An 88,909-nucleotide genomic window follows, 5' to 3' on the forward strand; every position below is an offset into this window, starting at 1 on the left:
ACAGAAAGGGCGCCATGAAGGAAATCCGAAGATTTCCTCCATGGCGCCTACTTAACGTGGGGTTATGTCACAACCCCGTTTCATTATGCAAAAAAGTGATTACCGTTGTTAACTATGATTCTAGATCAGCTAACGGCGCCAGCGCGAACGCCCGGGCCTCAAAGATTCGCATGATTGCGTCGGCGCTGACGGTGTTAAGAAGCGGCACCATGTGGGCCGTTGCGACTTGACGCAGGGCCATGTCTGGATTATTCATCACGATTAGTTGCACGTTTTGCAATTTCTCGGCGTGGTCCATGCCCACAATCTGGAAGCCGAGCGCCGCCAGTCGTGGTGCCAGCGCTGCGCCGGCTGGCGTGCCCTCTTCTAGTAACACAGTGCCGTGGTCGGGGAGCGGTTCGTGTGCCGCTGCAAAAGCCTTAATGAGCGCCTTACCCAAGTTGTGGTCACTGCCCATGACCAGTCCAGTTTGCACGATCGTGGCCACGTGGCTATTAGCCGCGGTCAGGCCGCTGCGCAGGACGGGCAACAGCACGTGCACCCCTGCGGACTGTGCCAGTTGTCCGGATTGGACGCCTAGATCCGCCAGTTTGGTCCCGAGGAGCACCTTGCAGGCCAAGTCGATACAATCACGGCGCAAGGTTTTGGCCAGGAACGGCACGGTCGCACTGGCACTCGGACCAATGAAGCTAACGGTGAGCTCGTGGCCCTTTGCCGCAAGGTCCATGTGTACGAAGCCCTTGAGCTGTAAAGCACTGGCCAAGGTGACTGCACAGTCCACTGCTCGTTGCGTCAGGTCGGCCGCCCCGCGCCGTGGCGGTGTTACCGCTAGAACGGTACCGGCGCGACTTTCGTTTTGCTCAAGGCTGTTGATGACGCCCAGCACGGCAACCGTCTCGCCGTCGCTGATTGCGTCTATGGCGAGGTGGCTGCTGGCATCCTTGGTATCGGCACCGCGTTCATAGCGGTAAACCCAGTCGCCGTCATTCAAGTTCGCCAGTTCATCGTTGAATGATTGGGGCATTGGATCGGCACGTTCGGCAATTGTACTGCCAAGGATGCGAATCCCGAACTGACTGAGCGTTTTGGCAATGCGACTCCCCTCCCGCCCAGCGGTTTGGCAGATCACGCCCATTGGCTGCTCCAAGTCAGCAATATCCAAAAGGTGTTCGATACTCGCGTCCAGGAGGTATTGCTTAACCCCGGGGTAAACCAGTGGCCGCGGGGTACTGCCGACCAGAATTGGCGTGTAGCCTGCATCCTTAATGGAAGCAAGCATGGCCGAGCTGATGGATTCGTGCGCCGAGTTAAGCCACGGTGCAGCGGCGTTTGGTTCAATGACGATAACACTCGGTGTATTCCCGGGTGTGCTTTCATTTTCCTTCTCGTAGGTGCCATAGAAGGTTGGCGTGTCCGGCTCGATGAATCCCATAGCATCGATTGTTTTATAGGTCGGGACGACACCGGCTTCCTTACGGGTACTGCGCACCTCTGCGGCGGTCTTGCCGCTTAGCTGGGCGAGCCACTGGTCACTGAGCCCGTAATTTTTTGCTTGGCGCAGTAGTGCTTCGTCACTCTTGCCGGCGCGCAGTTCCTGACTGACCTGTTTGATTTCGTCCAGTGCCGCAATGAAAATTGGGTTGACCTGCGTCAGTTCAGCTAATTCTCGCACCGTGAAGCCATGTTCGAGGGCCAAAAAGATTGCGGGCAGACGCAAGGCGTTGGCTTTGATGACGTGGGCGGTGATTTCGTCTTCCCCCCACTGCTGGATCTCCGGATCGAGGGCGTTTTTGTCATCATGGCTAAGACTGTAAATTCCTTGCATCAGAACTGCCTCAAGCGTCCGCCCCGCCGTGATGATCGAACCGCCAGCGACTAGCTGCGGCCCCAATTTTGCTCCGGTCAGTAGTTCTTGGGCAAACTGCGGGAAGCGGGCAACGATGGCGTCAATGCCGGGTTCAATGCTGGCGGCCATTTTGTGGTCGGCACCGATTTTGATGTTGGGTAACTCCTCCCCTAGCGCAATGGCGGTGTTCACACCGGCAACTGGGTAAGCTGTGGCCCGGGCGATGAGGCTGGTGCCCCACGCCAGCCCGATTTTTACCTTCAGCATGTACCAGTCACCACCGTCGGGATCAATGGCAAAAGAGACGGTGGCGCAGCCGCGGATGTCCAAGTCCGTCAAAACTTGCCGTCCGGCTGCCCGTAATGCGTTCCGCTCGCGGTCGCGGAGCGTTTGTGCTGGTGTGACGACCATCGTGTTTGCCGGGTTGACGCCGACTGGGTCCATATCTTCGATGGTGCCGAGCAAGACGCAGTTATCCGCCCCGTCACGCATCAATACGAGTTCAATGGCTTTGAAGCGGTGGATGGCCCGCTCAATCAGGATGCGGCCGCCACCAATACTGCGCTCGAGTACGGAGCTGAGCTCGCTGCTGGACCGGGCGATGCCCCGGCTTTGTCCGCGCCGGACGAGTACGGGATAACCCATTTGGTCGGCCTCGCGCAGCGCGCCGGCGGTTTCCTCAACATAGACTGATTCAGGGGTCGGAATCCGTTCGGCCTTCAAAAAGCTGCGCAGCGCTTGACCGTCTTCCGTGCGTTTGATAGCATCGATGCCGCTGCCGAGCACCTGAACACCAAGTTGCCTGAGCAGGCCGCTGCGGTCGAGTTTGATGATGATGTTGAGGGCAATTTGGCCCCCCGCGCTCGCCAAAATGCTATCGGGCCGTTCTCGGCGGATCACCTGACTGATGAACTCAGCGGTCAAAGGGGCAACGTAGAAGTGGACCTTGATTTTCTTATTGCGGAAAACATCCGGGTCACTGGTGACTAGGACGACATCCTTTCCTGCCAGCGCTAACGCCCGGCAGGTCAAATCAGTTTCTGCTGGTGATGTTGCCGGCTGCGCGGATCCCACTGGCCCGGAACCGATGACGAGTACTTTTGAAATTGTTTGCATAGCCTAAAGTTCCTTTCCACTGCGCTCGCCAAAAGCGTCGATTAACTCCATGAACTCATCGATCACGTGTTCAGCATCGTTACTACCCGGTGCTCCTTCCGGCTGGAACTGCACGGAAAAAGCCGGGTACAAGCGGTGCCGTAAGCCCTCAATCGAGTGATCAAGGACGTTTTCATGGGTGACCAGCAGCTTGTCGTTCTGCACGGTCGTGGGGTCAACACCGTAACTGTGGTTCTGGGTGGTGATGTCCACTCGTCCCGTCGCAATTTCCCGCACGGGGATGTTGATGCCGTGGTCCTCGTGGTTCTTGCGGTAGGTCACCGCACCGTTTGCCCGCGCGAATATCTGGTGGCCCAGGCCGATTGCCAAAAGTGGCAATTCGCTCTGGAGCCCTTGGACCATTTTTTCAGCGTAAGCAACATCAGCCGGGTCGCCGGGACCGTCAGTGAGCACTACCCCGTCCGGACTGAGCGCCAAGATGTCGGCGGCAGTTGAATTAGCGGGCACGATGGTCAGGTTGCAGTGACGCACGGCAAAGGACCGCAACAAGCTGTGTTTCAAGCCAAAATCGACGACAACGATGTTTCGGCCGGTCGCCGGGGATGGGTATGGTTTCTCCGTCGAAACCATCTGCACCTGGTTGTGGGGCAGAACTAGTGCCCGCAACTGGTCGAAGGCGTGCTCATCATCGGCGTCAACAATGCTCGCCTTTTGGGGCTTGTTGCTGTTCATGTGCCGCATCAGTGCCCGGGTGTCGATACCACTGATTCCCGGAATCTTGCGGTTCTGCAGGTACTGGTCCAAGGACATTTTGCTGGCGGGATGACCCGGAACGCGGGCCAGCGTGCTGACGACAACACCCTTGATTGCAGGGTCGATGCTTTCGTAGTCATCCCGGTTAATGCCAACGGTGCCAATCAGCGGGTTAGCGAAGGCGATGATTTTGCCGGTATTCACCTTATCCGTGATGACGCCCTGGTAGCCCGTCATGGCGGTTTGCAGCACTAGTTCCCCGGTGCTGACCGTCTGCGCACCAAAACCGGTGCCAGCAAATGAAGTTCCGTCTTCCAGAATCAAATAACGGCGCATGAAATCCCTACTTTCTATAGTTGCACCCTGCTGCGCCCCACTCCGCTTTTTTTCGTAGTCGAGCTGCTCCCCGCAGAAACTTGCGGCTAACATACTTCTGAAATAATGCAAAGAGCCGCATTCTTTCAGAAGTCCGTTAGTCCTCAGTTTCTAACCGCGGGGCTCCGCTCTGTGCTACTCGTTCGCTGCTTTTTCCGGCAGGATCAAGTTCAGGGCGATGCCCACGACCGTAGCGATGGCCAGGCCAGAGAACGTGTAGCCGGCGAACTGCAAGGATGCGTTACCGATCCCAATGACCAAGATTGTGGAGCCGATCATTAGGTTGCGTTTTTTATTAAAGTCGATCTTGTTGTCAATTAGTACCCGCAGCCCGTTGCTGGCGATAACTCCAAATAGGAGAAAGCTGATACCACCGATTACTGGACCGGGGATGGTGCGGATGAGGGCGCTGAGTTTACCAATGAACGAGAAGACGATGGCGAAGAACGCCGCACCGCCTAGTACGTAAACAGAGTGGACCTTGGTCATTGCGAGGACGCCGATGTTTTCACCGTAAGAAGTCACAACTGGCCCCCCGACTAAGCCGGCGACAATGGATGCGGTCCCGTCGCCCGCCAGTGTGTGGTTTAGGCCAGGATCCACGAAGAAGTCGCGCTTTGTGAGCTTGTTCAGTACCATAATGTGGCCCATGTGCTCTGTCATCGTGACGAAGGCAATCGGTGCCATGGAGAGGATTGCACCCCAGTACAACTTGGGCTGGTAGGTCAAAAATGGGATCTGAAATTGAGGCAGGCTGAACCAAGCGGCCTGCTGGACGGGTGCAAAATTAACAATTCCGAACAACAATGCAATCACGTAGCCGCTGACAATCCCGAGCAGGATTGGTAGCAGGCTAATAAACTTCTTCAAATACATATTGTATACGATTGTGAGCCCTAAGGTTAACATTGCGACGGCAAAATAACGCAAATCGTAAACGGAGTTCCCCGCACTGGTAGCCCGCATTGTTGCGTCCTGGGCCGCCGTTCCGGCCAGAGACAGGCCAATGACCATGACAATGGGGCCGACCACGATCGGCGGTAATGCTTTGTCGATCCAGTCGCTGCCCACGGCGTTAACAATCAGCGCCACGATTAAGTAAATGACCCCAACGGCGATGGTGCCCTGCGCGATGGCAGGGTATCCTGCCCCCTTCATGAGTGCCTGCATGACCGTAACGAAACTGAATGAGGACCCCATGTACGCAGGAATTTTGCCCTTGGTGATTAGTATGTAGAGCAAGGTACCAACACCACTGCTGAAGAGCGCAATCGACGGATCAAGGCCGACCAGAATTGGAACCAAAACGGTGGAGCCGAACATGGCGAATAAGTGCTGCATTGACAGGCCGACCCAAGGTAAGAAGCTTGGGCGGTCACCAATATCTAGTACCGCGTCGCTATCGTGAAATGGTTTAGTTTGCATTAGTGCTTAGTCCTCCCTGTAAATGTTGATGCTATCGTTGCCGTCGAGTTCTTGAACTTGAACCTGAATGTGTTCTGCCCGGCTGGTGGGAATGTTCTTCCCCACAAAATCTGCCCGAATCGGTAATTCGTGGTGGCCACGGTCAACCAGAACCGCCAAGGCAATACTAGCGGGGCGTCCCGCCCCTCGTAGCGCGGTCATTGCCGCCCGAATCGTCCTCCCAGTGTAGAGGACATCATCAACGAGCACGATATTTTTGCCGGTTAAATCGTGCTTCCACTGGGGCTGGTCCGTAGCTGCTTGCGGTTGATCATCCCTGAACGGCGTGATGTCCAAGGCGTACACTGGGCAGCGTTTGCCTTCAAGTTGGGCCATCCGCGCGGAGATCCGTTGCGCGATATACTCACCCCGGGTCTTAATACCGATACAGATCAAATTATCTAAGCCGTGGTTACGTTCAATGATTTCGTAACTAATGCGCGTCAGCGAACGCTGAATGCCGGCCGCGTCGACGATTTGTTTTTGTTGCATAGCGTGCCTCAATTGAGAAATGCTTAATATAATGCGCTCAAGAACTTAAACAGATGGTTTTGAACTAATACCTGAAATCGGGTTATTGAGGACTGGGAGATACACTTTGCAGCAAATGCCAAATCCCGGCATCTGCTGCAAGGTACATAAATGCTCAGCTTCTGTACGCCTCACCCCGCTCTGTGTACAAAAAAACCGCCCCAGTCCGGAGATAGACTGAAGGCGGCAGTACATTACCCCCGCGGGGGCGCGATTCCTTTTAAGTCTCTCTGGGCTTAATTAAAGGTAATGTTCAATTGTGTACAAGCTTACTTAATTAGGCGGGTCTTGTCAATGCCCGCACGCAAATCATCCAGTGTTTGCTGAAAAATTGGCGGCACATCAACAGAAAATAGTAATTGCTTTCCAGTTCGTGGGTGCTTGAAGCCAAGTGTTGCTGCGTGCAGAAACTGGCCATTACCGGGTAGGGTTCGCTTCGGTCCGTACAAGGGATCGCCCGCTACTGGGTGATGAATGGACGCCATGTGCACCCGGATTTGGTGGGTCCGTCCGGTCTCGAGCTTGCAGCGAATCAGAGAATAGTGAGCAAAGCGTTCAAGAACGGTGAAGTGCGTGACCGCGTGCCGGCCCCCGTCCACTACGGCAATCTTTTTGCGGGCTTTGGGGTCGCGGGCGAGTGGTGCGTCAATTGTGCCGTGGTCTTCCTTGAAGTTGCCATGCACAATCGCTAGATACTCGCGGGTGTTGGTTTTGGCTTTCAGCTGTGCGGACAGACTCACGAGCGCCTGTTGATTTTTGGCCACCATTAGCAGACCGGACGTGTCCTTATCAATGCGGTGCACGATGCCCGGCCGGATGACGTCGTTAATTGCCGAGAGGTCGCTGTGGTAAAGAATCGCGTTGACCAGTGTGCCGTCAGGATGGCCTGGTGCTGGGTGGACAACCATCCCCTGTGGCTTGTTAACGACCAACACGTCATCGTCCTCATAGACAATGTCCAAGGGGATGTCCTCGGGCACAGCGTTGAGGCTGACCGGTGCCGGTGGGTCTAATTCGATGTGGTCCCCATTTTGAATTTTGTACGACGCCCGCACTTGCTTGCCGTTCACCGTGATGCGGTCATCCTCAAGCCAGTTGTGAATCTGGGAGCGAGTGTATTCTGGGTAGTGCGTCGACAGAACTTTGTCAATGCGGCCCTTCGCGTCAGCTGCTGTCCACTCTAGCGTCATCAGTCGCGCCCCTTATCAATCAAAATCATCTGGACCAGAACGCAAACCACGCCGATGGTCAAGCAGAGGTCGGCAACGTTGAAAATCGGGAAGTTGACAAACTCAAGCTGAAACATGTCGGTGACGTACTGCTGGTGCAACCGGTCGATGAAGTTACCGAGGGCGCCTGCGGTTACCAAGGCTAGGCCTAACCGGTAGACCGGTTTGCCTTTGCTGTCACGCCAAAGGTAAACAACCACGCCGAGCGCGATGATGGTAGCAATGTAGAAGAACCACTGCGCCCCTTCAAACATGCTCCACGCCGCCCCGGTGTTGCGAATGTGCGTCATGCCGATCACACCCGGGATCAGTTCGTGAAAGCCGTTCAGAGGGATGTTCGCAACCACCCAGGCCTTCACTGCAAAATCAATGCCAACCATGACGGCCGCAATTACGATATAAATTATCAAAGTGTCTCCTTTAAACGAACAGATTATAAAGTACTGCTAAAAATTAAGCTTAGAACAGGCCGCTGATCTGGCCGTCATCATCGATGTCAATATTGAGTGCGGCGGGCTGCTTTGGCAGGCCAGGCATGGTCATGATGTCGCCAGTCTTAACCACGAGGAAGCCGGCCCCAAGTTTGGGCACGATTTCGGAAATGTTGAGTTTGAAATCTGTCGGTGCCCCAAGCTTCTTCGGGTCGTCAGTAAATGAATATTGGGTTTTGGCGACACAAATTGGGAGTTTGTCCCAACCGTTGCGCTTGATCATCCGGTAGTTGAGCTCTGCCTTGTGGCTAAATTCGGTACCGCTGCCCCCGTATACCTTCTGCACGATGACGTTGAGCTTGTCCTTAACGTCAGCTTGGATGTCGTATAGTGGCTGGAAGTCACTCTGCTGATCCAGTGCGGCGAGGACGGCGTCAGCAAGGTTCAGCCCGCCGGCACCACCGTCTGCCCAGACCGTGGCCAGTTCAGCGCGGGCGCCGTCCTTGGCACAGAGGTCTTTAATCAAATCGACTTCAGCCTGAGTATCACTGGTGAAGTCATTGATGGCAACAACCACGGGTACACCGTAGCGGCGCATATTCTCAATGTGCCGGTGCAAATTAGCGTAGCCCTTGGTAACCGCGTCCAGGTTCTCCGTTTGCAATTCCTTGAGGCCCACCCCGCCGTTGTACTTAAGTGCGCGGACGGTTGCGACGATCACGACGGCATCAGGGGTTTTGCCCAAAACGGGTGCCTTGATGTCCATGAACTTTTCGGCGCCGAGATCGGCACCAAAACCGGCTTCAGTGATGGCAATGTCGCCCAGATGCAGCGCGGCCCGAGTTGCAATCACAGAGTTACAACCGTGGGCGATGTTGGCAAATGGTCCACCGTGAATCAGCGTTGGCGTGTGTTCGAGCGTCTGTACTAAGTTCGGCTTAGCGGCGTCACGGAGCAGTGCGGTGATGGCCCCGGCCACTCCGAGGTCGGTCACCGTGACTGGCTTACGGTCGTAAGTGTAGCCGATAACAATCCGGCCGATGCGGGCCTTCAAATCGTGGAGGTCGCTGGCAAGGCACAACACTGCCATCAATTCACTGGCAACGGTGATGTCAAAACCGTCTTCACGGGGTACCCCTTGGTAAGGGCCGCCCATGCCGATCACAACGTTGCGCAGGGCCCGGTCGTTAATGTCGAGGCCCCGTTTCCAGGAAATACGGCGGGGATCCAGGTTGAGTTTGTTCCCCTGCTGCAAGTGGTTATCGATCAGGGCTGCGAGGGTGTCAACCGCACAGGTCAACGCGTGCATGTCGCCGGTAAAATGAAGGTTAATATCTTCCATTGGTACTACTTGGGCGTGCCCACCGCCAGTTGCCCCACCCTTCATCCCCATGACGGGACCAAGGGATGGTTCGCGCAGTGCAATCACGGCATTATGGCCGCGCTGGCGCAGTGCGTCACCTAAGCCAACTGCAACGGTCGACTTACCTTCCCCAGCTGGTGTGGGGTTGATGGCGGTGACTAAGACGAGCTTGCCAGCAGGCTTAGTCTCGATCCGCTTCAGTGCTTGCGGCGTGATTTTGGCCTTATACGGGCCGTACTGTTCGATCTCGTCTGACTTCAGTCCGAGGTCGGTGGCTACCTGCGTGATTAGGTGGATCTCGGTGCTTTCGTTTGCCTGTGCAATATCAATGTCTGACATTTGTTTCCTCCATTCATTTAATGCAACTGATCAGCAATTGACTCGGCGTTACGCCAGGTGGTGATTTCGAGATCACCATAGGGAGTGTTGTGCAGCATGATTGTTTTGCTCCGCAGCTGCTCCACCTGCACGTCCTTGAGCGGGATCGTGAGGGTGTTACTCCGCAGGAATTTGTGCAGTGACAAAGTTCCCGCGTGAACTTCACCCTGGTAACGGATTGTTTCCAAAACCGCCACCAGAATGGTCGCAAGTGCTAATATTAATGCTAGGTAGGAAATACCAATCGCTTCCATTTGGAGCACGATTGCTAGTGCTAAGGCTGAAGTAATTAGTCCCCAGAAAATAAAGGCTTCAATTCGACCCGGTTGGTACATGAATTTGTATCGCATTTTGACCATCACTTTCATAGAGGTAATATGCTTAGATTGTACACGGATGCTGCCACAAAAGGCAAGCACGGCCCATCTGCAGCGGGAATTCTCATCACCGGTGCGGGCAAGGACTTACAACTGAAATACGCGCTGCCAGACATGACCAACCATGAGGCCGAATTTGCAGCGGCCACACTCGGGCTGGAACAACTGCTTGTCCGTGGCTTTGCGGGGCAGAATGTGGAACTGGTGAGTGACAGCCAGATCCTGATTGATTCAATGGATAAAGGTTATGCAAAGCATTTTCAACCGCAGTTGAACCGCATTATTGAACTTTGTGATAATTTTCCGATCGTGATCCCTGTTTGGCGCAACGACCACAGTAACCACGGGGCACACACACTAGCACTGCAGGCCTTACATGGCCATCTAACGGACTCGCGGGGGTAAGCATTAATGCACTTGATTACGATTATTATTAGCGTCTTGCTCTTCGTCAACACTGCCGCGGCCATCGTGACGGTGTTGCGGCGCGAGCGGGATATTGCGGCTACCTGGGCGTGGCTCCTGGTCCTGATTTTCTTGCCGGTCCTCGGCTTTATTTTTTACCTTTTTGCGGGGCGCAGATTGTCGTCCCGGCGGATGCAGCGAATTGCCGATGAGTACGTCCGGGGGGTCAAAAGTTACGCCCAGCAGCGGCGGCGCTCGAACACGCAGCAAGCAGCAATGCGGCAGGCGATGTCCCCGGGGATGTACGCCCTCGCCCACAACTTCTGGACAGCGGCGAAGACCCCACTCATGCTTCACAATGAAGCCAAATTGTTTACAGATGGGAACGCTAAGTTTGCCGCCCTCTTCGGTGATATTGATGCCGCGCAGGAATCGATTTGTATTGAGTATTACACCATCTATCCAGACGCAATCGGTACCGAGCTGCGGAACCACCTGATTGCAGCCGCTAAACGTGGGGTCGATGTCCGGGTGCTTTATGACGCCTGGGGCAGCCTGGGGATGAAGGAGTCATGGTGGCAAGATCTGCGCGCGGTCGGCGGTTACGTCAGCATTTTCTTCAGTTCACGGCACATCATCACCGATTTCCGCTTGAATTACCGCGACCACCGTAAGATTGTCGTGATCGACGACCAGATTGCGTACACCGGTGGTTTCAACGTCGGCGATCAATATCTGGGCCGCGACCCGAAGTTTGGTAACTGGCGGGATACGCACATGCGTTTGCGCGGGGATGTAGTTGCCGCGCTCAAGGTGCGCTTCGTCATGGATTGGAACGCGACCGTTGTTGGCCTGATGATGGACTACCCGAGTCTGACCCCAGACAATTCGGATCTGCCCGTTGCGCCAATGCAAGTTGTTGCGAGCGGGCCGGATACCAAGCGTCAGCACATCAAATTGGGCTACACAGCTTTCATTCTTGCTGCCGAGCGGACGGTTTGGATCCAGACGCCCTACTTGGTGCCCGACTCCACAGTGCTCGAGGCCTTGAGCACCGCAGCATACTCGGGAGTTGATGTCCGCGTGATGGTCCCCAACATGCCGGACCACCCCTTCATCTTCCGGGCAACACAGTACTACGCGAACCTCTTGACCGCTCGCGGAGTTAAAATTTACCACTACGATAACGGCTTTATGCACGCCAAGACAGTTACGGTTGACGGCGAGGTTGCTAGTGTCGGCAGTGCCAACATGGATTACCGCAGTTTCGCCCTCAACTTCGAGGCAAACACCTTCATTTACGACCGCAGCCTAGCCGCGCAGCTTGGCGACTTGTTCGAAAAAGACATGTTGCAGAGCCACCTACTGACGCGGGAAGACATCGCTGCGCAATCCGCTTACCTGCGCTTCAAGCAAAATTTCTCCCGGATGTTGGCCCCGATTTTATAAGATTAAAGCTAGTTGACATAATTTCACAACTGCGAAGCTTGTTTTTCCAGCTTGCCTAACCTATGCGCGCAACTCAAGCGCCGGTCCCTTTACTGTGTTTCGTAACGGTAGCAGGGACCGGCACTTTTACTTGCAAAAAAAACAGCATCAAAAAGGAGCTGGGCACGTGGCTACAGCTCCTGAATATCATTAACCAAAGCGCCCCACGTTTAATGCTAGTGGTTTGCGAAGTGTTCTGGGTGGCTGCGCAGTTCCTGCACCGCCTGCTTGACCAAGGCTTGTGTTTCGCGCTCGAGCTGGCTGCCATCAATATTGTAGGCATCCCGCAGGTAGCCCTCCGCGATTGCTTCGTAGTCTTTTTGCGCCTTACCGTCGTCTTTGAACAAGTCTGTTAGGCCGGCCGTACCGTTTGCCAATGCCTTCGCCACAGCACCCGCCGCGGCGCGGTGGTCGGCAAGCTTGCGTTCGGCGTTTGCGACCAGTGTTAGGTTCATGTCCAAGACGGTGGTGTCGTCGCGCTTCTTATCTCTCTTCATGAATATCACGCTCCATTCATAACTAGTATAAGAAGTTTGTGCGGCTTTTACCAGCCCTCACTAGTTCACCGGGCTTATATTTCTGAGTTGATGCGGACTTCCTTGAGCAGAACTGTTGGGTCCAGGTGGGTGTAATTAATTCCGGGACCTGTTTTACGGTCACATTCGTAGATGGCTAGGTAGTGAATCAGATGCTCTAGTGTGAGCCACGCACTGTAACTACTCAGCGCGAAGTAGTAGCGTCGATCCCCCCGCGGCCGCACCGTGGAGTAATCCGTTAGCTTGTTGCTGACGATGAGGCGCGCGTACTTAGGATTGTCAACTAGTTCGACCGCCGGCATCCGTTCCAGCGCCTCGCGAATGCCAACATATATGCAATGTTCCATATCCTGGTCGATTGCTACCCGCACTCGCGCCCGGGCATCTGGCAGGACCTCGCCAAGTAGCGGCAAGAAGCGCGTGATTAGTCCGGTCTGGATGCGTTTGAAACTGCTGAGATGCTGCGGTAGCGTACTGAAGACCTGCTGTAGCATCACCTGCAGGGACTTGGGCGCCGGAGCTCCAGCCGCGATGATCAGCGGCTCAAAAGCTGGCACGTTTGCCCCAATTAGGTCGAGTGCGACCGTAATCGCCAGCAGATTAGCAATGAGGACCTGATCGTCCAGCATTTGCGGTTTGACCCCCGCGATGCCGCGCATGCGGTGCACCACTTGTGAGACCAACTGCCAGCATGCAGAATTAGACCGAGCATGGTGACCGACGAACCCAATCAGTTGTTGCTCGTTGGCATCGTGGTAGTTTGCGTTGAGAACACTCTGAATGTGCACCAGTTCGCAGGTTGCGGGATACTTACGAACGTATTCGGGCAGGTCCCGAACGCTCAGATTGCAGCCAGTCGCGGTGAAAACCTGTTGCAGTGGCTTGATGATCTGCAAAGCGTGCCCCTGGTTGCTGCGATACATATTCACCGCACAGATGATGGTCAACTTATCCCGATTAAACCGTGGCATGATGATGTGCGCGTCTAGCAGGTGCTCTGCAGTCCGTTGCGGCAGCCCGTTCAGTTCCGGGAACATCTCGTGGCCGTCCTGGCCCAGTTGCCAAACTAATTCGCTCAGTGTGATCCTGACCACCGTTTCCCGACCAACTAGGCTGATCGGTGAGAAGTTCACACTGATATTCATGTCCCGGAGGTAATCGCGCAGCGGCCGCAGACGCCGGAAGACCGTTGCCTTGCTGACGTGTTCCCGCTGGGCGAAATCAGCAACGTCCCAGGCTGGATGGCGCAACGTGGCCATTATGAATCGACCGACCAGCGAGTTACGCATCAGGTAGATGGCGTACAGCGCCGTGGGAATGTTGAAGCGCTGGTGAATCTCAGCGGTGTTGGCAACCGGGGCGGCCCCCAATTCCGCCCGGATTTTGTTCATGTCCGCGTTGATCACCGTTAACTGGCGGTAGACACTAGTGGGGCTGATTCGCCGAATCTTGGCGACTTCCCCCACTTCTTGGTACTTACTCGGAAGATCAATGAATTGTTGGTAAAATTCGAGTCGAGACTTTGTACTGCGACTCAAAAAGAGCTCATAAGTTAGCATTGCTTCACCCTCTATAGTTGTCTGCCGGTACTGTCGCGACTTCCTTCAAAAACATTATACAATTTTGCAATTAGCAGTTGTAATTCAGGGGCTAAATTTATCCTTATTTTCTGCCGTGTAGTGCAAATACGCGGACTGATTTCTCACTTTTTGCACTCGTAAAATATCAAAACTAATTCGTTCATAAAATGTTTTTTTATTGGCAAAATTAAAGGGACCACCGCAATCAGTTGCGATGGTCCCTTTTGCTAACTATTGAGCTGTTGCGGTGATCCGCATGGTTGCGGAAAAGCTACTTGCGCTTTAATTTACCAAATAGTGATGCGTTTTTCAGGTGCGAGGTACATCCCATCGCCTGGCTGCACGTTGAAGGTCGTGTACCAGTCATCAAGATTGCGGGGCTGGATGTTAGCCCGCAGATAATTAGGAGCGTGGACGTCAACTGCTAGCAGCAGCTGGCTGTATTCAGGCCGGGCCTTTTGCCGCCAGATCCGTCCCCAGTTAGTGAAGAACTCAACCAGGTTGCAGTCGGGCTCCTTCTTGGCAGTCGCGAGGGCTGCGGCCAGACCGCCGGCATCGGCAATGTTTTCGCTGACGATCAGCTTGCCATTGACCTTACCCCCGGCGTAGTCAATGCCGTTGAATTCATCGATCATGTCCTGTGTCAACTTGTTGAAGGTTGCGTAGTCACTGTCCTGCCACCAGTTCTTCAGGTTACCAAGCTCATCGAACTTCGCCCCGTTGTTGTCGAAGCCATGCGAAATTTCGTGCGCGATGACAGCACCGATACCGCCCAGGTTCTCAGAGTCGCTCTGCTCAAGTGAGTAGAATGGTGCCTGCAAAATTGCTGCGGGGAATGTAATATCGTTGTGGGATGGGTCGTAGCAAGCGTTAACCAGGTTACCTGGCATTGCCCACTCCGTCCGGTCCACTGGTTTGATCAGCTTGCCGTACTGGTCTTGGCGCGCGATTCGGTTGAGGCGGATGACGTTGTTTAGCAGGTTACCGTGAGGGTCAACGTTCATCTCATCGTAGACTGCCTCGACCTTGTCAGGGTAACCCATCTTGATAACCATTTTGTCGAGTTTAACCACGGCCTTAGCACTGGTCTCTGGCGATAGCCAGCTGCTCTTTTGAATCCGTTCCTTGTAGGTCGTGATCATGCGCTTGACCATCTTGATGACGTCCGCCTTAGCGTCTTCACCGAAGTAGGTTACACCGTAGTAAACACCGATTGGCTCACTGAAGAAGGAGTTAGCCAGGCGGTATGCGTGCTTGACCTGGCTAATTGCAGTCGGTGCACCGCTCAGTGCTCGGTTGTAAGCTCCACCGTTCACCCGTAATTCTTCACTGAGGTAACCTGAGTTGCGCAAGAGATCGTTCACGTACGCCCATGCGCGGTAATCGGCGAAGGTGTCGGCGTTAAATAGCTTGCTCATTTCGTCCAGGAAACGCGGATCGGACACGACGATTTGTTCCGGAAGTGCTGGCATCGTGTCGTTGAGGAAGGTAATCAGGTCGAATGGATCCATTTTAGCCGCCACGTCGGTCAGCGGCATCGGGTTGTAAGAGGCAGGATAGTCTGCCCATTCTTCGTTGCTCTTAACGATTTTGGCAATCGCGGCGTCAAACTTCAGAGTGCGGTCAATCATGTCCTTTTGCGTTGCTTCGTCCAAGTCAGTTGCGGCGAGGACACTGGCAGCGGTTTGGCGGTAAATTGTCAGCAGTTTGTGCGCAGATGGATTATCGCCATTGTAGTACGTCGTGTCAGGCAGAATTGTGCTGGGACCTTGAATGTAAACCGCATTCTTACGGGTGTCGGCCATATCTGGTTCAACGCTTGTCCGAAATGGAAGTGGGAATGAGTCGAGGTTCAGCTCACCGGCTTGGTGGTTGAATTCGTCGACGTCGGTCAATTCATTGATTTGGTGCAGGCGCTTGAGCTCGGGTGCAACGCCGTATTCATCGCGGTGCTTGAAGTCCTTAGCGATTTTGTAGAGTTCAACCGCTTGGGCAAAATATTTATCGGGAGCCTTACCGCCGTCTGCAACTTCTGCAAAGTCGGCCATCAAGTTCTTTTCGACGCCATCACCCAAATCAGTAAAGCCACCGGTCGTCGGCTTGTCGTCAGGTATCACAGCTTGTTTCTGCCATTCGCCGTTAACCGCCGTATACAAATCATTTCTGAAGTCTGCTTTGTCTGCCATTAATTAGTACCTCTTTCCACTTATCTAAGCTTTAACTAATTCTTATCTAATTTAATCACAATTGTACTCAAATGAAACGGAAATTTCAAAAAAACTTTGCTCACGCCAGAACCAACTTACTTCTTGGGCAAAAAATTGGGGCCAACGCTTTGCCGGCCCCAGCGAAAATATTCAGTTTGTTTAGTTTAATTGTCGGCTTGCGCCCACGCCACTTCAGTAATCATATAACCCGAGAAGCGGCGAATGCCCTTCTTGGTCTGCACGATGACGATCGAGCGGTCGGCGAATGGCTTGATCGTGCCCGGAACCACCGCGGTTATCGTGCCTTTGCACTGCTTCTTGTCTACCGTCGCCAGCTTAACGCTGCGCCCGGTATCAAGCGCTTCGTGGAGCTTATCCATAATTACCGAAATTGCTTGGCTCATATAAAAGTCCTCCTTACTATTCTGCAAGCGGTTACACCCACATTATAGCCAAGTTGGCACTTAATTAATACCCACGGTGCAAATTAACTCGATTCCGCACTAAATCTTTACCATTGCTGATGGCCTGCAGGTTGGGGATGATGATCCGCAGCAACCGAGTCTTGATGTTGCTAACGGTGCCCGATGTGTGGGGAGTCATGACTAGGTTCGGACAGGACCAGAGTGGACTCGTCTCCGGGAGTGGTTCCTCTTCAAAGACATCCAAACCAGCGCCAGCAATCGTTCCCGACTGCAAAGCGGCGACCAAATCGGTGGTTGCGACTTCGGGGCCGCGGCCAATGTTAACGAAGATGGCGTCACTAGCCATTGCGGCAAAGAACTCGTGATTGAAGAAGTGGCGGGTCTGCGGCGTGAGTGGCATGGCATTGATGACAAAATCCACTTTACCCAAACGCTCCTTTTCCTCACCGTTCGCATACAGCGCCTTGAAGCCCGGCACGGTCTCCCCGCGGGTATTCACCCCGTAGGTCGTCACGCCGTGCATCTGCAGCATTGCGCCGATGGTCTGGCCAATGCTGCCGGCACCATAAATCAGTGCACTCTGGCCGGCCAGGGTGTGCATTTTGGTCCGTTCCCGGCGTCCATTCCAGAATGTGGCCGCCTTGCCGCTTTCATTGCTAAAGGTGATTTGGCGCGTGAAGGCCAGCAAAAACGCGAGCACGGTCTCCGCAATCGCATCACCATGCAGTCCGCTAGCGTTAGCAACTTCTACCTGTCGTTTTGCCAGCAAGCCTAAGGGCAAATAATCAACTCCAGCTGACAGTGTCTGCAGGTAGCGCAGGTGTGGTGCCTGCTTCACAATTGCCGGGCCGGCTTCGCCCCAACCAAAAATTGCATCCAAATCTGCGTAATCTTTTGCAGTGGCTGCAGCGGCGGGAATAATGTTGTCCGCCCCCGCTGTCTTCAATTGTGCCTGTTGCTGCGCGTCAAAACCGATAAAGTCTAATACCCGCATGCTGTTACCCCCCTATTGCCATTTAAAACTTACTTCTTTGGCCGCCGACCCCAGTACTGGAACAAGTCGGTCTGCAGCGCACCGTTATACAGCTTGCGCCGTTTGGTTGCCCGCTGGCCGTAGTAACGCTCGAATTCGAGGTCCCCGGAGAGGATGTACTTACTCCAGGTCGGGATGGTCCGGTAGAGCTTACCCATGTCGGCCTCGATTTTGCGGGCGTCATCAATGTTGTCCATCCGTTGACCGTATGGTGGGTTCGCGACGATCACGCCGTTTTCCTTATCGGTGCGGAAGTCTTGCAAAGCGAGCTGCTTGAACTCAATGGAGTGCAACACCCCAGCCTCTTGCGCGTTGACCTTAGCGATTTCGATCATGTCCTGGTTGATATCGCCGGCGAGGATGTCAAGGTCGACGTCCTTCTCTTGGCTGCGGGCCTCGGCGCGCACGTCATCAAGCAGGTTCTTAGGCATGAAGTCAAAACCTTCGAAGGCGAAGGAGCGGCGAATGCCGGGCGCCATGTTGCGGCCGATGAGCGCTGCTTCAATGGCGATAGTCCCGGAACCAGTGGTTGGGTCGTAAAATGGCTTGTAGTCGCGCCAGTTAGTCAGCATGACTAAGGCGGCGGCAAAATTTTCCTTCAGCGGTGCTGGGCCTTTTGCCACCCGGTAACCCCGCTTGAAGAGTGAGTCGCCGGTCGTGTCCAGCAGCATCAGGGCGTTGTCATTGTGAATCGAGATTTCGAGTGGGTACTTGGGGCCACTTTCAGGCAGCCGGGAGTGACGGTGGTAGGTCTCACTCATGCTCTCAACAATGGCCTTCTTGGTCACAGACTGCACGTCTGGTTCAGAGTGCAGCTTGCTGCGGACGGCACGACCGGCAACTGGAAATTCGGCGTCCAGGGGCATGTAATCTGCCCACGGAATGGCCTTAACGTTGCTGAAGACGTCCTCAAAGCTCAGGGCCTTGAACTCAGCCAAAACGATCCGCACCCGGTCAGCGGTGCGGAGCCACACATTCGTGCGGACGATATCGCGCTCGTCACCTTCGAAATAGACCCGGCCGTTTTCAGTCCGCGTCTGGTACCCCATGTCCTTCAGTTCGCGCGCGGTGACGGCTTCAAGGCCTGCCGCCATGGTTGCTACTAGTTGAAATTTCACTTTTTTCTCCTTTTGAAATGTGTGCGGAACTGGTCCGCACTATCAGTTGCTACTTCCGGCTAAAACTAAGCGCAGACCTGCAACGAATGCAAAGCTCAGCTTAATTTAAGCCTGCGCAACTAAAATTGTCTGGATATCAAAACAGCTTGGGTTGCCCCAAGCTGTGCCTGCTTGCAAATCTTTGTAAGCCATGTTCTGTTCCAGGTGGTCTCAGGCGGACCGCCCTTCCAGTAATCATCTATCTCAGCTTTCGCTGTATCGCCGTTAGTTCATTTACCATGGCGAAACGCCCCTACCAAAGTTTGGGTTACTCGCTTGCGGGGTTTACCCGTTCCAATCTTCCAGTTTCCCGGAAGCATCGTCTCTGTGGCACTTTTCAGGCAACTAATGCATAGCCGAAGCCTTAGCTTTAGTCGCCGCCGTTACCGTTTTACCGGTACCCGGGTTTATTGGACCCGGCGCAATCACTACAGGCATCGCAGCCTGTGCGGGCATGGACTTTCCTCACCCTGCAAAAGCAGGGCGCGATTACTCAAGATTTACAAGTTATCATTCTATACGCTGTCCGTCCTAACTGCAAGCGGAAATGTTAGAAGGGTTAGAAATCCTGGTCGTCGTGCTTGCCAGCATCGCTCTCGAGCTTGCTTCCGAACACGTGCCGCTCAAGGTTGCTGAGCCGTTTCAGAATATCGTAGTTGGTAGCGGCTGTGGAACTACTACTTGCTGCTGGCGCTTGGGTGCTAGCACCCTTGGCAACTGTCAGCTGCTTACTGAGCTCGTCAATGCGGTTAGCAAAGCGCGCGTTCTTGTAGTTCAGGCGATCAATTTCCTTGATCATTGAATCGTAATCCTTAATGATGTCATCAAGGAAACTATCGACCTCGTCCTGATCATAACCGCGCATCTTGGTCTTGAACTGTTTGTTCAGGATATCTTGAGGTCCGTAGTGGACGTTGAACTTTTCATCGTTGTTTTCTGAATCCATATCTATATACACCTCGTAAATTCCCTCGTTAGGGATATTATCATTTTATCATATATCAACTGTTTTGAAAATGATCATTTTCCGCAGCTTCGGCCATGGTGGTGGCCGCGTCCTGCAGATCATACATCGTAATCAAGGATACATTATAATGACGGTCTGGGCTCAAGTTTTGGGCCCGATTATAATCAAACTTATTCTTTCCCGGGAATTCCGGGTCGTAGAGCATCAGAGCTGCATCGGTGTGGCTGCTCATAAAGGTCCCGAATTCCGCCAGCTGCCAGCCGCCGGTATAAGGGGCCTTACTGACATCGGCGGTAAAGTCGACCTGTTGCCGGAGCGCTGCTAGTTGTTCCTGACCACTCTCCTGCCAGCGGTTGCCAAAATCGGCGTATGGCGCCATCATTGCAATTTTGAGCTCGGGATAATCCTTCTTTAGTTCGAGCCCGACCGCGGCGGCCCACTGGTCAGTTCCTTGGTTGCAACCCGTGATCAGCCACTCCAGCCCGTCTTCCAATTGGGCAATCAATTGATCTTTTAAACAATACTTAATGACGTCTAATTTCTTGTCCTGGGTGCCGTAAACATTAAGTTCATAAGCCCGGTAGCCAGTCACCCACAGCCTTTTTGCCATTTCGACGCCTCCTTCACGCTGGCGAACGGGCGTTTCGGCCCGATTGTTGCTATAATAATTTCAGGAAGGTGATACACAATGCCGATTCACTACCCAAATGGTAATCTATATGCGCGCGCCGCGCAATCGTCTGGTGGTAGCCAGCCAGCCCGAAAAATCACTAACAAACCGACCATTTATGGTGGCCGGGGGATGACCCTCGAAGACGAACTCAACGCTAGCAACGCTTATTACCTGCAAATCGGGAAGGCGGTAGTGCACAAGAAGCCCACCCCGATTCAAATCGTGCGGGTCGATTACCCGGCCCGCAGTAAGGCCGTGATTAAGGAAGGGTATTTCAAAACCCCCTCTACTACCGATTATAACGGTGTTTATCGTGGCTATTACATCGATTTTGAAGCTAAGGAAACTAAGAACAAGGCTAGCTTTCCGCTTAAGAACTTTCACCAGCACCAAATCGACCACATGCGAGCTTGCCTGTTGCAGGGTGGTGTGTGTTTCGTGGTGATGCGGTTTGCGGTTTTGCACCGGTTATTTGTCTATCCGGCCAGTCCCGTAATTAGCGCTTGGGATGCCGCCCAGGTGCAAAAAGCCCGTAAATCAATTACGCTGCCCGAAATTGAGCAGCATGGTTTTGAAGTTAAACCGCAGCTCAGCCCCGCCGTTCCCTATCTCGATGGTGTGGACTGGTTGATTGCAAAGAAGGAAGGTGCAGCGCGTGGCGAATAAACCTAATGAATCCCGGATGGCCGCTAAAAAGCACAAGCAGCATAAACAAGGTGGTAATGGCGGCGGCAGCCTGTTCTGGCGGATCTGTCGCTGGATTCTCGGTATCATTGGTGTAGCCATCGTTGCGGGCGTGTTGCTTTTTGCCTGGTACGCCAAGGATGCACCCCAGATCAACGAGGCCACGCTCCGCAGTGACGGTAGCTCGGTGCTCTACGACCAGAACAACAACAAAATCACCACCCTCGGGACCGAAAATCGGGACTACACCCCTGCCCAAAAGATTCCGCAGCGGCTCAAGGACGCAGTTGTCGCAATTGAAGACCGGCGCTTCTACAACGAGCCATTCGGGATTGACCCCCTGCGGATCGTTTCCGCCGCGGTTTCTAACCTCACCCACCGTGGGGGCTTGCAGGGTGGTAGTACTTTGACCCAGCAGTTGGTCAAACTGTCAGTGTTCTCCACTAAGACATCTGATCAGACCTTGAAGCGCAAGGCCCAGGAAGCCTGGCTCGCAATGAAGGTCGAGCAGCGCTTCAGTAAGGAACAAATTCTCGAATTCTACATTAACAAGGTTTACATGAATTACGGCCAGTACGGAATGGGTACCGCCGCTAATTATTACTACGGCAAGAGTCTGAACCAACTGAGTATCGCCCAGACCGCCTTTATCGCCGGTCTGGCGCAGGCACCAGTGGGTTACGACCCCTTTGAGCACCCCACCGCTGCAACTACGCGTCGCAACGAGGTCATAAACGCGATGTTGCGGGCCAAGAAGATCAGCAGTACTCAGGCGAGTGCGGCTACGGCCACACCGATCAGTTCCGGTTTAGTCAAGCATAGCTCCGTGGCTAAGAACCAATCGGATACAGACAAAATCGTCGACAGTTACGTGACCGAGGTAATCAGTGAAGTCAAGAAACAAACCGGCCTAAATCCGTACACCGCAGGACTGCGAATCTACACCAACCTGGACATGAGTGCGCAGCGGCGCCTATACAGCATTGTCAACTCGAACGAGTACCTGGCCTTCCCGGACAACAAGCTGCAGACAGCCGTGACGATGACGAACCCGAACAACGGGCGCGTTTTGGCCCAAATCGGAGGGCGCAAGACCGGTGACGTCAAGCTGGCTTATAACCGGGCGGTCGCCAACACGCGCTCTAACGGTTCGACCATGAAGCCGATGCTCGATTACGGGCCGGCAATTGAGTACGACAACGATTCGACCTACACCCAAATCGATGACTCGCCATACAAGTATCCCGGAACTGACACATCAGTTTACGACTGGGACAACCAGTATCAGGGTGTGATTTCCATGCGCCAGGCGCTGGTTGGGTCCCGAAACATTCCGGCCATCAAAACACTGGATTCGGTTGGCATCAGCAAGGGGATGGATTTCCTCAAGGGTCTCGGGATCACCCTCCCGCAGAGTCAACAAACGGCGATTTCTTCCGCAATCGGTGGCTCAGTCTCGACCTTGCAGGAAGCCGCAGCTTATGGGGCTTTTGCTAACGGCGGGACTTATTACAAACCGCAGTACGTGCGGAAAATTCGGACGCAGGATGGCGTAACCACCTCCTACTCCAGCAGTGGGTCCCGGGCGATGAAGAGTAGTACCGCATACATGCTGACCGATATGATGAAGGGTGTGCTGACCGATAATGGTGGCACGGGCCTGCACGCGCAGGTCCCGGGCCTCTATGAAGCTGGGAAGACTGGTAGTGTCAATTACTCCGATGAGGAAATTGCTAATAACCCTGCGCTACGGGGGCTAGACAAAGACAGCTGGTTCACTGGTTACACGCGCAACCGCGTTATCTCGGTTTGGGCTGGTTATGACAAGTCCCAAGAAGCCGGTTTAGGCGGCACCGCCCAGACGATTCCGCAGCTTATTTACAAGAACCTGATGAGTTACGTTGCGGATGGGTTACCAAATCGTGATTGGACCAAACCAAGCACGGTCGTCGCGCGGAACATCTTGATCGGCAGTAATCCGCCCGAAGCGCTCAGTGAGGCGGTCAGCGGCAAGACCACCCGCGAATTATTCGTCCGTGGTGCGTCTGGGCACGTCATTACGAGCAACAATGATGCGGCCGTCAGCTCCAGCAGCTCGGTCCTCTACTCGGATTCGTCCAGCAGTTCTAGTGCGGATGAATCAACAAGCAGTTCTTCATCTTCAGCTGCTGCATCATCAAGTTCCTCCAGTGCTCCCGCAGCTGCTGCTTCCAGCAGCGCGGCTCAAAGCAGTTCGTCCGCACAGTCCTCAGTGCGGGAACCCGCTGCATCGTCATCGAGCGCGGCTAACCAGCAACAATAAGCATGTATTAATCGATTTGATCTTAACAATAGTGGTTCGTAACGATTTTCGTTGCGAACCACTTTTTTTGTCACCAAAAAGCCACCCGCCAGCACATTGCTGAGTTAACGGGTGGCTATACGAACTTATAAAGAATCTAAGCGGTGCTGTGCCTGCTTAACTGCTTCTGCGGTGGTCAAGTGGTTCTTTTCCCAGTTAATTAGAATCCGATCCATATACTTCAACGAGTAGGCCTGATTGAGCACCGCCTCGCGTAGTGCGAGGGTAATCAGTTCCGGGTTGTAGTGATCATCACGTAACCACGCCCGAATCGTTTGTTGTTCAATCGGAGACAATGGCCGCCCAAACTCGGTCTCAATTTGACCAAAAATTTGGCGGGACGTTGAGGGCCGCTGCTGAACTGGTGTTTGGGCCGCGTTAACGTCGTCCCCTTCCAGCTCAATGCACTTCTGCAGTAGCGGGGTTACATCATACACATCGTGCAGACGGCCATCAGCCGCTTTGCTGGTGCGGATGGCAATGGCGCCCTTACTGCTAAGGTTGCTAAGCATGGTCGAGAAATCCGCGGTGCGCATTTTGGCCCGGGCGGCTAGTTGCCGCAAGTCCGGTTCGCCAGATTGTTCCTGCACGAATTCGCTCAGAAACAAGTAAGCGAGCAGTTCACTGGGGGTTAAATCACTGTCTGCGTAGTGCTCAAAAATCAGCTTAGAGAAACTGACCTGGCCGCCGCGAACGAGTGCTTCAAGCTCAGACATGGTCAGGCCTCCTAAGGCTTGATCCGGTTGATCATGCGTGGGAACGGAATTGCTTCACGTAGGTGGTCAAGGTGGCAGATCCAGGTGATGGCCCGTTCAAGGCCAAGACCGAACCCAGAGTGCGGCACACTGCCGTACTTACGCAGGTCAAGGTACCAGTCGTATTCACTCAGGTCCATGCCCTTGTCTTCCATGACTTTCAGCAGCTTGTCGTAGTCGATTTCACGCTCGGAACCACCGATGATTTCACCATAGCCTTCAGGTGCGAGCAAATCAGCGCAGACGTAGAGCCGGTCATCGTCTGGGTCTGGCAGCATGTAGAACGGCTTGATGGTCTTCGGGTAGTTCATAACGAAGACAGGCTGGTCGAACTGATCAGAGATGTAAGTCTCTTCCGGTGAGCCGAAGTCGTCCCCGAACTTGCTGTCGAAGCCGCCCTTTTGGAGCATTTCGATGGCTTCCTTGTAGCTGATGCGAGGGTATGGTGTCTTGGTGTACTTCTTCAGCTGCTCAGGGTCGCGATCGAGTAACTTGAGTTCGTAGGCACAGTTGTCGATGACAGACTGGACGAGGAAAGCGATGTAGTTTTCCTGGACCTTTAGGCTTTCATCCTGGTGCGTAAAGGCCATTTCGGGTTCGATCATCCAGAATTCAGTCAGGTGGCGCCGGGTCTTACTCTTTTCAGCCCGGAAAACGGGGCCGAAACTGAAGACCTTCCCGTAAGCCATCGCACCGGCTTCTTCATAAAGCTGACCACTCTGGCTCAGGTATGCATCATGATCGAAGTAGTCAGTCTGGAAAAGCTCAGTCGTCCCCTCAGGAGCGGAACCGGTCAGAATTGGTGGGTCCATCTTGATGAATCCTTCTTTGTTGAAGAATTCGTAGGTTGCCCGAATCATTTCGTTGCGAATCTGCATGATGGCAAAAGGCCGGCGACTCCGCAGCCACAGGTGGCGGTGGTCAAGTAAGAACTCGATGCCGTGTTCCTTAGGCGTAATTGGGAAGTCTTCGCTTTCCCCTACCGGCTGGATGTCACTGATTTGGATTTCGTAGCCAAAATGGCTCCGGCTGTCCTCGTGGATGGTCCCAGTAACGATGAAGCTTGCTTCTTGGTGCAGCTCCTTGGCAATCTGGAAGACCTCTTCACTGACCTTATTCTTCAGCACCACGCCCTGGAAGAACGCGGTCCCGTCACGCAACTGCAGGAAAGCAATCTTCCCGCTGCTGCGCTTATCAGTCAGCCACACGCCGATTTCGACTTCTTCGTCGACGTGCTTGCTTGCATCAATAATGTTAATTCGCTCTGGCATATATATCTCCCTAGTTGCTAGTATTTACGAAATCGGTAATGCGCTTGGCCGCCTCGACAAGGTCATCCATGCCCTTTGCGTAGCTCAGCCGGACATAATCTGGCATGCCGAATGCGCGCCCAGGAACGAGTGCGACCCCAGTTTCATCGAGCAATGCGGCAACAAAAGTGTCAACCGAGTCGTAGCCCAATGCGTTCACAGCGTCACGGACATTGGCGAAAATGTAGAATGCACCTTGTGGTTTTTCAACGAGCTTGAACCCAGGAATTGCTTTAACCAGTGGGTAGAAGGTGTTCAGGCGCTTCTCAAATGCTTGGCGCATGTCCTCAACGGGCTGCTGGTCGCCAGTGTAGGCCTCAATTGCGGCGTACTGGCTGACCGCAGCGGCATTACCAGTCGCGTGACTGATGATGGTGGATAGCGCGCTGGCGAGCTTCTTCGGCGCCGCTGCGTAGCCGATGCGCCAGCCAGTCATCGCGTAGGACTTGGACACACCACTGACCAGCACGGTGTTCGCACTGATCTGCGGGTCAAGCTGCAGCATCGAAACGTAATCTGTTCCATTATAAACGAGGTCGCTGTAGATTTCATCCGCAATTATCAAGATTCCCTTCCGAACCGCCCAGTTGGCGATGAGGGTGAGCTCCTGGCGTGTGTAGACGGTCCCAGATGGGTTCTGAGGACTATTGATGACAATTGCCTTTGTGTTCTTAGTTGCAACGGCATCCAAATCGTCGACTGTCACTTTGAAGCCATCGCTGGCAGGGACCTCTTGCGGCACCCCACCGGCAATGCGGACTTGTTCAGTGTAGGAAACCCAACCTGGTTGCGGCAACAGAACGCCGTCGCCAGGGTCGAGAATCGCGGTAAAGATGGCGTAGAGGGCAAACTTAGCGCCGTTTGTAACCACGATTTGGTCGGGAGCATAATCATAGCCCTTCTTGGCCTTGATGTCGGCAGCGATGGCTTTGCGCAATTCTGGCAGGCCGCTAGCCGCGGTGTAATAGCTGGTTTTGCCACTGCTAATGGCAGCGATGGCCGCAGCCGCAATTGGTTCCGGCGTCTTAAAATCAGGCTGACCGACAGACAAATCAATAATATCTGCCCCGGCAGCACGCAGCTGTGCGCTCTTTTGACTCATGGCTAACGTTGCACTGGGATTGACCCGTGCGAGTTTTTTGGCAATATGCATACTCAATTCCTCCTTGCGCTGACGAACTGGTGCCAAAAGTAGCGCCGTTCTGGCAGCTTTATAAGTCGCTAATGACTTTTAACATCTGACCGCTGTGGTAATCGTAAGTTACATAACCGAGTTGGTTCTGCTTATCAACGTACCCAACGTCCCAGACGAGGCGGTGCTTGTCGAAGCGCAAACCGGCGTTCAGCACCCGCTTTGGACTGAAGCGGCTCCAGACCTTCTGCAGGATTTGATCACGGGTGGTTCCGCTTTCTTGTAGTACCACATTAACCTTACCAGTCTTCTGGGCAATCACAACATAAACTGGCACATTTTTGCGTTTTCCGCTGACGGTCAGATAACTCTTATCCCGGGTGTTCCACCAGAAACCGTTGATGTTTGTGACTTGAGCGGATTTGGTAGCAATGTTTTCGGCGTCGGCGCGCACCTTGTTGTAAGGATGCATACTTCGGTAAAAAATGCCGATGATGAGAACGAGCACCAGTGCTACGATGCCCACCGCAACTCGCTGTGGCCATTTTTGTTTATTTTGCTCGCGCATTTGGGTCCTCCTCTGGTTCATGAATATTATTCAACCACGCTTCGATTAGTGGTGGCATTGCGGATACGGGCAACAAGTCGGTATCAACGTTTGGCAGGGACTTTTGCATGCTGCGGCCGAACTGGGTCTGCGTGAAGCGGGGATCCAGCACAACGAAGACACCACGGTCGTGTTCGGTCCGGATCAGCCGGCCAAAAGCCTGGCGGAGCCGCAGCGTTGCCCGCGGTAGGGCTGAGTCGCGGAAGGGGTCGCCCCCCGCTTGCTTCAGGGCCGCAGCCCGGGCCGAACTCAGCACCCGGTCGGGCACCTCAAATGGCAGCCGGGTCACGATCACCTGCTCCAGCTGCTTCCGCGGGTAATCGATTCCTTCAAAGAAGCTGGCAGCACCGAGTAAAACGCCGTTCTCCCCTGCCGCAAAGCGGCGGGCAATTTTGGCTGCCGAACCGGTGACACCTTGCGCCATGATCTCGCGGTTGCCCGCTAATGGTGTGTTCGCCAGCCGCGCGTAGACAGCGGCAATCACGTGTAGTGAACTGAACAAGACCAGCGTTTGGTGGTCGTTATCCGCTAGGGTCGCAATGGCGTCAGTTAGGTAGTCAACGTACTCGTCCGTGATTTGCTGTGGCGGTGTCGGAGCATCGCTGGCGATCATGATGCGGGCAAGCTGGCGGTACTTGAACGGGCTCCGCAAGCGTAGGGCATTTTGCTCTGGTACTTTGCCGTAGCCAAGCTGGCCGGCTAGATAATCAGCCTTCTTGCGCACGGTCAGGGTTGCCCCAGTGAATACTGGGGCCGTGAAGTGCTGCAGTAGCTGCTGAATCTGCACCCGGGCGTCCACCGCTTGCCAGCTAAGGACAACGCTAGAAATGTCCTTGGCGTGGCGCATCTGCACGCTCGCCAGCAGCAAGCGTGCATCGCGGAGCTCAGGACTGCCTTCTAGGACCAGCTGAGTGGCCGGCAAGCAGGCGCGCAGCCCCGCGGCGATTTCGTCAAGCTGCTGGAATGAGCGCACATCTGTCGGCACAAAGCGCTGCTCGTGCTGCAGATAATCACTCCGCACAATGTCAGCGAAGTTCAGCAGGCTCTGCACCTTCCGCACGCACTCTGCGAGCGGGTCGTGCAGGTTCGTAAGCAAAATATTCAGCTCATCTGTTGTCAGCACGTGTTCCTGCAGTCCGTGGCCGCTAACTGTTCCGAGTTCCAAGTAGTTTTTCTGCAGTCCGGACTGCATGCTCTCGACTAGGGCAAGGCCCCGGGTCGCGGCATTTTCGGCGGTACTCAGTTGGTACTGCATCAACTGGTCATCTGCATAAATCGTGCCCAAGCTGGCACCCTCCTGTTTCCGCAGCAAGCTCGCCGCGCGCTGCAGCCCCCGGCGCATGCGCGTGAGGTCCAGCTTGAGGGTGAAGCCGGCGCTGGCGTTATCCGGAAAGTGCTGGGCCTCATCCACGACTAGGTATGGCCGGCCGCTAAACAGCTGGTCGTCGCGGTGCCGCACGAGGTAAGCGTGGTTGGTGACGATAAAGGCCGCCCCTTCCGCGCGTTTTTGCAGCCGGTGGTAGAAATCAAGTTCATAAAACGGATTGCTCTTTTGCGTGCCGGAATCACCGGTGTGGCGAATCTGGGCGAGAAGCGGTGCCTGCTTGGAACTCAAGTTGAGTTCATCCAGATCGCCGCTAGTAGTTTGGCAGAGCCAGACGATGATGCGCAGCTGCAGCATTTTGTCGGCCTTGTTCAGTTGGCCCGCCTGCAGGGTGGTTGCGAACTTATTTAAATCAATGAAGTGGCGCGGGCTCTTCAGTACCACCGTCTGTGGCCGCCCACCGATCAGTTCTGCCAGTTGTGGCAAGCTGTCGTCCACCAGTTGGTCCTGCAGAACGGTCGTCGAAGTGGCAACGACCAGCTTCTGCTTGGCACTAGCGAGATATGCATAGGGCAGCAGGTAGGCCAGTGATTTGCCCAGCCCGGTGCCCGCCTCGATGAAGAGTGGCTGCCGGTCGCCCTGTGCGTTCGTGTAGATCAGATCCATCATTTTGGCCTGGGCAAAACGGAAGCGCAGGCCGCCCCGCTTGAGCATTTTGCGCTTTGCGGGCGCCGCTTCGGGAAACTTACCCGGCATCGGCCGCTCCGCACGCGCCTGTTCCGGCGTCCGCACCACTAGGTCACGCTCGCGAATGTAGTGGCCCTGCAAGCGCGGTGCGCTGCTAGCGAGGCGTTTGAGCAGAACGTCGGTGTCCCGAATTAGGAAGCCGCTGTGCTCCGCGATGAGGCGTTGGGTTGGCCCGGGTAGTTTCTGGAATTCCGCTTGGAGGTACATGAACAGTTTGGCCGTGCTGATGGCGTCACTATCGGCGCGGTGCGGGTTGTCGTGCTTGATATCCAACTTGCGGGTCAGGTCAACCAGGCGGTAACTCTGCTCGGTCGGCATGACAATTTGCGCGAGTTGCACCGTATCGACCGCCTTATTGCTCAGCGCGGGCAGGCCGCACTGCTGCATTTCGGTGCTCAAAAACGGCAAGTCAAAATTAACGTTGTGGGCGACAATCACCTTGCCTTCCAGAATCTGCGCGAGTGTTGGCGCCACTTCTTCAAAATATGGCGCTGCCACAAGCATGCGGGGGCTGATCCCGGTCAGCTGCTGGATGGCACTCGGAATGTTTGTGTCCGGGTTGATCATTTGGGAGAAAGTCTGGATGATCTCGCCCCGTTTGATCAAGGCACAGCCGAACTGGATGATTCGGTCCCCACTACTGGCATCAGGGCCAGTAGTCTCCAAATCAATCACCGCGTACACGGTGTCTGTATTCATAAAATCAATCACCAATCTATTGCTATTTTTATGGGGCATAATTATCAGCTTACAAAATCACTTTTTATCATACGCCCCTGGCTGCGCTAGTGCCACCGTCTCGCCCGTATCTAAGAGCACGAGGTAGCTGGCAGTCACCGGCCGGCCCGCCATCTGCGCCAGCGCCTGGGCGTAGAGCCGCAACTGGCCATCGTAACGGGCCATGATGGTTTGGCTACCGCCCTTACCGACGTGATCGGTCTTGTAATCAAACAGGATTAGTTCATCAGGCTTGTCGAGGTAGCCGTCCATGATCCCGTGGACGAGAACGGACTCCTCGTCCCCTTGCATCTGGGTGAATAGTTTCGCTGCTGGCAGCAACATCGAGAATGGTACTTCCCGCCGCACCGCCTGCGGACTGGCGAGCAGCTTTTGCCCCAGCTCGCTGCTGAAGAAGCGCAGGATGTGCTCCCGGTTGATGTGCGCCGCTACCTCCGGAGTAATGAGTTTGCGCGCGGTCAAGGTGCTGATCGTTGCGTCCAGAGCTGCGGCGTCAATCGTTGTGGTTAAATCAAGGGTTTGTAGTAGCAGGTGGGTCGCCGTCCCGACGGCCGCCCCACTAGCTTTGGTTTCCGCCTGACTAATAAATTGCGGGCTGGCCAGGTCGTCACTGAAGCGGTGCGCCAGCTGGCTGCTCTGCGGTTGGGCGTTCAGTTCTTCAATGCTTGGGTCCGCGAAGGCATCCTTGATTTCGGAAACGGACTGGAAACCAGTCGTTTCACTGGCCGCAGTGTATGGATATTGGTAACTGAGCCACTGGTCTAGATCAACGTCAAGGGCCGGTTGCTGCGGCGCTGCTGCGAGCTTAGCACTGCCACTGGTTGCAACGGCGTTCGTGAAGGTGATTCTGAACTTGGTCGGGTCGTTGATCAGTGCCGGCAGGCCAGTCCCCTCGTTGCCGGGGAACAGTGGGTGCCGCACTAGGCTCGCCCCAATGAAGTCGAGTTCACTGCCCGCACCTAAACGTTTACCAATGCTGAACTGCAAGTCGCTACCGCTGGCCAATTCCTGCCACTTGGCCACAGTGGTCTCTTCACTCTTCGCGGCGCCAACGATGAAGAGTTGCTGTTCGGCGCGCGTCAGCGCTACGTAGAGGACCCGCAGACTCTCGGCTTGTTCGCGGCGGTTCTGTTCGCCCTTGGCCAAAATGTATTGCGGCAGCGGAACGTTGACCCGATTTTGCTGGTCGAACCATTGCAAGCCGATACCCTGTTGGGAGAGGACAGCCGTGCCGTCGCCCTGGTGACTGGAATGCAGTGACCGGCTGGTGTTCATCAGGAAGACCACAGGAAATTCGAGCCCCTTGCTGCCGTGAATGGTCATTAAGTGCACGGCATCCGTCTCGGCGTCGATGGCGACCGGGTTGGCGAGGTCTTTGTCGCGCTCTTGCATCAATTCAATGAAGTGGACGAAGGCAAACAGCCCCTTGAAGCCGCCCTCTTCATAAGAGTGGGCGCGTTCATAGAGGGCGTGCAGGTTGGCTTGGCGCTGCCGGCCGCCCGGCATCCCCCCAACGAAATCGAGGTAACCGGTCCGTTCGTAAACGGCCCAAATCAGGTCGACAAGCCGGTTTTCGCGGGCCAGCGTCCGGAAGTCAGCCAGTTCATCGAGGAAGGCTTGGACCTTGGCGTGGGTGCGCGCCGCCAGTGCGGTCGCAGTCGCCGAATCATAAGCCGCCATGAAGCTCATCAGTGCGTCGTAATACCGCGCGCCCTTATTGGCCAGCCGCAGCAGGGCCAGTTCGTCGGCGGTCAGGCCGACCATTGGTGAGCGCAGTACCGCCACGAGGGGGATGTCCTGTTGCGGATTGTCGATCACCCGCAGCATCGCCAGCATCACCTGCAGCTCAGTGGTTTTGAAATAGTTCTGGGCGTCGCTGACAACGACCGGAATCCCCGCGTCGGCAAAAATTTCCTGGATGAGCAGGTTTTGACTACGGGTCGGCACGAGCAGTGTGATGTCCTGATACTTGATTTTGCGCATTGTACCACTCTTGCGGTCGAAAATACTGGGGTCAGGCTCGGCCAGTAGCTGCTGGATGCGTTTGGCGACCAGCTGCACTTGCCCCTGGTCCTTGTCGAGTTCGTTTGTGGCGTCGCTCTCCGCATCGGGTGTGTAAATAAGGAGCTCGGTGGCCTTGCCCGCCTCACTTTCTGGATAGTAGGCGGCTTTAAACTGGAGTTCTTCGCCACCGGTGTAATTAACCGCACCAAGTCGCTGATCCATCACCTGCTTGAAAATCAGGTTGGTGAAGTCAATGATGCCCTGTTCCGAGCGAAAGTTGGCGGCCAGGCTGATGTGTTCGCCCTGCCGCTTGAAGGCACTGGGGTCTGCCGTGCTGTCCGGATAAGTATCGTACTTGTTCATGAATAGTTGCGGCTCAGCGAGGCGGAAACCATAGATACTCTGCTTGACGTCCCCCACCATGAAGCGGTTGCCGGGGTTTGTGCGCGAAACTGCGTCCAGCAAGGCTTCTTGAAGCGGATTAATGTCCTGGTATTCATCGACCAGCACCTCCGCAAAACTTTCCTTGTAAAAGCTGCCGACGCTGGCGCTCCCGTCCTTTCCAGGGGCAAGCAAAATGGCGAGGGCCAGCTGTTCGACGTCGGCAAAATCCATGACGTGCCGGCGCTGCTTTTCCTGCCAGTATGCGTCCTTGAACTGCTTTGCAACCTTACTCAGCTCCGTGGCAAGGGCCGCGGCGTGCTGGTTGGTCTGCTGCAATTCGTCCGCACTCAGCTGCAGGACTGCTACGACTTGCTTGTCCAACAAGTCCTTAGCCTGTTTGCGGAGCTCATTGGCCTGCTGATGTTTTTCCTTCAGGACCGGATCATCTTTGTAAATTTTGCCGGAAACCGCCGGCCACTTGGGCCAACTAACGCTGCTTGCGGCCTGCTGCAAGGCAGCATAATCGCCGCCAAGCAGGTCCTGCACATCCTGAATGCCGCGCAGTGTCGTCTGGATGCTTGGTAGGGAGCCATTGTCCGGCGCCACCGCCATTTCGTCAGCAACCAAATTCGCGGCCTGCTTGAGTAGTGCGATGATTTCGCTAGTGAAGGGCTGGAGGGCGGTTTGCAGCTGCTTGGCAAAGGGACTGTCCGCGTTCAGGTCCGCGGTGTATGCGGCCGGCAATTTGGCAATCCAGCCGTCCGGATCGGTCGTGGTTTCCGCATACTGATAAACACGGAAAATCAGGTCTCCCAACCCTTCGTCATGCCACGAACTGCTGAAATTCTGGGTGAGGTTGGCAAAAGCCTCCCCGTCGCTGGTGTACAGTTCTTCGCGCAGATTGTCCCAAACGGACTCCTGAATCATGAGGCTTTCCGTTTGGTCCGCCAGAACGCGGAAGCCGGGGTCTAAGTCGACAACGTAGTAGTACTGCTGGACGATCTGCAGGGCGAAGGCGTCGAGGGTGCTGATGGGCGCACTGTCGACCAGACCAATCTGGCCGGTGAGGTGCCGCCGGGCGTCTCCAGCCATTTCCTGGCGGTGGGCGGTCAGGTACTCCTTCAGACTTTTACCGATCCGCTCCTTCATCTCCGCGGCGGCCGCATTGGTAAAGGTCACGACGAGCAGGTGGCTAATGTCGCCGCCAGCGAGGACCTGCCGCAGGATCCGGTTGACCAACACGGTGGTTTTACCCGAACCAGCTGAGGCGGAAACGAGCACGTTGTGACCGCTCCCCGCCTGCCCGGCTTGGGGGGCGCCATGTGTTGCGGCCATTTCTTGTTCATCAGTGAATTTTTGCGCCATTGTTTTCCTCCATTTTGCTCTGCCCGCCCTAATCCATACCTGGGTAAGGCAGCTCACCTTGGCTAATCCGCTGCAGGACGCCCTCTAAATCTAGGCTCTGGAGCTGCTTGTAGCGGTTGGCCTTCAGCGCAGGGTCAAATTGCATGATACTACTGTAGTCACTCTTGGTGATGACATCCGTCTTCTGGTCGTAACGCGCTGGGGCGAGTTCAATTACCCCGGCGAGAATCTGCTGGGCTGCGTGCCGGATCAGCTCATCGTTATTGTTAAGCAGCGCGATGATTTGCGAAACGGTCACGATGGTCGTGCCCTTAGCCACCTTCCCGTTCGACTTGTTGACCTTTAGTGGGAAGTACTTCGAGGACTTACCCGGCGTGATGCCGCCGTCTTCATCGCGGAGCGTTGCGTCAAGCTCCGTCAGTACTGGTGTCGCCACAAGTAGGCCCTTCATGCGCATGCTGTTTAGTAAGAGGTCGGTGATGTCAGCGCCGCGCTTGAGGTCGGCGAACTTGAGGCGGGGGTCTTGAATCTGCATAAACATCCCCGCCACCGGAATCATTTCCTGGTGACTCATGCTGCCAGCACGAATCACGGCCTCCATATACGTCAGCATCTGCATGCCCAAGCCGTAGTATGCATCGGCCGGCGAGAAATCGTGTTTGCTCGACTTGTAATCGACGACCATGAAGCCGGTCTTGTTGTTTGCAGGAATTGTGTCTAAGCGATCGATGCGGCCGCGCACAATGACGTGGCGGTCGTCACCCAGTGGTAGTTGCAATGGTGGCAAGCCCTTTGCCGCCGCCCCCATCCCAAAGCTGAGTTCCGTGGTGCTGGCGTGCAAACCGCTGTTGCTCTGCTCGCTGCGCACCGCCCAGGCGGTCCGCTGCAGGGTGGCGTTGATTAGTTCGGTGATGAACTGCATCCGCGCACTACTGCTCAAAATAGCATATTCAGGCTTCTCCAGTTCCTGCTGGAGGAGCTGACGGACGGTTTTGGCGACCGCATTCGCGCTCATTTGGGCGATGCCGCCCTCAGTCTGCGCTGCCCGGAGCAGGCCGTCCATGACCGCGTGGAACAAGGTGCCACTGTCGGCGGGTGTCAGCTGGAACTCGCGCCGCGGTGCGAGCCCTAAACCGTACTGTAGAAAGTACTCAAATGGATCCTTGTAGAATGATTCCAGCCTTGAAATGGATACGGCAAGGTGTCGGCCGTACAACTGCTGAGCAATGCCCGGACTGAGGTGGCCGGCCGCGTTAGTGTAATCGATGCTGGCGAGCAGCCGGTTGCTAAGTGCAGCCAGTGGCGTTTGCCGCAGCGCCTTAATGACTGCCTGCCACGCGGGCCCAAGGTCAATTTTGGCATCAGCAAGTTCGCGGACGACCACGATGGTGTCACTGAGCAGACTCCGCGGACTGCCGATAATACGGCCCACGCTCTGGCTGCTGCGGGCTTCCTCCCAGCTGGCGTAACTGCAGCCAGCCACTTGCCGCAAGCCCTCCAGATACGGAGATTCCTTGTTGTCATTGTCGCTGTGGACGGGGTAACTCAGAGTGAGTTGCGCGGCTGGGGCCACGAAGCTCAGGTAGTTGAGAAATGGTTCGGTGAGCGCATTGTCGGGACCGGTTTCCGGCAAAAAGCAGCCGTCCGGCAGGCTGGCCGCCAGGGCGTGCCGGTCATCACTATTCAGTAAGTCCGAATCACTGCTGCTGTCGGGCATGACCGCGCTGGTCGCGCCGATGATGAACACGTGCTGGGCGTGATTCAGCCGGGTCAGACCCGTTTCGGAGACGACGACTTGGTCCATGGTCGACGGGATCTGCGTGTAAGTGGCGCTGCCAAAACCGGCGTCGAGCAATTCAATGAACTGGTCGGGATCGATTGTGCTCTCGCCCCAAGTGCTGACGAAATCATCCAGCAGGTCGCAAAATACTTGCCAGGCCTGCTCACTGCCCTGGGCGTAGCTGAGGTCCCCTGCTTCTTGTGCGGCGTCCCGCCAATTTTGCAGCTGCTGCCGCACGCCAACATGGTCCAGGAAGTTGTAAACGGCGGTCGCAATGGCCGTGCCGGTGGTCGCCGCGTCCAGCTCGGCGTAGAACGCCGGGAGTGTGCTCCGAATCAAGTCGTGAATCTGGTTGATTTGCTCCGTTTTGTGGGTATCGGTGCTGCTGACAGTCGTGTTGTCATCGCGGTTAAAGAGTGTGTAGTAGGTCCAGTCCTTGTCATCGGTCCAGCGTTTGCCGCGAATCCCGGTTGCCAGGACGTGATTTTCAGTCGTGTCCACCGCGCTGCGGAAGTCACTGGTGTTCATCTCCGCCGGCTGCAGCAATTCCGTCCGCAACAGTGCGAAAATGCTGTTGTAATCGTAGTTGTTAGCACGAATTGCGAACAGGTTGTCAAGAAAGACGAGCAGCGGGTGGGCGTTCATCTGGCGTTCGTGGTCCACGAACACTGGCAGGTTGAATTCCTTGAAGACCGCATTTACGATGGTCTCATATGGCTTCAGGTGCCGCGCAACGACGAGGAAGTCCTTGTAACGCCGGCCCTGCGTCTGGACCTCGCGGCGAATGGTCCGAGCGACCCCGCTCAGTTCCGCATAAGTGCTGTTAGCCTGGTACATGTCCAGCCCGGCAAAATCCGGCTGGCCAGCCGCAGTTTGCTCCACGCCTAGCTCCGTAGCGCTGGTACTACTCAGCGCCGTCGCGGCCTTGAAATAGCGCTCAACGTTGCGCATTGTGGCTGCCTGCTTGCGGAGCGGTGCAAACTGGTCGGGCCGCACCCGCACGTGGTCGCGCTTGGCCAGACTGAGCAGCTGGTGGTACAGGCGTTTGGCTGGTAAGTAGAGGTCGGGTGCGAGCGGTTCGTCCGGACTCGCCTGATCCGTGACCAAGGCAACGCTAACGGCAGCCGCCCGCTGCATTAGAATTTCCACGAGCGCTAGTTCTTGAGCGGCGAAGGCGTTGAAGTGGCTAAAGTAAACGTACATGTGGCTTAAGTCGCTGCGGCTGAGTTTGTCGCCAAGTGCGGTCAAGAGGTCCGCCTGGCTGACTGTGCCGGTCGTGCTGCGTTCGTACTCTTCCAAAATGGTCTCCAAGTCGATCAATTTTGGCAGGTGGCGGTCCTTAGCCGCCTCGCCGCGGACCGTTTCGTGCCACTGCGCACTGTCGGTGGTGGCACTGACCCTGTCGCCCGTCATGCCCGAGATGGCGGCGCGGAGGTCCGTGGCGGTAATGTTTCCCATTTGGAGTTCTGCGACCTGCTTTTGCAGACGGGTGGTAAAGCCGGGGTTGCCGATTTGACCCGCAAATAGCCGGAGCGATTTTTCCTGATCCTGCATCGCCTTGGCGAGGCGCATCGCCGCCGCGGCGTTACTGAGGCGGGGCTGCTGGTAAATGGCATCGTGATTCAGGAAGAACCAGGCCAAGCGCGAGAAACTCATGATTTGCACGCGGTTCTGGGCGTACTGCTGCGCGGTTGGTGCTAGCCGCGCCTTGAGCGCTCCCAAAACGCTGACTTCGGATTCGAACTTAATGTGGTTGGGCACGAGCATCAACACCCGCGCCGCGGGGTCCTTTTGCAGCACCCGCGCCATTGAATCCGCCAGCACTTGGTCGTGATCCCGCGTGCCGCTACCAAGAATAAAGTTTAAGGCCATAAGCGTTTTCCCCCTGATTGTTCCGTCCAAATAATTAACTGCTTTAATTCTACCACGGCGGAAGGATTTGCCGCGCCGGATGGGCAATTACGTCCCCTTCTTAATACTTTGCTATAATGAACTTAAGTATTTTTACGAAAGTCGGGTAATAGTTATGCAAGTAATGCACGCTGCAAGTGCAATTAGTCACGCTAAGGCCATCCTGATCGGTGAACACGCCGTGGTTTACGGTCAGCCAGCCATCGCCATTCCCATCCCCACCGTGCGCATGCAGGTGGAATTAAAACCGCGCGCCGATCAGCAGCAACGGATCACCTCCGCAATGTATAATGGGGCGCTCACCGCGGCGGCCACCACCCGCTTTGCCGGGATCGCGACCCTCATTCGCCAGCTGTTGATTCGTTTCGACGCGGCGCTGCAGGGCTTTGACCTGAACATCATTAGCGACCTGCCACCAGAGCGCGGGATGGGTTCTAGCGCTGCCACTGCCGTTGCGGTCGTGCGCGCCTTCCACGCCGCATATGCTGCGCCGCTGGACCACGCCGCCCTTCTGCGTTGGGCGGACATTTCGGAGCGCATCATCCACGGCAACCCGAGCGGGATCGATGCCGCGACTTGCAGTGCTGACCGGCCGCAGTGGTTCGTGCGTGGGCAAAAGCCGCGGTCACTGGCGCTCCCCCACACCGGCGTGCTCGTCATCGCCGACACTGGGATTCAGGGTCAGACCCGGCTCGCGGTGCAAGCCGTTGCCGAGCGTCTAAAGATGGATCCCGCCAGTGAGCAGCTCATCAGCGGCCTCGGCCTGCTGACGCGCCAGGCGGCCGTGGCGATGGCCGACGATGATTTTAAGACGCTGGGGGCAATCATGAACTCAGCGCAGGAGAAACTCGCCGCGCTGGGTGTCAGCAATCATCCCATTGAGCAATTAGTTGCAAGTGCGCGGGCGCACGGCGCGCTCGGTGCCAAGCTCACCGGTTCCGGTAAGGGCGGCTGCATCCTCGCCTTAGCTGCAGACGGCAGTAGCGCCGCAACTATTGCCGCTGCTCTAACCCAGGCCGGTGCCACTGAGACCTGGCAGTACGATTTCGCTAAGTAACTCATTTAGAAAGGTCCATTGAACAAAATGACAGTCACCGCACGTGCACACACCAACATCGCCCTGATCAAGTACTGGGGCAAAAGTGATCCGCAGCTAATTATTCCGGCCAACAGTAGTATTTCGATGACCCTCGACCAGTTTTACACGGATACCAGTGTTGATTTTGACCCGCAGCTGACCGCAGACAGCTTCAGTCTTGACGGACAGGAGCAGTCCGGCGCGGCTTTGCAAAAGTTAAGCAAATTCATGGACCTCGTGCGGCAGCGCGCCGGCCACAACACCTTTGCCCGCATCACGTCGACGAACCACGTACCGACTGCGGCTGGTTTAGCTAGCTCTGCATCGGCGTACGCGGCACTCGCATTAGCGGCGACCCGAGCGGCCGGCCTGCAGCTCAGTAACAAGGACTTGACCCGCATCGCTCGCCGCGGGAGTGGCTCCGCCAGTCGCAGTATTGATGGTGGCTACGTGATTTGGCACCGCGGTACAGATGACGCGACCAGTTTTGCTGAGCCACTGCCGGTTGCCCCGGACCTTGATTTGCGGATGCTTGCGGTCGTGCTCGATCACCAGCCGAAAAAGCTCAGTTCGCGCAGCGGGATGGCCAACACGGTCGCAACCTCACCCTACTTCCCAGCTTGGGCAAAAAGTAGTGAGGTCGCTGCGGCGGCGATGCAGGCAGCCCTGCTAGCCGGTGATTTTGACCAGATCGGGCGACTTGCCGAGCGCAGCGCCATGATGATGCACGCCACGAATATGGCCGCCGAGCCCCCCTTCACTTACTTCAATCCTGAGACGCTGGCCACCCTTGATTACGTGCACGCGTTGCGAGACCAAGGTATGCCGGTCTACGCCACAATCGATGCCGGGCCCAATGTGAAACTGATTTGCCCGGCCGTAAATGCAGAAGACTTGGCGGACCTGTTCCGGCAGCGGCTCGGCAAGCCGGTCGTGATTTGTGCGCCTGGTCCCGCCGCCCGCGTCTTGACCACGGCAGAAATGGAGGCAAATGCCCATGCCTAAACAAAGTGCGCAGTCGCACCGCAAGGATGAACATTACTTCTTAGCGGAGAAGTTCTACCAAGAAGCTGCTAGTGCTGGTTTTGATCAAGTTCGCTTCGTGCGCAGCGCCCTCCCAGAAACCGCCGTCAGTGATGTCCAGCTCGGCGGCAAAATTGCTAGCGTGCGCTGGAACGCCCCCATCTTCATCAATGCGATGACGGGTGGCTCCCCCACGACTGGCAAGCTGAACGCAAGCCTAGCACGCATCGCCGCCCGCTTGCAGTTGCCCATCGCTAGTGGCAGTGCCTCGGTGATTTTTAGTGACCCAAGTGTTAAGGACAGCTTCACTGTTATTCGCGCCGAAAACCCCAGTGGGACCGTGATTGCTAACATCGGTGCTGACAAAACACCTGCCCAAGCACAACAAGTCGTTGAGCTGCTGCACGCGGACTTGCTGGAGGTGCACATCAACGCAGTCCAGGAGCTGGTCATGCCCGAGGGTGAGCGCAATTACCACTGGCTCGCGAACATTCAGGCCATCATTGCTGCGGTCACCGTGCCCGTAATCGTTAAGGAAGTCGGTTTTGGCATGCGCCAGGATGATTTTGCTGCCTTGCAAAACGCTGGGGCCACGGTGATTGACGTTGGTGGTCACGGCGGCACTAATTTCGCCAAGATTGAAAACGCGCGTGTGCACGGTGGCGGCTATGAGTTCCTCGCAGATTTTGGCCAGAACACGGTGGAAAGCCTGCTGGAAGGCCAAAATGCAGGCGTGCCGCTCATCGCGACCGGCGGCATCCGCACGCCGCTCGATGTCCTTAAAGCGCTGCGGCTCGGTGCCGACGCGGTGGGAATTGCCGGGCTCATCCTGCACTGGCTCACCCGCTCCGGCGAAGATGAGTGTGCACTGCGGCTCGCGAACTTCATTACGCAGATCAACGGGGTCGCCGCCCTACTTGGGGCCAGCAACCTGCAGCAATTGCGGCAGGTGCCGGTGGTGTATGGACCAAAGCTGCGAAATTATGTGGAGCAGCGCGGGTTGGCACTGCTTTAAAATTTTTATGTTACGCACCCAAAAAGCTCTAGGCCGGTATTTTCCAGGCCTAGAGCTTTTACTTTACTTTATTGTTCCGCGCCAAGCGGTTGCTCAGCGCAAAGGCCGCGCAAACAACAACTTGCAGGCTGACCGCCAAGATGAAGAGCAGGCGGTAGGAATAATTCTGGATGATGAAGGCACCGGTCATCGGTCCGAGCGCGCGGCCACCGGAACTGGCAGCCTGGACGAGGCCCTGGTAGCGGCCGGAACTGCCAACTGGAGCAAAACGGCTCACAAAGGTGGCGACGGCCGGCATGGCGCTGACCTCCCCTAGCGAGAGGATGATCATGGCGCTGATGAACTGCCAGTAACTATTCGCTCCAATCAGCAAGACAAAGCTGCCGGCCAGCAGGAGCAGCCCCGTGTATAGGCGGCCGTGCAGGTGGTCGTTGAACCAGCTGTCCAAGTAGGTCAGGACCGGCTGCACGAGGATGATGACGACCGCGTTGACCGTCCACACGGAACTGTACGCCCGGACGGACAGGTGCCGGCTGATCATGTAGGCGGAGAGGTTGCTGTCCCATTGCTCATAGAAGCACCAGACGGTAAAAATGGTGATGAGCACCATTACGACCTGTATGTTAAGTCGTAATGGTCCGCGTGGCGTTTTGGCGGCGCTCCGACTGCCCTTTCGTAGTGCGTGGCCCCGATAGTTGCGCAGGGCAATCAGCATGAACAGGGCGTACATACTGCAGGCGGCGGCAAAAATGTAGCCGATGCCGAGCTCGAGCACGTAACCGACAACTAAGGTGCCAAACACGACCCCCAGTGAGCTGGTGAAGTAGAGTAAGTTGAACACATAGCTGGGCTTGCGACCCGGAATCTCGGTGGCAAAACCGTTAATGCAGGTGTAGATCATCCCGTTGCCGAAGCCCGTTAGCATCAGCAACACCGGATAAATCGGCCACGTGTGCCAGCCAATCAGGAGCCCCGTCGTGCAAATATTGAGGGCGATGCCGAGAATGATCGTGCGCACAGGGCGCCAGTGGTCAAAAAGCTGCCCGCCCATCATGTTCCCGAAGAGCGAAAATAGACAATTCAGGAAGATGACGAAGCCGGCCGTGGTCAGCGGCCGGTGCAGGTATTCGTGGACGTAAATCGTGGTCAGCGGCCAGACAAAACTGGAGCCGGTATTGATAATGATCGAACCCGCGAGCAGGCTCCAAAGCCGGAACGGCCGCGGGGTGGTTTGAGTAGCCAAAATGCATCAGTCCTTACTAAAAACAGAGCGGAGCGGAACGGGATCTTTTGTCTCCGTGGCGCTCGAGTAAACATCATCAAATTTTAAGCGGTTGTAGCTATGTATGGGTGCTAAACGCCACCCGAAAAAATACCTTATTTATTAATTGTGCTTATTTTAAACACGTAAGCCCTTTGGATACAAGTTTTTTACGGTTCCATTTACCAAGCGGCCAATTGCAAAGCCCTTATCCTCGTATGTCAGCAGCACGTTGCGTTTGCCCACCGCATCCGGTGCGGCAACTGTTTCACCGTGCCGGTACGCCGCAAATCCAGCCTCATCGACCGGAACAACGGTCTTAAACGCTGCTGGGGGTAACGCCGTCGCCAGTGCGTGGCTCGGTTCGAACCGGCGCTTCTTGAACGTGCCGAGGTGCAGGCCGGGGCGTAGCACGCGGACCTTACCGAGTGTCGGCGTTGCTGCTGGCAAGGCGTACAGCTGGTCCCCGCCGAGTGTCAGGGCACCCCCGATTTCGAGCTGCAGGTTATCCGCTTGCCAGTCTTGCCAGAGCTGCAGCTGGTCGCCGTTTAGTTCATGGGCAGCTGGCTGTTTGCCGTGCTTAGCGCGCTTATTCTTGCGTTTAGGTGCGGCCGCCGGGGTGCCCGGCATGCGCAACTTGGCGAAGAAGTGGCCCTCGCCGACCTGATTTTGTGGCCAGAGGCGAATAGCCCCGGCAATGCTTGGGTCGCCATTGCCCCACTCCGGCCGGGCGTGACTCATACCTGCTTGCAGTGGTACTTCCTCAACGGTGAGGGCGGTGTTTTCTAGCAGGTAGCTGATGATTTGTTCGTCTTCTTCGGGCGCAAAAGTACAGGTGGAGTACACGAGCGCCCCACCTGGCTTGACCATCTTGACGGCCTGGTCCAGAATCTCACGCTGGCGCTGCGCACACTTAGCTGGGTAATCTAGGTCCCAGTAACTGACGGCGTCGGCGTCCTTACGGAACATCCCCTCCCCGGAACAAGGGGCATCGACCGCAACGATGTCAAATGCTTCTGGCATTGCGGCGGCGAGGCTGTCCGGGTCGTTGTTGGTCACCACGACGTTTCTGGCCCCCCAGCGTTCGATGTTGCTGGCGAGGATGCGGGCGCGTGGCAAGTTGATTTCATTGCTAACGAGGACGCCCTGGCCGGCCATGGCCCCCGCCAAGGCGGTGGATTTACCACCCGGCGCTGCGCAGAGGTCCAGCACCGTCATTCCAGGCTGGACGCCAGCCAGTGCGCCAACGATTTGGGCGCTGGGTTCCTGACTGTAGACGTAGCCGCTGACGTGATCGATGGAATTACCGTCAACCTGGCCCACATAGCCGTATGGTGAGTAATTGATCGGTTCGCTAAGGTCAAGCGCGACATTTTGTGGGTCGTTGCGGAGCGGGTTCAGGCGGAAGCCGCTGGCAGCGGGCTGCTCGAAGCAAGCCAAAAAGGCATCGGCCTCGCTGCCCAGTAAGCGGCGGTATTTAGTGATGAAGTCTTCAGGAAGCTGCACGTTGATTCCTCCTATTGTTTGAACGGACGAACATGAATAACTGGTTACTTAAGGCGAAGATGACCATCAGAAACGCGGCAAAAAGCACGAGCCGGAAGTGGTCGGTGATGTAGAAGCGCCACCACGCGATCCCTGTTCCCACAACGATGGCGATGGCAACGCCCGGCAGGAACTGACTGCCGACGCCGCGCAGGTAGTTGTTCCGTAGCGGTGCTTCGAGGCCTTTGACCTGCAACTGTGGGGTCATGATGGCACTGAGCAGCCCCGCGCCCGCCATTGCGAGCGTGATGACGATGAGGGCAAGTAAGGCGCCGCCGTTACGCTGCAACCAGCTTCGGGGGTGCGTTGTCCCAGAATAAATCAACCGGCGCCCGTGCGCCCCACCGAAGATCCGGCTGAGGGTCGTCGTGTGAATAATGTCGGCGCCGTCAACCATGATGGTGACGTCCTTTTGCCGTAAGCCCCCGTTGTCACTCTCCGTGGATGCGGAGATGAATTCGTGGTCGTTGAGCGCGTTACCTTGCTGGGTGCCGACCGTGCCGATCACGTTGATATAACGGCCGTTGCGGTGCAGGTACTTCTGGTTTGCGGTCAGGTAGAGGCGTTTAGCCACATTACTGCCGACCACCGCCACGGGTAAGGAAGAGTGGAAGTCATCTGCGCTGAAGAAGTGGCCATTTTGCAGTGGCAGGCTGCGGTAGCTCCCCTTCGCGAAGAAATAGGACACGTGCTTGCTGATGGTGAACTGGACTTGGTAATTTTGCATTTTTTTGCTGGCATCGAGCTTTTGGAGCGTCTTTTGCAACGATTCGCTGCTTTGACTGTGGTAGACCAACGCCTGGTCGGACATCCCGCCATTGCTAAGCATGTCCGCGTATTCCGATTGGTCGCCTTGGCTCCAGACCAACCCGGCCAAAACTGCCAGCAACGCGACGAGAATATCGATGATGATGCTGCGTTTAATCATGCTGAACCTCCCTGCGGCAGAATTATTGAATCAAGTAGATGCGGTCCCCAACGGCGTCAAAACTTCTGAACGCCTGGTTGAGCCGGAGCAGCTTGCGGTCAACGCGCAGCTGCGCTTGACGCCAAAACAGGTTGCTGTTGGTAATGCCATTGCGGTCGCCAATGCAAAATAGTTCGAGCTGCGGAAAATTATTGCGGATCAGCGACAGCAGGTGCGCGTCGTTCGGATCTTTGTCGGGACTCCAGGCCATAATCACCGCATCCACCTGGTCGCCGTACTCCCAGAGCGCGGCACTGGCGGTTGCCCGCCGAACTGGGGTCCACGGGGCGTTGCCAGTGCCGTTCTCGTCGACCCAGGTCAAGGCGTCGGTGCTGATGACACTTTGCCCCGCTTGCCGTAAGCCGTAACTAAGTAGTCCGTTACCGGCCGCTACTTCTAGGTAGCGGCGGCCGGGATAAGCTTGCACCCACGCAGCAATCAACTCTTGAGTTATGTATGCCCACACGCCGTAATGGTAAGCCAAAAACCAGCGGAAATTATGCAACATGTGGTCGAGCGCCATCAATTCATCGAGGCGGCCATCCGGAACGCTCGCCGCGAGGGCATAGTCGGCTAAGGGTAGCTGCATTTGCGGCAGTTGCTTAGCGGGCAGCTGGTGCTGTTCCACGGCTGCCTTCGCTGCGACCATGGCGTCGATGCGCTCAGCAACGGCGGGGATGCCCCGATATTTTGCTCCAAGTTGCATTAAGCGCGGCCAGTATTTCAAGCGTGAATCCCTCCTGTGATTGTCTTCTGTAAACTATAGCACAGCCGGCCCATTTCCGCCCCGGGCAGCTGCCTCCTGGCGTCCGGAAAAATGAAAAATTAAAGCCTAACACCACGGGGATGTTAGGCCTTAAAAGTTTGGCGCCTTGTGTATAGTCCAGCTGCAACAATCTGAACCGGGTCGTTTAGCTTTGAGTTACTTTTCGTCTGACTTCAGTACGCCGCCGACCGCGTACCGGTCTTTGCGCATTTCGTTCAGAATCACGTGGACGTGTTCTGCTGGGGCACCGGTGTTCTTAACAACGGCTGCGGTGACGTCAGCGCACAACTGCTTCAACTGTTCCTGGCTGCGGCCTTCAATGAGTTCGATATGGACAAGTGGCATGTGTAATTCCTCCTTATGTTTATCCTGAATTATACCCGTCTTCGCTGGAACTGGCGAGTGACCAAAAGTTAGTAAACTTGTATAATGCAGTTAATAGGCAAAATTATTGGAGGTATTGCAATGACCACACGTTCATCTTGTACCAGCATTCTAATCGGCAAAAAGGCCAGTGCCGATGGTTCGGTCATGATTGGCCGCAACGAGGATTCCAAGGCTTCTTGGCCGAAACACCTGCTTGTGCACCCGGCTGTTAATGGGACTACAGCGACACAATTTGTTTCCAAAGATACTGGTGTGTCCTTCGAGTTGCCAGCAAGAGCCCTGCAATATTCCGCCACCCCAGAGTGGACTGATCAGTATGGCTTGTTTGAAGAGGATGGTATCAACAGTGCCGGTGTGGCCATGAGTGCCACCGAAAGTGCCTACGCCAACCCGCGTGTTTTGGGCTTTGACCCCTTCGTCGAACACGGCATTAACGAGGAGTGCATGGTCACGGTCGTGCTGCCTTATGTTGACAGCGCGCGGGCCGGTGTTGCTTGGCTTGGCAAGTTGATCGAAACGCACGGGACTGGCGAGGCGAACGGCATTTTGTTTGCGGACAAGGATGAAGCTTGGTACATGGAAGTGCTCACCGGTCACCACTGGGTCGCCCAACGCATTCCCGATGACGCCTACGCGGTCGTTGCCAACCAGCTCAGCATCCAAAATGTCGACTTCGACAGTGCCGACTTCATGTTTGACGCGGACTTGCAGGATTTTGCCCGGCGCAACCACCTCTGGAACGGTGGCGACTTCAACTCCCGCCAGATTTTCGGTACCGATTCGCAAGAAGACCGGATGTACAACACGCCGCGGGTCTGGTACGGCCACCGCATGTTCTCAGCCAGCAGCGCGCAAACTGAGACGCCGGTTGCCTCCGACCTGCCCTTCATCATGCACGCCGACCGGCCGCTGCAATTAGAGGACGCGACCGCCTTCCTGTCCGCGCACTATCAGGACACGCCTTATGATCCCGCGGCGCGGATTCCGGACGCGACTAACGCCCACCGTTTCCGCCCCATCGCCATCGCCAAAACGCAAGAGAGCCACGTGCTCCAGCTGCGCCAAGACCTGCCGGCTGCAATTGCGAACATTCACTGGCTCGCAATGGGTGTACCGGCAGAAAGTCAGTTTGTGCCCTTCTTTGCGGGGATGACCGACACTCCTGAAGATTACAAGCGTGGCGCCTTGCCAGCCAACTTGGATTCCGCATATTGGCAGTACAAACTCGCCGGCGTGTTGCTCGACGCCCACTTTCAGCACTTCCTGCCCGCGCTCAATAATGTGCAGGATGAAGTCCACGCTAAGTTAATTGCGCACATTGCCGCAACGGACGAGGCTGCAGCAAAGGTGGATAATTATGACGACCTAGCAGCACTAGCAACCGAGGCTTCCGCGGTTGCGGCGGCAATTTCCAAATCAGAATGGCAGAAATTCACGATGCAGTTGCTGGCCCAATCGACGGACTTCTCACCACTGAACTTCAAGACGGACGCAAATTTGTAAGGAATCGCGCAAAACAACGTTCCACTAATTGAACAGATTAAACAAAGCTCAGACCATCAGTAACTGCAAAAGATGGTCTGAGCTTTGTTATGTTTAGAGGAATGTGAACGGTTCGGTGCTGAGCTTAGAGGTGACGACCATGATTGGCCAGTCATCCTGCTTTGCCCAGAGCGTGAGCAAGTTGCAGACGTTGTGTTTCATGATTTGTTCGACGTGGTGGCCAACGTCAAGAACCGGGAAGTTGGCCGCTAGCATGTCGTGACCGGTGTGGTAAGTTACGTCGCCGGTGATGTAGGCGTCTGCCCCGGCTCGTTTTGCGTACATGAATTCTTTTGAGCCGGAACCGCCGAGCACGGCGACGCGCTTGACGCGCATGCCGAGATCGTTAGCGATGACGCGGACACCGTTCAGGTTGTAGCGGTCCTTACTCAGTTCGACTAACTGCCGCACGCTCATCGACTTGTCGAATTCGCCAATCCGGCCCATGCCGCGCAATTCGCCATCATCGATAAACGGCAGCGTGTGCTTAAGGCCCAGCTGCTTTGCCAACCAGTCGTTCATGCCGGGGTTCGCGTTGTCCAAGTTGGTGTGGGCGGCGTAAACCAAAATGTTCGCGTTCAGGATCTGCGCGTACATCGCATTTTGCGGCACGCGCAGGTCCAGGTTGTGGGCGGGGACAAACATGGCTGGGTGGTGGGCAAAAATCATGTCTGCCCCCACCCGAATCGCCTCGCGGACAACTTCTGGCCGGACGTCGAGCGTCACGAGAATTTTGTGGACCTCGCGTTCAGGATTACCGAGCTGCCAGCCGATTGGGTCGCCAGGCACGGCTAGCGTTCGCGGGGCGTATTTTTCAAAACGCTTGGCCACATCAAGTCCGCTAGTCATTGAGTTCACCCCGCACCAGTTCTAGTTCCTTGGTAACTGCGGCGCGTTTTGCCGCGACGTCACCACTGGCACTGCTTAAACCGGCCGCAACGCGGTGCAATGCCCGTTCCCGCCGCTGGAGTTCTTGGACAAATAGTGGCTCGCGCTTGGCCCGCAAAATTGGGCCGAACTCAAAATCAGCCTCCGTGTATGGAACGTCAGGGACGGTGTGACCAGCGAGCATGATTTCGTACACGTGGCCCTCATCTTCCAGAATTTGTTCATCCATAATGCCGAATTCGTGGGCAGCTAACCAGCGGCGCACCAGCGGTACATCGCGGTGCGGACTCAGAATCATGTTTTCGGTCCCGTCGAGGTGCCCCTGTCCTGCCTCCAGAATCTTTTCGATCAGTTCACCGCCCATGCCGGCAATGATGACCGTCCCGATTTCGTCTTCAGGCTTGATGCCCTGCAGCCCGTCAGCGAGTCTAGTCTCAATTGCCGCTTGTAGTCCCGCTTCGGCAATATTGCTGGCGGCAATCTGGAGCGGACCCGGTGCAACGTCGCAAGCTAAGGCGTGTTCGACCTTGCCGCTTTGTACCAGCGCGATGGGCAAAAATGCGTGGTCGGTGCCGATGTCGGCGATGCGCTCGTCTTGATCGACGAACGCGGCGATGCTACTGAGTCTTTTGCTTAGATGAATCATATCTGTTTTTTCCCCGTTATCCTTGTTTATAGTTGGTGCTTTTCAAACCATTCGTCCCGCAGCACGCCGTACTTGATGGAATCCCAGTATTGGCCCTTCCAGTAGCGCACCTGCCGGACCCGCGCCTCAAGGGTCATGTCGAGGCTTTCCGCAAGTCCCAGCATCCGCTTGTTCCCGGACCAGGTTGTCAGGCCGATATGCGGCAAGTTGATTTGCCTGAACAAGTGGCTGATCCACAACTCCAAGGCTGTTTTACCGATGCCCTTACCCCAATAACTGGCATCGTAAATAGTAATCCCAACGTCCAGCCAGCGCAAGAGCGCACCGTCGTCATAATAAGCCGACACCATGCCGACCATCACCCCGTTGGCCCAAATCACCTGGCGCGTAGGGTTGTCTTGAAACTCATCCACGCCCATGGTAGTCAAAAATTCGCGCCGGCTGGGCATCTCATCATGAAAATACGGCCCGTTCCACTGTGCCCATTCAGCGTGTGGATCACTGAATGCCAGCTGCCAGAATGCGTCTAACTGGTCGTGCTCAAGTGGTTTTAGTACGATTTCAATACTCACAAAGCAGGCCTCCCGTTATCTAGATAGCCTAATTATACATATTTTGCTCAAAATTTGCTGGGTTGCAACTGTCACTGCAACAAAAGTTAATTATTGCTCTATTTTGCGGATTATAGTAGGTATGGGTGGCGGTAGAAATTACGTTGGGCTTCTTGCCCACAAGGTGGGGCGCCACTGCTCCCGCACTCCGCGGCTTTGCCGCTCCGATGTCGATTGAACTAGCGGCGGCACAGCCGCAGCAGTTCAAGTCGCTCCGTATATGCTTGCGCGTGGAACAGCCCGGGGCCGGCTCCCGCCAGACTTCGCTTTGCTCCGTGTGGCTCCGCCTAAATTTTGGGCCGCCCTCACTCCGTTCAGTCGCGGTCCCAAATTCACCCCAGTTGTTAAGCAGAAGCCCACTGCTTAACAACTGTCTGGGCTTTACGCGGCATATACTTCGCTCCGCAGCGGCGCACCACCCGGCTACATTGTCTTCTCATGAAAGAAAGGCAATAAGGCTACTTAACGTCGACTAGAACCTATTGTTTTCCGTGGATGAATAAGACGTCGGAAGCCCAACTTCATATTAAGGTTCGCCTTGCTAGTAAAAACATTCTGGAACAGCAAAGAATCAACCGTCCATCGGTTTTTCGTTGGTCAGTTGCTTCGAGGTAACTTGATTCGTCACTTTCATGTCTCCATGGTTAACGTACTTGTAATGCAAACTGCTAACGGCGTAGAAAGCTGTTTGCCGGTGGTGGGTTAAGACAAATGTTAGTTAAGGAAAGCATTGAAGGGCGGTGGGCGCCTTTTCCGGGAATGAAGCTGGCGGGAGTGACCATGCTGAAACGATTATTGAAGGTAATAGCCTTGCGGGTTTTTGCAAGGTTATTACCTTCAATAATCGGGGATAGCGGAGAGACCGCTAAGGATGATAACGGCAGTATCGGCAAGATTACCGAAAACGTAGAGAAAACACGGCGGGCTCGTAGCTAAGTGGAAGACCTGGCGAACTTTACCAGGTCTGCAACGACCCCAGCATGCCTGTCTGTCACTTCCGCCAGCGAAATGGACGGAAAATGCGCCCACCGCCCGGCAGTCAAACACGCCCTAAGCCTACAAAAAATGGACCTCCCAGCCGGGAAGTCCATTCATCTGAATTCAGTTATTTACCGAGCTATTCCAGGAAGTCTTTGAGCTGCTTGGAACGGCTTGGGTGGCGCAGCTTCCGCAGTGCCTTGGCTTCGATTTGGCGAATCCGTTCGCGCGTAACCCCGAAGACTTTACCAACTTCTTCAAGGGTCCGGGTCCGGCCGTCATCGAGACCGAAACGAAGCCGCAGAACGTGCTCTTCACGGTCAGTCAGTGTGTCCAGAACGGATTCAAGCTGTTCTTTCAGCAACTGGTAGCTGGCGTGATCTTCAGGACTGGTTGCATCCGCATCCTCAATGAAGTCACCGAGGTGGGAGTCGTCCTCTTCACCGATAGGGGTTTCGAGGGAGACTGGTTCTTGCGAAATTTTGAGAATTTCGCGGACCTTTTCGGTTGGGATATCCATTTCGGCACCGATTTCGTCAGGGTTAGGCTCCCGCCCAAGGTCCTGAAGCAACTGGCGCTGGATCCGGATCAACTTGTTGATGGTTTCGACCATGTGGACAGGAATCCGGATGGTCCGCGCCTGGTCAGCAATCGCACGGGTAATAGCCTGCCGAATCCACCAGGTTGCGTAGGTGGAGAACTTGAACCCCTTCCGGTAGTCGAACTTCTCGACCGCCTTCATCAGGCCCATGTTCCCTTCCTGAATCAGGTCCAGGAACTGCATCCCGCGACCGACGTAACGCTTAGCGATGGAAACAACCAGCCGCAAGTTCGCTTCGGCCAGCTTCTGCTTGGCTTCCTGGTCACCCTGCTCAATTTTGAGTGCGAGGGCAACTTCTTCATCGGCTGTCAGCAGTGGCACGCGGCCGATTTCCTTCAGGTACATCCGCACGGGGTCGTTGATCTTGACGCCGCTTGGTGCAGAAGTGTTGCTTAATTCCTTCTTGGTAACCTTCTTGATCTTCTTAATGGAGGCAGCTGCCGGTTCACCTTTCTCATCAACGATGCCGATCCCAGCGTCTTCAACTCGCTGCATCAGGTCGTCAACCGCATCGCTCTTGAGGGCGAATGGCTTGACCAGCTCTTCGGCAAGTGCATCGGTTGAGACCTGACCACTTGGCTTATACTTCTTGATAAAAGCGGTCCGTGCTGACTTGTACTTGGTCTCATTGGTTTTTGCCATGTATATTCCTCCGTTTTCCTAGTTGGTGACATTGTATCACGTTACCAAATAGTTCAATACCAGCTAACGCTGTGCCTGGACAACGCGCATTAATTCAAAATACCGACTGCTGAGGTCCGCTTGCTTCTGCTTATCGCCGAGGCGCCGGGCCTGCTTGAGCTCGGTGCGAATGGCGGCAAGTCTGGCCGCAAGTGTCCCCTGCCCGATTACCGCAATTAAGTCGCTCACCGCGGCGTTGGTCACTGGCGGCACGTCTTCCATTAAGATGGAACTGAGCGTGGCCCCGTGGCTGCCGCTTTGCTGATCAACAAAAGTTTGGTATTCCGGTGTAACGTCGATCGTCGGTGTGTGGGTCTGGCAGAACTCCTGCCAGGCGGCGGCAATCACGCCGTACTCCCCTTCCGGCCAGTCAAACGGGTTGGCGAAGACGAATAAACTCGTTTCCGCATCCGTTAACATGTAGTGCAGCAGTTCGCGCTCGGCGCGCTCGTAACGCGTGAAGTGCTGCTGCTCTTGTTGCTGGACAACGGCTGCCGGAGCGCCGTAACCACCTTGCTGCCCAGCCTCATCGTCTGGCGGCGGTGGGGCAACACTGTCATCAGGCAGTGGTACTTCCTGCGGATCGTACGCCCGCTCAGCGTTAGACTGGACAGTCGTCTGCTCCGCCCGGGGCTCCGGCAATTCCGCCAGCTGCTTCTGCAAGGCCGCGAGCGGCAGGCTGGTCAGGTCGGCAACTTGCTGCAGGTACAGCGTTTGTTCGACCGCACTGCTTAAGGCTTTGATTTCCTTGAGTGCAGCAGCGATGTATTCCAGCTTGGCGTGGTCATTGACCATGTCAACGCCTTGCGCCAGGTAGTGCAGGCGGAAGGCGGTTGGCGTCAGGACGCTTTGCAGCTGCGTTTTGAACGCTGGCCCGCCATTTTTCTGGATGAATTCGTCTGGATCCATCTCGCCGGGTAAAACCACGGCGGAAACGTCGAGGCTGCTGCCCTGCAGCAGTTTGAGTGCCCGCTCGGTTGCAGCTTGGCCGGGGTGGTCGCCATCATAGACGACCACGAGGCTCTTGCCGCGCCGTTCGAGGATGTGCACCTGTTGTGGTGTGAGCGAGGTGCCCATCGAGGCGACCCCACTGGTGACGCCGGCTTGGTACGCAGCAATCACATCCATGAAGCCTTCAAAAAGGTAAAACGGGTCGGTGCCGCGCACCGCCTGCTTTGCCTCGTCCAGGTTGAATAACAACTCACCCTTGTTGAAGACGATGGTTTCGGGACTGTTGAGGTACTTAGCCTGCGTTTTTTCGGTGCTGAGGGTGCGGCCGGAAAAGCCGACCGTCTCCCCGCGCTCATCCCGCAGCGGAAACATGACCCGGTTGGTGAAGCGCGTCCCCAGCTCGCCGCTATCGCGATCAACGAAGAGCCCGGTTGCCCGCATTTCATCGATGCTGACTTTTTGGGTCTTCAGAAAGGTCTGCAGTAGCGACCCATCACTGGGGGCGAAGCCGATGCCAAAATGCTCAATGGTTGCGGTGCTCATCCCCCGCTTCTGAACATAATCCAGCGCTGCGCTGCCGCTTTCCGTGTTCATCAGCAAGTGGTGCATGAAGTCTTCGGTCAGCTTAAGGATTTCCTTTTGCCGCTTCTGAGCGGGGTCGACGTGCGCTTGAACCGCACTGGTGTCGATGTTTAGCTCAACACCGGCGTAATCTGCAGCCTTCTTGACGGCCTGCGGGAAGGGCAGGTTGTCGCTATCCATGATGAAGTCGAAGACACTGCCCCCACGGCCGCAAGAGTAACAGTGAAAGAACTGTTTCTCCTCGTTGACCGCAAACGACGGCGTGTTCTCATCGTGGAATGGACACAGCCCAAACAGGTTCTGGCCCTGCTTCTTTAGCTGCACGGTTCGTCCGATGTAGTCCGCAATGTTGATTGCATTCTTGATTTCCTCGAGTTTATCCTCGGAAATTCTACCTGCCACGACCATCACCTCCCTGAGCAGTACGCAAGTTGTAAAAAGTCGCACCCCAAGTTCGGGAATGCGACTTTTACGTGTCTTACTGCATAAAAGCGCAACCTAAAGTATAGCGCGAATGCAGCAGAATATCAAACTGTTACTTGGCGATAATTGTCGTGAGTTCACCATAAACGTTGATGAGCTTTGCGAGCTGGTTTAGCAATGCCAAGCGGTTGTTGCGCACGGCTTCATCATCAACCATGATCATCGTTGCGTCGAAGTAGGCGTTGATGACGTCACTGAGCTTGCCAAGCCGGGCAAAACCGTCTGCGCTAGGCTGCAGGGCATCGTCTGCGGCTGCAACTTCCTGAACGGCCTGGTATAGCGCCCCTTCACTGTCGTTATCAAACAGTGCCGGGTCCACCTTACCAGTGCTTGGGTTCTTGCCGGTGATGCGCAGTACTCGAGTCAAGGCTTCAAGCTTATCCTTGAAGTCATCCTCGTCAGCAACATCGCTAAGCACCTTAGCGGCCGTAATCTCGGCGGTCACGTTGGCAGCAGGATTAGCGGTCACTGCGTCCACAATATCGTGCCGGACGGATTGGCCAGACAATTCTTGGCGTACGCGATCCTGGAAGAAGTCACTAACTGCCTTGACGTTCTTACGGTAGTCCAGGCCGTTATCCTCACCCTTATCAGCGAGCGCATCTGCAATCTCACCCTGCAAGTCGGTCAGGGACATGTCAACCCCGTGTTTAGTGAGCATGCGGACGATCCCGTAAGCGCCACGGCGTAGTGCGTAAGGGTCGTTACTACCACTAGGAATCATGTCGACGGCGAAGAAGCTCATCAGTGTGTCCAGCTTGTCGGCCATGGCCAGCAGCGTGCCGACCTTGCTTTCTGGCAACGCTGTCCCCTGGCCGACTGGCATGTACTGTTCGCCCAGGGCCTTGGCTACGACGGCGTTTTCGCCCATGATGCTGGCGTAGTGTGCTGCCATCGTCCCCTGCAGTTCGGCGAATTCACCGACCATGCCGGTAACCAGGTCGAACTTGTAAATAGAAGCGGCGCGCTGGAGATCAGCGGCTTCATCAGCGTTCAGACCGAACTTACCAGCCAAAATGCCGGCAATCGTCTGCACACGGGCCATTTTTGCGGCCATAGAGCCGAGCTTGACGTGGAAGGAAACGTTCTTCAGCCGGTCAACGTAGTCAGCAATCGTGTGCTTTTTGTCTTCAGCGTAGAAGAAGGCCGCATCTTCAAGCCGTGCCGTCAGGACCTTCTCGTTCCCGGCGATGACGTTATCGAGGTGTTCAGCGTTCCCGTTGCGGACCCCGATGAACACGTTGACCATCTTGCCGGCTGTGTCGCGAGCATAGAAGTAGCGCTGGTTGTCCTTCATTGAAGTAATGAGGACGGCTTCCGGAATCTCGAGGTACTTCTGGTCGAACTTACCGGCAAAAGCCGTTGGGTACTCAACCAGGTTGTTGACCTCTTCCAGCAGGTCTGGATCGAGGTCGATCTGCCAGTTGTTGTCCGTGGCGATTTTGTTGATCTGCTTCGTGATCAGGTCCTTGCGTTCAGCGGGGTCAACGATGACCTTCTGGCCGCGGAGGGCTTCAACGTAATCAGCAGGCTTAGCAATATCAACGGCCTGGCCGAGGAAGCGGTGGCCTTCGGTGCGGCGCCCTGCTTTGACGTCCAGCAGCTGCATTGGCACAACCTGGTCATCCAGCAAGCTGACGATCCAGTGAACGGGGCGGATGTATTCGAAGTCGTAATTGCTCCAGTGCATCCGGGTCGGGAAGGTCAGACCTTTAACAACATCGATCAGGCCGGCCAAAATGTCAGCGGCGGGCTTGCCAGGCGTTTCCTTGTGCAGGTATACGTACTCGGTCCCCTTCAATTCCTTGAAGACGATGTCATCGACGGTCATGCCCTGACCGCGGGTGAATCCGATGGCAGCTTTGCTCCAGTTACCGTCCTTGTCCTGCGCGATCTTCTTAGCGGGTCCCTTGAGGTCTTCGCTGATGTCGGCGGTTTTGGCCGCAACGTCATCAATGATCAGTGCAAGCCGGCGGGGCGTTGCGTAAGTGCTGATGGCACCGTGGCCCAGCTGCTGCTCCTTGAGGTACTTGGCGGTTTTGTCAGCCAACTGCTTCAAGCTAGGAGTTACAACGTGTGCGGGCATGTCTTCCAGCCCGATTTCAAGTAAGTATTGCATCTACTTAGCCTCCTTTGCAGATTTCTTGGCAGCTTTAGCAGCCTTGGCGTTGATTTTGGCAGTTTCCGCAGCGGCGAGTTTGCCGTCATCTTTCAGCAGTGGGTAACCGCGCTTGCGCCGTTCGTCAACGAAGGCCCGGGCAACCTTGTGCGCCATCTTGCGGATGCGGCTCAGGTAGCCGGCCCGTTCGGTAACGGAAACGGCACCGCGCGCATCAAGCAGGTTGAAGGTGTGGCTGCACTTGAGGATGTAGTCGTAAGCTGGGTGCACCAGTCCGAGGTCCATCAGGCGCCAAGCTTCCTTTTCGTAGGCATCGAAGAACTTGAGGAGCATGTCCTGGTCGCTTTCCTCGAAGGAGTACTTGGAGTGCTCGTATTCAGGTTCCTTGAAAATGTCCCCGTAGAGCACGCCGTCGCCCCATTCGAGGTCATAAACGGAGTTAACGTTCTGAATGTAGCTGGCCAGCCGCTCAACCCCATAAGTGATTTCGCTAGTAACTGGGGAAACGTTCAGACCACCGACAACTTGGAAGTACGTGAACTGGCTGACTTCCATCCCGTCGAGCCAGACTTCCCAACCAACACCGGCACAACCCATTGACGGGTTCTCCCAGTTATCCTCAACAAAACGAATATCGTGTTCGAGCGGATCGATGCCGAGAGCCCGCAGTGAGTCCAGGTAGTATTCCTGGATGTTCTCTGGTGATGGCTTCATCACTACTTGGAACTGGTGGTGTTGGTAGAGCCGGTTGGGGTTCTCACCGTAACGGCCGTCAGCTGGCCGGCGAGAAGGTTCCACGTAGGCAGCGTTCCAAGGTTCAGGTCCGATTGCCCGCAGGAAGGTGTATGGGCTCATGGTCCCAGCACCCTTTTCGGTGTCGTAAGCCTGCATCAACATGCAGCCTTTGCTGCCCCAGAAGTTCTGGAGCGTCTGGATCATGGTTTGAACGTTCATATTCTTAACCAATGTTCGGTCTCCTTTATTTTGTGATCCAAGCGGTGCCAAAATAAAAAGCGCCTCTATGCCAATTCGGCATAGGGACGCTTGCGCGCGGTTCCACCCTACTTCGCTGACTAGGTCAACGCTCTTTCAGAAGTGGCTCGAAAACGCCAATTATCAGTTTTAAGCTTCCGGCTTCCACAATCCCGGACTCGCTGGTGCTACCACTGATAACCCTTTTTCTCATCGCCTGTTTAACTGAAATTAATTCTAACATATCTCCCAATAAAAATCAGCTGGGATTCGGGTTTTTGCAGAAAGTGGCCCACAATGCGGTTAGCTCCTGAGCATTAGCAGAAAAATGGCTCTAAGCACTGAACTTCGTGTTTAGAGCCATTTTTCTGCTAAGCGGAAGGAGCTGCATTGTGGGCCACGTTTATATGCTGGGAGAGTTGGCGGCTTGCCGCTTACTCTCCCACATCCGTAGCGCAGCGTAGGTGGCCGGCTCCTCACCATAATTAAGAACGGTCAGGAGTCGCCACTTCCACTTGGGCGGGTTGTGCCCTTAGTGGAATGGACAGTGAAACGGCCGGCAGCGATGATCGTCAGTAGATTCAAGGTCACTCATTACGATCAACCCTACCTGTCTGCATCAGTGCGCGGTTTGCGCGGGCGCAGCGGGCGGAGATTGCTGCCACCATTTAACTCGTCCAAGAAGCGCTTGGCGCGTGGCGTCACCCCGACCAGGTCGTCATAGATCCGGTCGAGACAGGAACGCAACTCGTGCTTAGTGGTTGGACTGACCTTAATATTGCCCAGCTGCTCCAGCTTGACCACTGAGAACTGCCGCAACAGGTAAATCGCCTTTTGCGAGGCGTGATAGCGGTGTTCATCCAGTCCCCAGTGGTTCTGGCAGAGCAGGCCGCCGTAACTGTCGGAGAAGTCCAGTGGTAAGTCACTGCGGCCGCAGACCACACAGTTCTGCCAGTGCGGGCCGACCCCGAAGGCAGTTAGCAACTGCACCTCGGCGATATTACTGATGATCTGCGGATCGGCGCCGCTGTCAATGCGGCGCAGCGCGGTTTCGGCAAAATCATACCACTGTGGTACCGCGACGTTATCGCTGAAGGCGAGGTCGATCAGCGCCAGCACGTAGGTCGCATAGGCATTGCGCTCGATGTCTGCGCTGATGTTACTGAACTCTTCGCTGCCGCGGAGGGTGTTCACGTAGGACAAGCCTGAGCTACGAATCACCCCAACGTAATTACTCGCGGTAAAGGGCATGACCCCCACCGCCATTTTGAACCCGGGTTTGCGCGCCCGCCGGAACAAGAACATCCGCTTGCCGAACTCCCGCGTCAGGATTTTGACGAGCAAATCCGACTCTTTGTAGTTGTAGCGCGACAGCACGATGCCCTTGAAATCCTGCGGGGCGCTCGCCATTACTTCAGGTCCTTCTTGTTGTAACCGAGCGTGCGCAGGTAGGCGTTGTTGTCGCGCCAGTTCTTCTGCACCTTGACCCAGAGCTTCAGGTTGACCGGTTCACCGAGCAGACTCTCGATGTCGCGGCGGGCGCGGATCCCGATTTCCTTGATCATCGCCCCACCCTTACCAATGATGATGCTCTTCTGGCCAGGGCGTTCAACGAAGATGTTGGCTTCGATCTGCAGCTTGCCGCCCACGTAATCCTTCATGCGTTCAACCACCACGGCGACCGCATGCGGAACCTCATCGTGACTGAGCTCCAGAATCTTCTCGCGGATGAGTTCCCCAACGACGAAGTATTCAGGGTGGTCGGTGATCTCATCGTCAGGGTAATACTGCGGGCCAACTGGCAGCGCAGTGATGAGCGTGTTCAGGAGGTCATCGATGTTGTTCCCCTGCGTTGCGGAGATTGGGAAGACTTCATCAAACTTGCGCATCTTGCTGTAACGTTCGATGAGCGGAATCAGGTCGTCAGGTGATACCAAATCGATTTTGTTCACCAGCAAATAGACCGGGGTCTTGACCTTGGCCAAGGCTTCCAAAATCCACTGGTCACCGCGGCCGGGCTGCTGATCGGCTTCAACCATGAAGAGGACCGCGTCGACCTGGTTCAAGGTCGACAGTGCGGCGTCGTCCATGTACTGGTCGAGTTCATTTTGCGGCTTGTGGATCCCGGGCGTGTCAACGAAGATGATCTGTGCATCGGGGCGGGTGTAGATTCCGTTAATTTTGTTGCGGGTGGTCTGGGCCTTCGGTGACATGATGGCCACCTTCTCGCCGAGGATGCGGTTCATGAAGGTTGACTTACCAACGTTGGGGCGGCCGATGATGGCGACGAAACCGGAACGGTGCTTCTTTTCTACTGGTGGTTCTTTAGGCATTGTGCATGTCCTCCTTGTTGAAGGCGCCGGGCAAAAGTTCAGTGACCGTCGTCGTGTCGATGGTTCCGTGCAGGTTACCCAAGTAAACTGGGGTCTGTGCACCCATAAATTCAGTCATTGCTTGCCGGCACGCACCACAGGGGGCAACTCCACCGTCAGTATCCGCAACCACCGCGAGCGCGCTGATTTCACGAACACCGGCGCAGGCCGCTGCGAAAATAGCGTTGCGTTCAGCGCACATTGTGATGCCATAAGACGCGTTTTCGATGTTCGCACCGCTGAAGACGCGGCCGTCCGCACTGATCACTGCCGCGCCAACCGCGAAGTGAGAATACGGTACGTAGGCATTCTTCCGGGCGGTGATCGCCGTTTGCATCAATTCTTCTTTATCCATTATTGTTGAATCTCCAAACTTCATTATATGTTTCGAAATAGTTCAAGCAGCCGCGGCAAAAAGATGTAGATCCCGGCTAATACCGCAATCAACGCTGAGAGTAGTACCCCCGCCGCCGCGGTGTCCTTGGCAAAGTGTGCTAGGTCGGAGTACTTACCGCCGCAGGACAAGTCCACTGCGGCTTCGATTGCGGTGTTAAATGCTTCCGCCACGAACACAAGCAAACTCACACCCAGCAGGAGCAAGAACCGCCACACGTCGATGTCCAAAAGGATGCCGAGCAGCACAGTAAACACGGCCCAGCCAAGTTCAAAGCGCGCATTGCGTTCGCGGCGGAGCAAACTGATGACGCCGTCGCACGCATGCCGGAATGACTGGAGCCAGTGCCGGTTCTTATTGGTTTGTTTAGCGTTCCAACCCATAAGCAGACAGAATCTTCTCCTGCAGCGGAATCATGACCGCTTCGTCCTCAGGCTTGATGTGATCGTAGCCGTTGAGGTGCAGGAATCCGTGGACAACCGTGTAGCCGAGTTCGCGTTCGAAGCTGTGGCCGTAATCCTTGGCCTGCTCCGCAACCTTGCCGGGCGCGATGAAGAGGTCACCGATGTTTTCGGGAATCCCTTCGAAGCCGACAAAATCGTCGTCGGCACTTTCGTCGTCCTCAATCGCAAAACTGATTACGTCGGTCACCCGGTCAGTGTTCCGGTACTCGCGATTGATGCGGCGAATCTCTTCATCCTTAACAATCGTGATGGACATCTCGGTGTCTGGCGCGCTGCCGAGTTCCTTAGCCGCGAACTCAACTAGCTTTTTAACCAGTTCCTCGTGCTCTTCATCAAGCAGTTTGTCATCGTTGAATAATGTCAGGTCCATTAATCCGTTTACTCCTTAGACTTATTTTTATCTGGATCAGCAGGTGCCTCAGCGCGGTCGTAGGCCTCAATGATGCTGGCAACAACTGGGTTGCGGACAACGTCATCGGCGCTGAAGTGCGCGAAGCCAATGTGCTTGACGCCCTTGAGAATCCGTTCAGCTTGAATCAAGCCACTTTGGCGCTTACTTGGCAGGTCGATTTGTGAGACGTCCCCGTTAACGATCATGCGCGAGTTAAATCCGAGCCGGGTCAGGAACATCTTCATCTGGGCCTGCGTCGTGTTCTGCGCTTCATCCAGAATGGCAAAAGATGCGTCCAGTGTCCGGCCACGCATATAAGCCAGCGGTGCGATTTCGATGACGCCGCGCTCCATCAGCCGGGCGGTGTGCTCGGTGCCGATGATGCTGTGCAGTGCGTCGTAGATTGGTCGTAGGTATGGATCAACCTTTTCCTTGAGGTCACCAGGCAGGAAACCGAGGTTCTCCCCCGCTTCGACTGCCGGCCGGGTGATAATCAAGCGGTCAACTTCCCCCGCCTTGAGCGCGGCAACCGCCATGGCGACGGCAAGATAGGTTTTCCCGGTCCCAGCCGGGCCAATGCCAAAGGTGATGGCGTTGTTCTTGATGGCATTCACGTACTGGCGCTGGCCGAAGTTCTTGACGCGGATGCTTTGGCCCTTGGCGTCTTTGATCAGGCTCTCGCTGTACATATCGACAAAGTAGTCGAGCGTGCCCTTTTGCGCCATCTTGGTGGCACTGACAACATCTTCACCTGCCGGGCGAATCCCCATCTGCAGCAGGTCGCGCAGTTGGGCCAACACTTGGTAAGCCAAACTCCCGGCGTGGGCCTCCCCACTGATGCGAATCTCCTGACCGATCGGTGTCATCGCGACGTCAAATGCTTCAGCAATGATGTCCAAGTTCTGATTGTTCACCCCGACCAGACTGATCATCGTGTCATTATCAGCAAGGACAAAACTTTTGGATACCGTTTCCTCTGCCAAGTGCAGACCTCCCTTATAAGTACTCTTATTTTAGCATACATGTTCACATACAAGTTATTGAAGTGTTCCAAAATTGAGTCTAACCGGCGTTAGCCAGCTAAGCACCCTCAATTTTTCGATATTAGTGCAAAACAAAACCTCCCGAACGCAAATGCGCTGGGAGGCTCTGTGTGTTTTAGGAATTCAGTTGTTCCCTGACGATGCGGCTAACGACCGCGCCATCCGCCTGACCTTTTACCTTAGGCATGAGGTCTTTCATTACCAGTCCAAATTGCTTTGCGCTAGTAGCACCAACCGTGGAAATTGATTCCGCGACCAGCTTGGCGATAGCAGCTTCATCCAGCTGCGCCGGCAAGTACTTCTCGACAATGGTAATCTCAGCCTTGGTCTGGTCGACCAAATCCTGACGCTTACCAGCCTCGAATTGTTCAAGTGATTCCTTCCGCTGCTTCAGTTGAGTCGCAAGGATGCCGCGCTCCTCGTCTTCACTGAGCTCATGACCTTCAGCAATCTTGGCGTTCGTTAGAGCCGTCTTGATGCCGCGGATCGTGTCCAGGGAGATTCTGTCGTGGGCCTTCATTGCGGTCTTCAAATCCTGATTGAGAGCATCGGTTAATGCCATATAATCAGTCCTTTGATTTAGAACTTCTTGCGCTTCCGAGCCGCCTCAGACTTAAGCTTACGCTTAACGCTAGGCTTTTCGTAGAATTCGCGCTTGCGGTATTCCGCCAGTTGGCCTGACTTGGATACGGTCCGCTTGAAACGGCGGAGTGCATCGTCGAGAGATTCATTCTTCTTAACAACTGTCTTTGCCATGTGTTATCCCTCCCTCCGATACGATGTAACCACTGAACAGTATCCCGTCAGCAATTCTTAAACATTATAGCTAAGCATTAGCTGGACGTCAACGTATTCGCTGCAAGTTTTTATAAACCCGTAAGACTGCGCCTAAAATACTCTGTGATTTATCGTTCAATACGTATAAGTGTAGTCGGATTTTGTTTATTCGGCAAGGGCTATACGCCCATTTAAGCAGACAATTTTCAGCACTGTAACGACAGCTATGGTATGATAGCGGTATCAATCCGTTATTTACTGATGGGAGTTTTTCGTATGAGCAAAACAATTAATTTCTATATTATTTCTGATTCCGTTGGTGACACCGCCAACCAGCTGGCTGAAGCGGTCGCGGCCCAGTTTCCGCGTCTCGAGCCCCGCTACCTGCGCTACCCCTTCATTCAGACCCGCGAGAAGCTGGTTGAGGCCCTCGATACCGCCAAAAAGAACGACGGCATCGTGATCAATACCCTCGCGACAGGCGACCTCGCTGCTGACGCCGATAAGTACTCTAAGGAAATGGATCTGCCCTGCTTCGACGTGTTCACCCCGCTGGTTACGGCAATCGGTGAAAAGTACAACGAGAAGCCAACTGGCATCGCCGGCTCCGTCCACGACCTGAACAAGGATTACTTCGACCGCATCAGTGCTCTTGAATTTGCGGTCACTTACGACGACGGCAAGGATCCGAAGGGCTTCCTGAAGGCCGACATCGTCCTGCTGGGTGTATCCCGCACCAGCAAGACACCGCTGTCCCTCTTCCTGGCCAACCGCAAGTTGAAAGTTGCTAACCTGCCGCTGGTTCCGAAGAGCAAAATTCCGGATGAAATCTACCGCGTAGATAAGAAGAAAATCGTTGGCCTGACCACTGACCCCCAGGTACTGATGGAGTTCCGGCGGCAGCGTATGCTGGCGTACGGGCTGAGCGCGGACACGACCTACTCCGCACGGAATCAGGTCATGGAGGAACTCGATTTTGCGAACAAGCTGTACGCGGAATTGGGCTGCACCGTTATCAACACGGCGCACCGCTCAATCGAGGAAACGGCCACGCTGATCATGGAGCACATGGGCATGGATGTCTTCGACAACTAAACTTACACTATGACCTATAAAGTCGCCTCACAAACTCTGAGACGGCTTTTATTGTGCTTATAGAGCGTTAAGGGCCGCTTGGAGGGGCGCAGCTGCTTCACTGCACAAATACTTTCGCGTGGAACAGCCCGGGGCCGGATACGGACTAGCTTCGCGAGTCCTCCTCCTAATTTTGGGGCCGCCTTCACTCCGTTCAGCTGCGGTCCCAAAATCACCCCCTGCTGTTAAGCAGAAGCCCACTGCTTAACAACAGTTTGGGCTTTACGCGGTATTTGTTCCGTTACGCAGCGGCGCCCCTCCAGGCTACATAACATTTCTACAGATAAAACAGTAGTGTGAATTACAATGCAAATGTTATCGGTCGAACTTACAAAAAATCCCGCCACGGACTGTAACTTTAGTCCGTAACGAGATTTATTTTGACTAATTACGCTCGACTACGCTTGATGAACGAATGCCCAGCAAACATGCCGATCAGCAGTGCCACACCCAGGCCCGCAAAGGTTGCGTTAAAGCCAATTGCGCTGACAAACCAGCCGCAAACCGGGAACACCACGACCATCTCAATTGAGAAAAGCATGCTGGCCACACTGAGTAGCGTTGCGCGCTGACCACTAGGAATCAGCACGTTGTAATAGGCATTGAATAGTGGGTCAAGCATGGCAATCACCGCCTCCACTACCAGATACATAATCAGCATTAGTGGTAGCTGCTTGATTCCGCTTAGCAGCAAGGCCCCAATCACAATCCCCGTCGCCGTGAGCAGTAATGGTCCTTGTGTAAAACGGGCCTGTAGCGTGGGCATGATCTTCATTGCGATGATGGCAAGAACCGAGCTGGCCAGCATTAGTCCCGAAATCAACCAACCGGCAAAATGCTCGGTCGTCATCACATTTTGGAAATAATAATAGAAAGCCGTACCCATCGTACTGATGCTTGCGTCAATCAACATCAAATTGCGCAATCCCGGCTTGGTAGCCAGCACGGAAATTGCCGCTTTGGTGATTTCACCAAGGGTTTGCCGCTCCTCGCGTTTGCTGTGCACAGCTGGTTCATCCATGAAGCCAATTACCAGCAGTGCCATCAAGCCCAGCACGATTGCGGCGTAATAGGTCAATTCAAAATGCCAATGAACTAACGCCCCGGCGATAATGACCCCCGCGGTGCTGCCCACCTCCGTAATGATGCCCATCATACTGACCACTTTTGGGTAGGCTGTATCCCGCCCTGATTGCGGTAACGACTCATAAGCGAATGCCTCCAAAGTCCCTGACTGCAGATTGTACGACCAGGCACTAATGATGAAGCTCACCGCGAACCAGAGAAACGAGTGTCCGAGCAGCATCAGCAGCGAAGAAGCAATTGCTAGCAGGCGGCTCAGGTACAAGACGGTTTTATAGCTGAAGCGATCCGCAAGCATCCCTGACGGCACTTCAAAGCAAAAGCTCGCAACGTGAAAAATGCTCTCGCAAAGTCCGATTTGGACGAGCGGCAAGCCCTTCTGACCGAGGTAAATCACCCACAAGTTGGTGATCCCGAACCAGGCAGCAAAACTGTAACAATATGTCAAGTAGACATTTCTTCTTTTATTCATTTTTGTTCCGTTCCTGTCTGCAGACAGAAAAAGGTCCTGGATGCGCCTAACACGCACACAGGACCCAGTGGACCGGCATTCTCGCTTCGCGACTCATCCTGCAGACAAATTCATTAACTGTCGACCAAAAAAGGGTAGACTTCGCCCCTAAGCCGCAAAAATGTAGATAATTGCGTTCTTTAGGCCAATCCAGTTAATGATTTGATTCTGCATTACGCCGCCTCCGTTTAAAAAGTTAGGTTAAGAATAGCATTCAGTTTTTCTAAAATCAATTAGTTACACATAACAGCTAAATGATTCAAATTCCTCACCTAGTGGTTCTGCACGCTGTGTGAAACGGCTTTCCTTTTACAGATGTGGTTGTTGGTTGGAGCCCGCCAGGAGGGGCGCCGCTGCTGCGCTGCACAAATACTTGCGCGTGGAACAGCCCGGGGCCGGCTCCCGCCAAACTCGCTTTGCTCGTGTGGCTCCCGCCTAATTTTGGGGCCGCCCTCGCTGACGCTCAGTTGCGGTCCCAAAATCACCCCCTGATAGTGAGCAGAAAAGCGCTGCTCACTATCAGTTTGGGCTTTATGCGGTCTTTGTTCCGCTACGCAGCGGCGCCCCTCCAGGCTACTAAACAGTTCTGGGGATACATGGCGTTTAAATCCACTCTACGAAGTTCAAGATTGAGAACGTAAAAGTTTTCTTCTGCGGAATTAGCTGTATCACTATCACGTGTGGTAATTTCGCTTTCCAGGGGGATAAGTACAGTAAATGTACTAGTGCCTGAATCAATTGAAGTTCGATGCACGTTCAGTATTGCGTTCCTTTGAAATCCATCAGAGGCATTCATAAGACGGCGCCGCTCAAGTAACCGCATTAAACATGTACAACTGCTGCGATAGTAGATCAACTGTATTATCTGCCTTGTTTTTTTTCTCATCCATCGTCGCCGGCGAACCTACTACGAGTTTTATGCGGATACTAGGGCGGCGGGCACCTATACGGGAGCGGAGAACCGGGGCTGCTCCATGCCATCGCAATTGTTAGCTGCTAGACTGCGGGTTGTGCAGGCTTGCCGCTAACAATTGGGGGAAGCGCACGGACAACAAAGTGAGCCTGAGGCGAGCGTTGGCCGCCAGCTTAGCGGCAAGACTTGCCGGGTTTGCAAGGCTTGAACGCGACCCTGTGCATGGAGCAGCCCCGGGGCGCAGCGGGAGTATAGGTGTCCACCACCCGGCAGCTTACCCACTCCCCCCGCACCTGAACTAAATTGATATACACAAAAAGTCCACCCTACAAAGAGTGGACTGAAACTGAAATAAGTATTGTCACCGTATCTCCGGCTCGTAGAAACGCCCGAGGATTTTGACAGCCTGCGTGATCGACACGAAGGCGTACGGATCTGACTTTTTCATCGCGACCTCGAAGTCGTACATTTCCGCTTGGCTGATGACCGTGAAGAGAATCGTCTTCTCCTCGTGCCGGAACGCCCCTTCCGCGTCGTGGACGATAGTGATTCCGCGGCGTAGGTCTGCTTGAATCTGGGCGATGACTTCCTTCGGGTGCGAGGTAACGATCATAACCTGTAGCCGCTGCTGCGTTGTGTAGAGGGAGTCGATCATCCGGCCGTTGATGAAGATGGACAGCGCGGAAATCAGCGCGTGCGGCCAGCCGAGCAGGAAGCCGGCGAAGATAACGATCACGAAGTTAAACGCGATGTTGATTTGCCCAATCGATGAACCCGTCTTTTTGCGGATAACCAGACCGAGAATGTCGAGACCCCCGGTGGAGATGTTGTTGCGCAGCGCCATCCCCGTGCCCAGACCGTTGATAACCGCCCCGAAAATCCCACAGAGGATCGGGTCTTTAGTTAATGGCGGAAAATGCAGTAGGCGCAGCATAATTGTTGACGCTAAAACCGACAGCATGGTGAAAATCGTGAAGCGGTGGCCGATTTTGTTCCAAGCCAAGATGAATAATGGCACGTTCAAGATGAAGAGCATGGTCCCGGTTGATAAAATGCCGCCGGTGCTCATCATGCCAAAGGGCGTGTGGAAAGCAAAATTGAACCAGCGCGTGACCACGGTGGAGACGAGCTGCGCGGCACCGGTAATCCCGGATGCGTAAACACCACCGGGTTCCCAGAACAGGTTCAGGGCTAGCGTTACACAGATTGCGTAGAAGAACGCGGCTGAGATGCGGCTGATGGTCTGATACCGCTTGATAATTTTATCGAGTTCCTGCAAGATTGGCTCCCCCATCCAATAATTTCCGTATTAGTATTCAAAGCATAACACGCCCAACCCAACAATTTAAGCCTTTTCGCAAAATTAGCGGTGGCAATTTTCTGAAATTATGTTGCCATGCGTAACGATACGAATGCCCGCTACAAGTGCATTTATGCCTCATTTGGAGCAGACAACGCAAAACGACCCCAGACAATTCTGCCCGGGGTCGTATTACTTTACAAATTAAACTGGATATTTTTACTTATCTTCGGGAGCATTGCCTTCATCGGCCTGCTCCTTTTCGCCGGTTGCGTTGAGCTCGATGCCCAGCGGTTCGAGCTGGGAGTCAACGACTGGCTGTGGTGCACGGGTCATTGGTTCGCTGGCATTGCTGTTCTTAGGAAAGGCAATGACATCGCGAATGTTATCGCGGCCAGCCAGCAGCATTGCGAAGCGGTCAAGACCGATTGCCAGACCACCATGCGGCGGGAAGCCGTAGTCCAGAGCGTCAAGCAGGAAGCCGAACTGCTTTTGGGCCCGTTCTGGGGTGAAGTCGAGCGCCTTGAGCATCTTTTCCTGAATCTCGCGGTTGTGGATACGGATGGAACCACCACCGATTTCGTAACCATTCAGCACGATATCGTAGGACTGGGCGTGGGCCTTGTAAGGTTCGCTGTCCAGCAGGTGGACGTCTTCTTCGTTCGGCATGGTGAATGGGTGGTGCGCTGGAACCCAACGCTTGTCCCCTTCATCGTATTCGAACAGTGGCCAGTTGACGATCCAAACGAAGCGGAACTGGGATTCGTCGATGAGATCGAGGTCCTTGGCAAAATGCGTCCGCAGGTAGCCGAGTGAGTCGGCAACAACCTTAGGCGTGGAGGCAACGAAGAGGACCAGGTCGCCGGACTTAGCGTCAAGCTTATCGGTCAGTTCCTTACCGTCGCCGAAGAACTTGCTGATTGGGCCGCTGATACCGTCATCGGTAACCTTCATCCAAGCTAAGCCCTTAGCACCGAAGCGCTTGATGTATTCTTGCTGTTCTTCGATCTTCTTGCGGGAGTACTTCGCAGCAGCCTGTGGCAAAACGATGGCCTTGACCTGACCGCCGTTAGCAACCGCACCACTGAAGACCTTGAAGTCACTGTCCTTGACGAGGTCAGAAACATCCTGCAGCTCCATGCCAAAACGCAGGTCAGGCTTGTCGCTACCGAAGCGGTCCTGAGCTTCCTGCCAGTCCATGCGCTGGATTGGGGTCTTGATATCGATACCCATAACGTCCTTCATGACCCGCTTGAGCAGGCCCTCGGTCAACGTCTGGATCTCTTCCGCACTCAGGAAGCTGGTTTCCATGTCGATCTGGGTGAATTCTGGCTGGCGGTCCCCACGCAGGTCTTCGTCACGGAAGCAGCGCGCAATCTGGAAGTACCGGTCGTAACCAGCGCCCATCAGCAGCTGCTTGAACAGCTGTGGTGACTGGGGCAGAGCGTAGAAGGAACCAGGATAAACCCGTGATGGCACGAGGTAGTCCCGGGCACCTTCAGGGGTACTCTTGGTCAGGTCTGGGGTTTCAATGTAGATAAAGCCGTTCTCATCGAAGTAACGGTTAGTTGCCATCGTGATTTTGGACCGCAGCAGCAATGCCTTTTGCATCTCTGGCCGGCGCAAGTCGAGGTAACGGTACTTGAGCTTGGTGTCCTCAGATGCGTTCACGCCGTCTTCAATGTCGAATGGCGGTGTCTTAGACTTGTTCAAAACGGTCAGCTGGTGGACTTCGACTTCAACTTCACCGGTGTGCATCTTTTTGTTGACTGCTTCCGGTTTGCGGGCCTTAACTTCACCAGTTGCTTCGATGACGTATTCACTGCGCAGTTCGTTGGCCTGTTCCAGAGCGGCGGCATCAAATTCAGCTGAGAACACCAGCTGGACGACGCCGGCGCGGTCACGGAGATCAACGAAAATCAGGTTGCCCAGACGGCGGCTCTTCTTGACCCACCCTTTGAGGGTAACGGTCTTGTCGATGTCGGCGGCGGTAACGTCACCGGCATACATAGTACGTTTGCTCATGAAATATTCTCCTCACTAATCTGCAAGTAGCTGCTTGCGAACGGCAGCGTAATCGTCGTTCACGTCAGTCTGCTTGATTTCTAGCTGCTTGCCGGAAGCCATGTTCTTGATCTGCACGGTTCCGTTCTCAAGTTCCTGGTCGCCGATCGTGATGACCAGCTCCGCATTTTCACGGTTGGCACTCTTGAACTGGCCCTTTGGCTTGCGGTCCATGAAGTCCATGTCGACCGTGAAGCCTTGGTGGCGAATTTTGGCCGCGAGCTTGAGGGCCGCAACCTGTGCATCTGCACCAATGGCAACGATGTAGGTGGACAGCTGCTGCTGCACTTCCTTGCCTTCCAGCAGGAGCATCAGGCGCTCAACCCCCATGGCAAAACCAACCCCAGGCGTCTGCGGGCCACCGAGTTCTTCAGCCAGACCGTTGTACCGGCCCCCAGCCAGAATCGTGGTGAAACCGCCGCCGAATGCGGGGTCATCGCTCATGACTTCAAAAATCGTGTGGTTGTAGTAATCCAAACCGCGGACCATTGTTGAATCGACCACGTAAGGAATGTCGAGCGCTTCAAGCAATTCCTTGACCTTGGCAAAATGCTCTGCGGCACTTGGCGTCAAGTAGTCAAGAATTGACGGTGCGTTCTTGACGATTTCTTGGTCGTGGCGGTCTTTGCTATCGAGAATCCGCAGTGGGTTCTTCTCCAGCCGGATTTTGGAATCATCGGACAGTTCATCCTTGAATGGGGTCAGGTAGTCGACTAGCGCCTTGTGGAAGGCCACCCGACTCTCTGGATCACCGAGACTGTTGATGACGATCTTCAGGCTCTTGGCGCCCAAAGAGTTCAGCAGGTCGCGGCCGAGTGCAATCGTTTCAGCATCCAGTGCAGGTGAATTGCTGCCAAACGCTTCGACCCCAATCTGGTGGAACTGGCGCTGGCGACCAGATTGTGGCCGTTCGTAACGGAACATTGGCCCCATGTAGTAAACCTTGTAGGGCTTAGCGAATTCGGGCCCGTACAGCTTGTTTTCGATGTACGCCCGGACCACGCCGGCGGTTCCTTCTGGACGCAGGGCCATCATCCGGTCGCCCTTATCCTTAAAGACGTACATTTCCTTAGAAACAACGTCGCTGGTCTCCCCACTGGTCCGGGAGAAAACGTCGGAACTTTCAAAAATTGGTGTGCGAATTTCGCGGTAACGGTATTCATCGAACACCTTGCGTGCATTCGCCTCTACATATTGCCAGAGCTCACTGGTGCCTGGCAGGATATCTGCGGTGCCTTTTGGCCGTTGGTAAGTCGTCATGTTGTTCCCCTCTCTGTGCATAAAAAAAACACCCCTCGCTAGACGCGAAGGGTGCGGACACGGTACCACCTTGCTTTTTTACTCAAGCCATAACGGTGGCTACCGGAGCTGATCTGCCTCCAAAGTGTCTTGTCGATCGTTCTTGGGCTTTCACCAACCCCAAGTCGCTGCGTTTGATCTCTTCTGCTTCTTCACTGGCGCACTATCTATTCGCGTCCTATAGTACCTACTAGCCGGCCGAAAGTCAATACGGCATTAATCGTAAGATAATCAAAGCTAAAATAATCACAAGAACTTTGGTATAATGCCATTAAGAAAGCATTTTGGGAGATTGGACCAGTGAAGAAAAACGTACGGCTCGGCAAGTGGCCCCTGATTGCAATCAGTGCGGCGCTACTTGCAGTTAGCGCGGTTACCACCACCGCCATGGCAAAAACGAATACGATCAGCGTCAAGGCGAGCATCCTCAACGTGCGCCAAGGCCCCGGTCTGGCCTACAACGTGATGGGTCAGATCAAACACGGCAGCAGTCTGACCGTGATCAGCGAGCGCAACTCCTGGTATCAGGTCCGCCTCGCCGGCAACAAGGTCGGCTGGGTGGCTAGCTGGCTTGTCGACAGCGATGCCGCCACTACTACCGCCGCCCGCGTTGCCATTGCCAAGACGACCGTCAACGTGCACCAGTACGCCCAAGTGAGTGCAAAAATTGTCGGTGCCTTGCGCCCGGGTAATTCCGTTAAGGTCGTTTACACCCAAGGCAACTGGAGCCAAATCGAGTTTAATGGTACCGCCGCCTGGGTCCAGAGTACCTACCTCAGCATGACCGGCCAAACCGCCTCAATCTCAACGGCTCAGAGCCAGGTTTCAACGGCCAAGCCCGGTACGACCCTCAAGGTGACCGCCAAAACGAACAGTTACTTGCGGACCGCGGGCGGCATCAACGCCACCGTCGTCAAGAACATTGCTAAGGGCACAGAGCTTGAAGTGGTCAAAACTGATGGTGAGTGGTACCGCGTTCGCACTAGTGATGGCAAGGAAGGCTTTATTGCCAGCTGGGTCGTTACTACCCCGAACGACGGCAAAACGCACAAGGCCGCTACTTCACTCGCCGAAGCGACCATCGTCATTGATCCTGGTCATGGTGGCAGCGATACGGGTGCTCTTTCCAGCAACGGTAAGCACTACGAAAAGACCTACACCCTGCAAGTTGCCGAGCGGATCGCCGCCCAACTACGGAGTGCCGGTGCGAACGTGGTCATGACCCGTAGCAACGACACCTACGTTGACCTATCGCCACGGCCAACGATTGCGGCCAAAACCAATGCTGACGCCTTCATCAGTATCCATTTTGACTCCACCAACCAGGGCACCAAGGCTAGTGGCCACACCACTTACTACTACAGCAAGAGTAAGGACATGCCGCTCGCCGATGCCATCAACAGCGCGACGAGCACCCTGCCCGTCAGCAACCGGGGCGTGGAGTTCGGGAACTATGAAGTCCTGCGCGACAACACGCAGCCGGCCGTGCTGCTGGAACTCGGGTACATCAACGCGAAGAAGGACTTCTCTGAGATCAGCAGTCCGAGTTACCAGAACCAGGTGGCAGCCGATGTCGTCACCGGACTGAACAAGTACTTCCAGACCGGGCACCATCAATAGGCTCTACTAAAATTAGAAAACGAATCCGTCGTAGTCATGTGGCTGCGGCGGATTTTTATTGGCTTCCGTAATTTGAATTTAAGTGCGGGGACTTGCGGTAACTGCCGGGTGGCGGGCGCATTTTCCTCCCACTTCACTGGCGGCAGTGACGGACAGGCATGCTGGGGCACACCTCCAGGCTTGACCTCTCCGATGTCCGGAAGCTCTAACCGCTGAAGCGCTAAGAGCCCCGGCAAGCCCAGGTCAAGTCTTCCGGTTGAGCTCCGAGCCCGCCGTGTTAAATTAACTGTTTCGCTAAACTTGCAAGTTCCTCCTATATTCAACTTCGCGGTCTCTCCGCTCGCCCCGATAATTAATAGCCTAGCCAAACCCAGGCTAGACTATTAATTATCGTTTCAGCATGGTCACTCCCGCCAGCTCCGTTCCCGGAAAAGGCGCCCGCCACCCTACTGCTGTGTTTATTAACATAATGACCGCAATTTAAAGGCAACGGATCCATTTCCAGGTATGTGTCACTGATTATGAACGTGTTTTTTAGGGCTGCGTATTGCCAGCTCACCAATCATCAGCCGCGATTCATGGTTATTTTTGTACTTGAAGTGGTTCAGGCGCAGCACCATGAATAATGCCAGCACAGCCGTTCGCTTGTTGGCATCGTTAAACACGTGCTTTTTAATTACGTTAATAAAATAGAAACTCGCTAAGTCAATCACCGTTGGGTAAAGTACCCTGCCAAAAACCTCTTGATGTGCTGACTGAATGATGTAATCCAAGGCTCTGGCATCACGAATGTTTGCCCTTGTTCCCTGCTTCTGCTGGATAAAAGTATTCAGCGAAATTAGCTGGATTTTCGTTAAGTATTCCATTACTTGTCCTGCAAATAATCCATCAGCGGTTCAAACTCAGTGTAGAGCTGTTCAGCCTGATGCATGGCTTCCTCAAAATCAGTGGCGCCATTTTTCTGTTTTTTTGTCAACTTGATTGCGTCACCGTCCAGCGTAACTTCTACTTCATCACCAACGGAAAGTTTCAATTTAGCGGCGTATTCCTTTGGGATAACCGTGATGAGCGACTGATTGCTCTTACCGATTTTTCTGGTCACACTTGTCATGATTCGCCTCCACTTTTTCCTTACACAAGTATATATCGCGTACATGTTTTTGTACATACAGCCCCCCAACTGCTTGCTCAATACCAATGGCTTTCATAACGTATCGTAAGGACTGTGGATGGCTCTAGATGTCAACATTCCTACCATTGATTCGGATTTTGTGACAATAAATGATACGAATATCTGACTTAGAATGCTTGTCCTAGGGTGGTGGGTGCCTCGGAGCTAGCCGTTGGGAGGGACTTTGCCGTCGCGATTGGTAACGTGGGCTTCGTTACCAATCGGGGAGAACGTAGAGACCGCCAGTAGGATTAAAGCAATAAGTTCAGTTATCCTGGCCGAAGCGTAAACAAAGCGGGCTTGAAGTTCAGTGCTGAGACTGGCGGGTTTTGCCAGGCTCAGACACGGCCCCGGCAAACCTTTGTCCCTCCCAGCGGCGTAGCGGAGCGATTTGTACTTTTGCGGCTCTGCCGCCATTAGTACAATCGACATCGAAGCAGCAAAGCTGCGGAGTGAGTGATGCGCTCACCACCCGCAGTTACCGAAAATCCAAACCCAACAGAATACCCTCCTACCGTAATGAAGTAGAAGGGCATTTTTAGCATCCAGTAAGTTTTAGTCCAGCCAGTGCTCCGGATCTTCCCGCCAGCGGTGCAGCAGCGCCACATCCGCGCTTTCGATTGCCCCCGCCGCTTCCGCCGCCGTGATCAGGCTGCCGTAATTGGTCAGTGTTCGCAGCGTCACGTCTGCGTCCGCAAAATTCTTCGTCGCGGCCGGCAGCTGGTAGCTGAAGATGCCGGCAACGCCGACCACATCGGCCCCTGCCTTCCGCGCCGCGGCGACGGCCTTCAGCACACTGCCGCCAGTGGAGATGAGGTCATCGATCACAACGGTGTGGGCACCGGCCAAAATGCGGCCTTCGATTTGCCGCCCTTGCCCGTGGTCCTTGGGCTTGGAGCGGATGTAGACCATCGGCAGGTTGAGCCGTTCTGCCACCCAAGCCGCGTGCGGAATGCCCGCGGTGGCGGTGCCGGCGATGACTTCGGCTTGCGGGTAGTGGGTCCGGATCAGGTCGGCCAGTCCGTCCGCGATGTGCGTGCGCACGATCGGGTAGGCAATGGTCAGGCGGTTGTCGGTGTAAATTGGACTTTTGAGGCCGCTCGCCCAGGTGTAGGGCTTTTGCGGGCTCAGAGTGACCGCACCGATGTTCAGCAAGTCGTTAGCAACAGTGGTTTCGTAATTAGTCATTTTGTTCTCCTTCGTTCCAAGCCGTCTTGATTGCCGTGTAGGCGCTGTAGGGATTGTCAGCCTGGGTAATCGGCCGGCCGACGACGATTGCCGAACTGCCGATTTGGCCGGCGCGCTGGGGCGTCACCACCCGCGCCTGGTCACCAGTCGCGGCGCCGGCAGGGCGAATGCCGGGTGTGACGCGCAGGAAATCCGTGCCGACCTTGGCTGCCACGTCCCCTGCTTCCAGTGCCGAGCAAACGACGCCGTCTGCACCGGCCCCTTTTGCCATCCGCGCCAAGCCGAGTACCGAGTCGCGCATGCTACCGGGCACTTGCAGCTCCGTGTTGAGCTGCTCCTGGCTGGTTGAAGTCAGCTGGGTGATTGCCAGCATCAGCGGGGTTGTGCCCCGACTGCCCGCGTCCAGACCGCTGCGCGCCGCTTTGAGCATGTCGCTGCCACCAGCCGCGTGCACGGTGCACATGTCGGCCCCAAGGCTGGCGATAACGCGGGCCGCCGCTTCAACCGTATGCGGAATGTCGTGTAGTTTCAGGTCGAGGAACACGCGCAGGCCGCGACTTTTGAGCAGCCGCACGATGTCAGGACCGGCGGCGTAATACAGCTCCATCCCCACCTTCACGTACAACTCCTCTGAGACCGGGAAGCGGTCCAGAAAGTCGGTGACGTTTTCTTGACTGGGAAAATCTAAAGCAATGATTGGTTCGTCAATGCGCATGTTCTAACTCCTTCTTAGTTCTAATTACTACAGTTCTTGCGTGGTGAAGGCGCGGGATTCGAGTACCTGCAAAATTGCGGCGGCGGTATCGATAGCCGTCAGCAGCGGCACCCCGTTCAGTGTGGCCGCCTGCCGGATCCGGTAGGCGTCGCGCCCAGCGTCTTGGTCGGCTTCGACTGTGTTCAGGACCATCTGAATGGCGCCGCTGCCGAGCTGATCGATGATGTCGCCGGCGCCAGCACCAATTTTGGTGGCGGTGCGGGCCTTGAGTCCGTGCTCAGCAAAGTAGGCGGCGGTCCCGCTGGTGGCAAGGATGCTGTAGCCGAGATTGCGGAAACGCTTGGCCAGTTCGAGGGCCTCGCCCTTTTGCTTCTGGGCGATGGTGAATAGCACCGTTCCGGAGTCGGGAATCTGGAGCTTGGTGGCGACGAAGGCTTTGTACAGCGCTTTGGCCAGGGTCGTGTCGCTACCCATGACCTCACCGGTAGACTTCATTTCGGGACTGAGCAGGCTGTCGACGTCCGCCAGCTTGGTGAAGGAGAACACCGGTGCCTTGACGTGAACCATGGTGCCCGGAGTGTGCAGGCCGACACCGTATGGCAAGTCGGCGAGCTTTTCGCCCATGATGACGCGGGTGGCGACCTGCGCCATCGGGATGCCGGTGACTTTGCTCAGGAACGGCACCGTCCGGCTGGCCCGCGGGTTAACTTCGATGACGTAAACCTCTTCGTGCGCAACGATGAACTGGATGTTCATCATCCCCACCGTGTGCAGTTCGCGGGCCAGGCGGGTGGCTTGGTCAACAATCTGGTCGCAGACATTCTGCGAGAAGTCCTGCGGCGGGTACATGGCCATCGAGTCGCCGGAGTGAACTCCGGACCGCTCGATGTGTTCCATGATGCCGGGCAAAAGGACGTCCTTACCATCCGCAATGACGTCAACTTCACACTCGTTGCCTTCGAGATAGTGGTCAATCAGGACGGGGTGGTCGTTGGAGACGCTGACGGCGGTGTCCATGTAGTGGCGCAGTTCCGCGTCATTGTTGACGATTTCCATGGCGCGGCCACCGAGTACATAACTGGGCCGGATGAGCGCCGGGTAACCGATTTTAGCCGCCACGGCGCTAGCTTCTTCCTTAGTCGTTGCGGTCTGGCCGTTGGGCTGCGGGATGGCGAGCTTCTGAACGACTTTTTCGAACTCGTCGCGGTCCTCAGCGCGGTTCAGTTCGGCCACGCTGGTCCCGAGGATTTTGACACCCGCTGCCGCTAGTGGCGCCGCCAGGTTGATGGCGGTCTGGCCCCCGAACTGGACGATGACCCCTTGGACCTGTTCGAGCTCGATAACGTTCATGACGTCCTCGAAGGTCAGCGGTTCAAAATACAGCTTGTCGGAGATCGAGAAGTCGGTGGAAACCGTTTCTGGGTTGTTGTTCATGATGATGGCTTCGTAGCCAGCCTTCTGCAGGGCCTGGACGCAGTGGACGGTCGCATAGTCAAACTCGACCCCCTGCCCGATGCGGATTGGGCCCGAGCCGAGAACGAGGACGGATGGTTTTCCAGAGCGCTTGCTCTCGTTTTCTTCCTCGTAGGTGCTGTAGAAGTATGGCGTGCTGGAGGCGAACTCGGCCGCACAGGTGTCGACCATCTTGTAAACCGGCAGGATGTGCTGCACATCCCGTTGGTGGCGCACCGCGCCCGGGCGTTCCTGCCAGAGCTGGGCGATTTCCGCATCGCAAAAGCCGTTCTTTTTGGCTAGACGCAGTGTGGCCTCATCGGCGGGCTTGGCCGCCAGCTGGCGCTCGATTTCGACGATGTGCATGAACTTATCAACGAAGAAGGGGTCGATGCCGGACAACTCGGCGACGCCTTCCACGCTGTAGCCGCGGCGCAGCGCCGCCATGACGTAGAAGAGACGGTCGTCACGCGCATGAATCAAGCGGTCGCTGAGCTCCTCTTCAGTACTGTTGTCGGCCTCATCACTCTGCAGGTGCAGGTGGCCGATTTCCAATGACCGCTCCGCCTTCAGGATGGACTCTTCGAAATTCCGGCCAATCGCCATGACTTCCCCGGTCGCCTTCATTTGCGTACCGAGGGTGCGGTTGCCGTTAACGAACTTGTCAAATGGCCAGCGTGGGATTTTGGTGACCACGTAGTCCAGTGCGGGTTCAAACTGGGCGTATGTGGTCTTGGTGACTGGGTTGATGATTTCGTCGAGGTTGAGCCCGACCGCGATTTTGGCCGCAATTTTGGCAATCGGGTAGCCGGTCGCCTTGGATGCGAGCGCACTGGACCGGGACACGCGCGGGTTAACTTCAATGATGTAGTACTGGAAGCTGTGCGGATCCAGTGCGAGCTGCACGTTACAGCCGCCCTCGATGCCGAGCGCGCCGATGATCTTCAGTGACGCGTCCCGCAGCATCTGGTTTTCCTTGTCGGAGAGCGTCTGGATGGGTGCGGTGACGACAGAATCCCCGGTGTGAATGCCGACCGGGTCGACGTTTTCCATGTTGCAGACGACCAGGCTGTTGCCCTTGTGGTCACGCATCACTTCGTACTCAATTTCCTTGAAGCCGGCGATGCTCTGTTCGATCAGGGCCTGCGTGATTGGCGACAGCTTCAGCGCGCCGCCACAAATTTGGCGCAGTTCCGCCTCGTCACCGCACATGCCGCCACCGGTGCCGCCCATGGTGAACGCGGGCCGCACGATGACCGGGTAGCCAATTTTGTTAGCAAAATCCACCGCCGCCTGCACGGTTTCGACACTCTGGGAGGCCGGAATTGGTTCGCCCAGCTGCTGCATGAGCTCCTTGAACTGCTCGCGGTCCTCGGCCTGGTCGATGGCGCTGAGCTTGGTCCCGAGCAACTCGATGTTCAGTTCCTTTAGGATGCCGGACTTGGCGAGTTCTTCGGCCATGTTCAGCCCCTGCTGGCCGCCCAGCGTTGGCAAAATGGCGTCGGGCATCTCTTTACGGCAGATCTGGCTGACGAACTCCAAGGTCAGGGGTTCGATGTAGACGTGGTCGGCGATTTCCTTGTCGGTCATGATGGTCGCCGGGTTGGAGTTAACGAGGACCGTTTCGTAGCCCTCCTCGCGCAGTGAGAGGCAGGCTTGGGTGCCGGAGTAATCGAATTCCGCCGCCTGGCCGATGATGATCGGCCCGGAGCCGATCACCATGATTTTGTGAATATCATTCCGCTTTGGCATCTGCTTTGGCCCCCTGCTTAGTTTGTTTGTTCTTCTTCATCAGTGCGACAAAATCATCGAATAAGTAGCGCGCGTCGTGCGGGCCCGGCGTTGCGTCCGGGTGGAACTGGACGGAAAATGCCGGCCGGTCGCGGTGGCGCAGTCCCTCGACGGTGTCATCGTTAATTTCCGTATATGTTTGCAAAAGTGGCGTGCCCGCAAGTGAGTCGGCGTCGACCGCGTAGCCGTGGTTCTGGGCGGTGAAGACCGTCTTGCCGGTCGCGATTTCACGCACCGGGTGGTTGAAGCCGCGGTGACCAAAACGCATTTTGCTGGTGGTTGCGCCGTTTGCTAAGGCAAACAGCTGGTGACCCAGGCAGATGCCCATGAGTGGGTAGCGCTCCTGCACCGCGCGGATCATCGGAAGTGCGGCGGGGACGTCCTCGGGGTTACCGGGACCGTTCGAGAGCAGCACGCCGTCTGGGTGGAGCTGCTCGATTTTGGCTGCGGTCACGTCGCTCGGCACGACCGTCACGTTGCACTGACGCTGCGCCAGTTCGCGCAGAATGCTGTACTTGAGTCCGAAGTCAACGAGCACCACGCGCAGGCCCTTGTTCGGGTCGGTGTAGGCACTCTTGGTGCTGACCTGCTCGACCTGCTGGGTGCTGAAGTGCGCGGCCTTTAGCTCCGCAGCCTTCGCCTTTGCGTCGCCGAGTTCGTTGACCAGCGCGCCCTTCATGACCCCCTCTTCCCGCAAAATCCGCGTCAGGCGGCGGGTGTCGATGTCACTGATGCCGGGAATATCGTGTTGCCGTAAGTATTCGTCCAGGGACAGCTCGTTGCGCCAGTTGCTAGCGCGGCGGGCGAGTTCGTGGACCACCACCCCGCTGCAGGATGGGGCCACGGATTCGTCATCGTCTGCGGTGACGCCGTAATTGCCAATCAGCGGGTAAGTAAATGTGATAATTTGCCCGCAGTAGGACGCGTCGGTGATGGTTTCCTGATAGCCGGTCATCCCGGTGTTGAAGACCACCTCGCCGTGCATCTCCTTGTCGCTGCCGAACGCGGTGCCGGCAAAAACGGAGCCATCTTCAAGTACTAAGTAGCGTTTCATTATTAATCCTCCTCAGCTGCGTACACCAATTCGCCATCCACGAAGGTGTAAGCGCAGTTGCCGTACAGGGTTTGCCCAACAAAAGGTGAATTTGTTCCCTTTGAGGCAAAATCTTCCGCTTTGACCTCTGCGCCACGCTCCAGGTCAAACACCGCGATGTCGGCCGCATCACCGGGTAAAATACTGCCACAGTGCTGCAAGCCGAAAATCTGGGCCGGACCACTGGTCATGGCGTCAAGCAGCCGGGTTAAGGTCAACTTCGATCCTTCTGGCCGCACCAGCTTGGTGTAAATGGCCGCAAAGGCGGTCTCACTGCCGGTGATACCGTTCGGCGCGCCGCAGAGTCCCTTAGACTTCTCGGCTGCGGTGTGTGGTGCGTGGTCGGTCGCGATGCAATCGATCGTGCCGTCAACCAGCCCTTGCAGCACCGCGGCGCAATCAGCCTCGCTGCGCAGTGGTGGGTTCATTTTGAAGTTGGCGTCGTCGCCCGGAATGTCGCTGTCGCTTAGTAGCAGGTGGTGCGGGGTGACTTCCGCGGTCACCTTGACGCCGGCTGCTTTGGCCGCGCGTACCATGGCCACGCTGTCCGCCATACTCAGGTGGCAGACGTGGTAAGGCGCGTTCGCCGCCTTGGCCAGCGCCAGGTCGCGGGCCAGCTGACTGGTCTCAACGCTGCCAATGATGCCGGGCACGCCGATCTCCTCAGCTTTGGCGCCGGCGTTGATCACGCCGCCAAACTTCAGGCTGTTTTCCTCAACATGTTCCGCCAGCGGGATGCCCGCCTTGGCCGCACCGTTCAGTGCCTGCCACATGGTCGCGGCGCTTTGAATCCCAGAGCCGTCGTTGGACACGCCCACCGCCCCAGCCGCTTTGACCGCGGCAAAATCAACACAGGGACCTTCAACTCTGCCCTTGGTGATGCTCGCGTACTGGAGAATGTGGACCTTGCCTTCGTTGCGGTCGCGTTTCAGCATGGCCTTCACCCGCTCGGCACTATCCGGCACCGGGTCGACGTTCGGCATCGCCGCAATCGTGGTGAACCCGCCGCGGGCCGCAGCCGCGCTGCCGGTCGCGATGGTTTCCTTGTCCGTCTGGCCGGGGTCGCGCAGGTGCACGTGCAGGTCGACCAGACCGGGGGTGACGAGCTTACCGTCCAGGTCGATGACCGTGGTCCCGGCCGGAGCCGCGAGCCAAGTGCCAAAAGCTGCGACCTTACCGTTTTCAATCAGCAGGTCACCCTTGAAGAACGACCCGTTCATGTAGATGTTGCCATTTTGCAGGAGGAAGTTATTCATGCAGGCCACCTAATTTCCGAACTTTCATGACGCGTTCCAGCAGCGCCATGCGGACGAAGACGCCGTTACGCATCTGTTGCGCAAACATGCACTGAGGATTGGCGACTAGGTCACTGTCGAGCTCGACACCGCGGTTGATTGGGCCTGGGTGCATGATGATTGCTTCGCGTTTCATCTGGATGGCGCGGGCGTCGGTCAGGCCGTATTTTGCGCGGTATTGGCTGGCCGTGAAGCTTTCGCTCGGGTCGTGGCGTTCGTGCTGCACCCGCAATACCATGACCACGTCCGCGTCGGCTACCGCAGCGTCGATCGTGGTGTGCTTGCCGTAGCGGTCAAAAGCTGAGTCGTACCACTGCTCCGGGCCGGCAAACTCAAGCGTTGCACCCAGCCGCTGCAGGATTTCGGCGTTGGAACGGGCAACGCGGGAGTGGCTGATGTCACCGCAGATGAGGACCTTGAGCCCGGCAAAATGGCCGAAATGCTCGTGAATGGTCATCAGGTCCAGCATGCTTTGGGATGGGTGTTCGCCCGCCCCGTCGCCAGCGTTGACGATGGCAATGTCCAGGTCCGGCGCCTTGACTAGTGGTGTGTAGTATTCTTCCTGGCTGTGGCGGATGACCGCGATGTTCACACCGACCGAGTTCAGCGTCAGCAAGGTGTCGTGCAGGGTCTCACCCTTAGTCACGGAACTGTGCTGGGGGTCAAAATCAATCAGGGTGAGGCCTAATTTGTGTTCCGCCATCTCGAAGGAGCTGTGGGTGCGGGTACTGTTTTCAAAGAACAGGTTCGCGACGTAAACTGGTTCGGCCAGCTCGATTTTGGCGCCGTGCTTGAAGTCCTCCGCCCGCTTGATGACCTCCTGGACGTCATCATTACTGAAATCCTGCATTGATAAGATATTGCGTTTTGCTACATCTGGGTAAGCTAACATGTGTTTTTCCTCCCGTGCTGGTGCGACATACTTGTGTATAAAAAAACTACCAATTTGCTTAGAGCAAACCGGTAGTTACAGCGCTACACAAAGTAGCCGGAACCAAGCACCAATTTTGCTCTCTCTGGAGACAATTAAATCGCTTTGGATTCTTACTTAATATTCTCAATGGCAATGCTGTCGCTGCCGTCGACCTCCTCTACGGAAACCTTGATCTGCTCGTGCAGTGACGTGGGAATGTTCTTACCGACAAAATCGGCGCGAATTGGCAGTTCGCGGTGGCCGCGATCAACGAGGACGGCCAGGGCAATCTTTTGCGGGCGGCCGATTTTCATCAGCGCGTCCATCGCGGCCCGGGTGGTGCGGCCTGTGAAGAGCACGTCGTCAACGAGGACAATGTTCTTGTCCTTGATGTCGACGGGAATGTCGGAACCGTGGAACTGGGCCTCATCGGTGCCGGCCTTGTGGTAATCATCCCGGTACAGCGTGATGTCCAGTTCGCCAACCGGCACGTCGACATCCTCCAGTTGCTTGATGCGCTTTGCAATCCGGCGCGCCAGGTAGATGCCACGGGTCTTGATCCCGATGATCACGATGTCGCCGAGGCCCTTGTTCTTCTCAATGATTTCGTAGGTGATCCGGGTCAAAACCCGTTGCATGCCCACGCCATCAACTAATTCCTTTGCCAAGATGATTCCTCCATCTAATTATTTGCCTGCTGCAAGTTCCACACGTCTCGATTACGGCGCGCATCATCGGCGAGCCCCGCTGCGCTCTGGGTAAAATAATAGCCCCTCACCCGTGACGAGTGAGAGGCTTTGGCCCGATTAAGGCTTCCGCATCCTTCTCAGCCTCACGGGACCGATGTTAAAGGACTTGTATGTTGTGTTAAATATAACCGCTTGCTCGAAACATGTCAATCAGTTAGGGCGGATTCGAGTCAAAAAAGCTGCCAAAACTCACTTCTTGAACTGCTCCGTCACAAACGCCCGCACCAGTGGCTCTGCTTCAAGCAAACTGTCCGCATGCCAAGTTGCAGCCGGCGCGGCGTTCAGGCCGTCAACGTTCAAGTACAAGGTGTTACACCCGGCCGCAGTACCGGCCGCGACGTCGAGGTAGCGGTCCCCCACCACCAGGGTGTCGGCAGCTTGCAGATTGAACTTGTTCAGCAGGAAGTTGATTGACTCTGGATCCGGCTTGCGCTTGAAGTGCATGTCGATGGTCGTTCCGCCGGCGAACAAGTCCTTCCAGCCGTACCGCTGCAGCAGGCGCCATGCCTTTTGGTCGCGGTGTGTCCAGAGTAGGTTCATCCCCCCTGCCGCGTGCACAGCCTGCAGGGATTCACCCGCGCCCGGATACGGTTTGGGGTCCGCGTTCAGCTCCAGCTCATAGCCGTTGTAGACGCGCTGCAATTCCTTCCGGTCGACCTGGTGTTCCCGGGCGTAATCATCGAACACTTTTTTCATTGAGTCGATTTTGATTGCAAGCAGCAACGCGTGGGCATCGCTATCTTGGGTGCCGTAATCGCTCAGCGTCGCCTGCAGTGCCTTGATCATCCCCGGATAGGTGTCGAAGAGCGTGCCATCAAAATCCCAAATGACTGTCTTCACGCTACATCACCGCCGAATCGAAGCAAATGGTGACTGGCCCGTCGTTGACGAGTTCGACTTGCATGTCGCCGCCGAACTCGCCGGTTTCGACGTGCAGTCCTAGTGCGCGCAGATCCGCGTTGAACTGGTCGTAGAGCTTAGCCCCTAATTCAGGCTTCGCGGCGTCAGTGAAGCTGGGCCGGTTACCCTTGCGCACGTCCGCGTACAACGTGAACTGGGAAATTGAGAGCACACTCCCGCCAACATCCGCGAGCGCCAGATTCATTTTGCGCGCGTCATCACTGAAGACCCGCAGCTTGGCGAGCTTGTGCGCCAGCTTCTGCACCGTCGCTTCGTCGTCATCGGGACCGATGCCGACCAGCACCATGAAGCCCGCGTCAATCTTGCCGACCACTTCGCCGGCAATCCGCACGGAGGCCGAAGTGACCCGTTGTGCTACTAATCGCATAGTTGCTTCTACCTCCAATAATTCAAATCAAATCAACCGTTCGCCCGCTTAACTTCGTAGACGTCCGGAATGTTCTTGATGGCATCGATCATGTGATCGAGCTGGTGCAAGTTGTTGATGCCGACCGTCACGTGAATGTCCGCCATCTGGTCGTGATCCACGCGCCCGTTGATGTTGTTCAGGTTCTTCGTCTGCGCGTTCAGCACCTGCAGCACGTCGTTAAGCAAGCCGTTGCGGTTGTAACCAAAAATCTCCAGGTCCGCGTTGAAGGACTGCGCGTTGTCCACCTGCTTGCGCCAGTGCACATCGATCAGCCGGGATTGTTCCTCGGGGCTGTCGGTCACGTTCGGGCAGTCGGCGCGGTGAATGGTGACCCCGCGGCCGCGGGTGATATAACCAACGATCGGGTCGCCGGGAACGGGCAGGCAGCATTTTGCCAGGTGCACCAGGAAGTTGTCGACGCCCTCAATGACGACGCCGGAATCTTCGCCCTGTTGGCTCTTCGCCTTCGCCTTGTTCTTGCTGGATGGCTTGCGCTCCTTGCTGACGGTGGTGACCTTCTTGTTCTCGTTCAGGATGGCCTGCTCACGCTCGCGTTTTTCGGATTCTTCCTTGTCGTGGCGGTACTTCTCGGTCAGGCGGTTGGCGACGACCAGTGGGGTCAGCTCACCGTAACCGATGGCGGACATCAGCTCGTCTTCGGTCGCGTAGTTGAGCCGCTTAAGAAGTGCGTCCATTGGCTGCTTGTCGAGGAAGTCATTCGGGTGCAGGCCCATCTCGAGCAGCTGGTGTTCCAGCATGTCGCGGCCCTTGATGGCATTGTCCTCTTTGTCCTCCTGCTTGAAGTAGCGGCGGATCTTGTTCCGCGCGCGGGAGGTGAAGACGACCTTGGTCCAGTCGCGACTCGGCGTGCTACTGGCGGACGTGAGCATCTCGACGATGTCCCCGTTCTTCAGCTGGTAGTTCAGCGGCACGATCTTGCCGTTGACCTTCGCGCCGACTGTGTGGTTCCCGACCTCGGTGTGGATGCGGTAGGCGAAATCAAGGGTGTTGCTCCCCTTCGGCAGCTCGTAGACTTCCCCCCGCGGCGTGAACACGTAGACGCGGTCGGAGAAAATGTCGCCCTTAACGCTGTCGACGAATTCGGCGGCGTCTTTGGTTTCATCCTTCAGTTCCAGAATTTCGCGGAACATGTCCAGCTTGCGGCCGTCGGAGTCGTAGTGGACTTCATCGGTCTGGCCTTCCTTGTATGCCCAGTGGGCCGCAACACCATATTCAGCGACGTGGTGCATCTCTTCGGTCCGGATCTGGACTTCGAGCGGCTTACCACCAGGGCCGATGACGGTCGTGTGCAGACTCTGATACAGGTTGGCTTTTGGCATTGCGATGTAATCCTTGAAGCGGCCGGGCATTGGCTTCCACTTGGTATGGATGACCCCAAGGACGGCGTAACAGTCCTTGATGGAGGTCGTGATCACCCGGACGGCGAGCAGGTCGTAGAGTTCACTGAACTGCTTGTGCTTGTCGCGCATTTTCTTATAAATAGAGTAGATGTGCTTCGGGCGCCCGTAAATTTTGTACTCAATATGGCTGCCTTCCAGCGCCTTATCGATGTCCTCGATGGCGTTCTGGATGTAAGCTTCACGCTCGGTCCGCTTGGAATTCATCAGGCTGGCGATGCGGTGGTACTGCTGCGGGTTCAGGTAGCGCAGCGATAGGTCTTCCAGCTCCCACTTGATGGTGCTGATCCCTAAGCGGTCGGCTAGCGGGGCAAAAATGTCCAGCGTCTCGGTCGCGATGCGGCGCTGTTTGTCCGGCCGCAGGTGCATCAGGGTGCGCATGTTGTGCAGGCGGTCGGCCAACTTGACCATGATGACCCGCAGATCCCGGGCCATGGCGATGAGCATTTTGCGGTGGTTCTCGGCCAGTTCGTCCTTGTGCGCGACGTATGTGACCTTGCTCAGTTTGGTCACCCCGTCAACGATCACGGCGACGTCCTTACCGAAGAGCTCGTTAATATCGCCCAAGGTAATGTTCGTGTCCTCGACCACATCGTGCAGGTAGCCGGACGCAACCGTCGCCGGGTCCATCTTCAGGTTCGCCAAGATCCCCGCGACCTGAATCGGGTGAATAATGTAAGGCTCACCGCTTTGCCGCAACTGATCTTTATGTACATAGGCCGCGAAATCATAGGCCTTCTTCACGAACGCCAGATGCTTTTCATTCATGTAACCCGCGCAGATATCGTACACCTGCTGCTGAGTCAGTTCTGCTGGTTCTGCCATCTTAATCGCCATCCTCAAAAAATCGAAAAAATACAATAAAAGCACGTCCCAGTGTACGTGCTTTGCCAGTTACTTAGATTATACAAAACGACTACAAAAAAGCTAGTCTTTCAAAATTGCAATGATACTCAAAAGCAGGTAGTAAGCCGTGAACCAGTAGTCATACTTCGCAAAGCGGAAGAAGACCATGGCGGCAAAAAGGATCGGAAAGATGAACACGAGGGCCCAGAACAGGTGGGTCTTCTTCATGTGGCGCCCGATCCACCAAGCAAAGGCGCCATCAAGAATGATGAACAAAAGTCCCACGCGCCAAGCAACGGACAGGTGCACTAACTTGAAGAAATAAGGAGCAACAATGGCCATGATTAAACTGGTGATAACAAGCAGAACCGTTGGCTTTTGCCACCAGCTATTGATTTTTTGCAGCAATATTCGTCTTTCCTTCCATTAACTCTGTAATTGTGGAGATGGCACTGAGTAAATATAACGGTGCGGTTTCGGTGCGCAAGATGCGGGGGCCGAGGCCGGCCGCGACGAACCCCGCGGCGGTCAGCTCCTGAACCTCTTCCGGCGCAATGCCGCCCTCGGGTCCGAAGACCGCCGTCAGGGTGCGCGGCTGCTGCGCAAGTGCGGCCACCAATGCGGCGGTCTCCCCCTGCTTGGCGCTTTCCTCGTAGGCAATGATCTGCGCATCGGCGGGAATCGTGCTAGCAGCGGTCAGCTTGGGCAGAAATTCCACGGTTGGCACCACGTTGCGGTGGCTCTGTTCCGCCGCGCCGCGGGCAACCAGCTGCAGCCGTTCCAGCTTCTTGGCGACCTTGTTGTCCTGCCAGCGGGCGGTGGCCCACTGGGAATTGGCAAACACGATGCGGCTAGCTCCGAGTTCAACGGCTTTTTGCGTGATCAGCTCGGGCTTTTGTGCCTTGCCGACACCGCAGACAATGGTCACGGCGACGGGCAGCTCGGCATTTTTGTGCAGGTCAGACTCGGCGCGCACGGTCAGCGGGTCGGTGCCGGTGATGGTGACCAGGTACACATTGCCATGCGCATCGGCTAGTTCCAACTGCTGACCTTCTTGCATCCGCAGCACTTTGACCGCATGTTTCGTTGCGGTTGCGTCTAGCTGGACGCTTGTGCCCGGCTGCAGCACTTGATCCGTGAAGTAGCGTTGCATTATTCCACCTCCGCGGCGTGCTGGGCGCGCAGGGCGACCCAATCGCCACTGCGGCGCTCCTCAACGACCTTGAAACCATTATCTGTCAGCGTCTTTTTGATCAAGTCCGCCTTTTCACTGATGATGCCCGCAAGCAGGAAGTTTCCGCCTGGCTTGAGCACATCGGTAACCTGCGGAATGAGCGGTACCAGTGCGACCGGCAACATGTTGGCCAGCACGAGGTCGGCGGTTGTCTCGATTCCGTTCAGTAAGTTGCTCTGCTTGACCGTGATGTGATCGACAATATTCAGGTTGATGTTGAACTCGGCACTTGCAACCGCGTCCTCTTCCAGGTCGGTGGCGAGCACCTGCTTCGCGCCCATTTTCATGGCGGCGATGGCCAAAATTCCGGAACCGGTGCCGACGTCGAGCACGTCTTCACCGCCACGCAAGCAGCCTTCCAGCAGGCCGAGTGTCAGCCGGGTGCTGGGGTGCGTGCCGGTACCAAAAGCTTTGCCGGGATCCATGATCAGCTGAATCTCACCGACTTGCTGTGGGGTGTATTCCTCCCAGCGTGGCACCACGGTCAGGTAGCGGCTGATGCGCACGGCGTGGTAGTACTTCTCCCACACCTTGACCCAAGACGCATCGTCCACGGCGCCACTGCTGACGGTGCCAGCTCCGACGTCGAAGCCGAACTCAGTCAGACCACTGACCTTGCTCTGGACGTTGGCAATCAGCTCGGTAATGTTGACGCTCTCCGCAAAATAACCACTGATGATGGCGCGGTCTGCGGCGATCATGTTATTAGTGCTGTGGTCCTCGATCTGCGTCCCCTCAGCGCCAGCAGCGAAGAGAATGTTGCTGACGGGTTCGAGGGCACCGGGCGTGGTATCAACTTTAATCGTTAACCATTCCATGGCGACACCTTAGTACTTCGGGTAGCCGTAAAAAACGGACTGCTTAGCGGCCGGCTGCGCAGCAACGGCCTTTTCAAAGGCTTCTTGGTCGAAGTCGAGCGCAAAGTTGTCGTCTTCGCTCGTGCCGTCAACGAAGTCCAGCAAGTCGGATTCGCCGTCGTCCAGCAACTGCTGGAAGTATTCGAAGAAACCATCGACGGTGGCCTGGTCGATGCCCTTTTTGCCGGCGAAAGGAATGATGGCCAGGTAGTTGTCGGCGTATTCTTCGCCATCGACGCGCGTTTTGTCGTAGAAGAGTACGGCGTCATCGTAAGAAACTTCGCCCTTGTCGACGACTTCACCCTCTTGGTCCTCGATGGAGTAATCCTTGTTCGTCTCCACGGTGATGGTGTATTCAAGCTCCATCACGTGCGCTTCCTTGTCCCAGTTGATGTTCAGGTCGCCGTCAAAGTCGAGCGCGTCCATCTTGTCGCCGATATAATCCAACATGTTTTCTTTGTTCGTTGTCATGGCTAAATCCTCCAGCCGTTAATGGCAAAATTAAGGGTGCGCAAACCGCGCATACATTATGCTTCATATTAACCCAAAAAGCGCCCGGGCAAAAGAGCGCAAAGTAGCCGCAACTCCGCGTAAGCGCTATAATCTGGCTTAAGGATGTGATTGATTTGAATCAGGAAGACAAACAGCTCCACGCCCTCATCAGCAGTACTAGTGACGAACTCATTTCGGAGCGCTTTACAGAAAACAAAATCCAGCAGCGGGTCGAGCAGTGGCAGCAAGGCGGTGATACGCCCACCCTCGCCGAGCAGACGGTGTTCATGTTGAACGAAAACCGGGACTATACGGAAGAGTTACTGTTTCGGGTGGTGAAGAAGTTGCGAGATTAGCAAAATGATGCGTAGTAGTTAATTGCGATTTTGGTAAATTTGATTGGGTCTGTGCCAACTGGTGTTGAAGAATAAATATATCATTCGGGAAGATCTCCATGATAGGAGGTCTTTTTGTTATTTTTAGGCGGT

The 88,909-nt window shown here is 55.6% G+C and carries 75 protein-coding genes and 1 other RNA gene; 12 read left to right on the forward strand and 64 right to left on the reverse strand.

Annotation, left to right across the window (positions count from 1 at the left end; genetic code table 11):
- Positions 1-112: 112 nt before the first annotated feature.
- From GN107_RS07375 to GN107_RS07410, 8 genes are all read right to left on the reverse strand, one after another.
- Positions 113-2,962 carry an ATP-binding protein gene (locus GN107_RS07375; protein WP_155287163.1) on the reverse strand — a complete coding sequence of 950 codons (2,850 nt, stop codon included), beginning with the start codon at positions 2,960-2,962 and terminating at the stop codon, positions 113-115.
- A 3-nt stretch (positions 2,963-2,965) separates the two neighbouring features.
- Positions 2,966-4,051 (reverse strand): carbamoyl phosphate synthase small subunit, encoded by a 1,086-nt coding sequence (locus GN107_RS07380; RefSeq protein WP_155287164.1) that lies wholly within the window; start codon positions 4,049-4,051, stop codon positions 2,966-2,968.
- Between the two features lie 174 nt (positions 4,052-4,225).
- Positions 4,226-5,515: a solute carrier family 23 protein gene (locus GN107_RS07385; RefSeq protein ID WP_155287165.1), complete on the reverse strand. Its 1,290-nt coding sequence runs from the start codon at positions 5,513-5,515 to the stop codon at positions 4,226-4,228.
- Positions 5,516-5,521: 6 nt separating this feature from the next.
- Positions 5,522-6,046 (reverse strand): bifunctional pyr operon transcriptional regulator/uracil phosphoribosyltransferase PyrR, encoded by a 525-nt coding sequence (gene pyrR / locus GN107_RS07390; protein WP_155287166.1) that lies wholly within the window; start codon positions 6,044-6,046, stop codon positions 5,522-5,524.
- 308 nt (positions 6,047-6,354) lie between these two features.
- Complete coding sequence (locus tag GN107_RS07395) at positions 6,355-7,275, reverse strand: RluA family pseudouridine synthase (protein ID WP_155287167.1); 921 nt, start codon at positions 7,273-7,275, stop codon at positions 6,355-6,357.
- A complete protein-coding gene (gene lspA / locus GN107_RS07400; RefSeq protein WP_155287168.1) occupies positions 7,275-7,724 on the reverse strand; it encodes a signal peptidase II in 450 nt (149 codons plus the stop codon). The genes GN107_RS07395 and lspA overlap by 1 nt, the downstream gene beginning before the upstream one ends.
- Before the next feature lie 49 nt (positions 7,725-7,773).
- Positions 7,774-9,447: a formate--tetrahydrofolate ligase gene (locus tag GN107_RS07405; RefSeq protein WP_155287169.1), complete on the reverse strand. Its 1,674-nt coding sequence runs from the start codon at positions 9,445-9,447 to the stop codon at positions 7,774-7,776.
- A gap of 17 nt (positions 9,448-9,464) precedes the next feature.
- Positions 9,465-9,836, reverse strand: a complete 372-nt coding sequence (locus GN107_RS07410; protein WP_155287170.1) for an EbsA family protein — start codon at positions 9,834-9,836, stop codon at positions 9,465-9,467.
- Positions 9,837-9,863: 27 nt separating this feature from the next.
- Between GN107_RS07410 and GN107_RS07415 the strand changes: the two genes are divergently transcribed.
- The gene (locus GN107_RS07415) at positions 9,864-10,268 is read left to right on the forward strand and encodes a ribonuclease HI family protein (RefSeq protein WP_155287171.1); all 405 of its coding nucleotides are present in this window, start codon (positions 9,864-9,866) and stop codon (positions 10,266-10,268) included.
- Between the two features lie 6 nt (positions 10,269-10,274).
- Positions 10,275-11,717, forward strand: a complete 1,443-nt coding sequence (cls, locus tag GN107_RS07420; protein ID WP_155287172.1) for a cardiolipin synthase — start codon at positions 10,275-10,277, stop codon at positions 11,715-11,717.
- A gap of 215 nt (positions 11,718-11,932) precedes the next feature.
- Here the strand turns inward: cls and GN107_RS07425 are convergent, their stop codons facing one another.
- From GN107_RS07425 to GN107_RS07465, 9 genes are all read right to left on the reverse strand, one after another.
- On the reverse strand, positions 11,933-12,253 hold the full coding sequence (locus tag GN107_RS07425; protein ID WP_155287173.1) for a hypothetical protein: 321 nt from the start codon (positions 12,251-12,253) through the stop codon (positions 11,933-11,935).
- Positions 12,254-12,327: 74 nt separating this feature from the next.
- On the reverse strand, positions 12,328-13,851 hold the full coding sequence (locus GN107_RS07430) for a helix-turn-helix domain-containing protein (RefSeq protein WP_155287174.1): 1,524 nt from the start codon (positions 13,849-13,851) through the stop codon (positions 12,328-12,330).
- Positions 13,852-14,159: 308 nt separating this feature from the next.
- Positions 14,160-16,058, reverse strand: a complete 1,899-nt coding sequence (locus GN107_RS07435) for a M13 family metallopeptidase (protein ID WP_155287175.1) — start codon at positions 16,056-16,058, stop codon at positions 14,160-14,162.
- A 185-nt stretch (positions 16,059-16,243) separates the two neighbouring features.
- Positions 16,244-16,483, reverse strand: coding sequence for a hypothetical protein (locus GN107_RS07440; RefSeq protein ID WP_155287176.1), 240 nt, complete (start codon positions 16,481-16,483; stop codon positions 16,244-16,246).
- A 64-nt stretch (positions 16,484-16,547) separates the two neighbouring features.
- Positions 16,548-17,498 (reverse strand): NAD(P)-dependent oxidoreductase, encoded by a 951-nt coding sequence (locus GN107_RS07445; protein ID WP_155287177.1) that lies wholly within the window; start codon positions 17,496-17,498, stop codon positions 16,548-16,550.
- A gap of 29 nt (positions 17,499-17,527) precedes the next feature.
- On the reverse strand, positions 17,528-18,655 hold the full coding sequence (locus tag GN107_RS07450) for a THUMP domain-containing class I SAM-dependent RNA methyltransferase (RefSeq protein WP_155287178.1): 1,128 nt from the start codon (positions 18,653-18,655) through the stop codon (positions 17,528-17,530).
- Between the two features lie 179 nt (positions 18,656-18,834).
- Positions 18,835-19,195: RNase P RNA component class B (gene rnpB / locus GN107_RS07455), an RNA gene on the reverse strand.
- 58 nt (positions 19,196-19,253) lie between these two features.
- Positions 19,254-19,640 carry a cell division regulator GpsB gene (gpsB, locus tag GN107_RS07460; RefSeq protein ID WP_155287179.1) on the reverse strand — a complete coding sequence of 129 codons (387 nt, stop codon included), beginning with the start codon at positions 19,638-19,640 and terminating at the stop codon, positions 19,254-19,256.
- Positions 19,641-19,695: 55 nt separating this feature from the next.
- Positions 19,696-20,271, reverse strand: coding sequence for an SLOG family protein (locus GN107_RS07465; RefSeq protein ID WP_155287180.1), 576 nt, complete (start codon positions 20,269-20,271; stop codon positions 19,696-19,698).
- 78 nt (positions 20,272-20,349) lie between these two features.
- Here GN107_RS07465 and recU point away from each other — a divergent pair, with 78 nt between their 5' ends.
- Together recU and GN107_RS07475 are read left to right on the forward strand one after the other, a co-directional pair.
- A complete protein-coding gene (gene recU / locus GN107_RS07470) occupies positions 20,350-21,000 on the forward strand; it encodes a Holliday junction resolvase RecU (protein ID WP_155287181.1) in 651 nt (216 codons plus the stop codon).
- Entirely contained in the window at positions 20,990-23,320 is a 2,331-nt protein-coding gene (locus tag GN107_RS07475) for a PBP1A family penicillin-binding protein (RefSeq protein WP_155287182.1), read from the forward strand. The genes recU and GN107_RS07475 overlap by 11 nt, the downstream gene beginning before the upstream one ends.
- Before the next feature lie 125 nt (positions 23,321-23,445).
- Here GN107_RS07475 and GN107_RS07480 read toward each other — a convergent pair whose 3' ends face one another.
- From GN107_RS07480 to GN107_RS07510, 7 genes are read right to left on the reverse strand one after another with little or no spacing between them, the layout of a single operon-like run.
- Positions 23,446-24,075 (reverse strand): DnaD domain-containing protein, encoded by a 630-nt coding sequence (locus GN107_RS07480; RefSeq protein ID WP_230678579.1) that lies wholly within the window; start codon positions 24,073-24,075, stop codon positions 23,446-23,448.
- 11 nt (positions 24,076-24,086) lie between these two features.
- Positions 24,087-25,385, reverse strand: a complete 1,299-nt coding sequence (gene asnS, locus GN107_RS07485; RefSeq protein WP_155287183.1) for an asparagine--tRNA ligase — start codon at positions 25,383-25,385, stop codon at positions 24,087-24,089.
- 10 nt (positions 25,386-25,395) lie between these two features.
- A complete protein-coding gene (locus tag GN107_RS07490; RefSeq protein ID WP_155287184.1) occupies positions 25,396-26,577 on the reverse strand; it encodes a pyridoxal phosphate-dependent aminotransferase in 1,182 nt (393 codons plus the stop codon).
- 58 nt (positions 26,578-26,635) lie between these two features.
- Entirely contained in the window at positions 26,636-27,124 is a 489-nt protein-coding gene (locus tag GN107_RS07495; protein ID WP_155287185.1) for a cell wall elongation regulator TseB-like domain-containing protein, read from the reverse strand.
- The gene (locus GN107_RS07500) at positions 27,108-29,933 is read right to left on the reverse strand and encodes a helicase C-terminal domain-containing protein (RefSeq protein WP_196246285.1); all 2,826 of its coding nucleotides are present in this window, start codon (positions 29,931-29,933) and stop codon (positions 27,108-27,110) included. The genes GN107_RS07495 and GN107_RS07500 overlap by 17 nt, the downstream gene beginning before the upstream one ends.
- Before the next feature lie 57 nt (positions 29,934-29,990).
- Entirely contained in the window at positions 29,991-33,725 is a 3,735-nt protein-coding gene (gene addA, locus GN107_RS07505; protein WP_155287187.1) for a helicase-exonuclease AddAB subunit AddA, read from the reverse strand.
- A 28-nt stretch (positions 33,726-33,753) separates the two neighbouring features.
- A complete protein-coding gene (locus tag GN107_RS07510) occupies positions 33,754-37,377 on the reverse strand; it encodes a PD-(D/E)XK nuclease family protein (protein ID WP_155287188.1) in 3,624 nt (1,207 codons plus the stop codon).
- A 163-nt stretch (positions 37,378-37,540) separates the two neighbouring features.
- Between GN107_RS07510 and mvk the strand changes: the two genes are divergently transcribed.
- Genes mvk through fni form a run of 3 tightly spaced genes read left to right on the forward strand, consistent with a single transcriptional unit; the run spans position 37,541 to position 40,532 of the window.
- Positions 37,541-38,473, forward strand: a complete 933-nt coding sequence (gene mvk / locus GN107_RS07515) for a mevalonate kinase (RefSeq protein WP_230678582.1) — start codon at positions 37,541-37,543, stop codon at positions 38,471-38,473.
- Positions 38,474-38,500: 27 nt separating this feature from the next.
- Positions 38,501-39,499 (forward strand): diphosphomevalonate decarboxylase, encoded by a 999-nt coding sequence (mvaD, locus tag GN107_RS07520; RefSeq protein ID WP_155287235.1) that lies wholly within the window; start codon positions 38,501-38,503, stop codon positions 39,497-39,499.
- Entirely contained in the window at positions 39,492-40,532 is a 1,041-nt protein-coding gene (gene fni / locus GN107_RS07525) for a type 2 isopentenyl-diphosphate Delta-isomerase (protein ID WP_230678580.1), read from the forward strand. Before mvaD ends, fni begins: the two co-directional genes overlap by 8 nt.
- A 58-nt stretch (positions 40,533-40,590) precedes the next feature.
- On the opposite strand, the gene GN107_RS07530 is transcribed toward fni, so the two are convergent.
- The 5 genes from GN107_RS07530 to thmT all read right to left on the reverse strand — a co-directional run bounded on the left by GN107_RS07530 (position 40,591) and on the right by thmT (position 45,416).
- On the reverse strand, positions 40,591-41,775 hold the full coding sequence (locus GN107_RS07530) for an MFS transporter (protein ID WP_230678581.1): 1,185 nt from the start codon (positions 41,773-41,775) through the stop codon (positions 40,591-40,593).
- A 156-nt stretch (positions 41,776-41,931) separates the two neighbouring features.
- The gene (locus GN107_RS07535) at positions 41,932-43,299 is read right to left on the reverse strand and encodes an RsmB/NOP family class I SAM-dependent RNA methyltransferase (protein ID WP_155287191.1); all 1,368 of its coding nucleotides are present in this window, start codon (positions 43,297-43,299) and stop codon (positions 41,932-41,934) included.
- Positions 43,286-44,266, reverse strand: coding sequence for an ABC transporter permease (locus GN107_RS07540; RefSeq protein ID WP_155287192.1), 981 nt, complete (start codon positions 44,264-44,266; stop codon positions 43,286-43,288). Before GN107_RS07540 ends, GN107_RS07535 begins: the two co-directional genes overlap by 14 nt.
- Before the next feature lie 22 nt (positions 44,267-44,288).
- Positions 44,289-45,032 carry a class I SAM-dependent methyltransferase gene (locus tag GN107_RS07545; protein WP_155287193.1) on the reverse strand — a complete coding sequence of 248 codons (744 nt, stop codon included), beginning with the start codon at positions 45,030-45,032 and terminating at the stop codon, positions 44,289-44,291.
- 195 nt (positions 45,033-45,227) lie between these two features.
- Positions 45,228-45,416 (reverse strand): 2-hydroxymuconate tautomerase, encoded by a 189-nt coding sequence (gene thmT / locus GN107_RS07550; protein WP_155287194.1) that lies wholly within the window; start codon positions 45,414-45,416, stop codon positions 45,228-45,230.
- Between the two features lie 120 nt (positions 45,417-45,536).
- Between thmT and GN107_RS07555 the strand changes: the two genes are divergently transcribed.
- Positions 45,537-46,961, forward strand: coding sequence for a C69 family dipeptidase (locus GN107_RS07555; protein WP_155287195.1), 1,425 nt, complete (start codon positions 45,537-45,539; stop codon positions 46,959-46,961).
- A gap of 93 nt (positions 46,962-47,054) precedes the next feature.
- On the opposite strand, the gene GN107_RS07560 is transcribed toward GN107_RS07555, so the two are convergent.
- From GN107_RS07560 to GN107_RS07570, 3 genes are read right to left on the reverse strand one after another with little or no spacing between them, the layout of a single operon-like run.
- Complete coding sequence (locus GN107_RS07560; protein WP_155287196.1) at positions 47,055-47,849, reverse strand: Nif3-like dinuclear metal center hexameric protein; 795 nt, start codon at positions 47,847-47,849, stop codon at positions 47,055-47,057.
- Entirely contained in the window at positions 47,842-48,534 is a 693-nt protein-coding gene (locus tag GN107_RS07565) for a tRNA (adenine(22)-N(1))-methyltransferase (RefSeq protein ID WP_155287197.1), read from the reverse strand. The genes GN107_RS07560 and GN107_RS07565 overlap by 8 nt, the downstream gene beginning before the upstream one ends.
- A gap of 26 nt (positions 48,535-48,560) precedes the next feature.
- Positions 48,561-49,100, reverse strand: coding sequence for a GNAT family N-acetyltransferase (locus tag GN107_RS07570; RefSeq protein WP_155287237.1), 540 nt, complete (start codon positions 49,098-49,100; stop codon positions 48,561-48,563).
- A 756-nt stretch (positions 49,101-49,856) separates the two neighbouring features.
- Between GN107_RS07570 and GN107_RS07575 the strand changes: the two genes are divergently transcribed.
- On the forward strand, positions 49,857-50,081 hold the full coding sequence (locus GN107_RS07575; protein ID WP_155287198.1) for a hypothetical protein: 225 nt from the start codon (positions 49,857-49,859) through the stop codon (positions 50,079-50,081).
- 181 nt (positions 50,082-50,262) lie between these two features.
- Here the strand turns inward: GN107_RS07575 and rpoD are convergent, their stop codons facing one another.
- The 12 genes from rpoD to rpsU form a co-directional block, all read right to left on the reverse strand.
- Positions 50,263-51,366 carry an RNA polymerase sigma factor RpoD gene (gene rpoD / locus GN107_RS07580; protein ID WP_155287199.1) on the reverse strand — a complete coding sequence of 368 codons (1,104 nt, stop codon included), beginning with the start codon at positions 51,364-51,366 and terminating at the stop codon, positions 50,263-50,265.
- 63 nt (positions 51,367-51,429) lie between these two features.
- On the reverse strand, positions 51,430-53,340 hold the full coding sequence (dnaG, locus tag GN107_RS07585) for a DNA primase (protein WP_196246286.1): 1,911 nt from the start codon (positions 53,338-53,340) through the stop codon (positions 51,430-51,432).
- 133 nt (positions 53,341-53,473) lie between these two features.
- The gene (gene glyS / locus GN107_RS07590) at positions 53,474-55,540 is read right to left on the reverse strand and encodes a glycine--tRNA ligase subunit beta (RefSeq protein WP_155287201.1); all 2,067 of its coding nucleotides are present in this window, start codon (positions 55,538-55,540) and stop codon (positions 53,474-53,476) included.
- Positions 55,541-56,494 (reverse strand): glycine--tRNA ligase subunit alpha, encoded by a 954-nt coding sequence (gene glyQ / locus GN107_RS07595; RefSeq protein WP_371863483.1) that lies wholly within the window; start codon positions 56,492-56,494, stop codon positions 55,541-55,543.
- A 624-nt stretch (positions 56,495-57,118) separates the two neighbouring features.
- On the reverse strand, positions 57,119-57,922 hold the full coding sequence (gene recO / locus GN107_RS07600) for a DNA repair protein RecO (protein ID WP_155287203.1): 804 nt from the start codon (positions 57,920-57,922) through the stop codon (positions 57,119-57,121).
- The gene (gene era / locus GN107_RS07605) at positions 57,922-58,845 is read right to left on the reverse strand and encodes a GTPase Era (protein WP_155287204.1); all 924 of its coding nucleotides are present in this window, start codon (positions 58,843-58,845) and stop codon (positions 57,922-57,924) included. Before era ends, recO begins: the two co-directional genes overlap by 1 nt.
- The gene (locus GN107_RS07610) at positions 58,838-59,239 is read right to left on the reverse strand and encodes a cytidine deaminase (protein WP_155287205.1); all 402 of its coding nucleotides are present in this window, start codon (positions 59,237-59,239) and stop codon (positions 58,838-58,840) included. Before GN107_RS07610 ends, era begins: the two co-directional genes overlap by 8 nt.
- 23 nt (positions 59,240-59,262) lie before the next feature.
- Positions 59,263-59,661 (reverse strand): diacylglycerol kinase, encoded by a 399-nt coding sequence (locus GN107_RS07615; RefSeq protein ID WP_155287206.1) that lies wholly within the window; start codon positions 59,659-59,661, stop codon positions 59,263-59,265.
- On the reverse strand, positions 59,645-60,112 hold the full coding sequence (gene ybeY, locus GN107_RS07620; RefSeq protein ID WP_155287207.1) for an rRNA maturation RNase YbeY: 468 nt from the start codon (positions 60,110-60,112) through the stop codon (positions 59,645-59,647). Before ybeY ends, GN107_RS07615 begins: the two co-directional genes overlap by 17 nt.
- Before the next feature lie 8 nt (positions 60,113-60,120).
- Positions 60,121-61,116: a PhoH family protein gene (locus GN107_RS07625; RefSeq protein ID WP_155287208.1), complete on the reverse strand. Its 996-nt coding sequence runs from the start codon at positions 61,114-61,116 to the stop codon at positions 60,121-60,123.
- Between the two features lie 175 nt (positions 61,117-61,291).
- Positions 61,292-61,738 (reverse strand): GatB/YqeY domain-containing protein, encoded by a 447-nt coding sequence (locus GN107_RS07630; protein WP_155287209.1) that lies wholly within the window; start codon positions 61,736-61,738, stop codon positions 61,292-61,294.
- Between the two features lie 17 nt (positions 61,739-61,755).
- A complete protein-coding gene (gene rpsU / locus GN107_RS07635) occupies positions 61,756-61,932 on the reverse strand; it encodes a 30S ribosomal protein S21 (RefSeq protein ID WP_155287210.1) in 177 nt (58 codons plus the stop codon).
- A 297-nt stretch (positions 61,933-62,229) separates the two neighbouring features.
- On the opposite strand from rpsU, the gene GN107_RS07640 reads away from it, so the two are divergent.
- Positions 62,230-63,048, forward strand: coding sequence for a pyruvate, water dikinase regulatory protein (locus GN107_RS07640; protein WP_155287211.1), 819 nt, complete (start codon positions 62,230-62,232; stop codon positions 63,046-63,048).
- Positions 63,049-63,475: 427 nt separating this feature from the next.
- Here GN107_RS07640 and GN107_RS07645 read toward each other — a convergent pair whose 3' ends face one another.
- From GN107_RS07645 to hisS, 4 genes are all read right to left on the reverse strand, one after another.
- A complete protein-coding gene (locus GN107_RS07645) occupies positions 63,476-64,642 on the reverse strand; it encodes an MFS transporter (protein WP_155287212.1) in 1,167 nt (388 codons plus the stop codon).
- Positions 64,643-65,955: 1,313 nt separating this feature from the next.
- Positions 65,956-66,873, reverse strand: coding sequence for a YitT family protein (locus GN107_RS07650; protein WP_155287213.1), 918 nt, complete (start codon positions 66,871-66,873; stop codon positions 65,956-65,958).
- Between the two features lie 240 nt (positions 66,874-67,113).
- Entirely contained in the window at positions 67,114-68,919 is a 1,806-nt protein-coding gene (gene aspS / locus GN107_RS07655) for an aspartate--tRNA ligase (RefSeq protein ID WP_155287214.1), read from the reverse strand.
- Positions 68,920-68,934: 15 nt separating this feature from the next.
- Positions 68,935-70,218, reverse strand: a complete 1,284-nt coding sequence (hisS, locus tag GN107_RS07660; protein WP_155287215.1) for a histidine--tRNA ligase — start codon at positions 70,216-70,218, stop codon at positions 68,935-68,937.
- 339 nt (positions 70,219-70,557) lie between these two features.
- Between hisS and GN107_RS07665 the strand changes: the two genes are divergently transcribed.
- Positions 70,558-71,877 carry an N-acetylmuramoyl-L-alanine amidase family protein gene (locus GN107_RS07665; RefSeq protein ID WP_155287216.1) on the forward strand — a complete coding sequence of 440 codons (1,320 nt, stop codon included), beginning with the start codon at positions 70,558-70,560 and terminating at the stop codon, positions 71,875-71,877.
- Between the two features lie 512 nt (positions 71,878-72,389).
- Here GN107_RS07665 and GN107_RS07670 read toward each other — a convergent pair.
- The 16 genes from GN107_RS07670 to GN107_RS07745 all read right to left on the reverse strand — a co-directional run bounded on the left by GN107_RS07670 (position 72,390) and on the right by GN107_RS07745 (position 88,400).
- Complete coding sequence (locus GN107_RS07670) at positions 72,390-72,743, reverse strand: type II toxin-antitoxin system death-on-curing family toxin (RefSeq protein WP_155287217.1); 354 nt, start codon at positions 72,741-72,743, stop codon at positions 72,390-72,392.
- The gene (locus GN107_RS07675) at positions 72,743-72,988 is read right to left on the reverse strand and encodes an AbrB/MazE/SpoVT family DNA-binding domain-containing protein (protein WP_196246287.1); all 246 of its coding nucleotides are present in this window, start codon (positions 72,986-72,988) and stop codon (positions 72,743-72,745) included. Before GN107_RS07675 ends, GN107_RS07670 begins: the two co-directional genes overlap by 1 nt.
- A gap of 615 nt (positions 72,989-73,603) precedes the next feature.
- A complete protein-coding gene (gene pyrE, locus GN107_RS07680) occupies positions 73,604-74,236 on the reverse strand; it encodes an orotate phosphoribosyltransferase (protein ID WP_155287219.1) in 633 nt (210 codons plus the stop codon).
- On the reverse strand, positions 74,229-74,951 hold the full coding sequence (pyrF, locus tag GN107_RS07685; RefSeq protein ID WP_155287220.1) for an orotidine-5'-phosphate decarboxylase: 723 nt from the start codon (positions 74,949-74,951) through the stop codon (positions 74,229-74,231). The genes pyrE and pyrF overlap by 8 nt, the downstream gene beginning before the upstream one ends.
- 27 nt (positions 74,952-74,978) lie before the next feature.
- Positions 74,979-78,155: a carbamoyl-phosphate synthase large subunit gene (carB, locus tag GN107_RS07690; protein ID WP_155287221.1), complete on the reverse strand. Its 3,177-nt coding sequence runs from the start codon at positions 78,153-78,155 to the stop codon at positions 74,979-74,981.
- On the reverse strand, positions 78,139-79,248 hold the full coding sequence (locus tag GN107_RS07695; protein WP_155287222.1) for a carbamoyl phosphate synthase small subunit: 1,110 nt from the start codon (positions 79,246-79,248) through the stop codon (positions 78,139-78,141). Before GN107_RS07695 ends, carB begins: the two co-directional genes overlap by 17 nt.
- A 2-nt stretch (positions 79,249-79,250) precedes the next feature.
- Positions 79,251-80,543, reverse strand: a complete 1,293-nt coding sequence (locus GN107_RS07700) for a dihydroorotase (protein ID WP_155287223.1) — start codon at positions 80,541-80,543, stop codon at positions 79,251-79,253.
- Positions 80,536-81,474: an aspartate carbamoyltransferase catalytic subunit gene (locus GN107_RS07705; protein WP_155287224.1), complete on the reverse strand. Its 939-nt coding sequence runs from the start codon at positions 81,472-81,474 to the stop codon at positions 80,536-80,538. The genes GN107_RS07700 and GN107_RS07705 overlap by 8 nt, the downstream gene beginning before the upstream one ends.
- A 152-nt stretch (positions 81,475-81,626) precedes the next feature.
- Entirely contained in the window at positions 81,627-82,163 is a 537-nt protein-coding gene (gene pyrR / locus GN107_RS07710) for a bifunctional pyr operon transcriptional regulator/uracil phosphoribosyltransferase PyrR (RefSeq protein WP_155287225.1), read from the reverse strand.
- 270 nt (positions 82,164-82,433) lie between these two features.
- A complete protein-coding gene (locus GN107_RS07715; protein WP_155287226.1) occupies positions 82,434-83,084 on the reverse strand; it encodes an HAD hydrolase-like protein in 651 nt (216 codons plus the stop codon).
- Position 83,085: 1 nt separating this feature from the next.
- Positions 83,086-83,532, reverse strand: coding sequence for a D-aminoacyl-tRNA deacylase (gene dtd / locus GN107_RS07720; protein WP_155287227.1), 447 nt, complete (start codon positions 83,530-83,532; stop codon positions 83,086-83,088).
- A gap of 32 nt (positions 83,533-83,564) precedes the next feature.
- Positions 83,565-85,817, reverse strand: coding sequence for a RelA/SpoT family protein (locus GN107_RS07725; protein WP_155287228.1), 2,253 nt, complete (start codon positions 85,815-85,817; stop codon positions 83,565-83,567).
- A gap of 102 nt (positions 85,818-85,919) precedes the next feature.
- Positions 85,920-86,246 carry a hypothetical protein gene (locus GN107_RS07730; RefSeq protein ID WP_155287229.1) on the reverse strand — a complete coding sequence of 109 codons (327 nt, stop codon included), beginning with the start codon at positions 86,244-86,246 and terminating at the stop codon, positions 85,920-85,922.
- Entirely contained in the window at positions 86,227-86,991 is a 765-nt protein-coding gene (locus tag GN107_RS07735; protein WP_155287230.1) for an RsmE family RNA methyltransferase, read from the reverse strand. Before GN107_RS07735 ends, GN107_RS07730 begins: the two co-directional genes overlap by 20 nt.
- Entirely contained in the window at positions 86,991-87,890 is a 900-nt protein-coding gene (gene prmA / locus GN107_RS07740) for a 50S ribosomal protein L11 methyltransferase (protein ID WP_155287231.1), read from the reverse strand. The genes GN107_RS07735 and prmA overlap by 1 nt, the downstream gene beginning before the upstream one ends.
- Positions 87,891-87,899: 9 nt before the next feature.
- Positions 87,900-88,400, reverse strand: a complete 501-nt coding sequence (locus tag GN107_RS07745) for a DUF3013 family protein (RefSeq protein ID WP_155287232.1) — start codon at positions 88,398-88,400, stop codon at positions 87,900-87,902.
- A gap of 155 nt (positions 88,401-88,555) precedes the next feature.
- On the opposite strand from GN107_RS07745, the gene GN107_RS07750 reads away from it, so the two are divergent.
- Positions 88,556-88,777, forward strand: a complete 222-nt coding sequence (locus GN107_RS07750) for a hypothetical protein (protein ID WP_155287233.1) — start codon at positions 88,556-88,558, stop codon at positions 88,775-88,777.
- The last annotated feature ends 132 nt before the right edge of the window (positions 88,778-88,909 follow it).

Source organism: Lacticaseibacillus zhaodongensis (genome assembly GCF_009687905.1).
In the GTDB taxonomy this organism is placed as follows: domain Bacteria; phylum Bacillota; class Bacilli; order Lactobacillales; family Lactobacillaceae; genus Lacticaseibacillus; species Lacticaseibacillus zhaodongensis.

Coding starts and splice junctions, on each gene's coding strand:
- GN107_RS07375 (WP_155287163.1), bottom strand. CDS start 2,962: ATGCAAACAATTTCAAAAGTACTCGTCATCGGTTCCGGGCCAGTGGGA.
- GN107_RS07380 (WP_155287164.1), bottom strand. CDS start 4,051: ATGCGCCGTTATTTGATTCTGGAAGACGGAACTTCATTTGCTGGCACC.
- GN107_RS07385 (WP_155287165.1), bottom strand. CDS start 5,515: ATGCAAACTAAACCATTTCACGATAGCGACGCGGTACTAGATATTGGT.
- pyrR (WP_155287166.1), bottom strand. CDS start 6,046: ATGCAACAAAAACAAATCGTCGACGCGGCCGGCATTCAGCGTTCGCTG.
- GN107_RS07395 (WP_155287167.1), bottom strand. CDS start 7,275: ATGACGCTAGAGTGGACAGCAGCTGACGCGAAGGGCCGCATTGACAAA.
- GN107_RS07405 (WP_155287169.1), bottom strand. CDS start 9,447: ATGTCAGACATTGATATTGCACAGGCAAACGAAAGCACCGAGATCCAC.
- GN107_RS07410 (WP_155287170.1), bottom strand. CDS start 9,836: ATGCGATACAAATTCATGTACCAACCGGGTCGAATTGAAGCCTTTATT.
- GN107_RS07415 (WP_155287171.1), top strand. CDS start 9,864: ATGCTTAGATTGTACACGGATGCTGCCACAAAAGGCAAGCACGGCCCA.
- cls (WP_155287172.1), top strand. CDS start 10,275: ATGCACTTGATTACGATTATTATTAGCGTCTTGCTCTTCGTCAACACT.
- GN107_RS07425 (WP_155287173.1), bottom strand. CDS start 12,253: ATGAAGAGAGATAAGAAGCGCGACGACACCACCGTCTTGGACATGAAC.
- GN107_RS07430 (WP_155287174.1), bottom strand. CDS start 13,851: ATGCTAACTTATGAGCTCTTTTTGAGTCGCAGTACAAAGTCTCGACTC.
- GN107_RS07435 (WP_155287175.1), bottom strand. CDS start 16,058: ATGGCAGACAAAGCAGACTTCAGAAATGATTTGTATACGGCGGTTAAC.
- GN107_RS07440 (WP_155287176.1), bottom strand. CDS start 16,483: ATGAGCCAAGCAATTTCGGTAATTATGGATAAGCTCCACGAAGCGCTT.
- GN107_RS07445 (WP_155287177.1), bottom strand. CDS start 17,498: ATGCGGGTATTAGACTTTATCGGTTTTGACGCGCAGCAACAGGCACAA.
- gpsB (WP_155287179.1), bottom strand. CDS start 19,640: ATGGATTCAGAAAACAACGATGAAAAGTTCAACGTCCACTACGGACCT.
- GN107_RS07465 (WP_155287180.1), bottom strand. CDS start 20,271: ATGGCAAAAAGGCTGTGGGTGACTGGCTACCGGGCTTATGAACTTAAT.
- recU (WP_155287181.1), top strand. CDS start 20,350: ATGCCGATTCACTACCCAAATGGTAATCTATATGCGCGCGCCGCGCAA.
- GN107_RS07480 (WP_230678579.1), bottom strand. CDS start 24,075: ATGTCTGAGCTTGAAGCACTCGTTCGCGGCGGCCAGGTCAGTTTCTCT.
- asnS (WP_155287183.1), bottom strand. CDS start 25,385: ATGCCAGAGCGAATTAACATTATTGATGCAAGCAAGCACGTCGACGAA.
- GN107_RS07490 (WP_155287184.1), bottom strand. CDS start 26,577: ATGCATATTGCCAAAAAACTCGCACGGGTCAATCCCAGTGCAACGTTA.
- GN107_RS07495 (WP_155287185.1), bottom strand. CDS start 27,124: ATGCGCGAGCAAAATAAACAAAAATGGCCACAGCGAGTTGCGGTGGGC.
- GN107_RS07500 (WP_196246285.1), bottom strand. CDS start 29,933: ATGAATACAGACACCGTGTACGCGGTGATTGATTTGGAGACTACTGGC.
- addA (WP_155287187.1), bottom strand. CDS start 33,725: ATGGCGCAAAAATTCACTGATGAACAAGAAATGGCCGCAACACATGGC.
- GN107_RS07510 (WP_155287188.1), bottom strand. CDS start 37,377: ATGGCCTTAAACTTTATTCTTGGTAGCGGCACGCGGGATCACGACCAA.
- mvk (WP_230678582.1), top strand. CDS start 37,541: ATGCACGCTGCAAGTGCAATTAGTCACGCTAAGGCCATCCTGATCGGT.
- mvaD (WP_155287235.1), top strand. CDS start 38,501: ATGACAGTCACCGCACGTGCACACACCAACATCGCCCTGATCAAGTAC.
- fni (WP_230678580.1), top strand. CDS start 39,492: ATGCCTAAACAAAGTGCGCAGTCGCACCGCAAGGATGAACATTACTTC.
- GN107_RS07540 (WP_155287192.1), bottom strand. CDS start 44,266: ATGATTAAACGCAGCATCATCATCGATATTCTCGTCGCGTTGCTGGCA.
- thmT (WP_155287194.1), bottom strand. CDS start 45,416: ATGCCACTTGTCCATATCGAACTCATTGAAGGCCGCAGCCAGGAACAG.
- GN107_RS07555 (WP_155287195.1), top strand. CDS start 45,537: ATGACCACACGTTCATCTTGTACCAGCATTCTAATCGGCAAAAAGGCC.
- GN107_RS07560 (WP_155287196.1), bottom strand. CDS start 47,849: ATGACTAGCGGACTTGATGTGGCCAAGCGTTTTGAAAAATACGCCCCG.
- GN107_RS07565 (WP_155287197.1), bottom strand. CDS start 48,534: ATGATTCATCTAAGCAAAAGACTCAGTAGCATCGCCGCGTTCGTCGAT.
- GN107_RS07575 (WP_155287198.1), top strand. CDS start 49,857: ATGTTAGTTAAGGAAAGCATTGAAGGGCGGTGGGCGCCTTTTCCGGGA.
- rpoD (WP_155287199.1), bottom strand. CDS start 51,366: ATGGCAAAAACCAATGAGACCAAGTACAAGTCAGCACGGACCGCTTTT.
- glyS (WP_155287201.1), bottom strand. CDS start 55,540: ATGCAATACTTACTTGAAATCGGGCTGGAAGACATGCCCGCACACGTT.
- glyQ (WP_371863483.1), bottom strand. CDS start 56,494: ATGAACGTTCAAACCATGATCCAGACGCTCCAGAACTTCTGGGGCAGC.
- recO (WP_155287203.1), bottom strand. CDS start 57,922: ATGGCGAGCGCCCCGCAGGATTTCAAGGGCATCGTGCTGTCGCGCTAC.
- era (WP_155287204.1), bottom strand. CDS start 58,845: ATGCCTAAAGAACCACCAGTAGAAAAGAAGCACCGTTCCGGTTTCGTC.
- GN107_RS07610 (WP_155287205.1), bottom strand. CDS start 59,239: ATGGATAAAGAAGAATTGATGCAAACGGCGATCACCGCCCGGAAGAAT.
- GN107_RS07615 (WP_155287206.1), bottom strand. CDS start 59,661: ATGGGTTGGAACGCTAAACAAACCAATAAGAACCGGCACTGGCTCCAG.
- ybeY (WP_155287207.1), bottom strand. CDS start 60,112: ATGGACCTGACATTATTCAACGATGACAAACTGCTTGATGAAGAGCAC.
- GN107_RS07630 (WP_155287209.1), bottom strand. CDS start 61,738: ATGGCATTAACCGATGCTCTCAATCAGGATTTGAAGACCGCAATGAAG.
- rpsU (WP_155287210.1), bottom strand. CDS start 61,932: ATGGCAAAGACAGTTGTTAAGAAGAATGAATCTCTCGACGATGCACTC.
- GN107_RS07640 (WP_155287211.1), top strand. CDS start 62,230: ATGAGCAAAACAATTAATTTCTATATTATTTCTGATTCCGTTGGTGAC.
- GN107_RS07645 (WP_155287212.1), bottom strand. CDS start 64,642: ATGAATAAAAGAAGAAATGTCTACTTGACATATTGTTACAGTTTTGCT.
- aspS (WP_155287214.1), bottom strand. CDS start 68,919: ATGAGCAAACGTACTATGTATGCCGGTGACGTTACCGCCGCCGACATC.
- hisS (WP_155287215.1), bottom strand. CDS start 70,218: ATGACGACTTACCAACGGCCAAAAGGCACCGCAGATATCCTGCCAGGC.
- GN107_RS07670 (WP_155287217.1), bottom strand. CDS start 72,743: ATGGAATACTTAACGAAAATCCAGCTAATTTCGCTGAATACTTTTATC.
- GN107_RS07675 (WP_196246287.1), bottom strand. CDS start 72,988: ATGACAAGTGTGACCAGAAAAATCGGTAAGAGCAATCAGTCGCTCATC.
- pyrE (WP_155287219.1), bottom strand. CDS start 74,236: ATGACTAATTACGAAACCACTGTTGCTAACGACTTGCTGAACATCGGT.
- pyrF (WP_155287220.1), bottom strand. CDS start 74,951: ATGCGCATTGACGAACCAATCATTGCTTTAGATTTTCCCAGTCAAGAA.
- carB (WP_155287221.1), bottom strand. CDS start 78,155: ATGCCAAAGCGGAATGATATTCACAAAATCATGGTGATCGGCTCCGGG.
- GN107_RS07695 (WP_155287222.1), bottom strand. CDS start 79,248: ATGAAACGCTACTTAGTACTTGAAGATGGCTCCGTTTTTGCCGGCACC.
- GN107_RS07700 (WP_155287223.1), bottom strand. CDS start 80,543: ATGAATAACTTCCTCCTGCAAAATGGCAACATCTACATGAACGGGTCG.
- GN107_RS07705 (WP_155287224.1), bottom strand. CDS start 81,474: ATGTTAGCTTACCCAGATGTAGCAAAACGCAATATCTTATCAATGCAG.
- dtd (WP_155287227.1), bottom strand. CDS start 83,532: ATGCGATTAGTAGCACAACGGGTCACTTCGGCCTCCGTGCGGATTGCC.
- GN107_RS07725 (WP_155287228.1), bottom strand. CDS start 85,817: ATGGCAGAACCAGCAGAACTGACTCAGCAGCAGGTGTACGATATCTGC.
- GN107_RS07735 (WP_155287230.1), bottom strand. CDS start 86,991: ATGCAACGCTACTTCACGGATCAAGTGCTGCAGCCGGGCACAAGCGTC.
- prmA (WP_155287231.1), bottom strand. CDS start 87,890: ATGGAATGGTTAACGATTAAAGTTGATACCACGCCCGGTGCCCTCGAA.
- GN107_RS07745 (WP_155287232.1), bottom strand. CDS start 88,400: ATGACAACGAACAAAGAAAACATGTTGGATTATATCGGCGACAAGATG.